This is a genomic window from Candidatus Epulonipiscium sp. (assembly GCA_012519205.1).
GTDB lineage: Bacteria > Bacillota > Clostridia > Lachnospirales > Defluviitaleaceae > JAAYQR01.
Window position 1 is genome coordinate 1 of the sequence record JAAYQR010000010.1, and the last position, 115343, is coordinate 115343.

General features: G+C 35.0%; 129 protein-coding genes (1 of these 129 running past the window's edge). 124 read left to right on the top strand and 5 right to left on the bottom strand.

The window, feature by feature from the left end:
- The 50 genes from mltG to GX308_02380 form a co-directional block, all read left to right on the top strand.
- The coding region (gene mltG, locus GX308_02135; GenBank protein ID NLK20892.1) for an endolytic transglycosylase MltG at positions 1-892 on the top strand (892 nt) is incomplete at its 5' end.
- Positions 893-954: 62 nt separating this feature from the next.
- The gene (locus GX308_02140) at positions 955-1626 is read left to right on the top strand and encodes an O-methyltransferase (GenBank protein NLK20893.1); all 672 of its coding nucleotides are present in this window, start codon (positions 955-957) and stop codon (positions 1624-1626) included.
- Between the two features lies 1 nt (position 1627).
- Positions 1628-2872, top strand: a complete 1245-nt coding sequence (locus tag GX308_02145; protein NLK20894.1) for a U32 family peptidase — start codon at positions 1628-1630, stop codon at positions 2870-2872.
- Positions 2873-2970: 98 nt separating this feature from the next.
- Positions 2971-3615, top strand: a complete 645-nt coding sequence (gene sigK / locus GX308_02150) for an RNA polymerase sporulation sigma factor SigK (protein ID NLK20895.1) — start codon at positions 2971-2973, stop codon at positions 3613-3615.
- Positions 3616-3960: 345 nt separating this feature from the next.
- Positions 3961-5655 (top strand): Flp pilus assembly complex ATPase component TadA, encoded by a 1695-nt coding sequence (tadA, locus tag GX308_02155; protein NLK20896.1) that lies wholly within the window; start codon positions 3961-3963, stop codon positions 5653-5655.
- Positions 5656-5665: 10 nt separating this feature from the next.
- Positions 5666-6727, top strand: a complete 1062-nt coding sequence (locus GX308_02160; GenBank protein ID NLK20897.1) for a type IV pilus twitching motility protein PilT — start codon at positions 5666-5668, stop codon at positions 6725-6727.
- Between the two features lie 12 nt (positions 6728-6739).
- Positions 6740-7948, top strand: coding sequence for a type II secretion system F family protein (locus GX308_02165; GenBank protein ID NLK20898.1), 1209 nt, complete (start codon positions 6740-6742; stop codon positions 7946-7948).
- Positions 7949-8067: 119 nt separating this feature from the next.
- On the top strand, positions 8068-8511 hold the full coding sequence (locus GX308_02170; protein ID NLK20899.1) for a prepilin-type N-terminal cleavage/methylation domain-containing protein: 444 nt from the start codon (positions 8068-8070) through the stop codon (positions 8509-8511).
- 68 nt (positions 8512-8579) lie between these two features.
- Complete coding sequence (locus tag GX308_02175) at positions 8580-9332, top strand: prepilin peptidase (GenBank protein ID NLK20900.1); 753 nt, start codon at positions 8580-8582, stop codon at positions 9330-9332.
- A gap of 34 nt (positions 9333-9366) precedes the next feature.
- The gene (locus tag GX308_02180) at positions 9367-9930 is read left to right on the top strand and encodes a type II secretion system protein (protein NLK20901.1); all 564 of its coding nucleotides are present in this window, start codon (positions 9367-9369) and stop codon (positions 9928-9930) included.
- 16 nt (positions 9931-9946) lie between these two features.
- Positions 9947-10498: a prepilin-type N-terminal cleavage/methylation domain-containing protein gene (locus GX308_02185; protein NLK20902.1), complete on the top strand. Its 552-nt coding sequence runs from the start codon at positions 9947-9949 to the stop codon at positions 10496-10498.
- Positions 10499-10541: 43 nt separating this feature from the next.
- Positions 10542-11618, top strand: coding sequence for a type IV pilus assembly protein PilM (pilM, locus tag GX308_02190; GenBank protein ID NLK20903.1), 1077 nt, complete (start codon positions 10542-10544; stop codon positions 11616-11618).
- A 15-nt stretch (positions 11619-11633) separates the two neighbouring features.
- The gene (locus GX308_02195; GenBank protein ID NLK20904.1) at positions 11634-12239 is read left to right on the top strand and encodes a hypothetical protein; all 606 of its coding nucleotides are present in this window, start codon (positions 11634-11636) and stop codon (positions 12237-12239) included.
- Complete coding sequence (locus GX308_02200) at positions 12217-13458, top strand: hypothetical protein (GenBank protein ID NLK20905.1); 1242 nt, start codon at positions 12217-12219, stop codon at positions 13456-13458. Before GX308_02195 ends, GX308_02200 begins: the two co-directional genes overlap by 23 nt.
- Before the next feature lie 24 nt (positions 13459-13482).
- On the top strand, positions 13483-14517 hold the full coding sequence (locus GX308_02205) for a hypothetical protein (GenBank protein NLK20906.1): 1035 nt from the start codon (positions 13483-13485) through the stop codon (positions 14515-14517).
- Positions 14518-14534: 17 nt separating this feature from the next.
- Positions 14535-17228 carry a hypothetical protein gene (locus GX308_02210; protein NLK20907.1) on the top strand — a complete coding sequence of 898 codons (2694 nt, stop codon included), beginning with the start codon at positions 14535-14537 and terminating at the stop codon, positions 17226-17228.
- A 17-nt stretch (positions 17229-17245) separates the two neighbouring features.
- The gene (locus GX308_02215) at positions 17246-18550 is read left to right on the top strand and encodes a hypothetical protein (protein ID NLK20908.1); all 1305 of its coding nucleotides are present in this window, start codon (positions 17246-17248) and stop codon (positions 18548-18550) included.
- A gap of 35 nt (positions 18551-18585) precedes the next feature.
- On the top strand, positions 18586-19089 hold the full coding sequence (locus GX308_02220; protein NLK20909.1) for a YqeG family HAD IIIA-type phosphatase: 504 nt from the start codon (positions 18586-18588) through the stop codon (positions 19087-19089).
- Positions 19090-19091: 2 nt separating this feature from the next.
- Positions 19092-19964, top strand: coding sequence for a shikimate dehydrogenase (aroE, locus tag GX308_02225; protein NLK20910.1), 873 nt, complete (start codon positions 19092-19094; stop codon positions 19962-19964).
- A 32-nt stretch (positions 19965-19996) separates the two neighbouring features.
- Positions 19997-20446, top strand: a complete 450-nt coding sequence (locus GX308_02230; GenBank protein ID NLK20911.1) for a type II secretion system protein — start codon at positions 19997-19999, stop codon at positions 20444-20446.
- A 30-nt stretch (positions 20447-20476) separates the two neighbouring features.
- Positions 20477-20752 carry a late competence development ComFB family protein gene (locus GX308_02235; GenBank protein NLK20912.1) on the top strand — a complete coding sequence of 92 codons (276 nt, stop codon included), beginning with the start codon at positions 20477-20479 and terminating at the stop codon, positions 20750-20752.
- Positions 20745-21293 carry a shikimate kinase gene (locus GX308_02240; protein ID NLK20913.1) on the top strand — a complete coding sequence of 183 codons (549 nt, stop codon included), beginning with the start codon at positions 20745-20747 and terminating at the stop codon, positions 21291-21293. The genes GX308_02235 and GX308_02240 overlap by 8 nt, the downstream gene beginning before the upstream one ends.
- Positions 21262-21702 (top strand): type II 3-dehydroquinate dehydratase, encoded by a 441-nt coding sequence (gene aroQ, locus GX308_02245; GenBank protein ID NLK20914.1) that lies wholly within the window; start codon positions 21262-21264, stop codon positions 21700-21702. Before GX308_02240 ends, aroQ begins: the two co-directional genes overlap by 32 nt.
- A gap of 22 nt (positions 21703-21724) precedes the next feature.
- Positions 21725-22792, top strand: a complete 1068-nt coding sequence (locus GX308_02250) for an aminopeptidase P family protein (protein ID NLK20915.1) — start codon at positions 21725-21727, stop codon at positions 22790-22792.
- 110 nt (positions 22793-22902) lie between these two features.
- Complete coding sequence (efp, locus tag GX308_02255) at positions 22903-23460, top strand: elongation factor P (GenBank protein ID NLK20916.1); 558 nt, start codon at positions 22903-22905, stop codon at positions 23458-23460.
- Between the two features lie 42 nt (positions 23461-23502).
- Entirely contained in the window at positions 23503-23835 is a 333-nt protein-coding gene (locus GX308_02260; protein NLK20917.1) for a hypothetical protein, read from the top strand.
- A 138-nt stretch (positions 23836-23973) separates the two neighbouring features.
- Positions 23974-24939: a stage III sporulation protein AA gene (gene spoIIIAA / locus GX308_02265; protein ID NLK20918.1), complete on the top strand. Its 966-nt coding sequence runs from the start codon at positions 23974-23976 to the stop codon at positions 24937-24939.
- 2 nt (positions 24940-24941) lie between these two features.
- The gene (locus GX308_02270; protein NLK20919.1) at positions 24942-25463 is read left to right on the top strand and encodes a hypothetical protein; all 522 of its coding nucleotides are present in this window, start codon (positions 24942-24944) and stop codon (positions 25461-25463) included.
- A gap of 16 nt (positions 25464-25479) precedes the next feature.
- On the top strand, positions 25480-25674 hold the full coding sequence (spoIIIAC, locus tag GX308_02275) for a stage III sporulation protein AC (GenBank protein NLK20920.1): 195 nt from the start codon (positions 25480-25482) through the stop codon (positions 25672-25674).
- Positions 25675-25685: 11 nt separating this feature from the next.
- Entirely contained in the window at positions 25686-26072 is a 387-nt protein-coding gene (gene spoIIIAD, locus GX308_02280; GenBank protein NLK20921.1) for a stage III sporulation protein AD, read from the top strand.
- A gap of 11 nt (positions 26073-26083) precedes the next feature.
- Complete coding sequence (gene spoIIIAE / locus GX308_02285; GenBank protein ID NLK20922.1) at positions 26084-27250, top strand: stage III sporulation protein AE; 1167 nt, start codon at positions 26084-26086, stop codon at positions 27248-27250.
- 9 nt (positions 27251-27259) lie between these two features.
- Positions 27260-27886, top strand: a complete 627-nt coding sequence (gene spoIIIAF, locus GX308_02290) for a stage III sporulation protein AF (GenBank protein NLK20923.1) — start codon at positions 27260-27262, stop codon at positions 27884-27886.
- 10 nt (positions 27887-27896) lie between these two features.
- Complete coding sequence (locus GX308_02295) at positions 27897-28496, top strand: hypothetical protein (GenBank protein NLK20924.1); 600 nt, start codon at positions 27897-27899, stop codon at positions 28494-28496.
- Positions 28497-28509: 13 nt separating this feature from the next.
- Positions 28510-29259 (top strand): SpoIIIAH-like family protein, encoded by a 750-nt coding sequence (locus tag GX308_02300; GenBank protein ID NLK20925.1) that lies wholly within the window; start codon positions 28510-28512, stop codon positions 29257-29259.
- Between the two features lie 91 nt (positions 29260-29350).
- Complete coding sequence (locus GX308_02305) at positions 29351-29764, top strand: Asp23/Gls24 family envelope stress response protein (protein NLK20926.1); 414 nt, start codon at positions 29351-29353, stop codon at positions 29762-29764.
- An 82-nt stretch (positions 29765-29846) separates the two neighbouring features.
- Complete coding sequence (gene nusB / locus GX308_02310; protein ID NLK20927.1) at positions 29847-30272, top strand: transcription antitermination factor NusB; 426 nt, start codon at positions 29847-29849, stop codon at positions 30270-30272.
- The gene (locus GX308_02315; GenBank protein NLK20928.1) at positions 30262-31488 is read left to right on the top strand and encodes an exodeoxyribonuclease VII large subunit; all 1227 of its coding nucleotides are present in this window, start codon (positions 30262-30264) and stop codon (positions 31486-31488) included. The genes nusB and GX308_02315 overlap by 11 nt, the downstream gene beginning before the upstream one ends.
- The gene (gene xseB / locus GX308_02320) at positions 31481-31732 is read left to right on the top strand and encodes an exodeoxyribonuclease VII small subunit (GenBank protein ID NLK20929.1); all 252 of its coding nucleotides are present in this window, start codon (positions 31481-31483) and stop codon (positions 31730-31732) included. The genes GX308_02315 and xseB overlap by 8 nt, the downstream gene beginning before the upstream one ends.
- On the top strand, positions 31722-32609 hold the full coding sequence (locus GX308_02325; protein NLK20930.1) for a polyprenyl synthetase family protein: 888 nt from the start codon (positions 31722-31724) through the stop codon (positions 32607-32609). The genes xseB and GX308_02325 overlap by 11 nt, the downstream gene beginning before the upstream one ends.
- 12 nt (positions 32610-32621) lie before the next feature.
- Positions 32622-33065, top strand: coding sequence for a divergent PAP2 family protein (locus GX308_02330; GenBank protein ID NLK20931.1), 444 nt, complete (start codon positions 32622-32624; stop codon positions 33063-33065).
- Between the two features lie 132 nt (positions 33066-33197).
- Complete coding sequence (locus tag GX308_02335) at positions 33198-35081, top strand: 1-deoxy-D-xylulose-5-phosphate synthase (GenBank protein NLK20932.1); 1884 nt, start codon at positions 33198-33200, stop codon at positions 35079-35081.
- Positions 35074-35883, top strand: a complete 810-nt coding sequence (locus GX308_02340) for a TlyA family RNA methyltransferase (protein ID NLK20933.1) — start codon at positions 35074-35076, stop codon at positions 35881-35883. Before GX308_02335 ends, GX308_02340 begins: the two co-directional genes overlap by 8 nt.
- Before the next feature lie 13 nt (positions 35884-35896).
- On the top strand, positions 35897-36757 hold the full coding sequence (locus GX308_02345; protein ID NLK20934.1) for an NAD(+)/NADH kinase: 861 nt from the start codon (positions 35897-35899) through the stop codon (positions 36755-36757).
- A gap of 9 nt (positions 36758-36766) precedes the next feature.
- Complete coding sequence (locus GX308_02350; protein ID NLK20935.1) at positions 36767-37228, top strand: arginine repressor; 462 nt, start codon at positions 36767-36769, stop codon at positions 37226-37228.
- A 35-nt stretch (positions 37229-37263) separates the two neighbouring features.
- Positions 37264-38961: a DNA repair protein RecN gene (gene recN, locus GX308_02355; GenBank protein NLK20936.1), complete on the top strand. Its 1698-nt coding sequence runs from the start codon at positions 37264-37266 to the stop codon at positions 38959-38961.
- A 165-nt stretch (positions 38962-39126) separates the two neighbouring features.
- Positions 39127-40431, top strand: coding sequence for a SpoIVB peptidase (gene spoIVB / locus GX308_02360; protein ID NLK20937.1), 1305 nt, complete (start codon positions 39127-39129; stop codon positions 40429-40431).
- A gap of 144 nt (positions 40432-40575) precedes the next feature.
- Positions 40576-41376 carry a sporulation transcription factor Spo0A gene (gene spo0A / locus GX308_02365; protein ID NLK20938.1) on the top strand — a complete coding sequence of 267 codons (801 nt, stop codon included), beginning with the start codon at positions 40576-40578 and terminating at the stop codon, positions 41374-41376.
- A 136-nt stretch (positions 41377-41512) separates the two neighbouring features.
- Positions 41513-42490 (top strand): hypothetical protein, encoded by a 978-nt coding sequence (locus GX308_02370; protein ID NLK20939.1) that lies wholly within the window; start codon positions 41513-41515, stop codon positions 42488-42490.
- Positions 42491-42508: 18 nt separating this feature from the next.
- A complete protein-coding gene (locus GX308_02375) occupies positions 42509-43216 on the top strand; it encodes a glycosyltransferase family 2 protein (protein NLK20940.1) in 708 nt (235 codons plus the stop codon).
- Between the two features lie 4 nt (positions 43217-43220).
- On the top strand, positions 43221-44036 hold the full coding sequence (locus GX308_02380; GenBank protein ID NLK20941.1) for a hypothetical protein: 816 nt from the start codon (positions 43221-43223) through the stop codon (positions 44034-44036).
- Between the two features lie 9 nt (positions 44037-44045).
- Here GX308_02380 and GX308_02385 read toward each other — a convergent pair whose 3' ends face one another.
- On the bottom strand, positions 44046-45311 hold the full coding sequence (locus GX308_02385) for a 6-phosphofructokinase (GenBank protein ID NLK20942.1): 1266 nt from the start codon (positions 45309-45311) through the stop codon (positions 44046-44048).
- A gap of 14 nt (positions 45312-45325) precedes the next feature.
- Positions 45326-47092, bottom strand: a complete 1767-nt coding sequence (locus GX308_02390) for a fibronectin/fibrinogen-binding protein (protein NLK20943.1) — start codon at positions 47090-47092, stop codon at positions 45326-45328.
- A gap of 185 nt (positions 47093-47277) precedes the next feature.
- Here GX308_02390 and GX308_02395 point away from each other — a divergent pair, with 185 nt between their 5' ends.
- From GX308_02395 to GX308_02480, 18 genes are all read left to right on the top strand, one after another.
- On the top strand, positions 47278-48156 hold the full coding sequence (locus tag GX308_02395) for a YicC family protein (protein NLK20944.1): 879 nt from the start codon (positions 47278-47280) through the stop codon (positions 48154-48156).
- 17 nt (positions 48157-48173) lie between these two features.
- Positions 48174-48476 (top strand): DUF370 domain-containing protein, encoded by a 303-nt coding sequence (locus tag GX308_02400; GenBank protein NLK20945.1) that lies wholly within the window; start codon positions 48174-48176, stop codon positions 48474-48476.
- A 2-nt stretch (positions 48477-48478) separates the two neighbouring features.
- The gene (gene gmk / locus GX308_02405; GenBank protein NLK20946.1) at positions 48479-49099 is read left to right on the top strand and encodes a guanylate kinase; all 621 of its coding nucleotides are present in this window, start codon (positions 48479-48481) and stop codon (positions 49097-49099) included.
- On the top strand, positions 49092-49412 hold the full coding sequence (locus GX308_02410; protein NLK20947.1) for a DNA-directed RNA polymerase subunit omega: 321 nt from the start codon (positions 49092-49094) through the stop codon (positions 49410-49412). Before gmk ends, GX308_02410 begins: the two co-directional genes overlap by 8 nt.
- 95 nt (positions 49413-49507) lie before the next feature.
- Entirely contained in the window at positions 49508-50695 is a 1188-nt protein-coding gene (gene coaBC / locus GX308_02415; protein NLK20948.1) for a bifunctional phosphopantothenoylcysteine decarboxylase/phosphopantothenate--cysteine ligase CoaBC, read from the top strand.
- 30 nt (positions 50696-50725) lie between these two features.
- Positions 50726-53200: a primosomal protein N' gene (priA, locus tag GX308_02420; GenBank protein ID NLK20949.1), complete on the top strand. Its 2475-nt coding sequence runs from the start codon at positions 50726-50728 to the stop codon at positions 53198-53200.
- Positions 53201-53231: 31 nt separating this feature from the next.
- Positions 53232-53684 (top strand): peptide deformylase, encoded by a 453-nt coding sequence (gene def / locus GX308_02425; GenBank protein NLK20950.1) that lies wholly within the window; start codon positions 53232-53234, stop codon positions 53682-53684.
- An 18-nt stretch (positions 53685-53702) separates the two neighbouring features.
- On the top strand, positions 53703-54647 hold the full coding sequence (locus GX308_02430; protein ID NLK20951.1) for a methionyl-tRNA formyltransferase: 945 nt from the start codon (positions 53703-53705) through the stop codon (positions 54645-54647).
- Between the two features lie 9 nt (positions 54648-54656).
- Positions 54657-55427, top strand: coding sequence for a DUF116 domain-containing protein (locus tag GX308_02435; GenBank protein NLK20952.1), 771 nt, complete (start codon positions 54657-54659; stop codon positions 55425-55427).
- A 15-nt stretch (positions 55428-55442) separates the two neighbouring features.
- Positions 55443-56138, top strand: a complete 696-nt coding sequence (locus tag GX308_02440) for a zinc metallopeptidase (protein NLK20953.1) — start codon at positions 55443-55445, stop codon at positions 56136-56138.
- Between the two features lie 34 nt (positions 56139-56172).
- Positions 56173-57534, top strand: coding sequence for a 16S rRNA (cytosine(967)-C(5))-methyltransferase RsmB (gene rsmB / locus GX308_02445; protein NLK20954.1), 1362 nt, complete (start codon positions 56173-56175; stop codon positions 57532-57534).
- 4 nt (positions 57535-57538) lie between these two features.
- A complete protein-coding gene (gene rlmN / locus GX308_02450) occupies positions 57539-58576 on the top strand; it encodes a 23S rRNA (adenine(2503)-C(2))-methyltransferase RlmN (protein NLK20955.1) in 1038 nt (345 codons plus the stop codon).
- A gap of 9 nt (positions 58577-58585) precedes the next feature.
- Complete coding sequence (locus GX308_02455; GenBank protein ID NLK20956.1) at positions 58586-59335, top strand: Stp1/IreP family PP2C-type Ser/Thr phosphatase; 750 nt, start codon at positions 58586-58588, stop codon at positions 59333-59335.
- A gap of 4 nt (positions 59336-59339) precedes the next feature.
- A complete protein-coding gene (pknB, locus tag GX308_02460; GenBank protein NLK20957.1) occupies positions 59340-61295 on the top strand; it encodes a Stk1 family PASTA domain-containing Ser/Thr kinase in 1956 nt (651 codons plus the stop codon).
- An 18-nt stretch (positions 61296-61313) separates the two neighbouring features.
- Positions 61314-62192: a ribosome small subunit-dependent GTPase A gene (gene rsgA, locus GX308_02465; protein ID NLK20958.1), complete on the top strand. Its 879-nt coding sequence runs from the start codon at positions 61314-61316 to the stop codon at positions 62190-62192.
- A gap of 5 nt (positions 62193-62197) precedes the next feature.
- Complete coding sequence (locus GX308_02470) at positions 62198-62863, top strand: ribulose-phosphate 3-epimerase (GenBank protein ID NLK20959.1); 666 nt, start codon at positions 62198-62200, stop codon at positions 62861-62863.
- The gene (locus tag GX308_02475) at positions 62863-63501 is read left to right on the top strand and encodes a thiamine diphosphokinase (protein NLK20960.1); all 639 of its coding nucleotides are present in this window, start codon (positions 62863-62865) and stop codon (positions 63499-63501) included. The genes GX308_02470 and GX308_02475 overlap by 1 nt, the downstream gene beginning before the upstream one ends.
- Before the next feature lie 91 nt (positions 63502-63592).
- Positions 63593-63736 carry a hypothetical protein gene (locus GX308_02480; protein NLK20961.1) on the top strand — a complete coding sequence of 48 codons (144 nt, stop codon included), beginning with the start codon at positions 63593-63595 and terminating at the stop codon, positions 63734-63736.
- Between the two features lie 134 nt (positions 63737-63870).
- Here the strand turns inward: GX308_02480 and GX308_02485 are convergent, their stop codons facing one another.
- Complete coding sequence (locus tag GX308_02485; GenBank protein ID NLK20962.1) at positions 63871-64059, bottom strand: 50S ribosomal protein L28; 189 nt, start codon at positions 64057-64059, stop codon at positions 63871-63873.
- A gap of 197 nt (positions 64060-64256) precedes the next feature.
- On the opposite strand from GX308_02485, the gene GX308_02490 reads away from it, so the two are divergent.
- The 7 genes from GX308_02490 to GX308_02520 all read left to right on the top strand — a co-directional run bounded on the left by GX308_02490 (position 64257) and on the right by GX308_02520 (position 70520).
- Positions 64257-64613: an Asp23/Gls24 family envelope stress response protein gene (locus GX308_02490; protein ID NLK20963.1), complete on the top strand. Its 357-nt coding sequence runs from the start codon at positions 64257-64259 to the stop codon at positions 64611-64613.
- Between the two features lie 22 nt (positions 64614-64635).
- The gene (locus tag GX308_02495; protein NLK20964.1) at positions 64636-66285 is read left to right on the top strand and encodes a DAK2 domain-containing protein; all 1650 of its coding nucleotides are present in this window, start codon (positions 64636-64638) and stop codon (positions 66283-66285) included.
- Between the two features lie 24 nt (positions 66286-66309).
- On the top strand, positions 66310-68361 hold the full coding sequence (gene recG / locus GX308_02500) for an ATP-dependent DNA helicase RecG (GenBank protein ID NLK20965.1): 2052 nt from the start codon (positions 66310-66312) through the stop codon (positions 68359-68361).
- 104 nt (positions 68362-68465) lie between these two features.
- Entirely contained in the window at positions 68466-68681 is a 216-nt protein-coding gene (locus GX308_02505; protein NLK20966.1) for an alpha/beta-type small acid-soluble spore protein, read from the top strand.
- A gap of 284 nt (positions 68682-68965) precedes the next feature.
- A complete protein-coding gene (rsmD, locus tag GX308_02510) occupies positions 68966-69520 on the top strand; it encodes a 16S rRNA (guanine(966)-N(2))-methyltransferase RsmD (GenBank protein ID NLK20967.1) in 555 nt (184 codons plus the stop codon).
- A 2-nt stretch (positions 69521-69522) separates the two neighbouring features.
- Complete coding sequence (gene coaD, locus GX308_02515; protein ID NLK20968.1) at positions 69523-69999, top strand: pantetheine-phosphate adenylyltransferase; 477 nt, start codon at positions 69523-69525, stop codon at positions 69997-69999.
- Positions 70000-70010: 11 nt separating this feature from the next.
- Positions 70011-70520, top strand: coding sequence for an ATPase (locus GX308_02520; protein ID NLK20969.1), 510 nt, complete (start codon positions 70011-70013; stop codon positions 70518-70520).
- 13 nt (positions 70521-70533) lie between these two features.
- Here GX308_02520 and ylbJ read toward each other — a convergent pair whose 3' ends face one another.
- Positions 70534-71730 carry a sporulation integral membrane protein YlbJ gene (ylbJ, locus tag GX308_02525; GenBank protein NLK20970.1) on the bottom strand — a complete coding sequence of 399 codons (1197 nt, stop codon included), beginning with the start codon at positions 71728-71730 and terminating at the stop codon, positions 70534-70536.
- A 122-nt stretch (positions 71731-71852) separates the two neighbouring features.
- Positions 71853-73100, bottom strand: a complete 1248-nt coding sequence (locus GX308_02530) for a nucleotidyltransferase (GenBank protein NLK20971.1) — start codon at positions 73098-73100, stop codon at positions 71853-71855.
- A 203-nt stretch (positions 73101-73303) separates the two neighbouring features.
- On the opposite strand from GX308_02530, the gene pta reads away from it, so the two are divergent.
- From pta to GX308_02775, 49 genes are all read left to right on the top strand, one after another.
- Positions 73304-74296, top strand: coding sequence for a phosphate acetyltransferase (gene pta / locus GX308_02535; protein ID NLK20972.1), 993 nt, complete (start codon positions 73304-73306; stop codon positions 74294-74296).
- Between the two features lie 81 nt (positions 74297-74377).
- Positions 74378-75574, top strand: coding sequence for an acetate kinase (locus GX308_02540; protein NLK20973.1), 1197 nt, complete (start codon positions 74378-74380; stop codon positions 75572-75574).
- Positions 75575-75636: 62 nt separating this feature from the next.
- Positions 75637-76143 (top strand): DUF177 domain-containing protein, encoded by a 507-nt coding sequence (locus tag GX308_02545; GenBank protein NLK20974.1) that lies wholly within the window; start codon positions 75637-75639, stop codon positions 76141-76143.
- 58 nt (positions 76144-76201) lie between these two features.
- Positions 76202-76378 (top strand): 50S ribosomal protein L32, encoded by a 177-nt coding sequence (gene rpmF / locus GX308_02550; GenBank protein NLK20975.1) that lies wholly within the window; start codon positions 76202-76204, stop codon positions 76376-76378.
- Between the two features lie 100 nt (positions 76379-76478).
- Positions 76479-77477 carry a phosphate acyltransferase PlsX gene (plsX, locus tag GX308_02555; protein NLK20976.1) on the top strand — a complete coding sequence of 333 codons (999 nt, stop codon included), beginning with the start codon at positions 76479-76481 and terminating at the stop codon, positions 77475-77477.
- 70 nt (positions 77478-77547) lie between these two features.
- Positions 77548-77784 carry an acyl carrier protein gene (gene acpP / locus GX308_02560; protein NLK20977.1) on the top strand — a complete coding sequence of 79 codons (237 nt, stop codon included), beginning with the start codon at positions 77548-77550 and terminating at the stop codon, positions 77782-77784.
- A 52-nt stretch (positions 77785-77836) separates the two neighbouring features.
- Positions 77837-78535 (top strand): ribonuclease III, encoded by a 699-nt coding sequence (locus GX308_02565; protein ID NLK20978.1) that lies wholly within the window; start codon positions 77837-77839, stop codon positions 78533-78535.
- 29 nt (positions 78536-78564) lie between these two features.
- On the top strand, positions 78565-82149 hold the full coding sequence (smc, locus tag GX308_02570) for a chromosome segregation protein SMC (protein ID NLK20979.1): 3585 nt from the start codon (positions 78565-78567) through the stop codon (positions 82147-82149).
- 18 nt (positions 82150-82167) lie between these two features.
- The gene (ftsY, locus tag GX308_02575) at positions 82168-83214 is read left to right on the top strand and encodes a signal recognition particle-docking protein FtsY (protein NLK20980.1); all 1047 of its coding nucleotides are present in this window, start codon (positions 82168-82170) and stop codon (positions 83212-83214) included.
- A gap of 90 nt (positions 83215-83304) precedes the next feature.
- Complete coding sequence (locus GX308_02580; GenBank protein ID NLK20981.1) at positions 83305-83661, top strand: putative DNA-binding protein; 357 nt, start codon at positions 83305-83307, stop codon at positions 83659-83661.
- 16 nt (positions 83662-83677) lie between these two features.
- Entirely contained in the window at positions 83678-85012 is a 1335-nt protein-coding gene (ffh, locus tag GX308_02585) for a signal recognition particle protein (protein ID NLK20982.1), read from the top strand.
- A gap of 32 nt (positions 85013-85044) precedes the next feature.
- Positions 85045-85290, top strand: coding sequence for a 30S ribosomal protein S16 (gene rpsP / locus GX308_02590; protein ID NLK20983.1), 246 nt, complete (start codon positions 85045-85047; stop codon positions 85288-85290).
- A gap of 47 nt (positions 85291-85337) precedes the next feature.
- Entirely contained in the window at positions 85338-85568 is a 231-nt protein-coding gene (locus GX308_02595) for a KH domain-containing protein (protein ID NLK20984.1), read from the top strand.
- A gap of 86 nt (positions 85569-85654) precedes the next feature.
- Positions 85655-86167: a 16S rRNA processing protein RimM gene (rimM, locus tag GX308_02600; protein NLK20985.1), complete on the top strand. Its 513-nt coding sequence runs from the start codon at positions 85655-85657 to the stop codon at positions 86165-86167.
- Entirely contained in the window at positions 86167-86898 is a 732-nt protein-coding gene (trmD, locus tag GX308_02605; GenBank protein NLK20986.1) for a tRNA (guanosine(37)-N1)-methyltransferase TrmD, read from the top strand. Before rimM ends, trmD begins: the two co-directional genes overlap by 1 nt.
- 141 nt (positions 86899-87039) lie before the next feature.
- The gene (rplS, locus tag GX308_02610) at positions 87040-87384 is read left to right on the top strand and encodes a 50S ribosomal protein L19 (protein NLK20987.1); all 345 of its coding nucleotides are present in this window, start codon (positions 87040-87042) and stop codon (positions 87382-87384) included.
- 51 nt (positions 87385-87435) lie between these two features.
- Positions 87436-87993 (top strand): signal peptidase I, encoded by a 558-nt coding sequence (gene lepB / locus GX308_02615; protein ID NLK20988.1) that lies wholly within the window; start codon positions 87436-87438, stop codon positions 87991-87993.
- Between the two features lie 23 nt (positions 87994-88016).
- Entirely contained in the window at positions 88017-88565 is a 549-nt protein-coding gene (gene lepB, locus GX308_02620; protein ID NLK20989.1) for a signal peptidase I, read from the top strand.
- 16 nt (positions 88566-88581) lie between these two features.
- Entirely contained in the window at positions 88582-89118 is a 537-nt protein-coding gene (lepB, locus tag GX308_02625; GenBank protein ID NLK20990.1) for a signal peptidase I, read from the top strand.
- Between the two features lie 25 nt (positions 89119-89143).
- Positions 89144-90004, top strand: coding sequence for a ribosome biogenesis GTPase YlqF (gene ylqF / locus GX308_02630; GenBank protein NLK20991.1), 861 nt, complete (start codon positions 89144-89146; stop codon positions 90002-90004).
- A gap of 22 nt (positions 90005-90026) precedes the next feature.
- Positions 90027-90797: a ribonuclease HII gene (locus GX308_02635; GenBank protein NLK20992.1), complete on the top strand. Its 771-nt coding sequence runs from the start codon at positions 90027-90029 to the stop codon at positions 90795-90797.
- An 18-nt stretch (positions 90798-90815) separates the two neighbouring features.
- Complete coding sequence (locus tag GX308_02640) at positions 90816-92273, top strand: flagellar hook-length control protein FliK (GenBank protein NLK20993.1); 1458 nt, start codon at positions 90816-90818, stop codon at positions 92271-92273.
- Positions 92274-92275: 2 nt separating this feature from the next.
- The gene (locus GX308_02645; GenBank protein ID NLK20994.1) at positions 92276-92572 is read left to right on the top strand and encodes a hypothetical protein; all 297 of its coding nucleotides are present in this window, start codon (positions 92276-92278) and stop codon (positions 92570-92572) included.
- The gene (locus GX308_02650; protein NLK20995.1) at positions 92562-92924 is read left to right on the top strand and encodes a YraN family protein; all 363 of its coding nucleotides are present in this window, start codon (positions 92562-92564) and stop codon (positions 92922-92924) included. Before GX308_02645 ends, GX308_02650 begins: the two co-directional genes overlap by 11 nt.
- Positions 92925-92939: 15 nt before the next feature.
- On the top strand, positions 92940-93761 hold the full coding sequence (gene pgeF, locus GX308_02655; GenBank protein ID NLK20996.1) for a peptidoglycan editing factor PgeF: 822 nt from the start codon (positions 92940-92942) through the stop codon (positions 93759-93761).
- 84 nt (positions 93762-93845) lie between these two features.
- Positions 93846-95183 (top strand): DUF512 domain-containing protein, encoded by a 1338-nt coding sequence (locus GX308_02660; GenBank protein NLK20997.1) that lies wholly within the window; start codon positions 93846-93848, stop codon positions 95181-95183.
- Positions 95176-96501 (top strand): ribosome biogenesis GTPase Der, encoded by a 1326-nt coding sequence (locus GX308_02665; protein ID NLK20998.1) that lies wholly within the window; start codon positions 95176-95178, stop codon positions 96499-96501. Before GX308_02660 ends, GX308_02665 begins: the two co-directional genes overlap by 8 nt.
- A gap of 4 nt (positions 96502-96505) precedes the next feature.
- Entirely contained in the window at positions 96506-97123 is a 618-nt protein-coding gene (gene plsY, locus GX308_02670) for a glycerol-3-phosphate 1-O-acyltransferase PlsY (GenBank protein NLK20999.1), read from the top strand.
- Position 97124: 1 nt separating this feature from the next.
- A complete protein-coding gene (locus tag GX308_02675; protein NLK21000.1) occupies positions 97125-98165 on the top strand; it encodes an NAD(P)H-dependent glycerol-3-phosphate dehydrogenase in 1041 nt (346 codons plus the stop codon).
- Between the two features lie 136 nt (positions 98166-98301).
- Positions 98302-99780 (top strand): stage IV sporulation protein A, encoded by a 1479-nt coding sequence (spoIVA, locus tag GX308_02680; GenBank protein ID NLK21001.1) that lies wholly within the window; start codon positions 98302-98304, stop codon positions 99778-99780.
- A 160-nt stretch (positions 99781-99940) separates the two neighbouring features.
- Positions 99941-100135 (top strand): hypothetical protein, encoded by a 195-nt coding sequence (locus GX308_02685; GenBank protein NLK21002.1) that lies wholly within the window; start codon positions 99941-99943, stop codon positions 100133-100135.
- Between the two features lie 97 nt (positions 100136-100232).
- Positions 100233-101735: a hypothetical protein gene (locus GX308_02690; protein NLK21003.1), complete on the top strand. Its 1503-nt coding sequence runs from the start codon at positions 100233-100235 to the stop codon at positions 101733-101735.
- A gap of 17 nt (positions 101736-101752) precedes the next feature.
- Complete coding sequence (locus GX308_02695; GenBank protein NLK21004.1) at positions 101753-102451, top strand: YggS family pyridoxal phosphate-dependent enzyme; 699 nt, start codon at positions 101753-101755, stop codon at positions 102449-102451.
- 11 nt (positions 102452-102462) lie between these two features.
- Positions 102463-102930: a cell division protein SepF gene (locus GX308_02700; protein NLK21005.1), complete on the top strand. Its 468-nt coding sequence runs from the start codon at positions 102463-102465 to the stop codon at positions 102928-102930.
- Between the two features lie 12 nt (positions 102931-102942).
- Positions 102943-103242 (top strand): YggT family protein, encoded by a 300-nt coding sequence (locus GX308_02705; protein ID NLK21006.1) that lies wholly within the window; start codon positions 102943-102945, stop codon positions 103240-103242.
- Between the two features lie 10 nt (positions 103243-103252).
- Positions 103253-104041: an RNA-binding protein gene (locus GX308_02710; protein NLK21007.1), complete on the top strand. Its 789-nt coding sequence runs from the start codon at positions 103253-103255 to the stop codon at positions 104039-104041.
- 13 nt (positions 104042-104054) lie between these two features.
- Positions 104055-104597 carry a DivIVA domain-containing protein gene (locus tag GX308_02715; protein ID NLK21008.1) on the top strand — a complete coding sequence of 181 codons (543 nt, stop codon included), beginning with the start codon at positions 104055-104057 and terminating at the stop codon, positions 104595-104597.
- Entirely contained in the window at positions 104594-105685 is a 1092-nt protein-coding gene (gene aroB, locus GX308_02720) for a 3-dehydroquinate synthase (protein NLK21009.1), read from the top strand. The genes GX308_02715 and aroB overlap by 4 nt, the downstream gene beginning before the upstream one ends.
- 108 nt (positions 105686-105793) lie before the next feature.
- The gene (locus GX308_02725) at positions 105794-106435 is read left to right on the top strand and encodes a hypothetical protein (protein NLK21010.1); all 642 of its coding nucleotides are present in this window, start codon (positions 105794-105796) and stop codon (positions 106433-106435) included.
- A 68-nt stretch (positions 106436-106503) separates the two neighbouring features.
- Positions 106504-106983 carry a signal peptidase II gene (gene lspA / locus GX308_02730; GenBank protein ID NLK21011.1) on the top strand — a complete coding sequence of 160 codons (480 nt, stop codon included), beginning with the start codon at positions 106504-106506 and terminating at the stop codon, positions 106981-106983.
- Complete coding sequence (locus GX308_02735; protein NLK21012.1) at positions 106983-107903, top strand: RluA family pseudouridine synthase; 921 nt, start codon at positions 106983-106985, stop codon at positions 107901-107903. The genes lspA and GX308_02735 overlap by 1 nt, the downstream gene beginning before the upstream one ends.
- 180 nt (positions 107904-108083) lie before the next feature.
- Positions 108084-108620, top strand: coding sequence for a bifunctional pyr operon transcriptional regulator/uracil phosphoribosyltransferase PyrR (pyrR, locus tag GX308_02740; GenBank protein ID NLK21013.1), 537 nt, complete (start codon positions 108084-108086; stop codon positions 108618-108620).
- Positions 108621-108646: 26 nt separating this feature from the next.
- Entirely contained in the window at positions 108647-109867 is a 1221-nt protein-coding gene (locus GX308_02745) for a uracil-xanthine permease (protein NLK21014.1), read from the top strand.
- Between the two features lie 247 nt (positions 109868-110114).
- On the top strand, positions 110115-110852 hold the full coding sequence (locus GX308_02750) for a hypothetical protein (protein NLK21015.1): 738 nt from the start codon (positions 110115-110117) through the stop codon (positions 110850-110852).
- Between the two features lie 11 nt (positions 110853-110863).
- Entirely contained in the window at positions 110864-112342 is a 1479-nt protein-coding gene (locus GX308_02755; protein NLK21016.1) for an efflux RND transporter periplasmic adaptor subunit, read from the top strand.
- Complete coding sequence (locus tag GX308_02760) at positions 112329-113036, top strand: ABC transporter ATP-binding protein (GenBank protein ID NLK21017.1); 708 nt, start codon at positions 112329-112331, stop codon at positions 113034-113036. Before GX308_02755 ends, GX308_02760 begins: the two co-directional genes overlap by 14 nt.
- On the top strand, positions 113033-114244 hold the full coding sequence (locus GX308_02765; GenBank protein NLK21018.1) for an FtsX-like permease family protein: 1212 nt from the start codon (positions 113033-113035) through the stop codon (positions 114242-114244). The genes GX308_02760 and GX308_02765 overlap by 4 nt, the downstream gene beginning before the upstream one ends.
- Positions 114245-114347: 103 nt before the next feature.
- Entirely contained in the window at positions 114348-114857 is a 510-nt protein-coding gene (locus tag GX308_02770; protein NLK21019.1) for an ECF transporter S component, read from the top strand.
- A 35-nt stretch (positions 114858-114892) separates the two neighbouring features.
- Positions 114893-115343 carry the 5' portion of a potassium/proton antiporter gene (locus GX308_02775; protein ID NLK21020.1) on the top strand. 986 nt of this gene lie beyond the right edge of the window, so only the first 451 of its 1437 coding nucleotides appear in the window; it begins with the start codon at positions 114893-114895; its stop codon lies beyond the right edge, outside the window.

The window sequence follows — 115343 nt, forward strand, 5'->3', positions numbered from 1 at the left end:
AAAAGGCTCTTCTACAATGGATATTGCAAAAGTCCTAAAAGAAAAAGAGTTGATTACAAATGAACTCATTTTTAGGTTCAAGAGTAAATACTTTAAATATGATGGGAAATTTAAGGAAGGTAAGTTTGCTTTGTCTACAAATATGTCTGAGGAAGAAATTATGGAAATTTTGACTTCTGTAGGTGTCAAGGCAGAAGGAATAAAATTTACAATCCCCGAAGGATACACCATAGAAAAGATAGCCCAGACTCTAGAAGAAAAAGAGATAGCAAAGAAAGATGATTTTATGAAGGCTATTAAGGAGACAAAATACGATTATGAATTTTTATCACAAATCCCAGAGAGAAGTAATTTTCTTGAAGGTTATTTGTTTCCAGATACCTATGAAATTAGAAAAGATAGTGAGCCTTCTGAGATCATAAGCAAAATGCTTAACAGGTTTGACGAAATTGTGAAACCAGAGTATTATAATAGAGCAGAAGAACTAGGATATACTATGGATGAGGTCATTATCATTGCTTCCATAATAGAACAAGAAGCAAAAAGGGATGAAGAACGCCCTAAAATAGCTGGTGTAATATACAACCGTCTAAACATAGATATGAATTTGCAGATGTGTTCTACAGTGATGTATGCTTTAGGAAAACGAAAAGATCGTCTTCTTTACAAAGACTTGGAAATAGAATCGCCATACAATACCTATTTATATGATGGTATTCCTGTAGGCCCCATATGTAATCCAGGGGAGGCATCCATTAAAGCTGCCCTCTATCCAGAAAAACATGATTATTACTATTTTGTATTAATGGATGAGGAGACGGGGGAGCATGTGTTTACAGAAACTGGGGATGAACATAATGCGGCTAAACAAAAGTATAACCAAAAATTCTAGGAGAAACAATAAAGACGAAAGAAAACTCTTTCGTCTTTATAAATTATAAAAGGTGGACGAAAATGAGTGAAATAAATTACGATTATATTAATGAATTTATTAGAGAAATAATTCCTAAGGACTTAGGAATATTGGGAAAAATAGAAAGAGAAGCTAAGGAAACTAATTTACCTATAGTTCAAAAAGAAGTTGCACAATTGATTTCATTTTTATTATCTGTTAAGAAACCCGAAAACATATTAGAGATAGGGACGGCTGTGGGATATTCATCAATTTTAATGAGTAATTATTTAAAACCTCAGGGAAAAATAACTACTATAGAAAGATATGATATTATGCAAAGGGCTGCTAGGGAGAACATAAAAATGGCAGGTCTTGAAGAAACAATTAATCTTATTGAAGGGGATGCCCAGGAAGTTTTACCTACACTTAAAGCTACCTTTGATGTGATATTTATGGATGCTGCCAAGGGCCAATATAACATATTTCTTCCCCATTGCATAAGACTATTAAAAGATGATGGAATAATCATTGCGGATAATGTATTACATAAAGGAAACATAGCTAAGTCTAGATATGATATTCCAAGGAGACAAAGAACAATACACAAAAGAATGCGCAATTTTTTATGGGAAATAATGCATAATAATGATTTGAATTCCTGTGTACTTCCTATGGGAGATGGAGTAGCATTATGCTATAAGAAAACTAGAAAGGAAGAAATCCATGTTTGAGATACAAAAAAAACCTGAACTTCTTGCTCCGGCAGGAAATTTAGATATACTTAAAACAGCTATTTCCTATGGTGCCGATGCAGTTTATATAGGAGGCAACCAGTATGGCCTAAGGGCAAAGGCTAAAAACTTTTCAATGGAAAAAATGGCAGAAGGTATTAAGTATGCCCATAAAAACAATGTAAATGTATATGTAACAGCTAATATTATTGCACATAACCAGGACTTATCAGGTCTTGAAGATTATTTTAAGGAATTAGAGGCTATGGGGGTGGATGCTCTTATAGTTGCGGATCCTGGAATTTTTAGCATAGCAAAACAAACAATTCCTAATATGCCAATCCATATAAGCACCCAAGCTAATAATACAAACTATCAATCTGTATTGTTTTGGCATAAACAAGGAGTTGAAAGGGTAGTTGTGGCAAGGGAATTATCCCTAAAGGAAATAGCAGAAATAAGAAGTCATGCGCCTTTGACCCTAAGTATCGAAGCTTTTGTCCATGGGGCAATGTGTATATCTTATTCGGGAAGATGTCTTCTTAGTAACTATATGGCCGATAGGGATGCAAACAAAGGGGATTGTGCCCAATCCTGTCGTTGGAGATATCATTTGGTAGAAGAAACAAGGCCAGAAGAGTATATGCCCGTAGAAGAAAATGAAAGAGGAACCTATATATATAATTCTAAGGATTTATGTATGATTGACCATATTCCTGACTTAATAAAGGCAGGTATTGACAGTTTTAAAATAGAAGGAAGAATGAAAACTGCATTTTATGTGGGTTCAGTCGTGAAAATTTATAGGGAAGCAATGGATGATTATTTTAAGGACCCCAATTTATATACATCAAAAAGGGCCTATTATTTAGAAGAAGTATCAAAGTTCAGCCATAGGGATTACACCAAGGGGTTTTACTTTAGTAGGCCACTGGGCACTGAACAAATATATACCCATAATACTTACCTCAGGGGATATAGCTTTGCAGGGACAGTTACAGATTATGATGAAGACTCAAAACTTGTTACGATAGAGCAAAGAACAAAATTTTCGGTAGGAGAAGAAATTGAGTTTATCCCCTTTAAGGGTTCCTCTTTTAAACAAAAAATAGAAACCCTGTTAGATGAGGAGGGAAATGAAATACAATCAGCACCCCATCCAAAGCAAATAGTTAGATTAAAAGTATCACAACCAGTTGAAAAGAATATATTAATAAGAAAAGAAGATTCCGAAAAAGAAATATAAAAATTAAATATTATGAAAGACAGGCACATCTAAGCAAAAGGATTCATACAATAAAAAAGAACCTTTTAGCGGAGGTGTGTTTTTTGTTCTTAGGATTATTGCAATTTGTATTTTCTTTTTCATATTTTACAGGTAGTTCATCCTTTCCACAGCCTCTTACCCAAGAGGAGGAAAAATATTATCTTGAACAGTACAAGGAAGGAGATTGTATTGCAAAGAATGTTTTAATTGAAAGGAACTTACGATTAGTTGCTCATATTGTAAAGAAATACACCAATATCAATAAGGATATGGATGATCTAATTTCAATCGGAACCATAGGGCTGATTAAGGCAATATCTTCCTATGACATTGACAAAGGAACCCGGCTGGCAACCTATGCCGCAAGATGCATTGAAAATGAAATTTTAATGAGCATCCGTTCAAGTAAAAAACAAAGAAATGAAATATCCCTACAAGCCCCCATAGGTATAGATAAGGAAGGAAATGAAATAGCATTAATAGATATTTTATACAATGATACAGAATCCGTATTGGATCAGGTGGATTTTAAGATAAAATTAAAAAAGTTATATGAAAAAATGACAACCGTATTAAAAAGAAGGGAAAAAGATGTTATTAAGATGAGATATGGATTAGAAAATGGTAATGAAAAAACCCAAAGAGAAATTGCAGACATACTGGGAATATCCCGTTCCTATGTATCTAGGATAGAAAAAAAAAGCAATAAAAAAGTTAAGTGAAGAACTTGTAAAATAAAAGTGTTGATGAATTTATCAACACTTTTATTTTACAAGATTTCTCAAAGGGTAATCTTAGGAGAGTATATAATTATTTACATTTATAATATTTAGTGCTATTATATAAAAAAGACTTATATTATTAAATAACAGTCCACATTAATGGGGGTGCTTAAGCAACATAGCCTGTGTTTAAAATTACCCTTGTACAAAATACATAGAAATAAGATAAGATTTACCAAAAACAATAGAGTTTTTGAAAACATTGTATAAATTTATTTACATAAAATTAGAAGATTGCTATAATGAATACATAATTTAAACGAACATACTATAGAGGGGTATAAAATGAAAAGGGTAGAGAAGAGAAAATTGGGAGATTTGCTAGTTGAAGCAGATATGCTGACGGCAGAACAATTAAAAGAAGCATTAAGGGAACAGGCGCAGACCGGAAAAAAGATTGGAGAAATATTAGTAGAAAAGGGTTGGGTAACTGAACAAAACATAGTGGAAGTTCTAGAATTCCAATTGGGTATTCCACATGTGGATTTAACAAAGTATGTTATTGACCCTAAAGTTACTGCTATGATCAATGAGAGCCTGGCAAAAAGACATATGCTAATTCCTATTCAAATTGAAAACAACAGGATAGTAGTGGCGATGAGCGATCCTTTGAATGTTTTTGCCCTAGATGATATAAAAATCACCACTAAGATGGAAGTTATGCCCGTTATTGCTAGTCTTCCTGATGTCAAACAGGCGATAGATAGAATGTATGGGGCAAGCAAGACTGCCAGCATAGCAGCAGAATTCCAAAAACAAATGCAGGATAAAATCAAAAAACAGGCCACTATGGATGACAGTGTAGAAGACGAAGAAGATGTTTTAAATTCTCCTGCAGTAAAATTAGTTAATAGCTTTATTGAACAGGCAATAAGAAGAAATGCCAGCGATATACATATAGAACCCTTTGAGGATTATGTAAGAGTTAGATTAAGGGTGGACGGTCAATTACAAGAAATATTAAGAACCGAGTTATCTACTTTAAATGCAATGGTTACTAGGATAAAGATTCTAGGGAAAATGAATATTGCTGAAAAAAGACTTCCCCAAGATGGACGGATAGGGGTTACCCTCGAAAATAACCAATTAGACCTAAGGGTAAACGTTCTTCCAACTATTTACGGCGAAAAGGTTGTTATACGTTTGATTTATAGAACAGGAATGCAGCTTAGAAAAGAGCAACTAGGATTTTGTTCAGATGACCTAGACCGATTTGTGAGTTTGCTTAAAAATCCCCATGGTATTATATTGCTTACAGGTCCTACCGGTAGTGGTAAGTCTACAACCCTAGCAACAGCCCTAAGGGAGTTAAATAAGCCCAATGTAAATATCATTACGGTAGAGGATCCGGTAGAGAATATGATTGATGGGGTCAATCAGGTTCATGTAAATGTAAAGGCAGGATTAACTTTTGCCAGTGCCCTAAGGGCAATCCTTCGTCAAGACCCCGATATCGTTATGATAGGGGAAATGAGGGATAACGAAACCTGTAATATAGCAGTTAGGGCAGCTATTACAGGGCATTTAGTTCTTAGTACCTTGCATACCAACGACGCCCCAAGCTCTATAACCCGTATGATGGATATGGGCATAGAACCCTTTATGGTAGCCACTGCTGTACAGGGTATTATAGCGCAGAGGCTAGTTAGGCGCATATGTAAAAATTGCAGAACGGCAGTTTCCCTTACAGAAGAAGAAGCTGAGATTATGAATGTGCCCAAACAAACAGTAGTATATAAGGGCAATGGATGCCAGGTCTGTAATAAGACAGGGTATAAAGGTAGGATGGCTATTCATGAGGTCATGGAACTTAATCCGGAACTTAGGGAACTTATTGCAAAAGGAGCAAATGCTGCAGAACTAAAAGAGGCCGCTATGAGGAATGGGATGCATACCCTTTGGGATAATGCCAAAAGAAATGTACTAGAAGGAAAAACCACTGTTGAGGAACTTCTAAGAGTTGCTTACGGTCAAGATTAGGAGGAAGTAAATGGATATTGACAAATTACTTACATTTGGCTCTCAGTCTAATGCGTCGGATATACATATTACGGTTGGAGTACCGCCGATTTTTCGTATCAATGGTAAATTGGTTCCTATTGATATGCCAAAGCTTTCCCCGACTGATACCGAAGAAGTAGTAATGCAGCTTCTAAAAAACTCAAAAAGAAAAGAGATTTTCCATAGAGAAGGAGAACTGGACTTTTCTTACGCCGTACCTAAAATTGGGCGTTTTAGGGTAAATGTCTATAGACAAAGAGGTACCTGTGCAGCTGCCTTAAGAACTGTAGCCATTGATATCCCTAGTCTAGAAGAATTGAAAATGCCTGCAGTTATTGGGGATTTATCAAAGCATGCCAGGGGACTTGTATTAGTGACGGGACCTACAGGAAGCGGGAAGTCTACAACCCTAGCTGCAATGATTGATAAGATAAACAATGAAAGGGCATGCCATATACTTACCCTAGAAGATCCTATAGAGTATCTTCATAAGCATAAACAAAGCATTGTGAATCAAAGAGAAATAGGACCGGATACGAAGTCTTACAGTGCAGCTCTTAGGTCTGCACTTCGGGAAGACCCCGACGTTATTCTAGTTGGGGAAATGAGGGATTTGGAAACCATAGCCATTGCCATTACGGCTGCAGAAACCGGCCACCTTGTTTTGTCCACCCTTCATACCATAGGGGCTGCCCAAACTGTAGATAGAGTCATTGACGTATTCCCGACGGAACAGCAAGAGCAAATTAGAATTCAATTGGCGAATGTATTAAGAGGGGTTATATCCCAGCAGCTTCTTAAAACCAGGGATGGGAAGGGAAGGATTGCCGCTACGGAAATCATGGTAACTACTCCTGCAATTTCTAATTTAATCCGAGAAGGAAAAAGCCATCAGATACATTCTATGATTCAAACAGGTAATATCCATGGAATGCATTCCATGGATATGGATTTGGCAAATCTATATAAGCAAGGAAAAATTGAAAGACAGGATGCCTTAACCTGTGCTCAAGACCAGGAAACTATTCGAAGACTTTTAGGAATAGGATAAGGAGGATGTATTATGCCAATTTATTCATATAAGGCAAGAGATATAAAAGGCAAATTAATAACGGGAGAAGGGGATTTTGATTCAGAGGCGGAAATTAGAAGTACCTTAGTAGGAAGAAAATTAATACCAATAGAAATCAAACAAAAAACCGCCTTAAATACAGACTTATCCAAGCTTCCCATGTTCAAACCTAAGGTAAAAATGCAGGAAATAGCAATATTTTGTAGGCAATTTGCGGTTATGCTTGATGCTGGTATCTCCATAGGGGGTACCTTGGATATCATGAGAAAGCAGGTAGATAATGCCACATTAAGGGAAATAATACAAGATATCAATGATGAGGTCCAAAAGGGTCGAAGTCTTTCAGAATCCATGAAGGAACATCCTGAATTCCCTCTTTTGCTTATTAATATGGTGGAGGCAGGGGAGGTCAGCGGTAACCTTGACTCGGCTATGAACCAAATGGCAATTCATTTTGAAAAACAAATGAAAACCCAAAGGCAGGTAAAAAAGGCATTGACCTATCCCGTCATCGTAGTAGTCTTAATGATAGTAGTTGTTACAGGACTTTTGATGTTTGTAGTTCCAAGCTTTGTTTCGATGTTCCAGGAGGCAAGTGCAGAACTTCCCGGAGTTACCCTGGCCCTTATAGCCATGAGTGATTTTATGAGAAGTAAATGGTACATATTGTTTGGAATCATAGCCTTAGTAGTTATAACCTATAATCGTCTAAAAAAGATTGATAAGGTTAGATACCAATTAGATAAATATGCCTTAAATGCACCGGCATTTGGAAACCTTAATAAAAAAATTATCACTGCAAATTTTTGTAGAACCCTTAGTACATTAATGAAGGCAGGGATTCCTATTATACAAACCATGGAGGTCATCAAAAAGGTTGTGCAAAACACCATAGCCATGGAGGTCCTTGAAAAATGTATAGAGGATATTAAACAGGGAGGAAGCATTGCTATCTCTCTTAGGGAATCTAGTTTATTTCCTGTTATGTTAATTAGTATGGTTCATATTGGTGAAGAATCCGGTTCATTAGATACTATAATGGATAAAACTGCAGATTTTTATGAAGGAGAAGTAGAAGTGGCTATTGATCAGATGACCACTATGATATCTCCCATCATTACCATAGTTATGGGGGTAATGGTAGGATTTATCATGTTAGCTATTGTAATGCCAATGTTTAGCCTGGCGACTCAAATCTAATTCCACAGCATATATATATTTATTTATATATATATATATATTAAGTAAAGGAGGTGAAAACAATGGGCAGTATTAATTGTAATTCTAAAAAAGTTAAAAATAAGGGGGAAGATGTAAATATGTTAAAAAAACTATTTAAAGATCAAAAAGGCTTCACGATGATTGAATTAATCATAGTAATTGCGATAATTGCGATTATCGGGGCTATCCTAGCACCAAACTTTGCTAAAGTAACAACAAAATCAAAGGTTAAGGCAGATCTTGCTTCCATAAGGGAAGTTAATAGACAACTAGCCTTATACAATGCAGAAAAGGGGTCCTATCCAGTAGGAAAAGATACAAGTACCTTTACCACTATAGGAACAGCAGGATTTAAAGTGTTAGTAGATGAACATTATCTAGACAAATCACCACAACCTCAAACAAAGGGACTCGCATTTAAATATGATGACTCTACAGGGAGAGCTTGGATTGCTAAAGATACTCCAAGTGCCGATGTAAATGATGCAGTTAATGGATTGGCTACAGGTGATAAAGAATTCTTTGCAACTGGAAGCTGGTAAAATCTATTTATCCTTATCAGATACATTTGTATCTGATAAGGCTTTCAAACAATGAAAGGATAAAGAACATGTATATTCTTATATTTATTTTAGGTCTAATCATCGGTAGTTTCCTAAATGTATGTATTTTTAGGATTCCTAATAAACAATCCATAGCTTTCCCCCCATCCCATTGTTTCCATTGCAATCATTCCCTTGGGGTTTTGGATTTGTTTCCAGTGTTAAGCTTTGTATTTCTAAGGGGCAAATGCAGATATTGTCGCAGCAAAATCAGTATTCAATACCCAATCATTGAGTTAGTAAATGGGTTGCTTTATCTATCCTTATTTATTAAATTTGGTTTAAGTGTTTATTTTATTTTTTATGCTTTGTTTGGTTCCTTATTACTTGTTATTGCAATGATTGATATAAAAACAGAAACCATACCCAATGCCACTATTATTTTTGGATTAATATTAGGAATTATTTATATTATTATAATGGCTTTTACTTCTTATTCGTGGATAGGTATTAAAGATGGGATTTTGGGATTTTTTACAGGGAGCTTGATTATATTTTTGATTATTCTTATTTCTCGTGGGGGTATGGGAGCGGGGGATATGAAGTTAATGGGAGTTGTGGGACTATTCCTAGGATATAAAGGAGTCATAGTAACTCTTTTTTTTGGAATTATTGCAGGGGGGATTGCAGGAGTTTTACTTTTATTAACTAAGGTAAAAAGTAGAAAAGCAACCATTCCCTTTGGACCTTTTTTAGTACTAGGAACTTTTATCACATTATATTGGGGAGAGTTTATTTTAAATTGGTATTTATCTCTATAATCATTTTTAACCTAGGTGGTGGATGGAGGGTAATATGAAAAAATATACAAGATATATTAATAATACAGGCTTTACCCTTATAGAAGTAATCATAGCATTGGCCCTTATGTCAATCATAGGGAGCATTGTGATTCCTACATCGGGAATAGTCCATAGAAGCCGCCTTAAAAATGTAGCTTCCCAAATATCAATGGATATCAGTAAAGTCCGTTTTTTTGCTCAGACCCACAATAATGGTAGGGATCCGATTACAAACAAATATGGGTATAGGATAGTATTTCAATACCCCACGGGGACGGATGAATATTATAAGGCTTATGAGCTAATAGGAAATCAGTTAGATGAGATGCCTCCTGATTTAGATGATGCGATATTGATAAGACCGATTTTTAGCGATGGAGCCAGTGAAAAATTGATTAAAGAAATCCAGTTCACTGAAAGAGGAAAAATTAGATTATGGTATCATGATGATAGCATAGGTGAGAACCCAGTCCTTATAGGGTCAGACAAGAAAATAAAAATCATACTTAAATCAGATAAGTTTTATAAGGAAGTTCATGTGGAACCATTAACCGCTAGGACATTGGTTACCGATTAATAAAGTAGGTGGGTATATGTTAAGCATTAGAAATATTTGTAATGGGGATAAAGGCTTTACAATGATAGAACTTCTAATTGGCCTAGCTCTTTTTAGCATACTTTCCCTTGGGCTTTGGAGTATCTTAGACCACGCAACCAGAAATTCCGAAAGAACACAGCTACAGATAGAAACCGTGGAAAATGCCCGGGTTGCTCTGGACTTTATGGTGGAAGAAATAAGAAGGGCAGAAAATATAAAAATCAAATATCCCGAAGGCCCCTTAAGTCTTGATATAGATGGGGATGGAGATTATATTATTGGTTCTTCTTCTCCCGATGTCGAATTTGAATTTGATAGGGCAAAGGGTCAAATAAAATATAATAGCATTGTATTAGTTGACGATATCGAAGAATTGGGCTTTTCTCCAGATGACTTTGACAGCAACCTAGATGGAGTTTATGATAAAAATTTAATTATACATATTAAAACAAAAAAACCTGCTAATATATTAGGCACAGATATACTATATGATATTAAGGGGGAAGTTTCAGTTAAATACAAATCAAATATATTAGTAACCTATTAAATGTATTAACAGAATAAATTACTTAAATAAGGGGTGTATCAATATGGGACAATCTTTATTGGGGATTGAGATTGGGAACAATAACATGAAGGTAGTTCAAGGCACAAGGAAGGGTAAAATATTAAACCTACTTAATTATGGCATTCAGCCTACTCCCTTGGGGGCTGTAAGGGATGGATTTATTGTAGATATGGATGCCGTTTATTATTCCATTTCTGAGCTTTTGAAAAAGAAAAAGATTACCGAGCAAAATGCAGCAATTATCGTTCAAGGAACATCCATTATAACTAGGGATGTGGTAATGCCCTATATGGAGGAAAAAGAATTAAGGAATATCCTAGATTTCCAAAAGGACGAATACTTTCCAATAGACGTATCGGATTATCAAACAGATTTTAAGATATTAAATGAAATGGAAACAGAAGAAGGAAAACAATTAAATGTCCTTTTGGTGGCTGCACCTAATAATATGATTGCCACTTCCTTAGAATTAATGAACAGATTAAAACTAAGAGCAAAATATATTGATATTGCCTCTAATGCCATTTCAAAACTATATGGATACAAATCCATGGCTAGTGAAATTGAGGAACCCTTTTCCATTATGATATTGGATATAGGGGGGCAGACCACTACTGCCACTATTTTATCGGAAACCAATATATTGTTTAGTCGTACGATTTTGTATGGCTTTGATGAGTTAAACCAAATTATAGTAAATGAATTTGGCGAAGAAGATTATGAACAAATTGAAATGTTCAAAATGAAATATGCTGCTATCCATACTGCAGAATCCGGTGGTTCAGCAGATTTATATGGCAACCTTATAAGTAATATCATCAAACCTGCCATAGATAATAACCTAATCCAAGAAATAAGTCGCTTTTTAGAATTCTATTATTCTAGAAGTAATGCAAGAAGGATAAAAACAATTTACTTAGTAGGTGGGGGGTCCTATTTGAAAAACCTTGATAAGTACATTGGAAAGGTATTTAATATAACTACGAAAAAAGGTGAAATACTAGAAAATATAAATGTAAAAGCTATAAAAGATAGAAAAGAAATAGAAGATGATTTTCTATACTTGGTTAATGCCATAGGATTGATTAATCGTAAGTAGATTGGGGGGAGAAGCTTGAGAGATATTAATTTAATGCCCAGGGAGTATGCCTTAATAGCAAGGAGAAAAAAGTTAAGTATGCTCTTACTTGGGCTAGGAGCTGTTTTAATTGTATTTTTGATTATAGGTATTATGACGCCTTATAATATGATTAAAGAAAGACAAAAAACTTTAGCAGAGCTAAATGCTAGAAAAAATGATGCTAAATATGAAATTATTAACGAGGTAAAACAAGAGTTAAATGACAAAAATCAGGAAAAGGATTCCATAGAAAATCTTATCAATGAAGTGGAAAGAAACTCCATTATAAGTAGAACGACTTTAGATGCTCTAATTGGCCTTCTTCCTCCAGGAATGCATATAGGGAACCTTAATGCAAATGATGATGGTAAATCCATAAAATTAGACGGAACCGCATTAAGGGTAGAAGATGTAGCAGGGTATGTGGTACAGATTAACAATTTGTCTTTTGTAAATAATGTAAGCATGAAATACACTTCAGAAACCATAAAATTAAAAGATAGTAGTAATGAAATTATGGTTGTTAAATATGAATTAAATTTGGACATAAAAGAGCAGGATGGGGGGCTGGATCGTAATGAAGTTTCTCAAGATAAGTAGGTGGGAGATTGTAATCCTTGTGGTTATCCTTATTGTAGGTAGCACAACCCTTTATTACAGATTTCTTTTATCCGATCAACTAACCCAGATTAAGCAATTAGATGAGGATATTCAGGCTGCTAATCAGGAAATCAAATTAAAAGATGCAGAATTAGAAAAGGTTGACGACATAAGAGAAGAAATAGCCCAGATAGGCATTAATATTAATCAATCGGAAATGAAGTTAATCCCATTTAAAGAAACACCCAAAAAAATGATTTTGCTTAATGATTATGTAAAACTCAATAATTTGTATTTAGAAAAGTTGGAGTTTAGCGAACCAGTAGAACAAAGCATAAAAAACAATAAAGATAAGGAATCAGAGGAAATTAATAGTCAAAAGTATTATAAAATTGGTATTAAATTAGAAATCATAGGTCAATATGAAAATTTCAAGGTCTTCCTAGAGGAAATTAAATCAACCATAAAACCTTTTAATATCGATAAGGTTGAAATATCCCCTAAAGATGATGTAGAAGAAGAGTTATACGATGTTTTTAACAAGAAGAACGGTGAATATATCTCTGCTAAAGTAGAACTAAGTACTTATGCATTATCAGGCATGGATAAACAAGAGGGTGATATACTAAATTACAACTTTATGGAATATGAATATAAATATGATAACCCATTTAAGAATATAGAATCTGCAGAGGAACAGATGGAAAAATTAATAAATCACTTAAATGATGGGATATCAAAAGATAATCCCCAAAAGGACACCGAAGATGATAGGACCACTTCTAATCCGACTATAAAAGATTTTAAAATTGCTATAAAAGATGCCTATGCCTCTGGAGATAATTTTTATATCGTAGGTCCTGGAGAATTAGGAGATTATACCATAGTACAAACAAGGACAGAAAAGCCTGTGACCTTTAATCTAACATTAAATCCTACGGGGTATTCATATGGTATAAGAGCTAAAGATCAAGAGGAAAAATTCTACCAAAAGGAAATGCCTTTAGAACAATGTAGACTCATAATAGATTCGACTGTTATGGCAATTAGGAATAACCAGGAATTAAGTAGCAGCATTTATATTACAAACAATACTGGAAAACTCCTTAATGTAGATATAAAAGGTAACTTTACTGAAAAAATATTTATTTATTCTTCCGATGGAACCTTAATAAACCCAGGAGAAACTAAGGGAAATATAGCAGTAGGAGTTCATTAATGAGATTTTTAAGGGGATAATTATATGAATAGAAAGAATCAATTCGTTTATATAGAAAAGGAAGAAGGATTTTCATATATTGAGGTTTTAATTGCCATATCCATACTAGCTATTTGTATTGTGCCCATTCTTTCCATGATATTCAATGCTGCTAAAACCACAATTTCGGGAAAGCAGTATTACGAGGCAGTAATTATGGCGCAAAACCTTAATGAAGAAGTAAAAAAGGAAATAGAAAGAAAGTTAATGAATGAAACACCCCTTGCAACAAACATAGAAGATGTGGAGCAGCTATATTCTTTCTTAGGATATGCTAATCCCAGCGATTTTGAGGCAGAATTTGGGGAAAAATCAGATGTCAGTTTACGAAAATATGATTATGAAGTATATATTAAGAAAATCGACGGAAGCACCGATAAATATAAACTTTTTCAAGATCTTGATGAAGTGTATAAATTTATCCATATCAATAATGATGGAACCATAACTGATTTGCCCGCCCCTCCGTCATTGGCTACGGAGTTAACCCTTTTAGCTACCGATTATCAGGTTTATTTTGCTACATCTCTACCAGGGGCAACTTCTGTAGTAGATACCATGGATTTTGGATATAGCGGTGGATACTGGGAAGAACCAAGTGATACAGATCATATTACAATCAAGTATGAGGCTCCACGAAGGTATGAAATATTAGTGACGGATAATCCAGGCTCAACACCCTTAGCAACTTCAGATATTATTACCCTAAATCTTGATGCTACCAAGGCAGATTCGGATCTAGCTTCTGATAAATTACGGGTAAGGCTAGAAAACAAATCTAAGGCCAATGTCCTATTATCCATTTATCGATTATCAGCTGATTTGGATAAACAAATAGAGGTTTTCCCCATACAAGACAATGTTGATGATTTAGGGGATATTTTTATAGAAAGAAAAACTAAGGTAGTTCCCCAGGGAAGTTATATAATAGGAATAAGAGTTAAGGATAGAAGAAGTTCTAAGGTGCTTAAAGAAATGATAGATATATATGCCCATGATTATAGGATTGCCACATATTAATAGTAAGGGAGGTTAGAATGATGGAGCAATTCTTAAGAAAGCTTTATAAATCCGAAAGAGGAAATGCCATGATACTAGTAATACTTCTTGTATTATGCATGATGCTTATAGGCGGAGCAGTCATGGCGGTATCTTTTTCCCATCACGAGGTAAGTCAGGCATATAAAAGGACATCTAACCTTTATTATTTGGCAGAATCAGGGGCAGAAAAATTGGTGGATAATATCAATAAGATAGTATTAAGCGATATGATTGAATTAATGAAGGAAGCTTCAGAAAAAGCAAAAGATGACGCCTTAGGGATTACGGATGTATCTAATACCGATGCATATAAGAATTTAATATATAACCAAGAAGCTGATGGCTCAAAGCCCCATGAAGGGATATATCATCTAGTCGATAATCATGGGATTTCCCCTGAGGAAGATAAATTGTATGAATACTATTTTAAAAAAGCGGTTTTCGAAAAAATACAAGCTGAAATCGATGGAGTTACTGCAGCCATTGATTTTGAATATGATATTAAGGATGAGAAGAATAAGGCAAATGTAAAAGTAAAGTTGGTTACTATATCTGATACGCCACCCTATGAATTTAGGGTAAACTCTACTGCTACCCTTTATCATCCCACGGGGGATTTATTGTCCGAGATAAAACTAGAGGGAACCGTTTCCCTTTCTGAACTTATCGATCATGAAGAAATCCTCTTAGAGGAATATAAATGGAAAGAGTTTGTACCCAATACATTTAAAACCCCTATACTTACATTTGGGGATTTGGTTGTTACCAATGGGAGTACAGTTAAAATAAAGGATGGAAGTATAAGGGTAAAAGGATATACTCCCCCATCAAAAGGGGAAAAAGGAATGACTGCCTACCCCGAATTAGAGGAATATGGTGGGGTTTATGTAACCCATGGAGGGGAATTGGAGGTAAATGGAGATGTAGTCACCCTTTCAAATCTTCATACTATAAAAAAGTCATCGGAGACTGCGACTAATAAAATCACTGTTAATGGAGATGTAATTGCAGATTCCATATCTATAGAGGATGATTATCCATATCGTCATTTAGATGGTGGTATCCCTAAGGAAAATAATATTAACTTGACCGATAGGGTAACAGGCCAAAATATAGATATCAGCGGGGATGCTTACATTGATAATGACATAGCCATTGATCGTTATGTAAAGGATAGTACCATCAATATAGGGGGCAGTGTCTATGGAATAACGGATAAGGATATTGATACTGGAGATAATCCCAATAAATCCAGTGGGATATATGCAACAGGCTCTGATTCAAAAATAGAAATTGGTCAGCATGCCTTTATACATGGGAATGCATGGATTAGCTTTGATAATGGTGAGAACTTCCACGCCCTTTATGAAAGCATAGGGGAGCCCTTTGAGCAGGTCGGCGATTTAGCAGGGTATACCCCGGGCATAGGTAATGCAAGTGGAGATGCTACTTATCTGGATACAAGAAGTATATTAATTAATCCGAGGAAAGTTATAATTGATATTGCGAATTATTTTTATGCCCCTTATAGGGTAAGTGTAACAGATAAAGGAAGTAGTAATGAAAAGATGTATGAAGGTAACCCAGCTGGGATTACTGCCTTTACTGTTGACCCAGCCATTGATGGTATTATTAATAATCATTCACAGTTTAATGAACAAAATGAAGTTCTTAGTCTATTTTACAAAGGAGACTTTGCCAGTAATTCAATAACTAAAGATAATTTAAAAGCAATAAGTTCATTAAAGGGCAGTGGAAAAGCATGGGAATCAAATATCCCAGATAACGATACCCAAACAATAGCAGATATTATATATGATGCTTCTGGGTATCTAGATAGGGGCAATCCATTTAATAGACAGTATATAAATTCGGGGATTTACTCTTCGGCAAAATATTATCGGGGAATTCAAGGATATATGTTCCTTAAAAGAGATATTTTTTATAAGGATATAAATATAGATGTCTCAGGAAATGTAGAAATTAATAATATGGATTTTAAAGGTGACATTATTTATGATGTAGTATCCGATAAAATTGCACTTTTAAATGAGGATGGTACGGACAAAGCCTGGGAAAAAGATACCCCTGTATACATTTGCAATACAGCAGAAAATGAAAATAAGAAAATCGATATAAAGGAATTCTATGACAACAACAATCCGGTAAAAACAATTATTATAGATAAGGGAAAAGGAAAGATAACCCTTTATTCTAGCGAAGCAAGTAAAAAAGAATTCTACGGAATGATTATTTCTAATGGTGGGGTGGTATTTGATGGCAGTGGAGGTAACCCCGTAAAGAAATTCACTGGGATGATTATTTCAAAAGGAAGAATCCCAATAGATCCAGTAGATAATAAACCAAAAAAGATTTATACCGAAAATTTAGCTATGGGGGATTATGCAGGGATTCTAATTAAAAATGATTTAGAAATCTACCATGACCCTGATGTACTTTTTGATATCAGATGCAAAGAGCGTCATATAAAAAGGGCTATATTAGATTATCTTGGATTAACAAATTATAAAACAAAAACCGATATTAGAGATATCCTAGGGGTTCCCAGTATTGACATAGAAAACATACAAAAGCTGGTAATAAGTCCTGATTCGGTGATAGATGTTACGGATACACAGATATATAAAGGCATTCGTTTTGAACTTAAAACTCTTAAGAAAATAGATTAGGAAATGGAGTGATACCATTGAAAAAGTTTCCACTAAAACTATTAATATGCTTCATACTAATAGGGATTTTATTAACAGGTTGCAGTCTTATAAACACTTCTACTAAAGAAGTAAACACTTTAATAGATAAAGAAGGAAAAGATAATACGAATGAAGAGGATAAGGATATCGAGGAAAATGAAGAGGAAATAGATATACTGGGGGAAGAATTATTAAGGTTTTTTAGGCAATACTACAGTGCCAACGAGGAAGGAATTATAGCCCTTAATGCCTATCCTGTTAATATAAACGATGCCTATGTGGAGTCATATGAAGATTATACGGATAACAGTCTTAAACTCCTAGAAGGTTTTATGACAGAAGGACTGGAAAAAAACTTACAAAAGCCATTCTTTAAAACAGATGTTCACTTTCCACGATTTGTTAAAGTCAATGGTAATGTGATTATTGGATATACGGATGTAAAAGATGTCCACTATAAAATTATAAAAGAAGAGGATAGAGATTTAACCATTGAAGTGGATGTGGATGTAAAGGCTGAAGTTATCACAGAAAAGAAATTTAATGAGTTGTTCGAAAGCGACAAAAAAACAAGATATTTCACAAAAAAGAATGAAAAGGCAGCAATCGAAGACTCGGATAAAGATGAAATTAAAGTAAGATGCTCCTATGTTTTAGAAATACATAAGAACAATATAGAAGAAATATCCCTTTTTACCCTAAAGGAAAAAGGTGAAGTATCAGTTCCGGAAGAAAACAGAAGAAATATTATTAATAATGATTTCCTTAAAAGGATAAACTATTTAGAGAGTGCTCCATTATCCGATGATTTATTAATAAGGGATTTCCTTTATACATTTATGAATCAGGATAAAGATGCTTATCAATATTATCAGTACGCCTTTGATGCCGATGTAGATACTTATAAGGCTATGGTCTATGATTTAGGCATTGAAAATTATCTCTTAGTTGATGAAAAGAATTATCAAAGTCAATTTCCAAATACAATCCTTCCTACAAAGGATGATATTATTTCTATTAATATGTCTAAGGAAGGGATAGACATAAATGTTCATACAGAAACCTCCAAAAAGACGAAGGTTTATATTGTTGATTTTCTTGCAGCTGCTAAACTATCAGATTATAATGCTTCTAACTTAAAATATAGGTATTATATCACCTTAGAACATGATGAAGAATTCAACACAAAAATCACAAGGATTCAATATATTTCTATGAACCCTTCATTTGATGAAACAGAAAATGAATCAGAAGAATCAGGAGAATCAGAAGCAGTAGAAGAAATTACGAACGAAGAATAAAAAATACTACAATGAATTATGCTTAGAGGTGCATCATGCTTAGACAGCTATTTCCTAAAGATTATATAAGATCCATATTTGATTTAAATATTATGGAGCTTAAAAAAAATAAAATAAGAGGATTAATTTTTGATATAGATAATACTCTAGTTCCTTTTGACGTAGCCCATCCTAATCAAAAATTAATCCGTTTTTTTGAAGAATTAAAAGAAGATGGGTTTAAAATTTGTCTGGTATCCAATAATACAAAGGAAAGGGTTATAAAATTCAATGAAGAATTAAAACTTTGTGCCATCCATAAGGCTTCAAAACCTAGGAGCAAAAGCTTTAAAAAGGCAATGGAATTAATGAAAACTAATAAGGACAATACAGTGGTTATTGGAGACCAAGTCTTCACAGATGTGTGGGGAGGAAATAGAGCAGGGCTTATGACAATCTTAGTTGCCCCCGTTAGTGAAAGGGACGAATGGATTACAAAGCTTAAACGTGGATTAGAACGTTCTATCATTAGAATATACGAAGGGCAAAGAGGGAAATAACCATGAATTTAATTGATACAGTAAATGGAAAAACAAAAGTATATGGCTTAATGGGTCATCCTATTGCCCACACCCTATCTCCCTCTATTCATAATAGCCTAGCTAAGATTCTTAACCATGATTTAATCTATGTACCCTTTGATGTTTCCACAAATGGTCTTAAGGAAGCCTTAAATGGTTCTTATGAATTGGGTATTCAGGGATTAAATGTAACCATCCCCCACAAAGAAAAAATAATCCCCCACCTTCTTGAAGTTGAGGGCTATGGAAATCAAATAGGAGCAGTCAATACCTTAAAAAGAAGTGAGGGGGGGTATATCGGGTATAATACAGATGCAGAAGGTCTTCTTCTTTCCTTAATAGAAGAGGGAATCACAATAAAAGATAAAAAAGTTCTTATTATCGGGGCAGGAGGAGCTGCAAGAGCTGCAGCTATGATGGCTGCAAAAGAGAACCCTAAAAAACTGATATTGACCAACCGAACTTTAAGTCGTTGCGAAGAATTGATTGAAGGGGTTTTATCCTTTTATGATGTACCAGCCCAAATGGTATCCCTAGAAACTGCAAATAACCAAATAGAAGCAGATGTATGTATTCAAACCACATCCGTAGGTATGTACCCCAATCAAGAAGAATCCCCCATATATAAGGATGAGTTTTTTAAAAGAATCAGTGCAGCAGTAGACTTGATTTATAACCCTTGGGAAACTATATTTATTAAAAAGGCAAGAGATGCAGGATGTAGGACTATGAATGGTTTTGGAATGCTTTTTTATCAGGCTATCAGGGCTTACGAGATTTGGAATGAAATAAGTATCCCAAAAGATAAACTAGAAAGTTTATTTGCAATATTAAAAGATAAGTTAAACCCCTAGTATTCTGCTTTCCTGAGGAAGGAAGGAACTTTTTGAAAAAGGAAAATGGATTCACTCTTATGGAGCTTATTATTGCTGTAAGTATTATTTCATTTCTTACTGCCATAATATTACCCTCCTTTAGCATACTTGAAAGGGCAGAACTTAAAAAAGCCGCATCGGAACTCAAAATGACTATAATATATGCTCAAAATAAATCAATTAAGGAATCAAAAAGACATTATGTTAAATTTTTTAAGGAGCAGAATGTTTATATTGTAGGCCATGAAATATTTAAGCCCCTTGATAAAAAAATAAACTTAAGTGACAATATTGAAATCGGACAGATGGTATTTAATACCCCTAATAAAATACAATTTACAACCCGGGGAACCTCTGGTTCTAGCGGCACTATTTATTTGCAGTCTAAGAACTTTAAGTTGAAGCTTACAGTGGTACCGGGAACAGGCAGGGTAAAAATATATGCCATAGAAAAAAGATAATTATAAAGAAAAATATGAGGAGGGATTTCTTTGTTAGAAATCAAAAATTACATGGAGGACTTAGTATTTTCGCAACTAAATGGAGTAATTAAAGATGTTCAGGTCTGTGACTGTGAAAAATGCAGAATGGATGTCGCTGCGATTGCCCTTAATTCGCTAAAACCCCATTATATCGTTACCCCTAAAGGAAGGCTTTACACTAAGCTAAATACCCTAGAGCAACAATTCGATGTAGATGTCTTAGCGGCTATAATAAAAGCGGCGATTTTAGTGAAAAGAAATCCCCTACATTCCCAGGATGAATAAGTCTAATATTGTACTAATGGGCTTTATGGGTTGTGGCAAATCAACCATAGGAAAACTTATTTCACAAAAAATCCAATCCGAATTTGTAGACACGGATTTTCTAATCGAAAAAAAGATAGGAATTTCTATATCGAGTTTTTTTGAAAAATACGGGGAAAATAGTTTTAGACAAATAGAAGAAGAAATAATATCTGAAATTGCCCAGGGGAAAAATCAGGTTATTGCCACTGGGGGAGGAATCATAAAAAATTTCAATAATATCTCTAATCTTAGGGCTAATGGAATAATCGTTTACTTAAATGCTTCTCCTTCTCATATTTTTCAAAATTTAAAAGGTGATACCACAAGGCCACTTTTAAATACAAAAGATAAACTAGAAACCATCAATGCTTTACTAAATGAAAGAAAACCCTTATATGAAAGGTATGCTGATATTATAGTAAATGTTAATCATCAATTGATACAGGATATTGTAACTACTATTTTAAGGCATATAGGGGAGGATAAATATGAAAAAAATTCTTGTGATTCATGGACCTAATATAAACTTTTTGGGTATTCGAGAAAAGGGGGTTTACGGAGAGTTAACCTTCGAATTTTTAAATAAGGTATTGGATAAGACTGCAAAAGAAAAGGGATTTCTTATAGAAACCTTCCAATCAAATTCGGAAGGTGCCCTTATTGATAGATTGCAGCAGGCATATTTTGATAAGGTTGATGGTATTGTTATTAATCCCGGTGCATACACCCATTATAGCTATGCTCTTAGGGATGCCATAGCATCGATTCAAATTCCTACGGTAGAAGTACATCTTTCTAATATCCACCAAAGAGAAGACTTTCGCCACCAATCCGTTACTGCTGCAGCATGCATTGGTCAAATTGCAGGTTTTGGCATTAACAGTTATGTTCTTGGAATCCATAGCCTTTGGGAGAAACTTAATAAATAATAGACATCTAAGGAGAGTTTTCATGAATGAAAGAGTGCAAAAAATAAGAGAAAGCATAATAGAGTTTGGGCTGGATGGAATTTTAATTCAAAATCCAGTTAACAGAAGATATTTAAGCGGATTTAGCGGCTCCGCAGGAGTTTTGTATATATCTAAAGAGTCCTCTGTACTGCTTACAGATTTTAGATATATAGAACAAGCCAAAAAGCAAGCCCCCAATTTTAAAATTATAAACCACACCACCCATGGATTTTATAAAGAAATCAATGATTTAATTAAGAAAGAAAATATAAATTTTTTAGGTTTTGAAGCCCATACCATTTCGTATAAGGAGTATGTAGAGTATACCAAGTCCTTAACCGCTGCCATGAAACCTACCTATCATTTGATAGAAAGTTTAAGAATGATAAAGGATGAAACAGAAATAAGCGCTATAAGACAGGCAGCTCATATAGCAGACAAAGCCTTTAGTCACATCCTTTCGTATTTAAGGATTGGGGCAGTTGAAAGGGATATTGCCTTAGAATTAGAATATTTTATGAAAAAGAATGGAGCTTCTGACTTATCCTTTGCTACCATTGTAGCTTCCGGGGCTTTTTCATCCATTCCCCATGCGGTACCTACGGATAAAAAGCTAGAAAATGGGGACTTTCTTGTAATGGATTTTGGGTGCATTTATAAAGGCTATTGTTGCGATATGACTAGGACAGTGGTTATTGGGAAAGCTACAGATAAACATAAGGAAATCTACAATACGGTTTTAACAGCGCAAAAACTGGCCCTAGAAGGGATTAAGCCCTTAAAGACCGGCAAAGAAATGGATAAGATTGCAAGAGAATATATAAAAAGCAGGGGATACGGGGAATATTTTGGTCATGGACTTGGCCATTGTGTTGGAATGGAAGTACACGAAAACCCAAGACTTTCCATAAATGAAGAGGCTAAATTCTACCCTGGAATGATAGTCACCGTAGAACCGGGGATATATATTCCTGGCTTTGGTGGAGTGCGTATCGAAGATTTAGTGGTAATTACAGAGGATGGAATAGACAACCTTACCATATCCCATAAAGAACTCATAGAAATATAATATAAAATAAAAATTAGAATCCATAAAAATAATTGAAAAAAGTCGTATTTTAGTTTACACTATACAAGATATATTACGAATTCTTTAGTAACATTATAAGGAGGAAGATGATGATTTCAGCGGGAGATTTTAGAAATGGTTTGACCATTGAATTTGAAGGTGAACTTTATGTAGTTATTGAGTTTCAACATGTAAAACCAGGAAAAGGTGCGGCTTTTGTAAGAACTAAATTAAGAAATTTAAAATCCGGTGGAGTGACAGAAAAAACTTTCCGTCCAACTGAAAAGGTTCCAAGGGCTCATATTGAAAGAAAAGATATGCAATATTTATACAATGATGGTGAATTATATCATTTCATGGACGTTGAGTCCTATGATCAAATTGCCTTAGAAAAAGATCAACTGGGGGATTCCCTAGAATTCGTAAAGGAAAATGAAATGATAAAAATCCTCTCTCATAAAGGAGTAGTATTCGGTGTAGAGCCACCTTTATTTGTAGAATTGGAAATAACAGAAACAGAACCGGGATTCAAAGGAGATACAGCAACAGGGGCAACCAAACCTGCCATTGTAGAAACAGGGGCAACGGTATATGTACCCCTATTTATAGAAATCGGTTCAAAAATTAAAATAGACACCCGTACCGGTGAATATCTTGGAAGAGTTTAGTTAATGCTATAATGGAGATGCTGTAAATAAGGAGGACTTGCCATGAAAACATTAAGTGAAAGGGTTTCATACCTAAGGGGATTAGCTGATGGGCTGGAATTAGATACTTCAAGTAAACAGAATCGATTGCTTACTGTTATGATTGACATTTTAGAAGATATGGCATATTCCATTGAGGATGTACAGGATATTGCGGAGGAATTGTACGAGGAGTATGATATTAACTACTCCGATGACTACCGATATCAATGTCCGAATTGTGGAGAATTAATTGATATCGAAGAGGCTGCGATTGAAAGTAAAGAGCAGGTCCTTTGTCCAGAATGCAACAAACCTATTAAGGTTGCAATTGATTTCGATGAGGACCTTGAATAACCAAATAAAAAGAGGATCCTAAAGACTGTTTAGTCTTTAGGATCCTCTTTTTATTTGTCATAATCGTGGACATCCTTTCATAAACTTATAAAGAATATGGAAATACTTTTATTTTATAAATTTTGAAAGGGGATACCAATGAAAACAAAGGAAATTATTTTATCAGCCTTAGGTGCTAGAATAAAAAATCTCTTTCACAAGCTACCAGAAGATGAATTTGAAAGGTTGCAAGAAATACGGCTTAGGGTTAATCAACCAATAATTATCGTAGGGGATTCTAGGGCTATATTTATGAAAAACGATGGGAACTTCACAAAAAATATTGAACAAGCCTTTAGGGTCACCCAAAAAGATTTAGTAGATACCCTTCAAATGATGAGTGACTATTCTCTCTATGCCTTTGAAGAGGAGATAAAAAATGGTTATATCACCCTTCAAGGGGGGCATCGGGTAGGGGTTGCCGGTAAAGTGGTTATGGATAAAGGTCAGATAAAAACCATTAGATATATAGGGGGAATGAATATAAGAATTTCTCACGAAATTATTGGATGTTCGAATAAAGTGATTCCCTTCTTAATTGATAAAAAAAGCATTTACCATACCTTGATTATTTCCCCACCTAAATGTGGCAAGACGACCATTCTTAGGGATCTAATTCGTCAGCTAAGCAATGGAATACCCAATAAATTTCCGGGAATTACAATAGGAGTGGTGGATGAAAGGTCGGAGATAGGCGGGTCTTATCTGGGGGTAGCCCAAAACGATGTAGGCATTAGGACAGATATATTAGATTGCTGTCCAAAGACGGAAGGGATGAGAATGCTCCTTCGTTCCATGTCCCCAGAAGTTATTGCAGTAGATGAAATCGGTAAAATAGAAGATATTTATGCCATAGAAGATGTGATGAATGCAGGAGTTAAACTTATTTGTACGGTGCATGGCAGTTCCCTATTAGATATTCAAAGAAAACCCGTTTTAAAAGAACTAATTGAAAAAAAGATATTTGAAAGAATAATATTATTAAGTCATAAGAAAGGTCCGGGAACTATAGAAGAGGTTATAGATGCTATCAATACTAACCCACTATGGGGGGAGAGGACCTGAATATGATTATAAAGTTAATAGGATCAATATGTCTTGTATCCGGAACAGCCTTCATAGGATTTTTCCTTGATAGATTAGAAGTCTATCGGATGATGGACTTGCAAGCAATTAAGAAGGCATTGATTTTCCTAAGGGGGGAAATAGATTATATGATTACTCCCCTTCCTCTGGCTATGGAACAGGTTTCTAGTTTAATAGATCCAAGGATAGGTGAAATTTTTGCTCATACAGGGGAAAGTATGAAAAATAAAATAGGATGTAGTGCCAAAAAGCTTTGGGAAGATGCCATAGAATTTAATATCAATAATACATATCTTACAAAATCGGATAAGAACATATTACTCTCCTTAGGAGATGCCCTAGGTTATTTAGATAAAGAAATGCAGAAAAACAATATAGAATTAATTCTTTTATATCTAGGGGATGAAATGAAAAAGTTAGAAATACATCATCAAAAGAACGGAAGATTGTACAAGAGTTTAGGAATTTTAGGTGGATTATTAATTGCTATATTATTGTATTAGGTAGGGGGGGAAGGGTATGGATATTACGATAGTATTCAAAATTGCTGCCGTTGGAATTTTGGTTTCTGTATTGAATCAAGTTCTTACCCGTTCGGGGAGGGAAGAACAGGCAATGCTTACAACTCTAGCAGGGCTTATAGTGGTATTATTTTGGATTATTCAGCATATAAGTGATTTATTTAAAACAGTACAAACCTTGTTCCAGCTATAGGGGATGTTGTTATGGAAATGAGCCAAATTGTAATTATCGGGATAATATCGGTTATTTTATCGCTTATGTTTAGGGGACATCATGATGAATGGAGAATGTATATAAGGATTGCAGGGGGAATCATAATCTTTTTTGCCATTGCTCAGAAACTAGGGGTGGTCTTGGAACTGGTTAAAAAAATGAGCGAGAAGATAGATGTGGATTTAATATATATTGGTATTGTTTTTAAGATACTGGGGATTTCCTATATGTCTGAGTTTGGAGCCCAGCTTTGCAAAGATGCAGGGGAATCCTCCATTGCCTCAAAAATAGAATTTGCAGGAAAAGTACTTATTGTTACAATTTCCGCCCCGGTTATGCTTGCCCTAATAGATATAATAGCAGGAATAATTCCATAGGAGTTGTGAATATGAAGAAAATACAAAAGATAGTTATTGTCCTTTTTCTTTGGTTAGTAATGCCACAGAAAGTTTATGGTGAACCTTTGGATAATATTTGGACAAACCAATTAGATACCATGGATTTTTCTTCGATTAACCAGACCGTCACCCATATAAAAAGTCAAACAGATAATCCGTATCTTAGGGAGTTTAATTTTAAAGAGACAATGACAAAGGCCATTAAGGGACAACTGGACTTATCTATCACCGGAATTTTTAAGGGGATTTTAAATGTACTTTTTTATGAGATAAGAGGATTTTCGGGGCTTATAGGGAAATTATTGGTCATTTCAATGTTATGTGCACTTTTAAGTAATCTAGGGGAATCCTTTCAAAGCAAGTCAACTTCTCAGGTGGGATTTTATACCTGTTATATAGTTCTAATCATTATTCTTTTACAGTCTTTTCAAATAGCTATAGAAGTTGCCAGTAGAACTGTTGAAAGTATGGTTCTTATTATGCAATCTGTACTTCCCATGCTACTTACCTTAATGATTACCTCGGGGGCTGTGGCATCAGGCAGAATTTTTGAACCTATTGTCGTGTTTTCCGTACAAATTATTGCAATGTTTATAAAAAGTATTTTACTTCCGATTATTTTCCTAACTGCTATTTTAGCCATAGTTAACTCCCTTTCAGATAAGGGAGTACTAAGAAAAATGATAGAATTATTGAATCAAATCACTGATTGGACTCTAAAGGGAATTTCCTTGTTGTTTGTGGGGATTATGGGATTTCATGGACTGACTGCTCCAATTTTAGACGGGGTTATGAATCGGGCAGCTAAAAGTGCAGTAGGGGTGGTTCCTGTGGTAGGTGAAGCCCTAAGTGGAGCCGTTGATATAGTAATGAACTGCTCCCTGCTTATTAAAAACGCAATTGGGGCAGGAGCTATCGTCCTTCTTTGCATTTATTGCTTCATACCAATTATTAAGATGTTAGCATTTTTATTTGTATATAAATTATTAGCAGCTCTCATAGAGCCCATATCAGATAAAAGAATAATAAACTGCATTTCAGATATGGGTGACAGTGCTACACGATTATTTGGTGTCTTGGTAACAGTTAGTTTTTTATTTATTGTTACCATCACAATATTAGTAGGCATAGGAAGTATGGCTGCTATGATGAGGTGAGGTGAAAAAATGATAACTCTTTTTGGAAGTTGGATGAAAAATATAGCTCTTTTTGTGATTCTTTCATCCTTTGTTGAAATGCTTATGCCGGAAAAGAATTATAAAAAATATATCCACATGATGCAGGGCCTAATTTTAATACTCATCATAATTAAGCCTATTACAGGACTTTTCTTCAGTAATCAAAAATTAGAAGATCTAATTGAGTTAAATCAATTAGAAATGGAAAGGAGGGATATCCTCACACAAGGCAGCATGATAGCTACACAACAGGATGCTCTTATTATAGAGACGTATAAAGGAAAGATTTCGGAGCAAATAGCAAAGTTAATAGAAAATAATAGTGATTATAAAGCAAAAAACATAGAGGTCTTTGTGAGTGAAGACAGAGATGATGAAGATTATGGGAATATTAAGGAGATTCGATTGACAATAGATAATAAAAATACCAATTCCAAAAATAAAAGAATAAAACCTATTAATCCAGTAAAAATTAATACAAAAAAAGAAAATAAGGAGAACACAAAATCATCTCTAGAAGATACCCAATTAGAAAAAAATATAAAAAATTTGATAATTAACTTCTATAATTTGTCCAGTGATAATATACATATTACTGTACAAAAGAAATCCTAGGGGTGAAAACATGAAAAGGATAAAAGAGTGGTTTGAATCACTACGAAAAGAAAATAAGAAGTTATTGTCAAATGTCTTATTTCTAATTGGAATAGGAACACTATTAATTGTTTTAGGGGATACGGTCTTTGTTGGTATTCCCCAAAGTCTATCAAAAAAACAAGATAAATACATAGCTATAGAAGAAGAACCGAAAGAAATGAATATGTGTTTTGAGTCACAAATGGAGGAAAGGATAGAAGAAATATTTTCAAAAATGGAGGGGGCAGGCAAGGTTAAGGTAATGATAACAGTTTCTTATGGGAAAGAATCCTTTTTTGCTGAAGACGTTTCTTCTACCTATTCCTATACAATGGAGGAGGATACCGAAGGTGGTCAAAGAGAAATAAAAAATGAGGATGTACAAAGCAAAATAGTTATGCAAAACACAGGTTCGGGAAGCACTGAACCCGTAATATTAAAAGAAAAACATCCGATAGTAGAAGGAATAGTAATTATAGCAGAAGGGGGGGAAAATCCAATAATAAAAGAAAAATTGACAGCAGCTTCACAAGCATTGCTGGGGGTTCCTGCCCACAAAGTACAGGTATTTAAAATGAATAATAAGTAAGGGGGATTAAAATATGTTTGTATTTAAAAGAAATCAAATTATTGTTACAGCCCTAGTAGTCATGATTGCAATTGCAGGATATTTAAATTATACAGATCGTCATCAAGCAGATGATGCAGGGATTGTTTATAATGATGAAATGGATATATCAGGTATTATTCCCGATGATGCTTTAATCATGGAAACCATGGAAAATGGCGAATTGTCAGAAGGGATTATTGGTGAAGCTTTAACCAATGATCCAGAACTCTTAGCCTTTGAGGATTTCGACGAAATAGAAGTAGGCGAAGGATTAGATACGATCAATATGGATGTAAATAGCCTTGAACTTGCTGAGGGTGAAGAAACTGTAAATCCTGTAAATAGTGAAGACCCAGGGGAAGCGGTATTTGTTAATAGCAATCTTGACACCCCTTATTTTGCAGAGGTTAAATTAGAAAGAGAACAGGCAAGGGCAAAGCAAAGAGAAATTTTATCAGAAATTCTAAACAATAAAAGCGTTAATAAAGACCATAAATCTGATGCAGCTGAGCAAATGTTAAGTATCCAAAAACGAATAGAAAAAGAATCATCTACAGAAGCTATGATAGAGGCTAAAGGTTTTAAAGAAGTATATGTTAGGATTAATGATGATGGAGTTGAGGTAGTAGTCAGCAAAGAAAAATTAAGCGAAAAGGAACTTGCCCAAATAGAAAAAATAGTGAGGGGAACGACAGGTTTTGAAGTTGATAAGATTCAAATTATTCCACTAAAACCACGATAAAACTGATTTGCAAATGGGGATAAATCTGCTATAATAGTCTTATAGTAAAATTCACCAATTGCAAATGAAAGCCTTATGAGGAGGAAGTAAAATGGACGAAAGAAATGTATCTTCAATGGATAATATAAACCAAATAGGTCAGATACAGATTGCAGATGAAGTCGTTGCGATTATTGCAGGACTTGCTGCAACAGAAGTCGAAGGGGTAGCGGGAATGTCCGGAAATTTTACCGGGGGTATAGCAGAAGTCTTGGGAAAGAAGAACTTATCAAAAGGGGTAAAAGTAGAAGTAGGGGAAAGAGAAGTTTCTATTGATTTATCCCTTGTAATAGAATTTGGATTTAAGATTCCCGAAGTGGCATTAGCTGTTCAAAAGAAAGTAAAAGCTGCTATTGAAACAATGACTGGATTATCAGTTATAGAAATTAATCTCCATGTTACGGGGGTTTATTTTGATAAAAACAAGACCAGTGGTAAAGATGGGGAAAATGAATTTTTTGAATAAAAGAAGGATAAATTAACCCTTAAATATAGTGTTATATTTAAGGGTTAATTTAAGTGTATTTGATAAACTAAGGAGGAACAAGATGAGCCGCCGTAGAATGAGAGAGCATATATTTACCCTGTTATTTCAAAGGGAATTTGCACAGTCTGATGAAATCGAGGAAAGAATCCAGTTGTATTTTGAACAAAACCCCCAAATAAAAGACAGGCAAAAAGAATATATTTTAGAAGAAATCCAAGGGATGAATGAGAAACTAGATAAAATAGACAAAATCCTATCGAAACATTCCAAAGGATGGGCCATTGAAAGAATGTCTAAAGTTGATTTATCCATCCTTAGGGTTGCGATATATGAAATGTACTATAGGGAAGATATACCAAAGAGTGTGGCAATTAACGAAGCCGTTGAATTGGCTAAAAAATATAGTAGCGATCAGGCACCTTCCTTTATTAATGGCATTCTAGGGAACATAGCAAGTTCGATGGAAGAAGATGCTTATGACGAATAAAAAGATATTTAGTGTTTCTCATATTAACAGCTATATTAAATCTTTAATAGACATGGATTATATTTTAAATAATATCGCAGTACAGGGGGAAATTTCTAATTTTAAAAAACATACCTCGGGGCATATGTATTTTACCCTAAAGGATAAGAATAGTTCGATTTCTTGTATCATGTTTAGAAGCAGTGCATCCACCCTTCAATTTGAGCCTGAGAATGGTATTGGTGTAATCATTAGGGGCTCAATTTCTGTATATGAGAAGACAGGGCAATACCAAATCTATGTAAATAAAATGGAGAAAGAGGGAAGGGGTGCACTGTATGAAGCTTATGAAAATCTTAAAAATAAGCTTCAAAAAGAAGGATTATTTGGTGATGAAAATAAAAAGCCCTTGCCTAATTTTCCTAAAAGTATAGGTATCATCACATCCCCTACCGGTGCTGCCCTTAGGGATATTATACAGGTTTCAAAAAGAAGGAATCCTAATATACCACTTATTATTTATCCTGTATTAGTTCAGGGCATAGAAGCCCCTAAAAGCATATGGGATGGCATACATGCAATGAATGAATATGCCAAGGTAGATGTGATTATCTTAGGCAGAGGAGGGGGTTCCATAGAAGATCTTTGGGCTTTTAACGATGAGGCGGTGGCTAGAGCAATATCTAACTCTAAAATTCCCATAATTTCTGCGGTAGGTCATGAAATAGACTTTACCATAGCCGATTTTGCAGCAGATTTAAGAGCGCCAACTCCATCGGCAGCAGCGGAATTAGCAGTTCCATTACTTAGTGAATTTCAATTAAAGGTTGAAAGTTCTAACAAATCTCTAACAGCTTTGATAAAAGAGAAAATTAATTTAGGAACCCATAGATTGATTCATATACAAAAGCGCACTCCTTTTAAGAGACCCTTAGAAATCATCTATAAAAATCAGCAGAGCTTAGATAGCCTAGAAAAGCTTCTTATAAAACAGATACAATATAAGCTTGATAAAAATAAGTCCCATCTTTCCAATGCCATGAAAACCTTAGAGGCCCTATCCCCCTTAAACATACTGCTGCGAGGCTACTCCATAACAACAGATGATAAGGGATGTAACATATCTTCCATAAAAGATGTAAAAATTAGCGATACCTTAAACATCTATGTAAAAGACGGCTTTATTAAATCCTGTGTAAAAGCAATAAAAAATAAAGAGGAGGGGCTAAATGGCTAAGAAAAAATCCTTTACCTTTGAAGAAAGTTTAAATAGATTAGAAGAAATAGTTGAATTGTTAGAACAGGGTGATATATCCTTAGAAGAATCTTTAGATTATTATAAAGAAGGTATAGAATTGTCAGTTTTTTGTTCAAAACAGTTGGAAGAAGCAGAAAAACAGGTTATAATATTACAGAAAAACGCAGAAGGCAAATTTATAGAAAAGCCATTTGAAATGACGGAGGAAGACAATGAATTATAAAGGGGAACTGCAACAAAAGATAATTCTTATTAATAATTATCTGGACAAGCTCATTTCGGCAAATAAAAATACCCCTGCAAAGATCATCTACGAGTCTATGAATTATAGTATTTTTGCAGGAGGTAAAAGACTTAGACCTGTATTAATGCTATCAGCCTTTGAGGCGGTGGGGGGAAAGGGTCAAATAGTATATCCTTTTGCTTGTGCTTTAGAAATGATTCATACTTATTCCCTTATTCATGATGACCTTCCTGATATGGATAATGATGATTTTAGAAGGGGTAAACTCACTAATCATAAGGTTTATGGGGAAGGTCTAGCAATTCTTGCCGGAGATGCCCTTTTAAACTTGGCTTTTGAAACCATGATTAAGGCAACTAGAGAAAATTTTTCTAAGGAAGCCCTAGATGCAATGGACGTTATAGCCTCTGCTGCCGGAGCAAGGGGAATGATAGGGGGACAGGTTGTTGATTTGATTTCTGAAAATCAGGAAATTAATATGGACAATCTTAATTACATACATAAAAATAAGACTACTGCAATCATACAAGCTGCTCTAAAAGCAGGGGGAATATTAGGAAAAGGAAGTAAAAAAGAAATAAAATACCTAGAGGAGTTCGGATACTGTATAGGTATGGCATTTCAAATACAAGATGATATTTTAGATATTTGTGGTAATGAAGAAGAACTAGGAAAGCCTATTAAAAGTGACGAAAAAAACAAAAAAGCGACTTATGTTTCTATAAAGGGTTTGGATGAATCCAAAAAACATGTTGAAGCACTTTCTCAAGAGGGATTGGTTAAGTTAGAAGATTTCAAAGAAAAAGGACAATTTTTATCATGGTTATCCCAGCATTTAATGTCGCGAACTTATTGAGGAGGACATATTTTGCAAACAGTCGAAACAATAATTCAAAATGAAATAATAAGAGCTTCGGTTTTAGCATGTTTTATAGCACAAGTATTAAAAATGATTTTAGTATTACTCCAAAGTAAAAAAATAGACTTTTCTAGGCTTGTTGGTTCAGGTGGAATGCCTAGTTCCCACTCTGCATTCGTCATGGCAATGTGCGTGGCAGTAGGACGAAAAGTAGGTTATGATTCAGCTCTATTTGGAGTATCACTTGTAATTGGACTTATTGTAATGTATGATGCTGCAGGAGTGAGAAGGGCAGCTGGCAAACAAGCTGCTGTCTTAAATAAAATAATAAGAGAAATAGAAAATGATGATTTTCATTTTGAAGAAAGACTTAAAGAGCTTTTAGGCCATACCCCTGTTGAAGTTCTAGCAGGAGCTGTCTTAGGAATTTTTATTGCATTAAGCTGTATATGAACAAGGGCGAACAAGGTTCGCCCTTGTTCATAATAAAGGAAAATCCTCGAACCTCTTGAAAAAAACCATCAGATAAGGGTAAAATAATGAATAATAAACTGAAAGGAAGAAGGGATTAATCTGAAAAAGCTTATGGATACTATTTATTCACCGCAAGATCTTAAAAAGATAAATATAGATAGACTTGATATTGTCGCAAGAGAAATAAGGAACTTTTTATTAAATACTATTTGTCAAACTGGGGGGCACCTAGCTTCTAATCTAGGCGTAGTTGAGTTAAGTTTAGCCCTCCATTATTGTTTTAATTCTCCAGAAGATAAGATAATCTGGGATGTGGGCCATCAAAGTTATGTACACAAAATTATTACAGGAAGAAAAGATATGTTCCCTACATTAAAAAAAATGGATGGAATGAGTGGTTTTCCAAAAAGGAAAGAAAGCGTTCACGATACATTTGAGACGGGTCATAGCTCTACCTCTATTTCTGCCGCTTTGGGTATGGCAGCAGCAAGGGATATACAAAAAGAAAATTTTTCTGTGATAGCAGTAATAGGCGATGGCTCTTTAACCGGGGGAATGGCTTTTGAAGCTTTAAACAATGCAGGGAGATTTAATAGCAATGTGATTGTTATACTAAATGATAATCAGATGTCTATTTCCCCTAATGTAGGGGGATTGTCTAAGTATCTCAACAATATTCGTACAGAGCCTGTATATTTAGAAGTAAAGGAAGATATAGATCAGATTCTTAAAAAAATCCCCGGTATAGGAAAGAGTATTGCAAAAACAGTCAAAAGGACAAAAGAAGGTATAAGATACTTACTGGTTCCCGGAACACTTTTTGAGGAGCTGGGATTTACCTATGTGGGGCCAATAGATGGCCACGATATCAAATCATTGATAACCGTATTTAAAAAGGTCAAAAAAATGAAGGGACCTATTTTACTTCATGTTAAGACGATTAAAGGAAAGGGTTACAAATATGCGGAAAAACTTCCTTGCGAGTACCATGGGGTAGGACCTTTTGATATAAATACTGGGGCAGTTGCAAAAAAGGATAATAAAACCTCATATTCCGATGTCTTTGGAAATACCTTAGTTAAAATAGCATCTGAAAATAAAGATATTATTGCCATTACCGCCGCCATGCCCGATGGTACGGGATTGCAAAACTTTGCTAAGAAATTCCCTGAAAGATTTTTTGATGTAGGAATTGCGGAACAGCATGCAGTAACCTTTGCGGCAGGGATGGCAGCTTCAGGATTCCGTCCGGTTTTTGCAGTGTATTCTTCATTCCTTCAAAGGGCATATGATCAGATTTTACATGATGTCTGTATTCAGAAATTACCGGTGGTTTTTGCCATTGATAGAGCAGGGATTGTTGGACCTGATGGGGAAACCCATCAGGGGATATTTGATTTATCGTTCTTATCCCATATTCCCAATATGACGGTTATGGCCCCTAGGGACAAAACGGATTTTGAGGAAATGCTAAAATATGCTTTTACCCTCGATGGTCCTGTGGCCATCCGATATCCCAAGGGATATGCCCCTGATTTATTTCCATTTATTAAAATTCCAATAGAATATAAGAAATCAGAAATTATTCATAAAGGCAGCTTAGGAGCGATACTTGCTGTAGGAAAAATGATGGAGTTTGCAAAAACTATAATAGAAACCCTAAAAGAAAGAGGAATAGAACTTACTTTAATCAATCCACGATTTATCAATCCAATTGACGAAGTAACCTTACTTAATCTTTGTAAGGAACATAAAATTATATTTACTATGGAAGATAATGTAATCTCAGGGGGGTTTGGTTCTAAGGTGTTGGAAGTTATTGCAAAAAATAATATCCACAATGTCATCGTGAAAACCTTTGCTTTTCCCAATGAGTTTATAGGGCATGGAAGTTGTGAACAATTATATAAAAAGTATAATCTAGATGCCCAGAGCATGCTTAAAACAATAGAACAATCCATTACTTCGCTAGAGGGTGAAATTAAAAATGACTAAGAAAGAAAGATTGGACGTACTTCTTGTGAAAAGAGGTTTATTTGATTCTAGGGAAAAGGCAAAAACAAGTATTATGGCAGGTCTTATATTTGTTAATGGTATAAAGGAAGATAAAGTAGGGGTAAAGGTAGATGAGGATTCAGAACTTCATGTAAAGAAAAGAATGAAATATGTAAGCCGCGGAGGCTATAAATTAGAAAAGGCCATAGATATTTTTAAAATAGACTTAAAAGGCAAAATTACTCTAGATGTAGGCGCCTCTACCGGGGGATTTACAGATTGTATGCTTCAAAATGGAGCAAAAAAGGTCTATGCTATAGATGTTGGATATGGGCAATTTGCATGGAAATTAAGGCAGGATGAAAGAGTAGTCTGCATGGAAAAAACTAATATTAGGTATGTAGAAAAGGAACAAATAGAGGATTTGGGTGATTTTGCTTCCATTGATGTTTCATTTATATCCCTTACCAAGGTCTTAAATCCTGTTAAAGGTTTATTAAAAAACAAGGGAGAAATGGTATGCTTGATTAAGCCTCAATTTGAAGCAGGAAGAGAAAAAGTAGGTAAAAAAGGGGTTGTTAGGGATTTAAAGACTCATATAGAGGTTATACAAAAGGTAATTGATTATTCCCAAGAGCAAAACTTATCCTTACAAAATTTAACCTATTCTCCTATTAAGGGGCCGGAAGGAAATATAGAATATCTAGCCCATTTTACGAAGAATGATTCGCCTAAAACAGATTTAAAAAAAGAAGAGCTGATAAAAAATATTGTAGCTTATGCCCATAATGAATTAAGTTAAATGGGGGGATAAAATGAAAAAAATAGGTCTAATTCCCAATGTTCAAAAGGATATTGGTTTAAAGGATACAATTATGATAATGGATTGCCTCATAAAAAAGAATCGACAGATATATATACCTAGCGCCCTTTCAGAGGTCTTAAATACTCCCCAATTTGAAAAACCAGAAGATGAATTGTATAAAGATTCTGATTTCATTATTGTGTTGGGAGGAGATGGGACACTTCTTGGGGCAGCAAGGAAAGCAGCAATTTATAATACACCGATTTTGGGCATTAATTTGGGGACCTTGGGTTTTTTAGCAGAAGTTGAAAAAAAATCATCTATTTTAGCCCTTCAAAGGGTTTTGGATGGTGATTATTCAATTGAAAAAAGGATGATGCTAGAAGCAGCGGTGGATATACAAGATAGTGACAATAATAAATTAATTTGTCTAAATGATATAGGTATTACTAGGGGTTCCTTATCTAGAATCATTGATTTAAGCATATACATTAACGATAAATTTGTAGATGATTATCCCGCAGACGGGGTAATTATTGCTACTCCCACAGGTTCAACTGCCTATAACTTATCTGCCGGGGGACCGATTCTTGATCCTAAGACAAATATGATAGTGATAACCCCTATTTGCCCCCACAGTTTATATGCTAGGTCTATTGTCGTATCCGGCGAAGACGAAATAAAAATTCAACTGGGAAATAGTTCTTGTAGCGATGTCATCTTAACCATAGATGGGCAACTGGGATATCAACTTAAAAGTAATGATACCATAAAAGTGAAAAAATCCGACTATATAACCAGCCTCATTAAAACCTCCGATAATAGTTTTTACGACATATTAAGAAAAAAAATTGTTGGAATAGGAAAGTGAGATAGAAATATGAAGGTAAAACGTTTATCAAAGATTCTCGAACTAATTAATACTCATAATATTGAAACCCAGGAAGAATTGGCAGAAAGGTTAGAGAATGCTGGATTTAAAGTTACCCAAGCAACGATTTCACGGGATATAAGGGAATTAAAACTAACCAAGGTACCCACAAATCACGGTACCCATAAATACTCCATTATTGCTCAAAATGAACAACTTGTAACCGATAAATTTATCCGGGTGTTTAGGGATGGGTTTGTAAGCATGGATAGGGCACAAAACATTCTAGTGATTAGGACGCTTACAGGAATGGCTATGGCAGTAGCTGCCGCCATGGATGCTTTTCATTATCAAGAGATTGTAGGTACTATTGCAGGGGATGACACTATTTTTTGTGCCGTAAGATCTGAAGAAGAAACTATAAAGTTAATGGAAAAACTCAATCGTCTTTTTAAATCTACGATTAATTAAAGTATAAAAATAGTTTTGATGGTATGGAGGTTAAGATGCTGGCGCATATTTATATTAAAAACATAGCTCTGATTGATGAGATTACTATTGATTTTGGTGAAAACTTAAATATATTAACGGGGGAGACTGGGGCAGGTAAATCTATCTTAATAGATTCTATTAACTTTGCCCTGGGAGAGCGCACCTCTAAGGAAGTAATCAGAAGTGGAGAAGACAATGCCTTAGTGGAACTGTTATTTTATATAGGAAGGGATGAACAAATAGAATCCTTTCAGTCCATGGGGATTCCCATAGATGAAGACAGATATCTACTTATTTCAAGAGCCATCAACCAATCCGGTAGAAATGTATGCAGGGTCAATGGGCAAACCATGACCCTAGGGATGTTAAGACAGGTATCTTCAATGCTAATTGATGTCCACGGCCAGCACCAACATCAATCACTTTTAAATGTAAACAAGCACATCGAACTTCTAGATCAATTCTGCAAAGAAGATATCTTTGAACTTAAAAACAAACTTTTAAAAAATTATCGGGAATATAAGACCATAGAAAAGGAAATCAATGACCATTTAGGGGACGAAAAAGAAAGAGAAAGGAAAATCGATCTCTTACAATTCCAAATCGATGAAATATCCGAGGCTAAACTTAAAAATAATGAAGATATAATCCTTAATGCTCAACTGAAGGTTTTATCAAACTCTGAGAAGTTAAGCATGGGAATAGATAAGGTTTACACCTTTTTATATGAAAATGATCCTAGGGGAATATCTGCTTCTGATTCCTTAGGAGAGGCCTTAAAGGTTTTAAGAGATTTATCAGCCATTGATGGAGAGATTTCCACCATATATGAAACTGCAGAAAATATTCAGGTCCAATTAGAGGATATATCCGTAGAGATCAGAAACTATAAGGATAAAATTGACCATGATCCCGATGGGCTTCATTTTGTAGAAAATAGATTGGATTTAATTTATAATTTGAAAAGAAAATACGGCAATACTATTGATGAGATTCTAAGTTACAAAGAAAGGATAGACCAAGAACTTAATACCATAATAAATAGTGAGGAAAAAGTAAAAGAATTAAGAACTAAATACTTAGATATAAAGTCTCAAATAGAGGAAACCTGTGAAAATATATCCACCATAAGAAAAGAAAAAGCCAAAGAAATAGAAGACAAAATTGAAGGGGTATTACATGATTTGCAAATGAAAGCGGCTAGATTTTCTATTAGTCTCTCAAAAAAGGATACATTTAATGAAGACGGATGGGACGATGTAGAATTCCTAATTACAACGAATCCCGGGGAAGACTTAAAACCTCTTACTAAAATAGCATCCGGGGGAGAAATGTCAAGAATAATGCTTTCCTTAAAAACTGTCTTGGCGGATATAGATGAAATAGACAGTTTGATTTTTGATGAAATTGATACGGGTATTAGTGGAATAGCAGCTCAAAAGGTATCTGAAAAACTTGGAATTATTTCTAGAAAACATCAAGTAATATGTATTACCCATTTACCCCAGATTGCAGCCATGGGAGATAGACATTACCGAATAGAAAAGACGGTAGAAGGGCAAAAGGCAATATCTTCAATTAAAATCTTAGAAAAAAAAGAAGCTATCAATGAATTGGCAAGGCTAATGAGTGGGGCGGCAGTTACAGATATTACTCTTAAAAATGCCGAAGAAATAAAGAATATGGCAAAACAATTTAAAACAAAATTTTAAAAAAGCTAAGGATATCCTTAGCTTTTTTTTGGATGAATATATAATGGGATTTTTAATAGTTTTTGGCTGGTATAAGAATAATTTAAAAGGGTTAATTTATGATTATAAGTTATAAAAATAATTATTGCAATGAATCTTTTTAAATTTATTCTAGGGTGTGAAAACATGCATAATAGAAAAGCTAAACATGTAAAATCCTTAAGAATTGGAATTTTATTTATTTTATTCATAGCTATTATAAGCCCTTTTGCTGCTTCAACCATATATATTCCACAAGAAATTAAAATAATAGAAGGAAGAGAACACCAATTTAAATTTAATTTGCCCCTTCAAGCAAATATCAAGGCACAGGGGCAGGGAGTTTTAAAGGTTAACAATAAACCAATTGGTGAGGAAAAAGTCAATATTAATTTAGGTAAGCCTTTTTCTATCCAATCTAACAGCAAGGGTACCTTAGATGTTCAATTAAAACTCCTAGGAATTTTACCCTTAAAGACCCTTAAGGTCGATGTCATTTCACCCATGGAGGTAGTTCCCTGCGGCATGACAGTAGGGGTTAATGTTGAAACAGATGGCATAATGGTCCTAGGGACAGGTAATATACATGGAATTGATGGCAAGGTATATGAACCATGTAAGGGGATATTAGAGGCGGGGGATTTGATTTTAAAGATTAATGGGAAAAACCTCAATAATAAGCAAGAACTTATTGATTTCATCGAAAAAAATGGTGAAAAAGAGTTTAAGATAGTTATAAAAAGACATAACGAATTATTTGAAAGTAGTATCAAGGCAATAAAAAGTAAAGAAGACAATACCTTAAAAATCGGGGCTTGGGTTAGGGATCAAACCCAAGGGATTGGAACGATTACTTATTATAATCCCAGTAATAAAAGTTTTGGAGCCTTAGGTCATGGCATTACTGATGTTGATACAAAGAAATTAATGCCCATTAAAGAAGGAAAAATTATGAAAGCAGAAATTACCTCAATTAAAAAGGGACAAAAAGGCATACCCGGTGAGTTGACAGGAGCTATTTTTGATAGCGAAGAATCAAGATTAGGCATAATAAAGCTTAATACATCCCAAGGAGTTTTTGGTAAAATACGCGATGAAAAGATAAAACTTTTGCCTGGAGAAACAGTTCCTATTGCACTACAGCATGAAATATCAGAAGGGGAGGCAGTCATTCGTTCTAATATATCCGGTGACTGTATAGAAGAATTTAAAATATATATACAAAAGGTGTCAAATTTTCAACAGGATTTATCTAAAGGATTGATAATTAAAATAATTGACCCTAGATTACTGGATAAAACCAACGGAATTGTACAGGGCATGAGTGGTAGTCCAATTTTGCAAAATGGGAAATTAATAGGGGCAGTGACCCATGTTTTTGTGCAGGACCCTACAAAAGGATACGGCATATTCATTGAAAGCATGCTTAAAAAGGAAAATTTAATGGAATAAAATTGAACAATATACTCTTTTTTATTATGAAGTATGTTTTTGTGAATAAGATTCTTGATTTTATCCTATATATTCATTATAATAGAAATAGATTGAAAACTTCTTACCAGAGAAGTTTTAAATAAATCAAGGGGGGAATCTTTTTTGAAGAACAATAAGATTCAAATAGTATTAGCGGATGACAATAAAGATTTTTGTGACATCCTAGCAGAATACTTAGGTAAACAAGGGGATATGGAGGTTATTGGGAAAGCTAGCAATGGCTTAGAAGCCTGTGATATAATAATTGAAAAAAAACCAGATGTTGTTATATTAGATGTAATTATGCCCCATTTAGATGGAATCGGAGTTTTGGAAAGACTTAATTCCATGGCTATGGAAAAAAGACCAGTATATATTATGCTTTCTGCCGTAGGACAAGATAAAATCACAGAAAAGGCATTAAATTTAGGAGCAGAATACTATATTATAAAGCCTTTTGATATGGAGACCCTCATTACCCGAATCAGACAGCTTAAGGGACAGCATGAGATTATTAAACATAAATCCTCCTCAACAAATACTATAGATAGGGCCTTTGCTTTTTCTGCCCATGGTCTTGAAACAGAAGTTACTAATATAATTCACGAAATAGGCATTCCTGCCCATATAAAAGGTTACCAGTATCTCAGAGATGCAATTATTATGTCTATTAACGATATGGATATTTTAAATTCCATAACAAAACAACTATATCCCTCCATAGCAAAAAATTACAATACTACCCCCAGTCGAGTTGAAAGAGCTATTCGTCATGCCATTGAAGTAGCTTGGAGCAGGGGAAAAATGGATACCATAGACAAACTTTTTGGGTATACAGTCAGCAATGGAAAAGGCAAACCAACCAATAGCGAATTCATTGCCCTTATAGCAGATAGGCTCCGTTTGGAGATGCATGTGAGTTAATACATAAAAAGCTTCGTTACTTTAAAAGCATTATTTAAAAGTAACGAAGCTTTTTTGTTATATTTATTTTAAAATCATCCATACTAAATACAGGGCCAAAAAGGTATATACCTTACGAATAAAAGCAGGTGACAAAGTGAGTATTATAGGTATTGCAAAAATAGACTATAAAACTAAAAATTTAATTCAAAGAGTGACCCCTAATGATATCGCCATTATCGATCATGAGGATTTAGACTATACCTGTGCTTACAGTCTAGCCTCTAAGAAGGTAAAGGCAGTTATTAATAAATCTCAATTTATATCGGGAAAATTTCCCAATAGAGGACCGGGTATACTTCTTGATGCCCAAATACCCATTTATGAAAATATAAATCATAATATATTTGATTTCATTAAAGAAAATGACAAAATTGAAATAAAGGAAAACTTATTGTTAAAAAGTGGACTTAAGGTACCTCTAAAAGCCATCACTAAAAATCAATGGGATAAGTCCCAAAAGATATCTCAAAAAAACATTCAAAAAGAGATGGATTTATTTATTGATAATACCCTTTACTATATGGAGGAGGAAAAAGATGAATTATTTCTACCAAGAAAATTACCGACCCTTCATGTAAATATCCAAGGAAGGCCAGTACTTCTTGTGGTTAGGGGACATCACTATATTGACGATTTGATGAAGTTGAGTGGTTTCATTTGTAGAAACAAACCAATTTTAATCGGTATTGATGGAGGAGGGGATGGTTTTTGCTCCCTTGGTTATACCCCGGATATTATTTTTGGGGATATGGATAGTGCATCAGATGATGCTCTTAAAAAAACCAAAGAAATAGTGGTTCATTCCTATTTGAATGGCAGATGCCCTGGAGAAAAAAGGCTTAAAAGGCTTGGGTTGGCCTACGAAAAATATTCTTGTTTTGGAACCAGTGAAGATGCTGCTATTTTAATGTCCTATTTTATGGGGGCATCGATTATTGTGACAGTGGGAAGTCATAACAATATTATTGATTTTTTAGAAAAAAACAGAAAAGGTATGTCAAGCACTATTTTAATAAGGATGCTCACAGGTTCGAAATTAATAGATGCAAAGGGTTTTTTTAAATTATTTTAGATAGAGACGGTGATTTTATTGGAGAAAAGGGTATCCATAATTATACCTGTATTCAACGAAGAAGAAAGAATAGCACGAACAATCAAAGGTCTTATTGATGCCGGTATAAAGTGCTTAGGGGAAATAATAATTGTGGATGACGGCTCCACGGATAAAACTAGAGATGAAATAAACAGTTTAGGCTTAGGGAGCATAATATATATAAGGCTTAATAGGAACTATGGTAAGGGGGCTGCCCTTAGAAAAGGATTAGAAATCTCTAGATATCCTATTATTGCATTTTTAGATGGAGACCTTGGGGATACCTCAAAAGAAATAATAAAGCTAATAGAGCCCGTCTATAAAAATAAGGCAGATGTTTCTATTGCTGTGTTTCCTACACCTAGTACCAAAGGGGGGTTTGGAATTTTAAAAAAAGTATCACGTTTAGGGGTTTGGGTTTTAACAAATAGGTATATGGAAAACCCTATTTGTGGACAAAGAGTATTTAAAAAATCAGTCTTTTCAAATATAGAAATACCCGATAGGTTTGGGGTAGAAATAGGTATGACCATTGATATTTTAAATCAAGGTTTTAAAGTATGGGAAGTTCCTGTTCAAATGAGCCACAGGGAAACCAAGAGAGATCTCCAAGGGTGTGTACATAGAGGAAAAGAATTAATAGATGTACTTAGGGTTCTAATGAGGAAATTCTATAAGCATAAAAATGCGGTAAACAGAGGGTGAGTTGATGATTTTTTATTTGATTGGAGGCATAATATCCTTTATTACTGTATTCTTTTGGAAACCCCTAATTATAGAATTTCTCCTAAAGTATAATATAAAAGTTAATAATTATAATCAAAAGGAAATTCCCTTAGGCACCGGCATACTTTTATTGTTGGCAATCACCATAGCAACTTTTTTCTTAATATTTTTTTCAGATGAACCCATTATGTATTTTGTATATTTGTTTGGACTTTCGTTTATTGGATTTGCAGGAATTATAGATGATTTTGTAAAAGAAAGCAAAATAAAAGGTCTACGGAGTCATCTTATAAGAATGTATCAAGGGGAATTGACCTCCGGAGGACTGAAGGCTTTAATTGGGGGATTAGCGGCGTTATATATATCTTTTTCTTTTTCAACTAACCTATTTGATTTAATAGCAAATATAATGTTGATTCTTTTTTCAATCAACAGCATGAACTTATTCGATGTCAGACCCGGAAGGGCTTTAAAAATTTTCTTAGGGGTAGGTACCATTCTATGGATATTTTCTAAGGCTCCGGATAGATTTTTAACTCTTTTGGGTATTGGAGGAGTACTGCCTATTCTAAAAGGGGATTTAAGAGAAGAGCATATGTTAGGAGATGTGGGAGCAAATATATTGGGATATACTATAGGATTTACAGAGGCTATAACCTTAAGTATTCGATTTAAAATGGTTATGGTGGTACTATTGATTCTTTTGCATATTATAGCTGAAATCACTTCTATAACAACTATTATTAAAAAGGTTCCATTTCTTAGGTATATAGATGATTTAGGTAGGGCAGAAAAATAGGGCGCAAATTCATATGCGCCCTTCATTTAAATTGATGCATTTTTTAGGTATTAGCTTCTTTTTTAATTTACCATAACGGGGAACGCCGTTTTCCATAGGAATATCGGGTTCTCCTTGTATCAAAGGTTTTATGTACTCAATACAGTCCTTTGTAACAAAATTCCCTTCTTTATTGATCCATTCCAATGGAATTAAATGTTCTGAGTTGGCTGCTTTTTCTATTTCAAACAATTCTGCATCATATTTATAAGGGGTATTTGCTAATCTTTTAATGCCTACTAAATATCCGGACTTTCCTTCTATGGCATATTGAACGGCTCTTTTTCCTATATAGCAAGATTCCTCAATATCTGTTTTTGATGCAAAATGCATGGCACATCTTTGTAGGATACCTAGCTGAACAACTTTTACTCTTTTTTCTATATGGTTTTTAACGTATTCCCCTAAAATAGAACCAACTCCCCCTAATTGGGCGTGACCAAATATATCATGGTCCTGGGTATCCATATGTTCTATGTAGTTGCCTTTGCTGTCTTTGATTCCCTCTGATACAACCACTAGGACTTTCCCTTTTTCCGAATATACTTTTTTAATATCTTTTTCAAAGTTTTCATAGCTAAAGGGGTATTCTGGTAAATAAATTAAATCGGGAACATCAAAACGCTTGCTTTTAGCTAGAGCAGCAGCGGCTGCAAGCCATCCTGCATTTCTTCCCATAACTTCGATGATGGTAATGATATTAGAATCATAAACAGAAGCATCGATTGCGCATTCTAGGGTACTGCCTATAATATATTTTGCAGCGCTGCCAAAGCCAGGGCAGTGGTCGGTTCCCATTAAATCATTATCAATTGTCTTAGGAATCCCTAGTATCCTTATATCATAATTAATCTTTTTAGCATGGGCAGAGAGCTTTGAAACTGTATCCATGGAGTCATTTCCTCCAATATAGAAGAAATAGCGGATATTATGTGCCTTAAAGACTTCAAATATCCTAATATAATCCTTTTTATCATCCTTAGCATGGGCAAGTCTATACCTGCAGGAGCCCAATCCGGAAGAAGGAGTTGTCTTAAAATAATCAAGTTCTTCTTTATCTTCTTCTTCAAAATCAAAAAGTTCTTCTCTTAAAACTCCTAAGATTCCATTTTTTGCTCCATAAACCTTTTGAATGGCGCTACTTGCTAATGCTTCTGTGATTGCACCATAGGCACTGGCATTAATAGCTGATGTAGGTCCCCCTGATTGAGCGATAATACAATTTCCTTTAAGCATTTTTAGTTTCCTTTCTATTTTCCTTTATGGATTAGTTTTTTTATTTCTACTTCATCCGGTGTAATATAAAGGGTTTTTTGGTTATCATAAATCACCATTCCCGGTTTGGCACCGCCGGGTTTTTTTACGTTCTTTTTGAAAGTATAATCCACGGGGACATTACTGGATAATCTCGCTTTACTAAAAAATGCGGCAAGATTTGCTGCAGCAAGAATAGTGTTTTTTGGTATTTCCTCCCCTTTTGTTTTTATGATGACATGGGAGCCTGAAATATCTTTTGTGTGAAACCATAAATCTAAAGAAGAGGCAAACTTTAAAGTCAGTTCATCGTTTTGTCGGTTATTTTTACCTACATAAATATCAAATCCTTCCTGAGAAATAAAATGAAGGGGTTTGGATTTAATTTGTCCCTTGGATTTATTTTGCTTTTTACTTTTGATATAACCCTGTTCTTGTAATTCGTGGCGGATATCATTGATATCACTTTCATCGGTACTAGTTTGTGTTGCCATTAATAAGGAATCTAAATACTGTATTTCCTCTTCAACCTGATTAAGTTGCTCTTCTAGAGCAATAGCAGCCCTTTTTGCTTTGTTGTATTGTTTGAAATACTTTTGTGCATTTTGTGATGGAGTTAGGATAGGGTCTAGGGAAATAGCAATATTGGGCATATTCTCATCATAAAAATTAATGGTTTCAAAAAAAGTCATTCCTTTTTTGATGGAGTAGATATTTGCTGTAATTAATTCACCATAAATTTTAAGGTGTTCCCTATGGGAGACATCTTTTAGTTTTTGTAATTGCAAGTCCTTCTTTTTATAGCAGCGCTCTAGATTATTCTGGATAATTTTATGGATATCACCGGATTTTTGTTTTATCCTAGAAATCTTATCTTTTTCCCCGTAATAAGCTTCTATTACTTCAGAGATAGAAGGATACACCTGTTTTTTATAACCTATAAATTGCATCATGTCAACAGAAGAAAATTCTACAGGTTCATTATTCTTGGGAGAAACTATCAATTGTGGTGAAAAAAGATTGACTTTAATTTTAGAAAAAATATTTGCCATGGCCTTATCTAGGGCCTGTTTACTTTCATCGGTTATTTCTTCTAGATAGATAGAAGAATCAAGCCCTGCCCTCAAACATATTTCAGAGGCAATTGTAGGACTAATACCCGAAAAGGATTGATAGATTGATTTTTGAAGTTTTGTCCCCTTAGAACCCTTTAGATAGTTACTATAATCACCATTTTCAACTTCTAAGGGATTCATTTTATCGTGGGAAGGGGGCCTTACATAGGTTCTTCCCGGCAAGACTTCTCTTATGGAGCTTTTATCCTTGGACACATGGATGATGCTATCAAGAATGCGGTATTGGTTATCGGTTAATATGATATTGCTATGGCGGCCCATGATTTCAATAATCAGTCTTTTGGTGGATAGATCACCTAGTTCATCTAAGGATTCAATATGAAACTCTACGATTCTTTCAAAATCAGGCTGAAAGATATCGATTAATTTTCCCCCGGACAAATGTTTCCTAAGGAGCATACAAAACATTGGCGGGGTATCGGGGTTTTTCTTTTGAATAGCAGTTAGGTGAACCCTAGGGTGATTGCTATGGGCACTTAAAAGTATTCGATGATTGTTTCCGCTACCTCGGGCAAGTATAATGATTTCATCGGGTTCCGGCTGATAAATTTTATCTATCCTACCACCTAGGATAAGGCTTTTGATTTCATTAACAATATTAGCAAGGACAATTCCGTCTAATGCCACAAAAACTCCTCCTTCAGAAATTAAATTCTAAGAAATGTTATATCCCTAGTATAAATAAATATGATATATTTATATCATTTTTACTTTAAAAGTACAAATTCCATTTTATTGACTTACCTAAAATGGTGAGTTATAATACAAAAATAGAAGGAAACCAAAGTATTTAAAGAAATGGGCTGAATAAAATGATTCGTAGTATGACAGGATATGGTCAAGGAGAAATTGTTTTTAATGACAGAAAACTCTCAGTAGAAATGCGCTCCGTTAACCATCGCTATAATGACATTAATATTCGTATCCCTAGAATCATCAATTCTCTTGAAGACAATGTGCGGACTTTTATAAAGGATAGAATTTCTAGGGGAAAGGTTGATGTTTTTGTTTCTTTTGAAACAGACCTTGGGGATGATTTAGATGTTTCTTTAAATGAAGAATTGGTAGCTGCTTATATAAACCAACTTAAGAGAATCAAAGACAATTATGATATCATAGATGATATTTCCGTATCCTTAGTAGCTAAATTTCCTGATGTGATTGTAATTAATAAAAAAGAGCAAGACAAAGATGTCCTATGGGGTTTTTTGGAAGCTGCTTTAAACCAAGCATTTAGTTCTTTTATTGCTATGCGGGAAAAAGAAGGGGAGATATTAAAACAAGATATCTTTTTAAAAGCTGACCTTTGTAAAAAGTATTTAGATAAAATAAAGGAAAGAAGCCCTGACTTGGTTAAAGAGTATAAACTCAAGTTAGAAAAGAGAATACAGGAAATAATCCCAAGTCATTCTATAGACGAAAATAGAATTGCAGGGGAAGTTGCCTTATTTGCTGATCGTTGCAGCATAGACGAGGAAATTGTTCGTTTAGAAAGTCATATCCATCAATTAAGGGAGATTCTAAATACGGAAGAGGTAGTAGGGAGAAAACTAGATTTCTTAGCACAAGAGATGAACAGAGAGGTTAATACCATTGGTTCGAAGGCAAACGATATTGAAATTACGAAGGCAATTGTAGAATTAAAGAGTGAAATCGAAAAAATAAGGGAACAAATTCAAAATCTCGAATGATACCAAGGAGGTAAGGTATGGGGATTAAGCTAATTAATATTGGATTTGGAAACATTGTATCCGCCAACAGGCTAATTGCCATTGTAAGCCCTGAATCGGCTCCAATCAAGCGAATCATACAGGAAGCTAGAGAAAGAGGAATGCTAATTGATGCAACTTATGGAAGAAGAACTAGGGCAGTTATTATTACCGATAGCGACCATATTGTTTTATCGGCGGTACAACCAGAAACAGTGGCTAATAGACTAAATTTCAAAGAACATGACCCCTCTAACGACGAAATTGAAGAGGTAAAACTGAAAAACAATAAAGGGGATTAATGATGAACAGCGCAAAAGGTGTAAATATAGTTATATCCGGTCCCTCCGGTTCGGGGAAGGGGACCATAGTAAAAAAACTAATTAAAAGAGATGGTTATTTCCTTTCTATTTCGGCAACTACCAGGGCTCCAAGAGTAGGTGAAGAAGAAGGGAGTCATTATTTTTTTAAGTCCAGGGAAGAATTTGAAGAAATGATTCATAAGAAAGAACTAATTGAATGGGCAGAGTTTTGTGATAACTATTATGGAACTCCTAAGGCCTATGTCGAAGAAAAGATTAAGGAAGGAAAAGATGTTATATTAGAAATAGAAGTTCAAGGGGCACTACAGGTAAAAGACCTATATCCCCAGGCAATTTTAATATTTATAGTTCCTCCAAGTTTAGCCGAATTAAAAAACAGATTAGTAAATCGGGGAACAGAAGATAGTCATATCATAGAAAAAAGGTTAAAGAGAGCCTTGGAAGAATTGGATTTTATTAATAAATACGATTACATCGTAGTTAATGATTCAGTCCTAAAGGCCGTAGAAGATATCGATAGGATTGTAAAAGCAGAGCATATGAAAGCTTCAAGAAATTTAGATTTGATTGATAAAATAAAAGGGAGAGATAATAATGCTTAAGCCATCTTACACTGATTTAATGGAAAAACTTAACCAGAATAGTTCTGATGAAGATAAACCCATAGTAAGCCGCTATTCCATAGTGATTGCAGCGGCAAAAAGAGCCCGTCAAATTGTAGATAAGGGGGACTCTTTATTGGATTCCAAGGTAGATAAGCCTGTATCCATTGCGGTTAAGGAATTGTACCAAGGTAAGGTTGTTATTACAAATAAAATTACCCCCCCTGATACTACACAAGACATAGATACATTGTCGGGGGATTCAATTCAAAATCATGATATGGATGAAGATATTGAGAGTTCCGATGAATAAAAACTGCCCCTTGGGCTTTTTTTTTGAACCAGTTGAAGATTCTTATTGTAAATGTGCGCCTTTTCGCGCACTTTGTTTATAAAATGGAGGTAGCCATGGATAAGAAAACTGTTGTACTAGGAGTTACGGGTGGTATCGCAGCCTATAAGGCTTGTGAAGTTACCAGCCGTTTAATAAAATTAGGATTTAATGTACAGGTTATTATGACTCAATCTTCCACGGAGTTTGTTAGACCCTTGGTATTTCAGTCATTAACCAATAATCCCGTAGTAACGGACATGTTTGAAAAGCCATCTACTTGGGAGATTGAGCATATTTCCTTGGCTAAAAAAGCAAATTTGTTTTTGATAGTCCCTGCGACAGCTAATATTATAGGGAAGATAGCCTGTGGTATTGCAGATGATATGTTATCCACCACGGTGATGGCTACAAAAGCCCCGGTAGTTTTTGCTCCTGCTATGAATACAGCCATGTATCAAAATAGGATTGTACAAAAAAATATAAGTAATTTGAAAGAGCTAGGGTATTTTTTCATATCTCCTTCCCAGGGAAGATTAGCCTGTGGAGATATGGGAGTTGGAAAACTGGCAGAGGTAGAAGCAATAGTAGAAGAAACAGTTAGGATACTTAATCCTAGGCCCAAGGATTATTTGAATAAAAGGATTATGGTTACAGCCGGTCCCACAAGAGAATCCATAGACCCCGTCAGGTACATAAGCAATCATAGTTCAGGGAAAATGGGCTACCAAATAGCAAGGGCTGCAATCGATAGGGGAGCAGAGGTAACCTTAATTACAGGGCCTACTAGCCTAAAACCCCCAGAGGACTGTGAAACTATTCATGTAACAACTACGGAAGAAATGTACGAAGCGGTTATCAAAAACTATGACCAAGTCGATATGGTTATAAAATCTGCAGCACCCAGTGACTATAGACTAGAAACTGTATCTCCTTCGAAGATAAAGAAAACTTCCGACACCCTAACAATTCATCTTAAACCTAATAAAGATATATTAAAGGCATTAGGCGAGAAGAAAAAGAAACAGGTTCTTATTGGCTTTGCTGCAGAAAGTAATAATGAACTAAAGTATGGTATAGAAAAATTACAAAAGAAGAATTTAGATATGATATGCATTAATAATATATTAAGGGAGAATGTGGGATTTAATCATGATACCAACCAAATTACCATCGTGAAAAAAACTGGGGAGCAAAAAACTTTTCCTTTAATGAGTAAGGAAGAATTGGCCCATTGCATTTTGAATGAAGCCTTGAAATTATAAAGGCCCATGGATTAAATGAGGGAGGAAAATATGCTTGCAGAAGTAATAATAGGAATTTCCCATTCGAATCTGGATAAATTATTTCATTATAAAGTACCTAAAGACTTAGAATCTACAATTCGAATTGGCAATAGGGTAATGGTTCCTTTTGGTAGGGGAAATAAAAGGGTAGAGGGCTATGTTGTCGGATTTTGTGATGATACTTCTATAGAACTTAGTAAATTAAAAGAGCTAGACAATATAATAGATAGGTTTCCACTCTTTGATGAACATATGCTAGAGTTAGCTAAGTGGATGAAAGAATATTATGCCTGCAACATGATTGATTGTCTAAAGACAATAATACCTTCGGGAATGAAGGTAATAGTAGAAAGCTTTGTAAGAATATCCTCTCATATTTTTGATAGCTGCGAACTTGAATTGGATAAAAGGACGGAAAAAGAAAAGGAAGTTCTTTTATATTTATTTAATAAAAGACAATACATCTTAATGGACGATGTTTTTGATTTGTTTGGGAAAAGCACGGATAGACTTATAAAAAAGTTTATTAAAGAAGGCATTGTTGATCATAAGCAAAAAGAAGATATAAAAGAATTAACCTATTATATAAAATATGTTTCCATCAATAAAGAAATGGATATGGAGCAGCTAGAAGATATAATAGATAGTTATAAATCAAAAAAAAATTATCACGCACAGGCAAGGATACTTTCATTCTTAGTGGCTAATGAATCAGTATCCCTTAGTGAAATCAAAAAGGTTCTTCAGATATCTAGTGCTTCCATTCAATCCCTTAGCAATAAAAATATGATTCAAATAGAAGAAGTAGAGCTCAATAGAGATCCTTATGGCCATATTTATTTTAAACCAACAAGTCCTCTTATTCCTACTAAGGAACAAGAAAATGTGATAAAATATACATTAAACAAAATAAATAATTCAAAAGGTGGAACCATCCTTTTACATGGGATTACGGGCAGCGGAAAAACAGAAGTATATCTACAGTTGATTGAAGAGGTTATAGGAGAAGGAGGGCAGGCTATTGTCCTCGTTCCTGAAATTTCATTAACCCCGCAAACCGTTGAACGTTTCAAAAGTCGCTTTGGAGATAAGGTAGCCGTTACCCATAGTAAACTTTCCCTCGGAGAAAGATTTGACCAATGGAATATGGCAAGGGAGGGAAAAGTCTCTGTTATGATAGGACCAAGATCGGCAGTCTTTGCTCCTTTTTCATCCCTAAAACTTATCGTAATTGATGAAGAACATGAAAATACCTATAAATCAGAGATAACTCCAAAATATCATGCTAAAGAGGTGGCAAAAAAAAGATGTGAGATGTTAGGAGGGGTATGCCTTATCGCATCAGCTACTCCATCCCTAGAATCTTACCATGATGCTAGGCTTGGCAGTATAGGATTTCTTAAGATGGATAATAGGACTAATAATTCCCAACTTCCGGAAGTAGAAATCATAGATATGCGAGCTGAACTTGTAAGTGGGAATCGTTCTATTTTTAGCAATGCCCTTGAGGAAGAAATCAAAAAAAACCTCTATAAAAAAGAACAAACCATATTATTTCTAAATAGAAGGGGTTTTTCTAACTTTGTATCCTGTAGAAAATGTGGCTATGTGCTTAAATGTAAAAGTTGTAGTATTTCATATACTTACCATGCGTATAATAAATCCTTACAATGTCACTACTGCGGTGATAAAATCAATATACCTTCGCTTTGCCCCCAATGCGGTTCACCCCATATAAAATATTTTGGCGTTGGGACGGAAAGGGTGGAAGCGGAAGTGAAAAAGGTATTCTCTGGGGCCACCGTTCTTAGAATGGACTTAGATACAACTAGGGGTAAATACGGATATGAAAAAATATTAGGGCAATTTAAGGCACAGAAAGCAGATATATTAATAGGCACCCAGATGATAGTTAAAGGCCATGATTTTCCCAATGTTACCCTAGTGGGGATACTAGCTGCAGATTTAACCTTACACCTTCAAGATTTCCGCTCTGCTGAAAGGACCTTTCAACTTTTAACCCAGGTCAGTGGAAGAGCAGGAAGGGGAGAACTGCCAGGAAGAGTATTAGTTCAAACCTATGATCCAGAGCACTACAGCATAGAAATGGCAAGAAACCATGATTATGAAGGGTTTTATGAAAAGGAAATAGAGCTTAGGAAAGAGTTGAATTATCCGCCTTTTTCCCATATTTTTATGATTCTTATGGTGGGAACCAATGAAAAAAATGTAATTACTAATTCTTATAAATTAATTGATATCTTAAGATACTTTAATAAAAACAACCAATTTGAACTTTATGGACCTGCCCCGGCTATATTATCAAAAATAAAAAATAGATATCGGTGGAGAATAATAATTAAATACAATGATAGAAATATTTTAATGAAATATGGTTATTATTGTATTAATAGGTTAAAGAAAATAGTAAACACAGAAGATATATTAATTCAGACGGATATTGACCCCCTTATGATGAATTAATTTAGAAGTATAATAAAAAGGAGGAAGTGCAGTGGCATTGCGACAAATTAGAACCGATGGAGACGAAATATTAAGAAAAAGGTCTAAAGAAGTAAAAGAAATTACCCCTTCGGTATTAACCCTATTAGACGATATGGTAGAAACAATGTATGAGGCAGAAGGAGTAGGACTTGCAGCACCTCAGGTGGGAATTTTAAAAAGAGTAGTTGTTATTGATATAGGGGATGGGATTATTGAACTGATTAACCCCGAGGTTCAGGAAAAAGATGGAGAACAAATAGGACCTGAGGGATGTCTAAGTGTCCCAGGTTTAACAGGAGAAGTAAAAAGACCCGATAAAGTTAAGGTAAAAGCCCAAGATAGGGAGGGGAATGAAATAATAATAGAAGGGGAAGGTCTCCTTGCTAGAGCGCTTTGTCACGAAATAGATCATTTAAATGGCGTTCTTTTTACAGATTTAGCGATTAGATATTTAGACGAATAAACGAAAAGAGGTAAAAGCATGAAAGTAGTTTTTATGGGAACACCTGAATTTGCTGTTCCCTCTCTGAAAAAATTAATCGAAGAAAAATACAATATTATAGCCGTTGTGACTCAGCCTGATAGGCCAAAAGGAAGGGGTAAAAAGACATTACCCCCACCGGTAAAACAGCTTGCATTAGAAGAAAATATACCAGTATTCCAACCGGAAAGGGTTAAAGACTCTGAATTTATAGAAACTATGAAATCTCTTAGTCCAGATTTAATCATTGTCATTGCCTTTGGGCAAATTCTACCTAAAGAAATACTGGATATGCCAAGGTTTGGATGTATCAATGTACATGGGTCCCTTCTGCCAAAGTATAGAGGCGCTGCCCCTATTCAGTGGTCAGTTATCAATGGAGAAGAAGTAACAGGGGTTACCACCATGTTTATGGATGAAGGAATGGACACAGGGGATATGCTCCTTAAAGGAGAAACTCCTATTTCAAAGGAGGATACTTCAGGGGACTTACATGATAAAATGTCTATCGTCGGAGCTGAAGTCTTAAAAGATACCTTAGACCAACTTATAAGAGGTAATTTAAAAAGAGAAAAGCAAAATAGTAGCGAGGCCACTTATGCTCCAATGCTTAAAAAAGAAATGGGTTTAATTAATTGGAATGAACCCTCTAATAAGATTGTTAATCTCATAAGGGGTCTTTCACCTTGGCCCAGTGCTTATACTTTTTATAAAGAATTTATGCTAAAAGTATGGAAGGCCCAGAATTACAATAAAACCTATGAAAATGCTTTGCCAGGTGAAATAGTGGAAATAATAAAAGATAAAGGCCTAATAGTCAAAACTGGGGATGGCAGTCTCCTTATAACGGAGATACAGGTCCCTAACGGAAAAAGAATGGCAGTAAGAGAGTACCTAAGGGGACATGATATGGACAAAAATACAATTTTAGGAACGAAGTTTTAGGGGGATTTTGTGGATATAAGGATGAGGCAATTTGTAAAAACAATTACAGCAATAGCATTCTTTCTTATATGTAGTTTTATTGCATTATGGCTACTCCATGCCTATATCCCAACGGACTTCTACAAAAAGATATTTTTTGTTATTACAGTTATTCTTTCTATTTTCGGATTACTTATTATGGCTGCATCTGTTTTCCTTATTATTATTTATAAGAATAAAAAACTATATCTTCTTTTGCCTGGAAGAGCCTCCAAAATCCTTAGGTGGATGTACCCTTTTATTATGGGTATGGCAGCTTTTTTACATTATGATAAGGGATTAATCAATCAGTTTTTTATTCAAATGAACAATATATTTGTTGAAGCATTGAAATTAAAAGGTCATCCTGGGGATATACTAATATTAGCCCCCCACTGTATTCAGCATTCAAGCTGCAATATAAAAATCACATCGGATCCTATGGCTTGTACACAATGTGGGAAATGTAAAGTCGCCAGTTTGAAGGAGTTAAAGAATAAATATGGATACAAATTATCCATTGCCACAGGCGGAACTTTAGCTAGAAGAGTGGTAAAAGAATATCATCCAAAATACATTATAGCAATTGCCTGTGAAAGGGATTTAATTAGCGGCATACTGGATATAAGTGGCATTCCTGTCTATGGAATTTTAAATGATTGTCCTAATGGTCCTTGTATCAATACCACTGTAAATATTAAAAAGGTAGAAGATGCCATTAAAAAATACAATCATAAGAATATAGAATTATCTATAAATTAAATAAGGAGTGGTAGAATGTTAGGTGGTTTATATTTTGATACTTCGTATATCATTTTAGTTTTACCTGCAATTATTTTCGCCATGTACGCTCAAACAAGGGTGAAATCAACTTTTAATAAATATGTTAGGGTAGGAACTAGAAGGGGGTATACCGGGGCGGAAATAGTCAATAAAATCCTACAATATCAAGGAATTGACGATGTTACTGTTGAAATGGTTTCTGGAAAACTAACTGATCATTATGATCCTAGGACTAAAACCCTTAGATTATCGGGAGAGGTCTATAATGGCAATAGTATTGCTTCCGTTGGGGTAGCTGCCCATGAGGTAGGGCATGCCATTCAACATAACAAGGGATATGTCTTTTTGAATTTAAGAAATTCCATTGTGCCCATTGTAAATATAGGGTCCCATATGGCAATGCCTCTTATTTTCTTGGGCATTGTATTTTCATACACCTTAGTTAATATTGGAATTCTACTTTTTTCTGGAGTTGTCCTATTCCAATTAATCACTTTGCCTGTTGAATTTAATGCCTCCAATAGAGCAATAAGAATCCTAGATGGAGAAGGACTTTTATTAGAAAATGAAGTTCCCCATGCAAGGAAGGTTTTAAATGCTGCGGCCCTTACATATGTTGCTTCTGCAGCAGTAGCCATAGCCAATTTATTACGTTTAATAACTCTATTTGGGGGCCGTAGAAACGATTAAAGGCGTTACTTCGTAACGCTTTTTATTTGAAAGGATGATTCTAGTGACAAAAACAAATCCAAGGGAAATAGCCATTCTTGTCCTAGCGGAAGTTATGGAAAATGAGGCTTATAGCAATATATCTCTTAGAGAAAAACTTTCAAAATATAGCGATTTAACTCCTTTAGATAAAGCCTTTATTACAGAGATAGTCCATGGGACTATTAGGTATTTGATTACGATTGATTATATTATTAATCAGTATTCAAAGACTAAAATCAATAAAATGAAACCCTTAATCCTAAATATACTTAGGTGTGGGGTTTATCAGATTATATTTATGACCAAAGTTCCATCTTTTGCTGCCTGTAATGAATCCGTAGAGATTGCAAAAAGAAGAGGCTTAAGGGGACTATCGGGTTTTGTAAATGGGGTATTAAGAAACATTGCGAGAAACTCAAAAGCTATAAGCTATCCAAATCCCTATAAGGATTTTTCCATGTATTTATCAGTTTATTATTCTTATCCTAAATGGTTAATAGATTATTGGCTTGATACCTATTCACCACAGTTTGTAGAAGATTTATGCAGGGGCTCTAATAAAAGTCCGGTGGTTTCTATCAGATGCAATACTTTAAAAACAAATAAAGAAGATTTAATGAAAACCCTTTCTAAGGAGGATGTAGTAGTATACGATGGAGTTTATTCAAAAGAAGCTCTGGGTATTTCAAAAACATCGGCAATTAACGAATTGCCTTCCTTCAAACAAGGATTGTTTCAAGTACAGGACGAAAGTTCCATGTTAGTAGGCCATATATTAAATCCTAAGCCTAGGGATAATATTCTTGATGTATGTTCTGCTCCTGGGGGCAAGGCAACCCATTGCGGGGAGCTTATGAAAAATGAAGGCATAATATTTGCCAGGGATATTCATGAGCATAAACTGGATTTAATTAAATCCTCGGCACAGAGATTAGGTATTTCAATTATAAAAACCCAGCTTAAGGATGCCACTCAATTAGATGATACGATGGTTTCTAAGATGGACAGGGTTTTAATTGATGCCCCTTGTTTAGGGCTTGGGATTATTCGCAAAAAACCAGATATAAAATACAAAAAAACCCCTAAGGATTTAGAAGATTTAATTGTTGTCCAAAGACAAATTTTATCTACTTGTTCCAAATATGTGAATGTGGGCGGAATTTTAGTATATAGTACTTGTACAATATCAAAAAGGGAAAACATTGAAAATATAGATTGGTTTACCCGTAATTTTGATTTTGAATTGGAGGATATTGATCCTTATCTCCCAGAAACCCTTAGGAGTGAAACTTCAAAAAAAGGATATATTCAGTTGTATCCTCATATTCATAATATCGATGGGTTTTTCATTGCAAGACTGAGGCGAAAGAGGTAGAAAAATGAACAAAATAGATATTGCTTCAAAAACCATAGAAGATTTAAAAAACCACATGGAAGAATTAGGTGAAAAACCTTTTCGCGGCGAGCAAATCTTTGAATGGATACATGGGAAAAGGGTTGAAGATATTGATAAAATGAGCAATCTTTCTAAAGAACTAAGGGGAAAAATCAAAGACAAATGGAAGCTTAATCTACTATCTATAGAAGAAAAGTATGTGTCACAAATTGATAAAACGACAAAATACTTGTTTGGATTACAAGATAATAATATAATAGAAAGTGTTTTGATGCATTACGATTATGGAAATACAGCTTGCATTTCATCGCAAGTAGGCTGTAGGATGGGATGTGCCTTTTGTGCCTCTACCTTAGGAGGATTGGTTCGCAATCTAACAGCAGGGGAGATGCTTAGGCAGATTTATCAAATAGAAAAGGACAGTGGCGAAAAGATATCCAATATTGTAATCATGGGTAGTGGCGAACCCTTGGACAATATGGAGCAGATTCTTTTATTTATTGATTTAATCAATAATCCCAAAGGAGCTAATATCGGCCAAAGACATATTACCCTTTCAACTTGTGGTTTGGTAGACAAAATGTATATTCTAGCAGATAAAAAGTTGCAAATCACTTTGGCAGTGTCTTTACATGCCCCTAATGATTCCATAAGGAATGAAATGATGCCCATATCTAAAAAGTATTCTATGGAGAAACTTTTAGAGGCATGTGTTTATTATACCAAGGTTACCCATAGGAGAATCACTTTTGAATATGCACTTATCAATCAGGTTAATGATAAAAAAGAACATGCCCATGAATTGGGCAAAAAATTAAAAGGTCTCTTATGCCATGTTAATTTAATTCCAATGAACCCCGTAAAGGAAATTAATCTCAAAGAAAGTACAACAAAAGCTATCAATGAATTTTTAAATATCCTAAAATCCTATGGAATAGAGACCACAGTACGAAGAAAATTAGGAAGTGATATCTATGCTGCCTGTGGTCAATTAAGAAGAAGGTATCTAAATAAGAAATGAGGTGAGTCTATGATATCAGCAGGACGGTGTCATATAGGAAAACATAGAGAAAATAACGAGGATGCTATCTTTATCCATAATACCCGTTTTGGATGTCTTCCTAATATTTACATCGTTGCGGATGGAATGGGGGGGCATCAAGCGGGGGAAAAAGCCAGCTCCTTAGCAATACAAAGTTTTTGTAATTATATTCACGAAAATAGGGAAGAAGATATTTCACATGATAATATTCAATCTTTCCTAATCGATGCAATAGGAAGTGCAAATGATGCAGTTCACAAAAAATCTATGGAAAACGAATTTTTAAAGGGAATGGGAACCACTTTCTTAGTATCGGTTATAATAGACGAATACGTTTATGTTGCCCATGTAGGAGATAGTAGACTATATATTATAGAAGGAAATGATATCCATCAATTGACTATGGATCATTCCTTTGTGGAAGAAATGGTTCGAAAGGGTACTCTTTCGCAATCGGAAGCCAAAAACCATCCTAGGCGAAATGTTATTACAAGGGCTGTAGGAACAAATTTTCATGTTGATGTGGATACCTATGCATACAAAATAGATAAGACTTCATTTATACTTATGTGTTCAGATGGACTTTCAAATATGGTAAAGAATCAAGATATTATACATATTATTAAAAACAATAGTGACATAGAAAAAATAGCCCAGGCATTAGTTGATAAGGCTAACCAAAACGGGGGATTTGATAATATTTCAGTAATCCTTATTAAGGGGATGGAAGGAAGGTGAGACGATGCTGCAGCAAGGAACTGTATTAAGTAGTAGGTATGAAATCATTGAAAAAATCGGCGCAGGAGGCATGTCTGTTGTATACAAGGCAAAATGCAATAAACTACAGCGCTATGTAGCAATAAAGGTATTGCGGGAAGAATTTGTCACAGATGAGCAATTTGTATCTAGGTTTAGGGTAGAGGCTCAGGCAGCTGCAAGTTTATCCCATCCTAATATTGTAGGAATCTATGATGTAGGAAACGAAGACAATATACATTATATCGTAATGGAATATATCCATGGGGAAACCCTAAAAGAAACTATTGCTAGTAATGCTCCTTTTTCGTCACCTAAGGTTTTAAGTATAGCAATGGATATTGCATCTGCCCTGCAGCATGCTCATAAAAAGAATATCATTCACAGAGATATAAAGCCCCAAAATATACTTATTACTGATGAAGGAGTTTTGAAGGTTGCAGATTTTGGGATTGCTAGAACCCTAGATTCTTCTACTGTAGTAACAACGGGAAAAGCCATTGGTTCCGTACATTATTTTTCCCCAGAACAGGCAAGGGGAGGCTATGTAGATAAAAATAGTGATATCTATTCTTTGGGAATTGTAATGTATGAAATGGCGACTAAAACCCTTCCCTTTGAAGGAGAAAGTCCTGTTACTGTTGCCCTAAAGCATATTAATGAGGAAATTCCTTCCCCAAGAAGTATAAATACCGATATATCCTCTAGTCTGGAAGATATTATCATGAAATCAACTCAGAAAAGACCTGAGAATAGATACAAATCCGTTGATGAAATGATTAAGGATATGGAAAGTTCCCTGCAACATCCTAATGGAAATTTTGTAAAAAAATCAGGGATGGAAAACTCCCCTACTATTCAAATGACAGAAAATGAAATGAAACTATTAAGGGGAGAGCCAAAAAACTCCCCTTATGAAAAACTAGATACCATTCCAAAAGCAAGTATAGCACCTATCGAAGAGGAAAAGAACCCTAGGGAAAAATGGGTTACTGTGGGGGCAATATTCACCTCAGTGATTTTAATTATAGTGATTAGTGCAATTGGCATTGGTTATATTAAAGATTATTTAGAACCAAAGGTTGTTATGGTACCGCCACTTATAAATATGACATTTGAAGATGCGGATGAATTCCTTAAGGAAAAACAATTAATATTAGTAAGAGGCAAAGAAGTTTACGATGAAAATATTGAAGAAGGTAAAATCGTTTCTCAAGACCCAATAGAAGGAACCGTCATTAATTTTGACAGCAAGGTAGTAGTAAATATTAGCAAAGGTTTCGAGACCTTTGAGGTGCCCGACGTAGAATCCTTAGACTACGATACTGCCATAATGCTATTAGAAAAATATTTCAGTGTTAAAATAAGTCCGGAATATAATGATACGGTAGAAGAAAACTATATTATTTCTCAGGACCCAAGACCACGGACTAAACTTAGGGCTGGGGAGACGGTTACTATAGTGGTAAGCCGCGGGGAAGAAATAATAACTGTCCCTGTGCCTTATGTAGTTAAACTATCGGAGGAAGCGGCAAAAAATCAGCTTAAAAACTCCGGCCTTAGGTTTAAAATAAGTTATGTTCCAAGTAGCGAAGTAGAAAAAGGTTATGTAATTAGTCAAGGAGTAGCCGAAGGAGAAATGGTTAAAGAAGGATTTGAAATAGATTTGGTGGTAAGTGAAGGGATTGAAGAAGAACCAGCAGATACAGACATCGGTGGACCGATTGAAAAGTATATAGAAATATCAGCTCCCCTTAATGCAGATACGACCACATTCCATGTAAGAGTCAGATTAAATGGGGAGAATAGATTTATTTATGAAAACACCCACGATATTTCAGAGTTTCCTTTACAAATTCCAGTAATAGGAGAAGGGGAAGGGTATATTGAAATATACATTAATGATAACATACAATATAAAGAACCCATCGAATTCAAATAGCATGGAGGACACTGTATGATAATAGGAACTATTGTCAAAGGGATTGCCGGATTTTACTATGTAAAGGTGGAAGATAAAATATTTGAATGTAAGGCCAGGGGAGTATTTAGAAACATCAATCTCACTCCTTTTGTAGGGGACGAAGTAAAAATTGAAATAGGTGAAAGCGGGCAAGATGGAAAGATTGTTGAAATTTTGCCACGAAAGAATCTTCTAATTCGTCCCCCGGTTTCTAATGCCGACCAGGTAATTATAGTCTTTGCTGCTAAAAATCCGGAACCTAACCTCCATCTTTTAGACAGATTTTTAATTTTGGTTGAAGAACAAGGCCTAAAACCATGTATATGCATAAATAAGATAGATATTGATGAGGAAGAAAACTTCAAAAATATGCAATCTGTATATAAAAAAGCAGGATATAAGGTTTTATTATCCAGTGCCCGTATGGGATTGGGTATTGACGGGATAAAAAATGAGCTAATAAATAAAAATACTGTTTTTGCAGGCCCTTCAGGAGTGGGAAAATCTTCTTTACTTAACTGCATTGATTCTACCTTGAAACTAAAAACTGGAGTAATAAGCGAGAAAATAAAAAGAGGAAAACATACCACAAGACATGTGGAACTTTTGCCCTTAAAAGAAGGGGGCTTTATACTAGATACCCCAGGATTTAGTTCCCTATCCTTAGAACATATAAAGCTTCCTAATCTCCAATATTTCTATAAGGAGTTTACGCCATATAATGAAGACTGTAAATTTTCAAAATGCAGTCATATCCATGAGCCGCAATGTAAGGTTAGGGAAAAAGTCGAAGAAGGTATGATCGATAGAGAAAGATATAATCGCTATAAATTCATATATGAGGAATTGGAAATTGCAGAAAAAAGGAGATGGTAGACATGATAAAATTGGCACCATCAATATTAGCGGCTGATTTTTCACAATTAAAAGATGATGTACAACTGGTGGAAGAAGGAGGGGGGCATCTTATACATATAGATGTTATGGATGGTCATTTTGTTCCTAATATCACCTTTGGCCCCCCTGTCATTAAAAGCATAAGAAAACATACCCAACTCCCATTTGATGTTCATCTCATGATTACAAATCCTGAGCGGTACATTAAGGAATTTTTTAATGCAGGAGCAAATATAATAACAGTACACCAAGAAGCTTGTACCCATTTACATAGGACTATCCAGAGCATTAAAGAATTAGGGATAAAAGCTGGGGTTGCCCTAAATCCTGCAACGGATTTAGGCACCTTAAAGTATATCCTTTCGGATATTGATAGGGTTCTTATTATGTCGGTGAACCCAGGGTTTGGAGGACAAAGTTTTATTTTGCAATGCCTAGATAAAATAAAGGAACTCTCAGAGTGCATCAAAGCCAATGGATTATCGGTGGAAATCGAGGTAGATGGGGGAGTAGATTTAAGCAATGCAGAAGAACTAATAAAAGCAGGAACCGATATCCTTGTAGCAGGTTCGGCAATATACAACACCCCTAATCCCAAAGATTCAATCGAGGAATTTTTAAAGTTATTTGAAAAACTTGGAGGCAGATGATGAATATATTAATATTTGCCGGTGGTAATATAAGGGATTATTCCTTTTGCAATTCATATGTTAATCAAGCAGATTGTATCATATGTGCAGATAAAGGGATGGAACATGCCAAAAATATGAACCTATTACCGGATTTGATTGTAGGAGATTTTGACTCCGCCTCGGAGGAAGCTATAGCCTTTTATAAAAACAAATCCGTTCCCTTTAAAACATTTCCAACGGAAAAAGACAAGACAGATACTGAATTAGCCTTAGAATACGCTATCCATAAGGGGGCTAAACAGATATGGATTGTCGGGGGGATAGGTTCTCGCATGGATCATACCCTAGGTAATATTCATTTGCTTTATTTAAGCCTAAAAAGCAAGATACCGGCAACCCTCATAGATGCGCACAATCAAATTCACTTAATTGATGATAGAATTACTATAGTAGGAAACAAAAATGATTATGTATCTTTAATCCCCTTTTCCTTGGAAGTTACAGGGGTATCTACTAAGGGATTATATTACCCCTTAGAAAATGCCATTTTGCGAGGGGGAAGTTCCTATGGGGTAAGCAATGCAATTACTGATTCCAAGGCTTTTATAACTATCAAATCCGGTTTGCTTTTAGTTATTAAATCAAAGGAATTATAAATGGTCTCAACTTTGTTGAGGCCATTTATAATTCACATATTTAATATCCTTAGAATAAACTATACTAAATAATATTGAAGAGGGGAAAGGTATGAGGAAAAGAGTATTTGGCTTAACTCTTCTAGCGATAGGAATCGGGATGCTTCTTGTTTTCCTTCTTCCCGGGACAGGATTTGTAATTACTGCATCAATAATATGTATTTTCTTAGGATATTTATTAATGAATAACTATTGATGGAGGTGGGAAGCTTGAGAATTATGGTAATAAAAATGCCTAAACTAATTGGTTCAATAATCAAGAAAATGTGCGGAATAAAGTCAAATTAAAAAAGTGTGCAAATGCACACTTTTTTAATTGTAATTATTTGTTTAGTTAGCGCGGGTTACTGTGTTAGAACGTAAACATCTTGTACATACATGTAATGTTTTTCTAGCTCCATTAACCAATACTTTGACATTTTTAATATTTGGTTTCCATTTTTTATTTGATCTTCTATGGGAGTGACTCACCTGAATGCCGAAGTGAGCACTTTTTTGACATATATCGCATTTTGCCATCGCAAACACCTCCTTTAGGTTCCGTAACCGTGACACAACAAAGATATTCTATCAGATAGTACAAAATAATGCAAGAAAAAATATATCTTTTATTATTGACAATTTCATTTTGAAAATGCAGAAAGAATGGTATAATATATAGTAAGGATTTATTATATCATAAAAGTAAAAAGAATGATATTTCAGGAGGGTTTAATATGGCTGGTAAATTAATGAATGAATACGGGAATATTTTCATAGAAGAAGAAGTCATTGCCCGTATAGCTGGTCTAACAGCTATGGAATGCTATGGTATTGTGGGAATGGCAACTAAAAATGTTACGGATGGATTGGTTCAGCTGCTTAGAAAAGAAAGTTTAACAAAAGGAATTAAAGTATATATAAATGATAACAGTGTTATAATGGATTTTCATGTTATCGTAGAATACGGCACCAATATATCCGCAGTTGCAGATAACTTGATTGCTACAGTCAAGTATAAAGTGGAAGAATTCATAGGTCTTAAAGTTGATAAAATTAATATTTTTGTTGAAGGTGTCAGAGTAGACAATTAATTGATACAAAGGAGGCAGCAAGGTGAGTATTTCAAATATAGATGGAGCATTACTAAAACGAATGATGATTGCCGGGGCAAATCATCTAGAAAAAAACAAACAAATAGTAGATGAACTTAATGTATTCCCTGTTCCCGATGGAGACACAGGAACTAATATGTCTCTTACAGTCTTAGCAGCAGCAAGGGAAGTTGAAAAAATCGAATCCCAAAATATCCATGAAATAGCAAAGGCAGCAGCTTCAGGTTCTCTAAGAGGGGCTAGGGGAAATTCAGGGGTTATTTTATCCCAGTTATTTAGAGGCTTTTCTAAGGGCCTTCAAGATTATGAGCTAATCGACACAGCTGCCCTGGCGAATGCCTTTAAAATAGGAGTTAAAACTGCATATAAAGCAGTTATGAAGCCTAAGGAGGGTACCATATTAACAGTGGCTAGGGAAGCAGCGGAAAAAGCGGCTGAATTAGCAATAGAAACGAAGAACATAGAGGAATTTTTAAAAAAGGTACTTGTTCATGCTCATATTGTTCTTGCAAAGACTCCAGATATGCTTCCGGTTTTAAAACAAGCAGGGGTGGTTGACGCAGGGGGAAGGGGATTATTGTATATCCTAGAGGGGGCTGTAGCAGTCATTAATAGCACAGAAGATATTTCTTTAGAAGAAAGTATCAAAAAAGCAGTCAGTGGCACTCCGGCCTTTTCCGCCTTAGCATCCATAAGTCATGAGGATATTACATTTGGATATTGTACCGAATTTATCATTAATTCGTCTAATACAAATGATAAAATGGTTGGTAGTCTAAGGGATTATTTAAATACAATCGGAGATTCCATAGTTGTTGTATCCGATGAAGAGGTAATTAAGGTTCATGTGCATACCAATCACCCAGGGCAGGCAATTGAAAAGGGTTTATCCATAGGGACTTTAACGAATATGAAAATAGATAATATGCGAGAACAGCATACAAATAAAGTTGTAATAGAAGAAATAACCACCCCAGAACTTAAAGAAACAAAGCCCATAGGATTTATAGCAGTTTCTACTGGTGAAGGAATAAAAGAAATATTTATGGGATTAGGCGTTGATTATGTAATACAAGGGGGTCAAACAATGAACCCTAGTACGGAGGATATCCTTAATGCCGTAGATAAAGTAAATGCTGAAAAGGTAGTTATCCTTCCCAATAATAAAAATATTATTTTAGCAGCGGAGCAGGCGCAAAAACTAGTGGAAGAAAAAGAAATATGGGTTGTTCCATCTAAGACTGTTCCCCAAGGAATAGCAGCTATGATAGGGTATGAGCCTAACCGCAATATGGAGGATACCCTAAAATCTATGAATGAAAGTATGTCCTATGTAACAACTGGACAAATTACCTTTGCCGTTAGGGATACATCTATTGGTGATAGGAATATAAAAGAAGGAAATATCCTTGGAATAGTAGAGGGGGATATAGTTGTCGTTTCTGAGAAATTAGAAGAGGCTACTAAAGAACTTATTGATAATATTATAGATGATGATAGCGAAATAGTAAGTATTTATTATGGAGAAGATGTGGAAGAAGACGGAGCAGATAAAATAAAAGAGTATATCGAAGAAAATTATCCCGATTGTGAAGTAGAAATACATTATGGAGGACAGCCTCTTTACTATTATATTTTCTCAGTGGAATAAAACTATTTTTAAGGGAGCTTTTACATGCATCTTTCAGATTCCGTCCAAACCGTTAAAGGGGTAGGGGAACAAACATTAAAGAAACTAAATAAATTAAACATATACACGGTGGAGGAACTTTTATACCATTTCCCAAGGGAACATGAAGATAGAACACAAATTAAGAAAATAAGGGATATAGCCTATAATGAATCCAATACTATATTAGCTAAAATATGTACTATGCCGCAAAATATGAAAATCGGAAAACAAATCTTAACCAAGGTAGGCTTAAGGGATGAAACGGGAAGTATTTTTGGTATTTGGTATGGGCAGCCCTACTTAAAAAAACAATTTAAACTTAACGATGCTTATATTTTTACAGGAAAAATAGTTTATAAATATGGACAGATTCAAATGGAATCCCCGGAATACGAAAAGTTCAGCAATCACACTATATCTACGGGAAGAATTGTACCAATTTATCCTACTACCTATAAATTATCTCAAAAGGTAATCAGGCAGATTATTCTCAATGCCATAAAAGAAACACAAAATCAATTGGTCGAATTTTTACCTAAATGGATTCGTAAACAATACAAATTGGCAGATCATAATTATGCTATTTACAATATTCACTTTCCCGAATCCAACGAAGGGTTTTTCATAGCGAGAAACCGCCTTGTATTCGGGGAACTTTTTTTGCTTCAAACCGCTTTAATGAAGATAAAAAGTCAAATTGGGCAAAATAAAAAAGGAATTATATTTAAACTTCCCACCGAGATAAATTCCTTTGTAGATAAGCTTCCTTTTAAACTCACCAATGCACAACAAAGAGTCTTTGGTGAAATCAAAGAAGATATGAAAAACGATAAAATTATGAATCGATTAGTTCAAGGGGATGTTGGCTCAGGGAAAACTATAATTGCTGCCTTAGCTTTATTCGTTGCCGTAAGAAATGGGTATCAAGGGGTTATGATGGCACCAACGGAGGTTTTGACCACACAGCATTATAATGGCTTACTTTCTTTATTAGAAAAACATAATATCAAAACGGGACTCCTAACAGGTTCCCTTTCTAAAAAGAAAAAAGAGGCCTTATTAGGAGAACTAGAAAGAGGAGAAGTGGATATCGTATTTGGTACCCATGCCCTCATAGAAGGTAATGTTCAATTTAAAAATTTAGGATTGGTAATCACTGATGAGCAGCACCGCTTTGGAGTTAGGCAAAGAGCAATCTTATCTGAAAAAGGAAATAATCCAGATGTTATTATTATGACGGCAACCCCTATTCCTAGGACTCTAGCCCTTATCCTATACGGGGACTTAGATATCTCCATTATTGATGAACTTCCACCAGGAAGGCAAAATATTGACACATATAGTGTAGATACTTCCTATAGACATAGAATTTATAAATTTATAGAAAAAGAAATTATAAGTGGAAGACAGGCTTATATTATTTGTCCAATGGTAGAAGAATCTGAAAACGATGAACTTCAATCGGTAGTTTCTTATACTGAGAAAGTCAGAAAGGAACTTACTGGAATCACCATAGATTATCTCCATGGCAAAATGCGCCCTAAGGAAAAACAGAAAATAATGGATGCATTTTTAAAAGGTGAAATACAAGTGTTGGTATCGACGACAGTAGTGGAAGTTGGAGTTAATATTCCTAATGCCACCATCATGCTTATTGAAAATGCTGAACGTTTTGGATTGGCACAACTCCACCAGCTCCGGGGAAGAGTTGGGAGGAGCTCTTACAAATCCTACTGTATACTAATTACCGATTCTAAGAGTAAATTAACTGCTCAAAGAATGAAGGTAATGAGACAGACCAATAGTGGCTTTGAAATCTCGGAAACAGACCTTAAACTCAGGGGTCCCGGAGAGTTTTTTGGGACCAGACAGCATGGGCTTCCGGAATTTAAAATTGCCAATTTATATAAAGATATTCCTATTTTAAAAAATGCTCAAGAGGCCGCTGCCAAATTATTGTTGATGGATCCTAATCTTGAAATGAAAGAACATAAACAGTTAAAACAAAAAATAGACCTACTCTTTAATGAAGAAAGTATAAAAATTTCTTTATAATAATTCTAGAATTTAACAATCATATTCGACAAAAATCTGCACATAATACTAGTGTGCCACCAGTGGTGCTAAATAAAGAATATAAATTAAAGGAGGCTATTAATATGGCAAGCAGAGGAAATAGAAATGTAGTACCTCAAGCAAAGGCCGCTCTAGATCAATTTAAATTTGAAATAGCTAACGAAATTGGTGTTCCTTTAAAACAAGGGTATAACGGAGACTTAACCTCCGCACAAAATGGTTCTGTTGGTGGATACATGGTTAAGAAAATGATTGAAGCACAGGAACGTCAAATGGCACAAAATACAAATCTTCAATAAATATAATATTTAAAAAGGAATGATAGTTGCTATCATTCCTTTTTAAATAGATAAAAATACATCGATTAATAAATAATCGATGTATTAAAGGGAGAGGAGAAATAAAAGAAGAATATTAAGGGGATTCACTAATATTATGTACATAAGAATTGACATTTATTCAGTTTATTATTAAATTATAATAAAGGGAAAAATAATATATCAAAAACCTGTTAAAAAGACTGGTTTTAGGCTTTGCCAAATAATTGTATTTAAATTCAGTTTCTATAGTAGGAGGTGGAAGATTGAGAGTAATCAGTGGTAGCGCAAGGGGACATAAATTAAAATCTCCTAGTGGAATAGAAACGCGCCCAACATCTGATAAAAATAAGGAATCCCTATTTAATATAATTGCAGGAGACCTTTATGGGTGTTCATTTTTAGATTTATATAGTGGTACGGGGGCAATAGGTATAGAAGCTTTAAGCAGAGGAGCTAAAAAAGTCGTGTTTATAGATCAGTCTCCCTTATGTAAAGCCATTATAAAAGAAAACTTAGAGCATACCAAATTAGACACTCGGGCTATGGTATATCAATCTAATGTTCATTTAGGATTGGGAATATTAAAAGATAAAAAAGAAGTTTTTGATATTATTTTTATGGATCCCCCTTATGCCGAGGATGAAATAGAGGAAGTAGTTAATAAGATTAAAGATTATCGACTTCTTTCCCCTTCTGGGTATATTATTATTGAACATTCTTCAAAAAAGCTTATACTAAATATGTACAAGTTTATTTTATGGAAAGAAAAAAGATATAAGACTGCAACGATGACTTTTTTGAAGTTACTGGAGGAGTAGTTATGAGAATAGGTATTTATCCGGGAAGCTTTGATCCTGCTACTTATGGGCATCTTGACATTATTAGTAGGGCTTCCCGTTTAGTGGATATATTAATTGTAGGGGTATTGTCCAATGTTAGAAAACAACCTCTTTTAACAGTGGAAGAACGGATTGGACTTTTAAAAGATATTACCCGTCATTTTCCCAATGTGAAGGTGGAGGCCTTTTCGGGGTTACTTGTAGATTTTGCCGTTCAAAAAAATGCCAGCATTATTATAAGGGGTTTAAGGGCGGTAACGGATTTTGAATATGAACTACAAATGGCCCAATCCAATCGAAATTTATCTAAAGATATTGAAACTATTTTTCTTGCTACAAATGTGCAATATTCATTTTTAAGTTCTAGTATTGTAAAAGAAATCGCAGAATTTGGGGGAAATGTCGATTCATTAGTCCCCCCAAAAGTTGCAGAATACATACAGACAAAATACATGTGAGGTGGGGTATTATGGATAGTATTTTACAATTGTTAGAGGTAATCGAGGATATATTAGATGGAAGCAGTGCGGTTCCTTTTACAGGGAAGGTTATGGTAGATAAAGAGGAATTATATGAAATCATTACGGATATAAGACTTAAGCTTCCTAATGAAATCAAGCAATCAAAATGGGTAATTGAAGAACGAAACAAAATCTTAATCGATGCCCAAAAGGAAGCCGAAAATACCTTAAAAGAGGCGGATGCCAAATTATCTAAATTAGTCGATGAACATGAGATTACAAAAAGGGCCTATGAGCAAGCAGAAGAAATCATCGAAAGCGCAAAACAAAATGCAAGAGAAATGCGTTTAGGGGCTATAGACTATGTAGATGAAATCTTATCTGCAGTTGAAAACAAGGTAAAAATAACTTTAGAAGAAATACATAACGAAACTTCTCATTTAGAAGATGCCCTAGGAAAGACCGTTAATACCATATATACTAATCGTCAAGAACTAAGAGGAAATTCTAATAACTAATCAAGAATAAGTATTAGGATTTCCTCCTAAAAACCATCCTGACATTTATTAGTATAAAAAATACACATAAAAAGGCACAAATATGTGTCCAGGTTTGAAGCCATATATTGCTTTGATAGGTAGCTTGAAATAAGTTAAAAACCATTTTGGTCTGGTGGGTCAATCCTTCAATATAGGGATAAAAAATCATCGTGTACACAAAAGCAAGGATGGCCTGAAAAATTTTAGATAGGGCATAAATAGGGGGCTTGATATCTGAATGGTTTATAACACTTAGTGTCTGGGTGAAAATCGAAATGCCTCCAAAGGCAATTACAAAATTTATTAAGGCCAATTGTTGGTATAAGGGAGCAGAAGATGCCCCTAAAATTTTAATGCCATTTGTAATTTCTATTATCCCAAGAACCAAGCCTGAAATGAGATCTTTATTAAAACCCATAAGATAGAATGGGAATTCAAGGAGCCTAGTCAATAAATCAAGGATTAAGAATTCCCTAAGAAGCTCAGATAGGACAGAAAATAATATAATAAAGCCTCCCACTTGAACAATAATTTCCATAGAGTGCATTATGCTTTCCTTAAGTATAAGACCTATTTTTTTAGGTTCTTTTTTTTGTTTAAGAATGATTTGATTGAGGGCCTTTTTAAAAAGGTTTTTATAGAAGGTTTTTTTGCAAGTAGTCTCCTTTTTATAAAATCTAAACACAATTCCCATGGACAAAGCAGACAAATAATGAATAAATAAAAGAAATAACCTTAACTCAGGTTTATTAAGGATACCCACCGATACAGCCCCTAATATAAATAGGGGTCCGCCATTATTCGAAAAAGTGATAAGACGCTGGGCCTCCACCCTTGTAATATTACCATTAGCCCTTAAATCGGCAGTAATTTTAGCGCCTATAGGGTAACCGGAAACAAGGCCCATAATCCAGGCAAAAGCTCCAATCCCTGGGACATTAAATAGGGGACGCATAATGGGTTCAAATAATACACCCATAAAATTAACGATACCCAGTTCAATCAATAAATAGGTACCCACCATAAAGGGAAATAAGGATGGAAGTACCGTATTAAACCATAGTAAAAGTCCATCTTTTGAAGATTCAAACACTGGCTTAGGATATATCAAGATACCAATTACTACAAAAGCTACAATCGATATAAAGATAACCTTAGAGGTTTCTATGGATTTATTTTTAGTATCCATCGCACTCCTCCTAATTTATTTTAGAAAGCCCAGGAATAGAAATATTATTATCATCCTTATTTATAGATATGTTATAGAATTATTTATTTATTACCATAACTTGTATCTAACATCCTAAGTTATTACTCTAGAATGATTAGGGGCTTAGAAAATTCTAGACCTATTGTTCTTTGATGAAAGTCGGGAAAATGAAGACTATATATATCCGTAGCCATTATTTCCTTTTCTAGCATCTTCTTAGGGAGCCCTTTAAAATCGTGAAAGGCCGATTTCATATTTGAAACAATGGGTAGCTTGGAATTTTGTTTTAGCGCTTTTAAAATATGGGTAGCGCTTTTTCTAAATCCTAATATACGTATATATTGTGGTCCACCGTTATTATGAAATTCCCAGAATTCCTCCTTACGGATTTGAAGCAGAGTATAAAGGAGGGTTCTTTGAATTTTTGTCATGGTATACCTTTTAGTTTTAACTTCCCTTAACAAATCCTCTATTTGATAATGATTCCTTGCGTAATTTTTGATTCTATGTTCTAACCCTTCCTCCATTTCCATAAAGCTCCTTAAATCATCGATGTTCAATGTCCTAAGAAGGTATTGGATTTCTGGAGAAAAATCATTGTAGTATACAGGCGCTAAGCCTTCATTTATTGCTCCCAGGAACAAATCAGCAGAGGTTTTGGGCATGGTCTTATAAAGGATATCCTTTTTAGAATTTTTAAGTGCGTACCTTATTCCCGTAGCCGATGCAATAGGTGAATCTATGCAAAGGGATTGATAAGGAGACCCCTTTCTTTTAATAGTAAAAGGCTTAATATTGCTATTTAAGGTTTTTAAAGCCTTTAGGTATTCGATGGCTAGGATATTATTGGGGGAAGATAGGATATGGTCTAATCCATCGGCTCCCCCTTTTTTTTCCATAGAATAAATTAGGGCCTTGCTTCTTGCAACAGGAAAGGATAGACCTTGAAGCAAATAGACTTTTAAAATTTCTTTAAATTCTTTTGATTCATTGTATAAAAAATCAGCCACTTGCGATAATAATTCTAAAAAGCCGTATTCGCTGCCAAAGCACACCGAATCAATAATCCCTGATTGATGAAGAAGTGATACGGCACCTAATGAAAAAAACTCCGCACTGGCTGTTGCATACATTAAGGGCAATTCTAAAACTAAATCTGCCCCTGCCTCTAAGGCCATAGTTGTACGTACCCATTTATCAACGATAGCAGGTTCACCCCGCTGAACAAAGTTTCCGCTCATAATTACAACGGAGGAGTCTGACTTGGTAATTTCTTTAGATTTTTGTAAATGATAAAGATGCCCATTATGAAATGGATTATATTCTGCAATCAAACCTACAGTTTTCATGAACAACCTCCAAGAGGGTATTTTAGTTTTATTATTCTATGAATGTTATTAGATGTCAATATATACTACAATCAAAGTCCTTCCCCAAAAAATATCTATTTATAAGATTAAAATAAAAACAACAAATCTTTCTTAAGACTATTGTATACAATGAACAAGTTGTTTATAATAGATACATGAATACAGTTGAGAGGAGAAACATTGTGAATTTCATACAATTTATCAAACAAAAAGCAAAAAGCGATAAAAAAACAGTTGTTTTACCAGAATCTCTAGATATAAGGACCCTAGAAGCAGCACAAACTATTTTAAAAGAGGAATTAGCAAATGTTGTATTAATTGGAAACAAGGGAGCTATATTAGAAAAATCAAGTGGCTTGGATATTTCAGGAGCCAAGATTATAGATCCTGATACATATGATAATATGAATGATTTTGTGGATACCCTAGTTGATTTAAGAAAGCATAAAGGGATGACTAAGGAAAATGCAGAGAAACTGCTTCTTAATCCCTTGTATCTTGGGGTAATGATGGTTAAAAAGGGTATAGCTGATGGTATGGTTGCTGGGGCAGTAAACTCTACAGCAGACGTTCTTAGGCCTTCCCTTCAAATATTAAAAACTGCACCTAATACAAAATTGGTTTCAGCGTTTTTTATAATGGTTGTTCCTGATTGTGACTACGGTGCCGATGGTACATTTATTTTTTCTGATGCAGGACTTGTTCCAAATCCGAATTCCGAGGAATTGGCTGCGATTGCCTTAAGTTCAGCTCAATCCTTTGAACAATTAGTTGGCAAAGAACCTGTTGTAGGTATGCTTTCCTTCTCGACAAAGGGTAGTGCCAGCCATCCCGATGTAGAAAAGGTAGTAGAGGCTACTAAAATAGCAAAAGAACTGGAGCCTACTTTAAGAATAGATGGAGAATTTCAACTGGATGCTGCCATAGTACCTAGTGTTGGGGCAAGCAAGGCTCCGGGAAATGATATTGCAGGCAAGGCCAATGTTCTTATATTTCCCGATTTGGACGCAGGTAATATTGGATATAAATTAACCCAAAGATTAGCAAAAGCTGAAGCCTATGGCCCTATTACCCAAGGGATTGCTAAACCGGTTAATGATTTATCAAGGGGCTGCAGTGCTGAAGATATTGTAGGAGTTGTAGCAATTACTGCTGTACAAGCCCAGCTATCTTAATAAAATCAATATATTCTTATTTTGGCGGTAGGATTATCTATAATATTTTTTTGTACTATTTTAATTAAGGAGACGATTGGAATGAATATACTTGTAATCAATTGTGGGAGTTCTTCATTAAAATACCAGCTCATTAATATGAAAGAAGAGCAGGTGTATGCCAAGGGGCTTTGTGAAAGAATAGGAATAGAAGGCTCAAGATTAAAGCACACCCCAGAAGGCAAAGAAACGATTATTAAAGAATCTCCAATGCCTAATCATAAAGAGGCAGTAAGACTAGTGATTGATGCATTGACTGATAAAGAATACGGTGTTATAGAAGGTATGGATGAAATATCTGCAGTAGGCCATAGAGTTGTTCATGGGGGAGAAAGCTTTAGTGAATCGGTTATTATCGATGAAGAAGTAATCAAGGCCATAGAAGCCTGCAGTGATTTAGCTCCTTTGCATAATCCACCAAACCTAATAGGAATAGAAGCTTGTAAATATCTAATGCCTAACACTCCAATGGTGGCGGTATTTGATACAGCATTTCACCAAACAATGCCACAGCATGCTTATTTGTATGCGATTCCCTACGAATTATATGAAAAACATAAAATTCGCCGTTATGGTTTTCACGGAACTTCCCATAAATATGTAGCCTACAGGGCAGCAGAAATTTTGCAAAAACCTATTGAAGAGTTAAAGATTGTTACCTGCCACCTAGGAAATGGAGCTAGTGTATGTGCCATAGATAGAGGAGAATCCGTAGATACCAGTATGGGATTTACACCTCTTGCAGGGTTGGTTATGGGAACTAGATGTGGGGATATTGACCCTGCCATTGTAAGTTTCATAATGGAAAAAGAAAATATCTCAGCCCATGAAGCAGATGATATATTGAACAAAAAATCTGGAGTACTTGGATTGTCAGGGGTATCTAGTGATTTTAGAGATATAGAAAACTCCATGGAAGATGGAAATGACAGAGCAAAATTAGCTATGGATGTATTTAACTATACCGTTACAAAATATGTAGGTTCCTATGCGGCGGCAATGGGAGGGTTGGATGCCATTGTATTTACAGCAGGTCTTGGGGAAAACAACCATGAGGTAAGAAGAGACATATGTAAATATCTGGGATTTTTCGGGGTTAAGGTAGATGAAGAAAAGAATAACTGCAGAGGCATAGAAAGAGACTTTTCATCCCCCGATGCAAAAGTACACTCTTTAGTAATTCCAACTAATGAAGAGCTGATGATTGCCCGTGAAACAAAGAACTTGCTTAAAAAATAATTTATTGACAAATAATAACCCTGTATGTATAATATCAAGAGTGAGCCTACAGGGGTGATAATATGATACTGGATGTGTCTAGAATTATGAAGATTCCTGAGGATACTATGGAATTATCCTTTAAAGAGGACTTTGATTTTATAGAATCCAAAAATGGAAAGATACAATTATTAAAACCTGTTGAGTTTAATGGTACAATGATTAAGGATGGAGATATACTTTTTTTAGATGGAAATCTTGAAGTCCTTTTTAAGTTGTACTGTGATCGTTGTATGACACAAGTTAAGACACCTTTATCGATAAGGGTTACTGAAAGATTTAAAAAAGAACTGCCCTTTGATGATGAAGAAGAAATTCATGGTTTTAATGGAAGTGAAATAGATTTAACACCTATTCTCACCGGTGTAATTTTACTTAATATGCCGATGAAAGTAGTGTGTAATGAAGAATGTAAAGGACTTTGTCCAGAATGTGGTCAAAATCTTAATGAACATACCTGTGATTGTAAAGAGGAATTTTTAGACTCACGGTTTTCAGCCCTAAAAACATTGTTTAAGGATTCAGAATAAATCTTTCACTTCATGATAAGTTTTAAGCAACTTTAATCATGGGTAAGGAGGTGTAGAAATGGCAGTACCAAAAGGGAAATCTTCTAAATCTAGAAGAGATAAAAGAAGAGCAAATTGGAAGTTAACTTCCCCAAATCTAGTTGAATGTCCAAAATGTGGAGAATTAATGATGCCTCATAGAGTATGTAAAGCTTGTGGAACATACAACAAGAAAGTAGTATTAGATGTAGAATAAAACTTATAAAGACAGCTTTTGCTGTCTTTTCTCATATAAAGTTTTATACAAAACTTATCTATAACCATTTAATGAATGGATATGGGAAGAGGAGGATACCATGGGGAAAAAAGCTATTATTGCCATTGATGCAATGGGGGGAGATAATGCCCCTTTTGAAATCGTTAAGGGTTCTATAGAGGCAGTAAACCAAAAGGATATAGAAATTATTTTAGTTGGGGACGAAAGTAAAATTGCAAGGGAGTTAAAAAGTTATTCCTACGATCCGTCTAAACTATCCATCGTTCATGCCTCGGAAGTTATTGACATGGAGGAGGCGCCGGTTATTGCCATAAGAAAGAAAAAAGACTCTTCCATGGTAGTGGGATTAAATTTGCTTAAGGATAAAAAAGCAGATGCCTTTATATCAGCGGGAAGCACGGGAGCCCTTTTAGCGGGGGGGACATTCCTAGTAGGAAGAATAAAGGGGGTAGAAAGGCCTGCCCTTGCACCTTTGATACCTAACAAAACAGGTTTTTCCTTATTAATTGACTGTGGGGCAAATATGGATTCTAAGCCTTCCTATCTATCCCAGTTTGCACAAATGGGTTCCATATATATGGAAAATATTATGGGCGTTTCCAATCCAAAAGTCGGACTTATCAATGTTGGTGTAGAAAAAGAAAAAGGAAATCAATTAACGAAAGAAGCGTACTCCTTAATGGAAGAATTGGATATTAATTTTATGGGTAATATAGAGGCAAGAGATATTCCCTACGGTAGGGCCGATGTTATTGTTTGTGATGCTTTTACAGGCAATATTATCCTAAAATATACCGAAGGCTTTGGGCTTTCCTTATTTGATATAATCAAGGAAGAACTTATGGGAAGCACTTTATCAAAAATAGGGGCGTTGCTTTCTAAATCTGCATTTAAAAGAATCAAGCATCGTTTTGATTATACTGAATATGGAGGGGCTCCTATGTTAGGACTACAGGGTTTGGTAATAAAAGCCCATGGAAGTTCTAATTCGAAAGCTATTTTTAGCGCTATTTGTCAAGGGATTCAATTTAAAGAGCAAAAGATAGTAGAGCAAATAGAACAAAGAATTAATCAATAACACATTTTCATATTGACGGTTTTGGTAGTATATACTATTATCAAAGTATAAAAACTGGAAGGGTGATTAAATGATACTTAAAAAGGTTAAGGAAGTCATTGCTGAACAACTCAATATTCAAGAATCGGAAGTTTCCGAAGATACTTCTTTCCAAGATGATTTAGGCGCAGATTCCTTGGATATATTTCAAATTATAATGGCATTAGAAGAAGAATTTGATATAGAAATATCAAATGAAGACGCAGAAAAGATTAATACCGTGAAAGATGCCGTAGAATATATTAAAAATACAGCTTCTGGCGAATAAAAGTCCTTTAAAAGGACTTTTGTTATTATTGTAAAAATATGAAGGTGAGAGTATGAAAAAACCAAATCCAAAGGCAGTTGAAAGTTTTGAAGGGATTATTAAATATTCATTTGAGGATAAAAAGTGGATATTAGAAGCTCTAACCCATAGCTCCTATTCCAATGAGAATAAGAAGTTAAGTATTCCAAATAATGAACGATTGGAATTTCTTGGAGATGCTATATTGGATTTAATTATCAGTGATTATATTTTCAATCTATATCCCCATATGCCGGAGGGTGAGCTAACGAAATTGCGGGCAACTATTGTTTGTGAGCCTTCCTTAGCAAATACGACCCTTAAACTTAATATAGGAAAGTTTTTATATCTAGGGAAAGGAGAAGAACTTACCGGGGGAAGAAAAAGAGCCTCTATTTTGGCAGATGCATTTGAAGCAGTCCTTGGGGCAATTTATCTTGATGGACAAATGGAACAAGCTACTAAATTTATACAAAGATTTTTAATTCCCTCAATTCCATTGATAAAAAATAATAATATGTACATGGATTACAAAACACTTTTACAGGAGGAAGTGCAAAAAACTAGTATAGAACCCCTCGAATATTGTATTATAGATGAAATAGGACCGGACCATAATAAAGAATTTTATGTAGAAGTAAGGCATCATGCCATTGTATTAGGTACAGGCAAGGGCAGAAGTAAAAAAGAAGCAGAACAAAATGCAGCTTACAATGCATTACAGAAAAATTAATTGTTTATGCTTTTTATGAGGTGAAATTTATGAATCTAAAAAGATTAGAAATACAGGGATTTAAATCTTTTGCAGATTATTTAAAATTGGATATCAATAAGGGGATTACCGCTGTTGTAGGCCCCAATGGCAGTGGAAAAAGCAATATTGCTGATTCTGTCAGATGGGTTTTAGGAGAGCAAAGCCCAAAAACCCTTAGGGGGGCAAAGATGGAAGATGTCATTTTTTCGGGTACCCAAAATAGAAAACCCTTGGGATTTGCCGAAGTTTCTATTACCTTAGATAACTCTGATGGAAAGATACCGATTTCATATGGGGAAGTAACTGTCACTAGAAGGGTCTATCGTTCCGGGGAAAGTGAATATTTTATCAATCGGACCTCATGCCGTTTAAAAGACATCCATGAATTGTTCATGGATACGGGGGTAGGAAAAGAAGGATATTCCATAATAGGACAAGGTCAGATTGATAGAGTACTCAGTACAAAACCAGAAGATAGGCGGTTTTTATTTGAAGAAGCAGTGGGAATTGTAAAATATAAAAGCAGAAAGCAAGAGGCGGAAAAAAAGCTCGAATTAGAGAAACAAAACCTCATAAGGGTCAGGGACATTATCTTAGAGCTAGAGAAACAAATTGAACCTTTGTCCATTCAGGCAGAAAGGGCAAAACAATATCTTGATATCAAGGAAAAATTAAAAGAGGTTGAACTAAATTTATTTATTCAGGAGGCGGACCTTCTAAAGGAAGAACTATCTTCCCTTGAAGGTAGTTTTTCCATAAACAAGGAAGAACTTAATAAGCAAAAGGAAGTACAAACTAAGCAAAAAGAAGAATGTACTTGCCTAAAAAGGGCCTTAGAGGAGATTGAAAATAAGATATTCCAAACTCAAAATGAGATTCTAGAACTTAGAACCTCCATCGAAAAAACAGGGGGCAGCAATAAGGTCATACAACAGCAAATTGAACATTGCCTCCTTAATGTAAAAAGATTACAGGACGAATGTAGTAAGGTGGATAGCAAAAAAAGGGTAGTGGAGGATGAAAAAACACAAGCTGCAGTTAAATCTAGGGGCCTTTCCTTAAACTTAAAAGCAAAAAAGGCCCTCTTAGAAGAAAAAGAAAATAACTTCTACGAAATTACCCACCTTCTAACTAGTAACGAAACAAAAATTGAAGATTTTAAATCTGATATCATTGAAAAAATGAATGAGTCTTCTGAAATAAAAACAATTATACAAAAGCTAACCGGCTCCATTGAGCAATTAGATAATCGCAAGGAACAAATTAAAACTGAAAAAGCTAAGAATCAGACTCAATACAAAGAAAGCCAAATACATTTAAAAGCCTTACATAAATTGCAGCAGGATCAGGAATTACAAAAGCAAAAATCCGAGGAACAAATAAATAAGCTAACGGATATGAATCATCATTTAGCCCATAAAATTAATGGGGAAACCATAAACTTAAATAACCTAACCGAGAAAATGCATCGGTATAAATCTAGACAGCAAGTTTTAAACCAAATGAAAAAAGAATATGAAGGTTTTAATAAAAGCGTAAAAAGTATTCTAAAATTAAAACAAAATAATCCAAAGGCGTGGGGCGGCATCTGCGGTGTTGTGGCTGAATTAATTCAGGTGCCTAGAGGCTATGAAACAGCTATTGAAGTAGCTTTAGGTAGCAGCATGCAAAACATAGTTACAACTACGGAAGAAGCCACCAAAGATGCAATTGAATACCTAAAGAAAAATCAATTAGGAAGGGCTACGTTTCTTCCTCATTCAGCCATAAGGGCTAGGGAATTGGGAAATGAGAAAGATAGCTTACTAAAAGAAAAGGGAATACTAGGAATCGCCTCCACCTTAGTAACCTATGATAGTTTTTATAATAATATCATTTCCTATCTTCTTGGAAGGGTCCTAGTGGTCACAAATCTCGATTATGGTATAGCTTTAGCCAAAAAATACAAGCATAGATATAAAATAGTCACCCTAGAGGGGGATATCTTAAATACTGGGGGGTCTATGACTGGGGGAAGCATTTATCAAAAATCCTCCAATATCTTTGCAAGAAACAGAGAATTAATAGAGTTATCCCATGAACTTAATAAACTCATAGAAGCTATAAAAGAAACCCAAAGGCATTTAGAAGACCATAAACATCTAAGGGATTTAAACATAAGCAAGATAGAAAAGGAAAAAGAGAAATTACAAGAAATAAATATGGGGCTTTTATCTAAAACACATGAAATAAAACAATGCAAAGAGCTTATAAATCAGTTAGAGGATAAGGAAAAACAACTTTTAATAGAAATGGAACAGCTAGGTATCCAACATAAAGAGACATCTTTAACTTTAATAGAAAAAAGCAATCAGTTAAAAGAAATGGATAATGAAATTGAAAAAATCCATTCAAGAATAGAATCCCATCAATTAAATTTGCAGGAGGAAAAAATCTCAAAGGATGCATTGGCAGAAGAAATAACAAAATTAAGAATAGAAATTTCATCATTGCAACAGGATACAAATCATATATATCAGGATATTGAACGATTAGAAAAAGAAATAACAACCCTAACATTAGAAAAAGAACAAAGAGAAAAAGAAATAAAGACATATAAGGAACAAAAAGAAGAAAAGAAAAAGGAAATACAAAAAAACAAAGAAGAAATAAAAACCTTAGATTTAACCCTAGAAAAGAAATTAGAAGAACAAGTTTCTTTACAAGAAGCCAAGAAAAGTAAGGCCACCAAGCTAGATGTATATGAAGGGGCCATGGATAAAACCACGGAAAATGTGGAGCTCCTTACACAAGAAATCAACAGGATAGAAAATAAAAAGATAAAGCTAAAACTAGAACAGGAAAATCTATATAATACGATTTGGGAAGAATACGAGCAGACCTACCACTCTGCCCTAAAATTTAAAACTGATATGGGCACAGTATCGACAATGAAAAAGCAATCCATAGAGTATAAAAATCTAATAAAAGGCTTAGGAAATATTAATTTGGATGCAATTTCTGAAAACCAAAAGGTGAAAGAAAGATATCAGTTTTTGTCAGAGCAGAAACAAGATATACTTTCCGCAGAACAAAAACTCTATAGCATCATCAAAGAATTAACAACCTCTATGGAAAAACAGTTTACCCAAAACTTTGCCACCATATCTGATAATTTTAACGAAGTGTTTAAAGAGCTTTTTGGAGGGGGGAAAGGCTACCTCCAACTAACCGATGAGGAAAATGTATTAGAGTCAGGGATTGAAATCATTGCCCAACCTCCAGGGAAAAAATTACAAAACATGATGCTTTTATCCGGAGGGGAAAAGGCATTAACTGCTATTGCCTTATTATTTTCCATACTTAAGATGAAACCTTCCCCATTTTGCATATTGGATGAAATAGAGGCGGCCCTAGATGATGCCAATGTAAATAGATTTGCAGGATACCTTAGTAAATTTGATAAGGATGCCCAGTTTATTGTAATCACCCATAGGAAAGGAACCATGGAAGCTGCCGATACCCTATATGGTGTAACAATGCAGGAGCAGGGCATTTCAAAACTACTATCGGTAAAGCTTTCTGATTTACAAGAAAATGAAGAAGCAAGCTAATAAGGAGTGAAAAAGGGAATGTTTAAAAAATGGTTTAAAAAAGATGAGAATGAACCAAAAGAGGAAAACCAAATTCGAGAAGAAGTAGAGGAAGTAGAAGAAATAGAAGAAATAGAAGAAATAACCCATGATTCCCAACCTAAGTCGGGATTTTTTACCAAATTGGTTAAGGGTTTAAGTAAAACCAGGAACAATATAATGGACGGTATAGACCAAGTTTTTAAATCCTTTACAAAAATCGATGAAGGATTGTACGAAGAGTTGGAGGAAGCTCTTATAATAGCTGATATTGGGGTTAATACAACCTTAAAGATTATGGATAACCTCAGAAAAGAAGTAAAAGAAAAAAAGATTACCGATACAATAAAACTGAAACAATTATTAATAGAAGAAATTTCTAAGGTTATAGAAAAAGGGGATTCTACCATCTCCATTGAGGATGGGCCAGTGGTTATTTTAGTAATAGGGGTTAATGGGGTAGGAAAAACAACAACTATAGGAAAACTTGCTTATAATATAAAAAAGCAAAACAAAAAAGTACTCCTAGCTGCGGCAGATACATTCCGTGCTGCAGCAATAGATCAGTTAGAAATATGGGGGGAAAGAGCTGGGGTGGATGTTATTTCCCATCAAGAAAATTCAGATCCTGCAGCCGTAATCTTTGATGCTGTTCAAGCAGCCAAAGCTAGGAAAACAGATGTATTGATATGTGATACCGCAGGGCGGCTCCATAATAAGAAAAATTTAATGGAGGAACTAAAAAAGATATTCAGAATAATAACCAGGGAATATCCAGAAGCAAGAAGAGAGGTTCTTTTGGTCCTTGATGCAACCACGGGACAAAATGCTCTTCAACAGGTTAAATTATTTAAGGAAGTGGCGGATATAACAGGAATCATATTAACAAAATTAGATGGGACAGCTAAGGGGGGAATCATTGTATCTATCAACCAAGAAATGAATATCCCTGTAAAATATATAGGAATAGGAGAAGGTATTGATGATTTACAGCCTTTTAACCCCCAAGAATTTGCCAAGGCATTGTTTGGTGAAGAAAATAATTAAAAAAATCTTGACAAACCCCTTTCTATGCTATAGAATATCTCTGTAAAGCATATAAGCTTTACACCTTAAATTTTATATAAGGGTGATTTTATGGAACATATTTTAGAAATCACGCTTCTGTATGACTTTTACGGGGGATTGCTAACGGATAAACAAAAAGACATATTTGAATTGTATTATCATGATGATTTATCCTTAGCAGAAATTGCTGAACAATTTAGCATTAGTAGGCAGGGGGTTTATGATACCTTAAAGCGCTGTGAAACTTTATTGTTTCAGTATGAAAATGCCATTCAATTGGTCAAGAGATTTATTAAAAGCAATAACTCAATCAAAAAAATGATTGACAAAATGGAAGAAATAGAAAAAAACCTAGAGTATCCCGATAAAATACTAATGCAGATTAAAGATATGAAGGATATGGCATATAAAATATTAAATGGATGAATTAGGAGGCCCTTCTATGGCTTTTGAAAGTTTATCTGATAAGCTTCAAGATGTTTTTAAAAAACTAAAAAGCAAAGGTAAACTCACAGAAAAAGATGTCACTGCAGCTCTTAGGGAAGTAAGGCTTGCCCTGTTAGAAGCAGATGTCAACTTTAAAGTTGTAAAGATCTTTGTTAATAAAATAAAGGCTAGGGCAGTGGGACATGATGTTCTAGAAAGCTTAACTCCAGGCCAGCAGGTTGTAAAAATCGTCCATGAAGAGCTCATTGACTTGATGGGCAATACCCAAAGCAAGCTTACCTTCTCTAATACCCCACCGACAGTTTATATGATGGTGGGCCTTCAAGGGGCAGGTAAAACAACGACCTCCGGCAAATTAGGAGCACAAATAAAAAAATTAGGCAAGAAACCTTTACTTGTTGCCTGTGACATTTACCGACCGGCAGCTATCAAGCAATTAGAGGTTGTAGCATCCCAAGTAGGAGTACCTGTGTTTTCTATGGGGAATTCTAAAAGCCCTGTAGATATAGCAAATAAGGCTCTTTCCCATGCAAAAGACAACCATAATGACGTGGTAATCATTGATACCGCAGGGCGACTTCATATCGATGAAAAACTTATGGATGAACTACAGGATATTAAAAACACCGTAAAACCTCAAGAGATTCTTCTCATTGTTGATGCTATGACAGGTCAGGATGCAGTGAATGTAGCAGAAAGTTTTAATGAAAAGCTGGGTATTGACGGAGTAATATTAACAAAGTTAGATGGGGACACCAGGGGTGGGGCAGCATTATCTGTCCGCTCAGTAACCAATAAACCCATCAAATATATAGGATTAGGGGAAAAGTTAGAAGATTTACAGCCCTTTCATCCAGATAGGATGGCATCCCGTATATTGGGCATGGGGGATGTTCTTACCTTAATCGAAAAAGCTCAACAAAATTTTGACGAAAAGAAAGCCCTAGATTTAGAAAAGAAACTTCGCAAAATGGAATTTGACTTCGATGATTTCCTAGAACAAATGCAGCAAGTTAAAAAAATGGGACCATTAAATCAAGTATTAGGAATGATTCCGGGAATGAACATGCAAAAACTTGGGAATGTGGAAGTCGATGAAAAAGAGATTGCCCATGTAGAAGCTATTGTACAATCCATGACCAAAGAGGAAAGAAAAAATCCCTCCATTTTAAATGGTTCTAGAAAGAAAAGGATTGCCGCCGGCAGTGGAAGAAATTTGCAGGAAGTAAATAGGCTTCTAAAACAATTCGAGCAAATGAAAAAGATGATGAAACAGTTTTCAGATATGGCAAAAGGCAAAAAAGGAAAATTTAAACTTCCTTTTATGTAATATAGATAAATTTTTTAAGGAGGTGAAAACACATGGCAGTTAGAATCAGATTAAAAAGAATAGGTGCTAAAAAAGCTCCTTTTTATAGAATAGTTGTGGCCGATTCAAGATCTCCAAGAGATGGTAAGTTTATTGAAGAAGTTGGATACTATGACCCAACTAAAGAGCCCGCAGAACTAAAAGTCAATGAAGAACTTGTTCAAAAATGGCTTAAAACTGGTGCTCAACCTTCTGATACAGTAAAATCTTTACTTAAAAAAGCTAATGTACTTCAATAGTTATAATTTAACGCAAATCCATTTAAGGTTTAGCGGAGGTGTTATGAATGAAAGAACTAGTTGAAATGATCGCAAAAGCTTTAGTAGACAACCCTGAAGAGGTAAGGGTAAATGAAGTAGAAGGAGAACGCTCTATCATTCTTGAACTAACCGTTGCTTCGGAAGATATGGGCAAAGTTATAGGAAAGCAAGGACGTATTGCAAAAGCAATCCGTACAGTTGTAAAAGCAGCAGCAATCCGTGAAAACAAACATGTGGTTGTCGAAATTTTACAATAAGTTTTAAGGTTAGGGATAATTCCTAACCTTTTTTTCTATTTTGTAGATACACCATAAAACCCCACAATGATTAAGGAGAAGAAAAAATGCCTGATTATATAGAAATCGGAAAAATAGTAAATACTCAAGGGATAAAAGGAGATTTAAGGGTAATCCCCACCACTGATGACCCAAAGCGTTTCGAACTTTTAGAGTGTATTTATATAGAAAAGAAAAATGAACTGATAAAATATGAAATTGAAAGAGTCTGGTATCACAAGCAATTTGTCATATTAAAATTAAAAGAAATAGTTTCAATGAACGATGGAGAAGCCTTAAAGAACACCATAATCAAAATTCCAAAAGAACTGGCGCTTCCCTTAGAAGAAGATGAATACTACATTGGGGATTTATATGACATGGAAGTTTACACCGATGAAGATGAATATTTAGGCAAAATTAATGACATTATTTTTACTGGAAGCAATGATGTCTATATTGTAAAAAACGAAACAGATAAAAAGGAAATCCTTATTCCTGCTATAAAACAGTGCATTTTAAATATAAACATAGAAGAAAAGAAAATGATTGTGGCTTTGATGGAAGGATTGAGGGAGTGATGAATTTTTATATATTGACATTGTTTCCTGAAATGATTATGTCTACCATGTCCCACAGTATCATAGGAAAAGCACAATCCCAAAACAAGATTAAAATTGAGTGTATCAATATTAGGGATTTTGCCGGGAATAAACATAAACAAGTAGACGATTATCCCTATGGAGGCGGGGCTGGAATGGTGATGCAGCCCGGACCCATATACAATGGGTATAAAAGCATCATCAATCAAAAAAATATAAAACCAAGGGTGGTATATATGTCACCCCAAGGCAAAACCTTTTCCCAGGCCCTAGCTAAAGAATTATCCCGGGAAGAAAATATAATCATCCTCTGTGGGCACTATGAAGGAGTGGACCAGAGGGTTATCGATGAAATAGTAACGGATGAAATATCCATCGGAGATTATATATTAACCGGAGGAGAACTAGGGGCAATGGTTATTATAGACTCCATCTCAAGACTACTTCCCGGGGTTCTTGGAAAAGAAGAATCCTACCAAGAAGAATCCTTCACTAACCACTTATTAGAATACCCCCAGTACACAAGGCCACCAATTTTCAAAGATAGAAAGGTGCCCGATATCCTATTATCCGGTCATCACTCAAATATAGAGAAATGGAGAAGGGAGCAATCCATCCTTCGAACCCATAAAAAAAGGCCGGATTTACTACAAAAAGCAGACCTAACCGACGAAGATAGAACTTATATACAAAAAATCAAAAATACCTAATAATGGTACACCTGTCTGCCATTTTTCTAAATTTCCCGTTGCAATTATTTATTTTGTATGCTATACTTTTAAATTGTGAGTACGGGCGTTCCGCTGCTATATGTATAAGTATGAACGTCTATAATGGAAGGAGGGTACTTCATGAACGAAATTATTAAAGCAATTGAAAATGAACAATTAAAAGACGATATAACTCCTTTTAATGTTGGGGATACCGTACGTGTATATGCTAAGGTTAAAGAGGGAAATCGTGAAAGACTTCAAATGTTTGAAGGGATTGTATTAAAAAAACAACACGGGGGAATCCGTGAAACCTTTACTGTAAGAAGAATTTCTTATGGTGTTGGTGTTGAAAGAACATGGCCTCTTCACTCACCTAATATTGATAGGGTTGAAGTAGCAAGAAGAGGTAAAGTAAGACGAGCTAAGCTAAATTATCTCCGCACCAGGGTGGGTAAAGCTGCAAAAGTTAAAGAAATTATCTAATACTAAAGGGACTCATAAGTCCCTTTTTGTGTATATGAAAGCAGGTGAATCATGGAAGATAATCAAAACAATACAAATAAATCATTTTTTAAATCTGAGATATTTGAATTCATAAGAGATATTATTTTTATCCTTGCCGTTGTTGTTTTCATAAGAACCTTTGTCTTTGAAAATACAAAAGTAAGTGGCCCTTCTATGGAGCCCACTTTATATGACGGTAATATATTAATTGTTAATAAATTCGAATACCGCTTTATAAATCCCAAAAAAGGGGAGATTATAGTTTTCCCTTATAAAGGAGATCCTTCAAAGCATTATATTAAAAGGATTATAGGTCTGCCGGGGGAAGTGGTTGATATTCGGGATGGCATTGTTTATATTGATGGGGAATTATTAGAAGAAGATTATCTTCTTGAACCCATGTATACCATGGGGGAAGTCACCTACCCATTTAAAGTCCCTATGGATACATATTTTGTTATGGGGGATAACCGTAACAGAAGTTCTGACAGCAGATATCAGGATGTCGGGACTATCGAAAAATCAAAAATTACAGGGCGCGCAGTGATTAGGTTGTGGCCTTTTAACCAAATAGGATTTATTAAATAAAATTATTGGTAGTGGATGGGCATATGAGAGAGAGTAAAAAAAAGGTAATAACAGAATTGTTAGAATGGTTTAAAGATATACTAATCGCAATGGTAGTCACTTTATTTATTGTGGTCTTTCTTTTTCAAAATACCCAAGTCATTGGGGATTCTATGGAGCCTACCCTCCAAGATGGAAATTCTGTTATCGTAAATAAATTCATTTATCGTTTTAAACCTCCACAATATGGAGATATTATTGCCTTTGAATATCAAATGGACCCCTCCCAATACTTTATCAAAAGGGTAATAGGAGTTCAGGGAGATACAATCGATATCAAGGCAGGAAGGGTATATCTAAACAATCAGGTCCTAGAAGAATTATATATACTAGAACCGATGAATGAATTCATAGACGGAAATATGCAGTTTCCTTTAGTCATCCCTAAGAATTATTGTTTTGTCATGGGGGATAATAGAAATATCAGCTTAGATAGCAGATATAAAGAAGTAGGATTAGTACCTTTAGGATCAATCAGTGGCAAAGCCTTTTTTAGAATGTGGCCCTTAGGTAAAATCGGGCACTTAAAATAGATACAGGAGTGAGGAAATGAACCAGGAAAGTAAATCCCACGATATTCTTAAAGAAGTTATCAGTTGGGGTAGTGATATTTTAATTGCAATCGTTATTGCATTATTTATTAGGCAATTTGTGTTAGCCCATACGGTGATTCCCACGGGCTCTATGATTCCCACCATCAAAATAGATGATCATGTTATCGTTAATAAGTTATCTTACTATTTTACAAATCCAGAAAGAGGAGATATCATTGTTTTTCATGATAAGATTGATCTCATAAAAAGAGTTATTGCCCTTCCTGGAGAAGAAATTGATTTGAGGGATGGCAAAGTATTAATCAACGGAGTACCTCTTGAAGAGGACTATTTAAATGAGCCTATGGATACAAGTATTTTAGGTACTATTGATTTTCCATATATAGTGCCGGAGGATTCATTTTTTGTCATGGGAGATAATAGGAATGTAAGCCAAGACAGCAGATTCACAGGGCCTGTCAGTAAGGACCAGATATTTGCCAAAGCAGGGCTTCGAATTTGGCCCTTAAACTCCTTTGGATTTCTCAAATAAATTATGAATGAGGAGAATGAAAACAATGAATATACAATGGTACCCCGGGCATATGTCCAAAACGAAAAGATTAATAGCCGATAACTTAAAATTAATCGATGTTGTTATAGAACTGGTTGATGCAAGAGTGCCATTTAGTAGTAAAAATCCGGATATTGACGAACTAGCTAAAAACAAGCCAAGAATTATTGTAATGAATAAAAGTGATTTAGCCGATGATAAAGCAACAAAGGAATGGATGGATTGGTTTAAGGAAAAAGGATATGGGGTAATACCGATTAATTCCATAAACGGCAAAGGCCTCCCGGAGGTGGATCGTTTGGCAAGAGCAATGCTAAAAGAAAAATTAGAAAATGATAAAAAAAGAGGAAGGATTTTTAGGCCCATCAGGGCAATGGTAGTCGGGATACCCAATGTAGGAAAATCTACCTTTATAAATAAATTAGTCGGAAGGGCTAGTACCAAAACGGGAGACCGCCCTGGCGTAACAAAAGGAAAACAATGGATTAAACTAAAAAAAGATTTCGAACTCCTAGATACCCCAGGTATCCTTTGGCCTAAATTTGAAGACATGGATGTAGGTATAAAATTAGCTTTTACAGGGGCTATAAAACAAGAAATATTAGATACCAAAACCCTATCCCTAGAACTTATCAAGTTTTTAACCAAGAGATTTCCAAGCACCCTAGAAAATAGATATAAAGTTACTGAATTAGACTTAAAACCCCCAATGGAAGTTCTTACAGAGATTGGAGAAAAAAGAGGCTTCTTAATTTCAGGAGGAGAAGTTGATTATAATAGGGCTTCTCAAATCATCCTTGATGAACTAAGGTCAGGGAAATTAGGAAATATTACTTTAGAAACCCCGATGGATACCACAGTTTAAAAGAGAAGAACAGGAGAATTCCATGGCTAAATTAAAATCAATTAAACAGATAGAGGACATACTAAAGGAAGTTTCTTATGAGGAACTTCCTAACATTTTAGAAAAAATAAGTGAAGATTCAAGAAAAGGTGTCCAAAATTTAATAAAAAGGTATGAAAATAAATATAAAAAGTATAAAATGGAACTAAGAAGGATTCAAGATTTAAATAAGTACGAGAAGACATTTTATTTAAAGGGTTATCAGGTTATAGCAGGAATCGATGAAGTAGGTAGGGGCCCCTTAGCAGGACCTGTTGTCGCCTGTGCTGTTATTCTTCCTCCTAAATTCAGCATATTAGGCATTAACGATTCGAAAAAGCTCTCCCCTACTAAAAGGGAGGAATTCTTCGATAAAATTAAGAAAGAAGCCCTAGCTGTAGGAATCGGCATTATGAGCCCTGAGACAATCGACTGCATTAATATTTTACAAGCAACCTATAAGGCTATGGAAGAGGCCATCAAAGGGCTTTCTACTTCCCCCCAGATACTATTAATAGACGGAAATAATAAAATCCCAAATATCTTAATCCCACAGCAAACAATAATCAAAGGGGATGAAAGAAGTATTTCCATTGCAGCTGCTAGTATTATAGCTAAAGTAACCAGAGATAGATTGATGGATGCCTATCATGAGCTTTATCCCCAGTATGGCTTTATTAAAAATAAGGGATATGGTACAAAAGAACATATAGATGCCATCAAGGCATATGGCTTATGTCCGATACATAGAAAGTCTTTTACTCAGAATATATAAGTTTTGGAGTGGTTTCTGATGAAAATAAACCAATATGGCGAATTATCTTCCCTTAGCAAACTCTTATCAAAAAATGAAAAGTCCTTTTCTAAATTACATCCTGGGGAAGTCTTTAGGGCCCAAATCATAGATATTATGCAGGGAAAACTATTGCTTCGATTAAATGATGGCACTGCCATGGAAGCAAAACTTCAAAATCAAATACTAGAAATGAAAATAGGGGAAACAATGTTTTTTAAGGTTCAAGTCCATTCCAATGAGCAAATTTTATTGGAGATGCTTACCAATCAAAATGAAAACCCAAAAATCGATATTATAATAGATGCCCTAGATGCTGCAAATCTTTTAGTCCATTCAGACAATATAACGATGGTCGAAAACCTTTTAGATAAGCACCTTCCCATTGACAGTAAGCACCTTCAAACCGTATCTTATCTTCTTAAGAGCAATCCTAACTTGTCCTTGGAACAATTGCTATTTCTAATGAATAACGATATGGAAATAAATCAAAAGAATATTTTTTTATTAAACGGGTATGTAGACCATACAATATCCTTACAAAAACAAGTTGAAAATCTAATTGATGATATCTATGATATCAAAGATAAAGATATCATAGAAGACATCTTAAACCATATAATGGAGATTCAACCAGAGGATAAAAAAGAAATTCCCTACAGACCTTATTGGGATTTAGAAAAAGAAAGGGAGAGTTTAAACCTTATAGCCAAAAATGCTAAACCCCTACCGGAAAATCAAGAAATGCCATCCTATCCTGTGGAAAATGACTTAGAAAATGGACTGAAATCAATGTTTTTCCAAGATAAAAAAGATAATTCTAAGAAATCTTTTATAGTTCAACCCAAAGCATTGCTAAATGAACTTAAAAATGATATTCATATACCGGTAGAGCAATTAAAAAACCCCCTTATCATAAAACAGAATCTCAACAAACTATACCAATACCTTCTCCAAATAGAAAACGCACTAAAAAAGAATCCAACCCCTGAAACTAGCAAAGCATCAAAAATCACAGAAGAAATAAAAAACAATCTGAAGTTCATGAATCACCTAAATAAATATGAATCTTTCATACAAATACCTATAAAGTTAAATCATTATAATACCCAAGCCGAATTGTATGTGTTTCAAAAAAATAAAAAGCTTAGGAAAAATGCAAATACCATATCTGCACTTATAGCCCTTGACTTAAATAGCCTAGGCCATTTGGAAGCCTTTGTTCAAAAAAATGACAAAGAACTATATTGTCAATTTAGATTGGAAAATATAGACTCGAAGGACCTAATAAAAAGCCATATGGGAGAACTGATTAGGACATTGTCCGACAAGGGGTATAAAGTAAAATCCATAACTTTTCAAGAAATAAAAGAACCTTTTAATCTATTGAAATTTTCTAGCAAAAACAATGAAACTCAAGAAGAACCTAAAAGATATTCTTTTGATATGAGGGTGTAAATATGAAAAACAATAAAAACAATAGAACTATTAAAAAGGCTGCGGCCATTAATTATGAAAAAGGAGCCTTAGCCCCTAAGGTTTTAGCTAAGGGGAAGGGGATTGTTGCCGAAAACATAATGGATAAAGCAAAGGAAAAAGATATTCCTATTTTAGAAGATCCCAAATTGGCCAATCTACTAACGGAGCTAGAAATAGGAGCCTTTATTCCGGCCGAATTATATGAGGTGGTGGCAGAAATTCTTGTTTTTGTTGGAAATATGGATCAATTACAGGAGAAAGCTAAATATGAAAAATAATAGAACTATCGGTGATTGGGGAGAAAGAATAGGCGCAGAATTTCTCCAAAGGCAAGGGCTTACGATAAAGGAAAAAAACTTTAGATGCAAAATAGGAGAAATTGATATTATTGCAGAAGAAGGAGGGTATTTGGTTTTTATAGAGGTAAAATATAGGCAGAACCTTTCCCATGGATACCCTAGAGAAGCAGTAAATTATTATAAACAAAAAACTATTTCAAAGGTTGCCCTATGGTATATGAAAAAATATAATCTTTGGAATCGTTCCTGCCGCTTTGATGTCTTAGAAATTCTAGGAAAATATCCAGATGTGAAAATAACTTTGATTCGAAATGCCTTTTTTGCCAGCTAAGATAGGAGGAAAAAAATGTATCAAAGCCGCACAAAGACTTTATCTTTTCATAAAAAAGGAGATTTATATTATTTGACCTTTCCTTCTTTTGATAAAACCCAAAAGGTTCGCCACTGCTTTAGTACCCGCTTAGGGGGAATAAGTAAGGGGATGTTTGATTCCCTTAATCTTGGTTTTAGCAGAGGGGATGAAGACAGTAATGTCATCAAAAATTATGAGATTTTATGTAATGCTATTGGGATAGATACAAAACGATTGGTTTTTTCGGATCAGATTCATGAAACAAAAATAAGGGTTGTTTCTCAAGAGGATTTAGAGCATCTTCCTCTAGAGATAGAAGGGATTGACGGCTTAGTAACTGATGCTAAACAGGTATCTTTAGTTACCTTATATGCGGATTGTGTTCCACTTTTTTTCTTAGACCCAGTGGCCAAAGTGATAGGGCTTTCCCATGCAGGATGGAGGGGAACCGTTGGAAAAATTGGCTTAGAAACCATAAGGGCTTTTAAAGAAAACTTCAATTCAAATCCAAAAGATATTTTAGTAGGTATTGGACCCTCCATAGGAAAATGTTGTTTTGAAGTAGATGAGCCTGTTGCGTATGAGTTTGACTTAGCCTTTAAGAATGCAGAAGGTATAATATACTCAAAACCCAATAATAAATATATCATTGACCTATGGGAAGCCAATAAAAAGGCATTAGTTGAAGGGGGAATACTAGAATCAAATATAACCGTGACTGATTTGTGCACCCAATGCAATAAGGATGTATTTTTTTCCCATAGGGGTCATAAAGGTAAAAGGGGTAGCTTAGCAGCTATTATCGAATTAATATAAATGCAATTGATAAAATTATTATTTTGGATATAATAAAAACATGCTGCATTTTAATAGATTTTGGACATAGGAGTTGTAGCCAAATTGGAAAAATATAAAGAACATAAAATAACTGAGGTTCTCCCCGGAGGCATAGGGGAAGAAGTAGGCATCGAAAAAGGAGATATACTTCTTGCAATTAATGGGCAAAGGATTGAAGATGTTTTTGATTACCGGTATCTTTTATCCGATGAAGAGGTTGTTGTACTTATTCGTAAAAGTTCCCAGGAAGAATGGGAATATGATATAGAAAAAGACATAAATGAGGATTTAGGCCTGATTTTTGAAAATGAACTGATGGATAAGTTAAAAGCTTGTAGGAACAAATGCGTATTTTGTTTTATTGACCAACTTCCACCCCATATGAGAAAGGCGGTTTATTTTAAAGACGATGACTGGAGAATGTCCTTTTTAAATGGTAACTATATTACATTAACCAATATGAGTGATAGGGATATTGAGAGACTTATATATTATCGCCTATCTCCTATGAATATTTCCGTTCATGCAACAGATTCTGAAGTAAGGAAAAAAATGCTAAATAATAAATTTGCCGGGGATATCCTTGAAAGAATTAAAGAAATAATCGATGCAAATATCGAAGTAAATTGCCAAGTTGTTCTTTGCAAGGGACTAAATGATGGTCGGGTTCTTGATAAGACCATAGGGGATTTAGGAAAATTTCTCCCAGCAATCAAAAGCACCTCCGTGGTCCCTGTGGGAATTTCAAAATTTCGCCATGAACTTTTTCCCCTAATTCCCTTTGAAAAAGAAGATGCAAAAGAGACTCTAGATATCATTCATAAATGGCAGGATTATTATAAAGAAAACTATGGCAACACATTTATTTATGCAGCCGACGAATTTTATTTAACTGCAGGAGTAAATGTACCCCCCATTGAAAAATACGAAGACTTCCCACAAATCGAAAATGGGGTGGGCATACTAGCTTTGATGGAAGCAGAATTTGAAGAATATTACAAGGAGCTTCCAGAAGAATTGCCTGATCCCATAGAAATTTCCATAGCTACAGGGGTGGCACCCTATCCATTTATTAATGGATTGGTAAATAAACTAAAAAATAAATACCCCAATCTTTCGGTGCATATTTATCCTATTATCAACTACTTTTTTGGGGATAAAATTACCGTAGCAGGACTTATGACAGGACGAGATATTTTAGAACAATTAAAAAACAAGGATTTAGGGGAGCGACTCTTGCTTCCTCAAAATACTTTTCGAGAAAATGACACCATACTATTAGATGATGTCTATGCCAATGACTTACAAGAACAGCTGGGGATTCCCATTGAGATTATCGGGACCTCCGGAAGGGAATTTATTAATGGAATACTGAATATAAAGGAGAATACCAATGAGTAAACCCATTGTAGCCATCGTAGGAAGGCCGAATGTAGGAAAATCCACACTTTTTAATCGCTTAGCGGGGGAAAGAATATCTATAGTTGAAGATACCCCGGGAGTAACAAGGGATAGGATATATGTAGAAGTTGAATGGCTTAGCCATAAGTTTACCCTAATTGATACAGGGGGTATCGAGCCCAATAGCGAAGATATTATCTTAAGCCAAATGAGAAGACAGGCAGAAATTGCCATAGAAACAGCCGATGTAATTATTTTTCTTGTAGATGTTAAGCAAGGTCTAACAGATTCAGACCATGAAATCGCTAATATGCTTAGGAAATCCCAAAAACCAGTAGTGGTTGTGGTTAATAAAGTCGACAATAACATTCAAGATAATATGGATATCTATGAATTTTATAATCTTGGGTTAAAAGATCCAATTCCAATATCCGCTGCCCAACCTTTAGGGTTAGGAGATATGTTAGATAGGGTGGTAGAATTTTTCCCTGAAAAAGAAATAGTGGATGTTGAAGAGGATGTTATTAAAGTTGCCATAATTGGTAAACCCAATGTAGGTAAATCTTCTCTTATTAATAAGATATTAGGAGAGGACAGGGTAATTGTCAGTGATATTCCTGGGACTACCAGAGATGCCATAGACACTCCCGTAACTATTGGGGAGGACCGATTTGTTTTTATTGACACCGCCGGAGTAAGAAGAAAAAATAAGATAAAAGAAGATATAGAAAGATACAGTATAGTAAGAACCGTTGCTGCCATTGAAAGAGCTGATGTTTCCATTCTACTTATAGATGCAGAAGAAGGAATAACCGAACAGGATACAAAGATTGCAGGCATAGCCCATGAAAGAGGAAAAGCTTCTATAGTAGTAGTAAATAAATGGGATAAAATTGAAAAAGACGATAAAACCATGAACAAATACCTAAGAGATATCGAATCTAGGTTAAGCTATATGTCCTATGCGCCAAAGCTCTTTATATCTGCCTTAACTGGCCAAAGGGTTCCTAGGCTCTTTGAAATGATTAAAACTGTATCACAAAACCACTCCCTTAGGGTTAGCACCGGACTTTTAAACGATATCTTGTATGAAGCGATGGCAATGAATCAGCCTCCATCGGACAAGGGAAAAAGATTAAAAATATATTATATGACTCAGGTAAGCGTAAAACCCCCTAGTTTTGTGGTCTTTGTCAATGACAAGGAACTTATGCATTTTTCCTATGAAAGATATATAGAAAATCAATTAAGAGATGCTTTTGGATTTAAGGGGACTCCCCTTCATTTTATGATTCGGGAAAAGCAGGGAAAGGAATAAGCGTATGTTTAGGATTGCATGTATAATTATTGGGTACCTTATAGGTTGTTTTCAAACTGCCTATATTTTAGGAAAATTAGTACAAAAAATCGATATAAGAAAATTTGGCAGTGGCAATGCCGGTACAACCAATGTCATAAGAGTTATGGGGTGGAAAGTAGGTATCATGACCTTTATAGGGGATTTTATAAAGGGAATTGTTGCTGTTCTTATATGTAAGCTTATTTTTCCTAACAATCCCGAGGCCCCTTTATATGGGGGGATTGCCGCAGTTATTGGCCACAATTGGCCTGTTTTTTTAAACTTCAAAGGGGGGAAGGGCATAGCCAGTACGGTTGGAATACTGCTAGCCTTTGATTATCGGATTGGCTTTATATGTATTGCAGTCATGATACTTATCTTATCCATAACCCGATTTGTATCTCTAGGCTCCGTCATAATGTCAGTTTCCATTCCTATTTTGCTTTTTATATTTTATAAAGGTAATACAGAAGTCATTTTATTAGGGTGTTTTTTAATGTTTTCGGCATTAATTCGGCATAAAACTAATATTAAACGACTCATTAAGGGCACAGAGACAAAGCTTGGTCAACACTCAAATAAAAAATCAGAGGAGGAATAAAATGAGAAAAATTGCTGTTATGGGGGCCGGGAGCTGGGGGACAGCTCTAGCCATATTGCTTTCTAAAAATGGGCAGGACGTCACTTTATGGTGCTTTCAAGAAGAAGAAAAAAAGCAGCTAGAGCGGACTAGGGAAAACTTAGCCTTTCTCCCAGGGATATTTATTCCCAATGATATAACCATAACCAACGATTACAAAGAAGCTTTAACCAATAAAGATATTATTGTTATAGCCATCCCCTCAAAGTTTATTCGCTCAAATATGGAAAGGTTTTCACCCTATTTGACTTCGGACCAAATCATAGTTAATGCTTCTAAGGGGGTAGAAAATGAAACCCTCCTCACCATGTCACAGGTTATCTCTGAGATTTCTCCTAAGAGCCCGGTGGCGGTTATACTAGGACCTAGCCATGCGGAGGAAGTGGCTAGGGATATCCCTACAGCCTGTGTGGTTTCATCTAGGTCAAAAAAGGTAGCTGAAATCGTTCAGGATACCTTTATGACTCCTAAATTTAGGGTTTACACCAATCCCGATTTAATAGGGGTTGAACTAGGAGGAGCCATCAAAAATGTCATTGCCCTAGCAGCAGGAATCGTTGATGGCTTAGGTTTCGGGGACAATACAAAGGCAGCACTTATGACAAGGGGAATGGTGGAAACTACAAGACTGGGGGTTGCCATGGGAGCAGATGTTCAAACTTTCAATGGCTTATCCGGCATAGGAGACTTAATAGTAACCTGTACCAGCATCCACAGCCGTAACCGTCGGGCAGGGGTACTCATAGGAAAAGGTAAGTCCCTAGATGAGGCCTTAACCGAGGTTCAGATGGTCGTAGAAGGGGTACATAGTGCAAAGGCAGCCTATGCCTTATCAAAAAAATATAATGTGGAGATGCCCATAATAAAAGAAATCTATAAAGTGCTTTTCGAAAATAAATCTCCCAAAGAAGCAGTAGTCAATCTTATGATGAGAGATAGGCGGGGGGAACATCAAACAGAAGATGTCCATTGGTCCCATACCGTATCCTGGAAAGATGAGTAAAAATACTCATCTTTTTTTTATAGCTTTCCATAGTGTTTTATATAAATAGGTTTAATTATTTGTAATAATACACTTTTAGAAACATATATTTATTGTGTACCCATACAATATTCAAACCTATTGAAGGAGGGTTAATATGGAAGGTTTCAATATTTATCAAGATATTTCTAAAAGGACGAACGGGGATATTTACATAGGGGTAGTAGGACCAGTTAGAACAGGAAAATCAACCTTCATCAAACGTTTTATGGACCTTCTTGTAATACCTAATATACCCAATAATTACAATAAAGAAAGGGCAAAAGATGAGCTGCCCCAAAGTGCCGCAGGCAAAACTATTATGACTACAGAGCCTAAATTTGTTCCAAATGAATCTGTAGCAATTACCTTAAATGATGAAGTTGAACTAAATGTTCGGATGATTGACTGTGTTGGATATATGGTTCCCGGGGCAACAGGGCATCTAGAAGGGGAAAATCCTCGAATGGTTAATACCCCTTGGTATGAGTATGAAATACCATTTATAGAAGCAGCAGAAATAGGAACCAAAAAAGTAATCAATGATCATTCGACCATAGGCATTGTTGTTACAACCGATGGCACCATAACAGATATTCAAAGAGCAGATTATGAAGAAGCAGAACAAAGGGTAATTAGTGAACTCAAAGCACTTAATAAACCCTTTGTAGTATTGTTAAATTCCGCAAAACCCTATGATGAGCTAGCTCAAGACTTAAACGAAGAATTATCGACCCGCTACAATGTTCCAGTTATTACCTGTAATTGCGCTCAGCTTAAAATGGACGATGTTAATAGAATTATGGAGAGTGTTTTATACGAATTTCCAATTCAAGAAATTCAATTTACATTCCCCAAATGGATTGAAACCCTAGATAAGGACCATTGGATGAAAAAGCAAATCATATCAGCAGTAAAAGAAACCATGGATCCCGTACACAATCTCAGGGAGCTCAAATACTCAGTAGAAGGTTTTAATAACTATGATTTTATCAAAAAGGCATATCAAGAAAAGATTAATCTAGGCAAAGGGATTGTTCGGATTGATTTAATGACTGCAGATGATTTATTCTATAGGGTATTATCTGAAACAACGGGTATGGAAATAGAGGGGGAACATCAACTGATTTCTCTTATTCGCAAATTGGCAGATACAAAGAGGGAATATGATAAGGTATCCTATGCCCTCCATGAAGTTAAACAAAAAGGCTACGGAGTGGTTACTCCCTTATTGGATGAACTTAAATTAGAAGAGCCGGAAATAGTAAAACAAGGAAATCGTTTTGGAGTTAAGCTAAGGGCCAGTGCACCATCTATCCACTTAATAAGGGCTGATATCGAAACGGAAGTATCCCCTATAGTAGGCACTGAAAAACAAAGTGAAGAGCTAGTTAACTATCTAATGAGTGAATTTGAAACTGATCCAAGAAAAATATGGGAATCCAATATCTTTGGCAAATCCCTTCATGAATTGGTGAATGAAGGCTTACAAAACAAATTGTATCGTATGCCGGAAGATGCCCAAATGAAATTGCAAGAAACCCTGCAAAAAATAATTAACGAAGGAAGCGGCGGCTTAATCTGTATTATTCTATAGTAAAAAAAGGTTATTTCTAGAATTTAATCTAGAAATAACCTTTTTTTGTACATGAAACTTGACAATAAAAAAGATTTGTTATACAATACAGGAAAAAATACACATATTTTAACTATAATATGTAAGCAGTTGATAAAATTAATAATGGGGAGAGATTATAGTGAAAGAAGAAATATTTATCCAATTTAATGGGCAGGAAATTTTACATACGGACTTGATTAAACAATTCAAAGAAATGTGGAAAGAAAAGTCTATGAGGGTAAAAGACATCAAATCCTTAAAGCTCTATTATAATGTTGATGAAGAGGCATGTTACTATGTCGTTAATGATAAAGAAACTGGATGCCTTGAATAATTTTAATAGAACACTCATTTATGAGTGTTTTTTACTTGTTTTTTATTATCGTATCCGTTATATTAAAAGTATTATCTTAATAAGTGTGGGGAGTTAGATGACGGAATTAAATTATGCTAAAAATAAAAAAAGAAAGAAAAAAAAGTCGAGAAAAAATAAAACGGCCTTAGGTGCTCTTTTATCCTTTTTTTTAATCACTTATTTAATGGCTTCGGGATTCATGTTAACCAGAAAAGTACCCCTATCCATTGAAGTGGTCCAAATGGGAACCATCAATAACAACATCCATTCAAAAGGGGTAATCATAAGGGATGAAATCCTAGTAAAAAGCCCAAGAGAGGGCAGTATCCAGTACCTTATGTATGAAGGGGAAAAAATCAAGCAACATACCCCCATATGCATTGTTGGTGACAATCCAGCCCTTAATAATCTTCAAAAAGATATAGACAAAGTTAATGATGACATTGTCAAACTACAAAATCAACGAAAAGACTTTTCAACTATACAAAAAGAAGTTCAAGAAATCAATTATCAAATTAGTGATTTGGTCAAGAAATCAAGAGACGCATATTCTAATAAAAACTATGTTCATCTATATTCTCTAAAAAGTGCCATAAAACTCGAAATAGAAAAAAAGCAAACCCTCTTATCGAAAGAAAATACATCTTCCCTACAGGGTTTAATTCTACAAAAAAAAGAATATGAAAATCAGATTTCCCAAAATTCCAATGTAGTCAAAGCCCCTAAGGGAGGCATCATTTCCTATTATACAGATGGATTAGAAGAGAAATTTACTATTGATAATTTAGATAAAATAACCGAAAAAGACATAGAAAAAACTATAGAGATTAAGGATATAAGTCAAAATCAGACTGCCAATAAAAATTCAGCCCTATTTAAAATTGTTGATAATTATGCCTGGTATATTGCCTCTAGTATTTCCAAGGAATCAGCCGAAGGTTGGGAAGAGGGGGATTTCTTTTGGCTTAAGTTTAATGGGGAGCCCCTAGAAATCAAAGTCAATATCCATCGTATTCAGCCTTTAGACAAGGATTTTATGATCATCTTTAAAAGCACGGAAAATATGCTACCCCTTATTTCTAAGAGAAATGTAGAATTTGAAATATTAAAAGACAATATCAAGGGAATTAAAATTCCCATCAATTCCATTGTCAAAAAAATATTTATCAAAATCCCTAAAATCTACCTACAACAATCTGGCAAGCAGCTTGTTGTCATCAAAAAGGGTTCCGAAAACGATGTCCTCATCCCCATTGAAGTTGCTTATGAGGATGAGGAAAACATATATGTATTACAGGATTTTTCCACCCTTAAATTGTATGAATCCCTAATTCTACCACAGGATGCCTCTAAAGAGCTAATATTAAAAGAAAATGAAGAAAAGGTCGGAGTATTTGTCGTAAATGGCGGCATTATAAGGTTTAAACCAATAAAAGTGCTGGTACAAAACAAGGAGTATGCAGTTGTAGAGCAGGATACACCCTCAGGTATACGATTGTATGATCAAGTTGTATCCAACGCAAAGAACGTTAGAGAAAACCAGTTGATTAATCAGTTTAATGTAATCGATAATAAGTAGCGGTAAGGAGTTTTGTTATGAGTTATATTAAGGATAATCTTGAAGAAATCAAAAATAGGATTGATAAAGCAGCAAGAAAAAGCGGAAGAATAGGTGAGGATATCACTTTAATTGCTGTAACAAAAACCATCGACATAGATAAAATTAATGAAGTTTTATCCTATGGAATCCATAATATCGGAGAAAGTAAGGCTCAGGAAATAATGACAAAATATGATTTTATTAAATCCAATACCCTGTGGCATCTCATAGGTCACCTACAAACAAATAAAATAAAATACTTAATTGATAAAATAGGCTTGATTCATTCTGTAGATAGTGAACGCTTGATTTTTAAAATTGACGACATGGCAAAAAAACATAGTAAGATAATGGATATCCTTCTCCAAATTAATATAGCAAGAGATGAAAAAAAATACGGCCTATTAGAGGAGGACATATACCCCTTAATAGATAAAATTAAGGATTTAAAAAATATACGGGTCAAAGGTCTTATGACTATAGTCCCATATGAGCAAAATCCTGAGGATAGCAGGGGGTATTTTAGTAAATTAAAGCAATTATCTGTTGACATTGCCAGTCAAAATATTGATAATATAAATATGGAAGTTCTTTCTATGGGCATGACCAATGACTATGAAATTGCCATAGAAGAAGGGGCAACTATGGTGAGGATTGGGACAGGCATATTCGGGGAAAGAAATTATAATATATAGGGGGCGTTAGAATGGCAAAGTTTTTAGATAAGATGATGGATGTTATGGGATTTGGCGCTGGAATCGAGGATGAATACGAAGAAGAAATAAATGAAATAGAAGAAAAAACCGAAATTCCACAAATTAGAAGTTTGCGTCAAGGATTTAAAGGGAATTCTAAGATAGTTAATATTCACACCAACATTCAGATGGAAGTTATTATAACAAATCCAGAAACTTATGATGAAGCTCAAGAAATATGCGATCATATTAAACTAAAAAAACCCGTAATCATTAATTTAGAAGAAATGGATAACCGCACAGCACAAAGAGTTATGGATTTCTTAAGTGGTGCATGTTATGCCCTTGATGGAGAAGTTCAAAGGGTTTCTAATAATATATTTATCATTGCTCCGGAAAATGTTGATATTGCAGGAAGTTTTAAAGAAGAGTTAAAAACCAAGGGAATTATTCTACCTTGGATGAGTGCAGCAAAATAATGGAGGCTTCTTATGATTTTAGGTGTGGTTTTATATAAGGCAGTATCGATTTTTTTTAATTTACTTAACCTATTAATTTTTGCTCGAGTTTTTTTATCTTGGTTTCCTATTAATAGGGATAATCCTTTCATAATCCTGATATACAAATTAACAGAACCTATTTTACTGCCCGCTAGGAAGCTTATGGAAAAATCTGTTTTTGGCGGTAGGGGACTTATGATTGATTTTTCGCCGCTTATTTCGTTATTGGCTTTAGAATTTATAAGAAAAATACTAATTTATTTTATTTATACTTATCTTTATATCCGATGAAAGGATTAAAATGATTAATAAAGAAACCTATCTGGCTCGATTTAAGGATGCCAAAGAAAAGCTTATGGCAAGCAAAATATTAGATAAAGTGAATATTTGTTTAAGAGATCATACCAATACTTTTACTGATTTTATTAATATGTATTCGGTGGGAAAGTACTTGGACATGGTAAGCCCTATATTAGGACTCTCTGTCCATTCTTTTGGAGGATACATGGATAGCGAAAGGAAAATCATAGGGTTTTGCCCGCAGTATCGCATTCTAGAAGAGACGGACTTCCCAATTTTACCAATGGAAATAACCCTTAAGACCTTTAATAACGAATCAATATCCCATAGGGATTATTTGGGTTCAATCTTAGGTCTTGGGATTGATAGGAGCAAAGTGGGGGACATATTGACCCTTGGACAAGGGGCCATCGTATTTGTTTGCCCCGATATTGCTTTTTATATACTTAACAATTTACTTAAAGTTAAAAACTCAAAGGCCCAGGTTCGTGAAATCACCCTCGAGGAGGTTACTTTGCCAGAACCAAAGATAAAAGAGATATCCTCTACGGTTTCGTCCTTAAGGGCCGATAACGTTTTAAGTTCGGGTTTTCAATTATCAAGGAGTAAAGCAGTAGAATTAATAAAAACCGATAAATCCTTAATCAATGGAACCATAGCCAATCCTTCTTCTAGCGTTAAAGAAGGAGATTTTTTAACCCTTAGGGGACTTGGAAGGATTCAATTGGTTAAAATAAAAGGAAAAACTAAAAAAGATAGAATTAGTATTGTCATACATCGGTATATATAAGGGGGAACTAGATATGCTTACACCATTAGACATTGAATCACAGGAATTTAAGAGAAGGCCTTACGGCTACTCTGTTGAAGAGGTGGACAAGTTTTTAGATGAAATCATTCAATCTTATGAAGTTGTTTACAAGGAAAATATCGAATTAAGAGATAAAATATCTATGTTAAATGAAGGGATACAATATTATAAGACTTTAGAAAAAACCCTTCAAAGCACCTTGGTATTGGCTGAAAAAACCGCAGAAGAAATAAAATCAACGGCATATCAAAAAGGGGAACAAATTAAAAGAGAAGCTGAAAATAGGTCCGGCGAGATATTAGAAGAAGCCCACCAAAAGCTTTTTAATATGAATCAAGAAATAGAAAGATTAAGAAAGTTATATGTTTCAGCTAAGATACAAATTAAGCAAACCCTACTGACCCAATTAGAACTTCTAGAACAATCTGCACTTTCCAAGGAAAATGAAACCTTTGAAGAAAAAACCGTAAGAAAACAAACCAGAAATCTCCATAACAGGGAGCAAAGCACCTTGAGAAATGAGGATGCTCTATGAATCAAATAATTGTCAATACACCTTCAGCAACCTACCCCATATATTTTTCACAGAGTTTTCCGGGTATTTTAACCGCTTTGGATAAACATGGTTTATCAAATAAAAAGATATGCATTATCACCGATGATAATGTGGATGCCCTCTATGGGCAAGAATTATTAGACCTTATAAAGACCCAATTTAAAGAAGTGTATAAGTTTACTTTTCCAGCGGGGGAAGATAGTAAAAATCTACAGACCGTTCAAGAAACTTATCAGTTCTTTGTTAAAAATCATATGGATAGGAATTCCCTAGTCTTAGCCCTAGGGGGAGGAGTCACTGGGGATATGGCAGGATTTGCCGCAGCTACTTATATGAGGGGCATACCCTTTATCCAAATTCCTACCACCCTTCTTTCTCAAGTAGACAGTAGTGTAGGGGGAAAAGTAGGGGTTGATTTTCTTCAAAATAAAAATATGATAGGAGCATTCTATCAACCGGTCTTTGTATACATTAATTTGAATACCCTAAGGACACTACCAAAAAATCAATTGTCCTCTGGAATGGGGGAAGTTATTAAACATGGACTGATACTGGATAGGGATTATTTTTCATTTATCGAGGATTCTTCCCATTTGATTTTTAATTTAGACAAGACTGCTTTAGAAAGCATTATAAAAAGATCCTGTCAGTTAAAAGCAGGAGTTGTTTCGCAGGATGAAAAGGAATCGGGGTTAAGAGAAATTTTAAACTTCGGTCATACCATCGGCCATTCCATAGAAACCCTTCTTAATTTTAAACTTCTTCATGGGGAATGCGTTTCCATAGGAATCGTTGGGGCAGCATATATATCCTATAAAAAGAATCTTATAACCAAGGATGCCTTAGATAGGATAGAAAGGACCCTAAAATGCTATGATTTGCCAACTAGAATTGATTGCCTTAATCCAGAAGATATTTACAATCAAATGCTTTTGGATAAAAAAACAAAAAACAATATCATCCATTTTGTTCTCTTATCACCCCTTGGACAGGCCATAAGAACAGGAGATTTAACCTCAGATTTAATAAAAGCAGCGATTTCTTATATACAAAAGACGTGCATTTAGGGCATGTCTTTTTTTGAAAATTTGTGCCTCTAGTTTCCATTATGCTTTTTTAACCTTTGGGAAAGCTATATAATAAGTACAACAATTTGACTAAATGGAGGACATAATATGACTAACCAACAAATTAATGAACTAAGAAATAGCTTGCTCAGTGAAAAAAAAGAAGCCCAGGAAGAATTAAATAGGATGGAGGAATATGGGCCGCAGGGTTCACTACTTGAATGGACTGATGAAATATCATCTTACGATAATCATCCCGCAGATATAGGCAGCGAAACCTTTGAAATGGAAAAACTAATGGCACTTAATGTTGGACAGCGAAAGTATCTAGAAAATATCAACGATGCCCTTAAAAAAATAGAAAACAACAATTATGGAGTTTGTGAAACCTGTTCTAAAGAAATAGCTTATGAAAGGTTAAAGGCAATCCCCTATGCCAAGGAATGTATATCCTGCGCCAAAGAACATCAAATCAATCCGGATGATTTTGATGGGGATCGCCCGGTGGAAGAGGAAGTAATAGGACCTGTGTTTAATAGGAACTTTATGAAAGAGGAAGAAGGAGATATAAACCATGGGGCGGAAATTTATAGACAATTAGAATCCTATGGTTCTGCCGATAATATGCAGGATTTGGGATGGGGCATAAAAGATTATGACGAAATCAATAATCTATACGATATGCCCTTAGACACAGTGGATGAAGTGGATTTATTATCCAATCAGGATAGGAAAAACTCCATAGAGTAGTTCTTTACACATATAGAGATGAGTGGTATAATTTTTTTGGTTTGAGGGCTCAATTAAGGAGAGAGAGAATGCTTATTTTATTTTTTTTAATTGTATCTGCATTGGTTATAATTGATCAGGTAACAAAATATGCGGCTTTAAATCATTTAAAGAGCATAAATACATTTCCTATTTTTGAAAATATATTTCATTTAACCTTTGTTGAAAATAAGGGGGCAGCTTTTGGAATCTTACAGAATAAACGATGGTTTTTTGTAGTGATTACCCTTATTATATTACTGGGCATCATTTATTATTATATACATCTTCCTAAGGAAAAATCCTTTAAGGTGATTAGGTTTTGTCTTATGTTAATCAGTGGAGGGGCCATAGGAAACTTAATAGATAGACTTCGGCTAGGATTTGTAATTGACTTTTTTGATTTTCGTTTGATTAATTTTCCGGTATTTAATATTGCGGATATCTGTGTAGTAATAGGAACTCTTTTATTAAGTCTAATGATGTTTTTTACCTCTAATGAAGATTTTACAAAAAAGGAAATAGAATAATGGGTGAATCTACATATATTGCAAAGACCAAAGATAAGGGAAAGCGGATTGATGTATTTCTATCAGAAGAACTTAAGGAATGCTCAAGATCCTTTGCCCAAAAACTTATTACAGATAAAAATGTAAAAATAAATCAAGGGTCTGTAAAGTCCAATTATAAAATCAACCCTGGGGATGTAATCGATGTTAATATACCTCCCCTAGAACCCCTAGTGATATTACCTGAGCCTATTTCTCTAGATATTTTGTATGAAGATGAGGATGTACTTATAATAAACAAACCTCAAGGCATGGTCGTTCATCCAGCCCCGGGGCATTATAGCGGAACTTTGGTAAATGGTTTATTGTATCACTGTCCCAAGGAGCTATCAAGGATTAATGGGGATTTTAGACCTGGGATTGTCCATAGGATTGATAAGGATACCTCTGGAATTCTTATGGTGGCAAAAAATGATTTCACCCATGAAAATCTCACAGTTCAATTAAAAGAGCATTCCATTACCCGGAAGTATAGTGCCGTGGTTTATCATAATATTAAAGAAGAATCAGGAACGGTGGATGCTCCCCTTGGTCGCCATCCCATAGAACGGAAGAAAATGGCCATAACCCATAAAAACTCTAGACATGCCATAACTCATTATACGGTTTTGGAGAGGTTTGGACAATTTACCTATATTGAGGCAAGACTTGAAACTGGACGAACCCATCAAATACGAGTTCATATGAAACATATTGGACATCCCTTATTGGGGGATAGGATTTATGGCCCTAAATCTCAGCCTTTTAATTTAGAAGGGCAAATGCTTCATGCTAGGGTTTTAGGCTTTGTCCATCCAAGCTCTAAGACATATATGGAGTTTGAGGCACCCATTCCAAAGTATTTTATGGGCATTGTCGAAAAGCTTAGAAAAAAGTTTTAATACCAATAGACAAGCAGTTTAAAATATGCTAAAGTAAAAACAGTTTCATTCCTTTAAATTAGTACGAGAGACTAGTAAGGATGTCGGGGTATAGTACTTCTATACTGTTTTTTTGATTATGACTTCTTACTTGGGTAAGGAGTTTTTTTATGCAAAACTTTATAATAAAGGAAGTGTTAAATGAAGGTGTCAAAAGAATTAATGGACAAAAAAGCAGTTGAAAGGGCATTGACTAGAATATCCCATGAGATTATTGAGAAAAATAAAGGCGTTGATGATGTTCTATTAATCGGTATCAAAACCAGGGGGATTCCCTTGGCAGAAAAATTATCAAATAAAATCTATGAGGTCGAAAACGTAAAGGTCCCCGTAGGAATATTGGATATTACTTTTTATAGGGATGATTTAAAACATTTATCCGTTCAGCCCATTGTGCATAATCCCAATCTTAAATGGGATGTGGATGATAAGATCGTTATTTTGGTAGATGATGTGGTTTATACCGGGCGCACTGCAAGAGCGGCTATCGATGCTATTATTGATGCTGGAAGACCAAAACTTATACAGCTGGCAGCCCTAATTGATAGGGGACATAGGGAACTTCCTATCCGTCCTGATTTTATAGGGAAAAACATCCCTACTTCGAAGGAAGAAATAGTAAAGGTAATGATTGAAGAAATCGATGGAAAGACTAGAGTTTTATTAGGAAGAAAATAAAATATATTATTAAGGGGAGAATATTTATGGAGATGACATCTAAAGGTAAAGTAATTTTAGCGCTTCAACATGTATTGGCAATGTTCGGGGCCACAGTATTGGTTCCAATACTTACAGGCTTAGATCCTTCCATAGCCATATTGTGCGCTGGGATAGGAACATTAATCTTTCATTTGTGTACCAAGGGCATAGTTCCTGTATTTCTCGGCTCTAGTTTTGCATTCATTGGTGCCATTGGCCTTGTTTTTGCCAATGAAGGAATAGCTGCTGTAAAGGGTGGAGTGATTATTGCCGGCTTAGTCTATGTTGTGATGGCAGGAGCTATAAAGCTCTTTGGGGTAGAAAAAATTCGTTCGTTTTTCCCCCCAATAGTTACAGGACCTATTATTATGGTTATAGGACTTCGATTAAGCCCTGTAGCTATCAGCAGCAGTATGTATGACAACGGTGAATTTAGCCCTGTTTTCTTATTGGTGTCTGCTATAGTGGTAATTACGATGATTGTAATATCGGTATTTGCAAAGGGCTTTTTTAAACTGGTTCCTATTTTAGTAGCGGTTATTATAGGGTACCTTGTTTCTTTGCCCTTAGGATTGGTAAGTATAGAGGAAATTTCAAAGGCACCACTGCTTGGTTTTGAAGTTAAGGCCTTAGAACAAATTATTACACTTCCCCGTTTTACTTTAAGCGGAGTCTTAGCTATTGCCCCCATTGCTTTAGTAGTTTTTATTGAACATATAGGGGATATCACAACCAATGGGGCAGTTGTGGGAAAAGACTTCTTTAAGGAACCAGGGGTTCATAGAACAATGTTAGGAGACGGTTTAGCTACCATAGTAGCTGGATTAATAGGGGGACCTGCCAACACCACCTATAGTGAAAATACAGGGGTATTGGCTGTGACTAAGATGTATGACCCTTCCGTAATAAGATTGGCTGCAGTATTTGCCATTATCATCAGCTTTATTGGAAAGATAGGTGCAATCATAAGATATATTCCTGAACCTGTTATGGGTGGAGTAAGTATTATACTATTTGGAATGATTGCCAGCATAGGGGTTAGAATTCTTATTGAAGCGCAACTGGATTTTGCTTACAGCCGAAACCTTATGATTTCTTCCCTTATACTGGTATGTGGAATAGCTATAGAAGAATTGCCGATTTACGGCACCATTACTATTTCCGGCCTAGCAATTGCTGCCTTGATTGGAGTTATTTTAAATAAAATTCTCCCCACGGATATATAAAAATAAATTTAAATCTTGTTTTCATATTGTGTTAATATGATATAATAAATAGAGGTGCGTTTATACCTCTATTTTTTATGATAGGATTAAATTTATTAGACATTGATGAAAAATTGCAGGTTCTATTCATTAGGAAGTGTTTAAACCTGAAAATTTAAAATACCACAAAGGTTGTTAAAAGTATAGCAGACTTTTACTACTCACCAACGTATTATAGTAATGAAGTAACTTTGAGAGGAGAATTATTATGGAGGGTAATTTAAATTTAAATGCAATGGAAACCGAGGAAAAACCCCTAGGATTTTTCCAAAAACTAATAGGGATATTTGTAAATCCTAAGGAAGTTATTGAGGATATTTTAAGCTATCCTAAAATGCTTTTGCCCCTGATTTATACATCTATTCTTATAATTGCTGTATATTACATACGGCTACCTTTAGTCCCTATCACCAATCAAAAGATGGCAGATATCTATTTGCAATACGGGATGGATCTATCCCAACAGTTAGAGCAAAATAATACATTATATTATATTAGTGGCTTATTTGGGCCCCTTTCCTTACTAATGATTTGGGGTATTGGTGGGATATTTCTATGGCTTATTGCAAAGATATTCGGCGATAAATCTAGTATTAAGCAGATTTATTCCCTTTATGCCCATGCATTTATGATTATTGAAACAGGGGCACTTATTGCAGCACCCTTAGGGCTCTTACTAAAAACAGATATCGTTATCTTTTCCCCGGCAGCTTTTATGCCCAATGGCAATGCCGCGAGTTTCTTGTATAACTTTTTAAGTATGTTTGAGTTCTTCACCATCTGGGGGATGTTGTTTGCAGGTTTAGGGATTTCTTTATTTAATCAGTTCAGTAAACTAAAAGGAATGATTATCGCCTTCCTACACCTTCTATTAGGTAATGCATTTATTGCATTTACTGCTACTTTGCAGTTTCTTATGTTGAATTTAGTAAACAAAAATATCTAGGGAGAATGCTCATGAATACTAAAATTAAATCGATAAATAATAAAAAACTAATAATGGGTATAGGTATAGTATCCATATTAACTATATTTGTTGTTGTAGCTGCTATCAATCAAAAAAATCCCTCTGATTCCAAGGGGATGCCCAAATCTGGTATCCCAGTAAATATTGAAGAAGCTAGAATAGATACTCTTATTTCAAAGGTAAGTGCTACAGGAATAGTAGAGGCAAAAGAGTCAGAAACTGTATACGTTAGCAATACCCTAAAAATCGAAGATATCCTTGTGGAAACAGGGGATACAGTAAAGAAGGATGAGGCTCTAGTAAATTATGATCCTTCTTTTAAAAAAGAGTTAGAACAACAATTAAAAGAAGCAGAAATAGCTTTGCAAAATGCAGATTTAAGGTTGCAGTCTATGACAACTGCAGACCAAATAGAAATCCTTAATGCGGAATCCTCCCTTTCACAGGCTCAAAAAATGTTCAGGGATACGCAAACCTTCTTAAACCAAATTGAACTTTCAGTAGAACAGTTAAAACTTAAAGTAAAAGATGCCGAGAAAAACTTAGAAAATAACAAAATACTCTTTAATGAAGGGGCCATAGCTAAAAGGGATCTAGATGAGTCTAATAGACAGCTTACGGAACTTAAAAATCAATTATCAACAGAAGAAATGAAAATCCAATCTGCTAAACTAGACATAGAAAATGCAGAAAAGCAGAAATCCATAGCACAACATAATTTGTCAACCACATATAATAAATTTTCAGATCCAAAACAGGAGGCAGAGATAAAAATCCAAAAAAATCAGGTGGAATCCCAAAAGATGAGAGTGGACACTCTAAAAGAAAAGCTAGAAGAGCAGCTTCTATCTTCAAAAGCTTCGATGAATGGAACAGTGGTAGAAATTTTTGCTGAAAAAGGTGCCTGGATTAATCAAAACTCCCCCTTACTAAAGATATCGAATTTGGATAATTTGATTATTAAAGTAAATATGTCCGAGTATGATGCCCCTTCTATAGAAAAAGGTCAAAGGGTTACCTTTAAGGGGGATGCCATAAAAAATGCCTTAGTAGAAGGCAGAGTAAGTCATGTTGCTCCGACAGCAACAATTCAAAACATGGGAAATAGCCAAGAAGCAATGGTAGAGGTAACAATAGAAGTATTAAATAAAGATTCTACACTTAAACCTGGATATACCGTAGATGTGGAGATTATCACTGCAGAGCATGAAGACACTGTTGTGATACCATTGCTTGGGGTTGTAGATGAAAAGGATGGTACAAAAATAGCATATATTATGAAAGACGATTACACTGTAGAAAGAAGAGTTGTTAAGACAGGGATTTATTCTGATTTATACGTAGAGGTAACTGGGGTTAATGAAGGAGAAAAAATAATCACAAATTATAACCCTAATATCAAAGAAGGTGCTAAGGTAAAACCCTTAGAAACAAAAACTCAATTAGGTGATGGCCATGATAAAAATTGAAGCCCTTCATAAGACTTATAAAAACGGAAAAATAGAGGTAGCCGCCCTAAAAAATATATCCCTAAAGGTCATTCCTAAAGAATTTGTAGCCATTATGGGGGCTTCAGGCTCCGGAAAATCTACCCTCATGAATATATTAGGGTGTCTAGATCGCTCCACAAGCGGGAAATACTATCTAGATAAGGTAGATATATCCTCCCTAGAAGACAATGATTTGGCTGCTATCCGAAATATTAAAATCGGCTTTGTGTTTCAGGCATTTAACCTTCTTCCCAAACTAACTGCACTAGAAAATGTCGAGCTGCCTATGATTTATGCCGGGGCAAAGCATAAGGAAAGAAAAGAAAAAGCCATGTTAGCCTTAGAAAGAGTGGGGCTAGCTGATAGAATAGATCATCGTCCTAACGAACTATCAGGGGGGCAAAAACAAAGGGTGGCTATTGCTAGAGCCTTGGTTAATTCTCCATCCATTTTGTTAGCAGATGAGCCTACAGGGAACTTAGACAGTAAATCCAGCAAGGAAATAATGGGTATTTTTCAAAAGTTAAATGAAGAAGGGGTAACCATAGTCATGGTTACCCATGAGATGGATGTAGCTGAGCATACAAAAAGAATAGTTACATCTAAAGATGGGGAAATTATATCGGATAAGGCCGTATTAACCACCATCAAAGCAGGGGGGAATGAATTATGAATTTAACAGAAAGTATAAAGTCTGCCTTTAGAAATCTCCTTGCAAATAAAATGCGTTCCTTCCTCACTATGCTGGGAATTATAATTGGAATTGGCTCAGTGATTATGATTACTTCCGTAGGTGCAGGAAGCCAATCTGCCATTACGGCAGATTTTGATAAACTAGGAGTAGGGATGCTTACCATACAAATGAAAAATCCTAACAAAGCAAAGACTAGGGATTTTCTTACTTTAGATGATACAGAATTGATTCGAAAGCATCCTGAGGTAGAAAATGTATGTCCTTATTTTCAGGGGTGGGGTGCATCTGTTAAGTTAAAAAACCCTAAGGAAGAAAAAGAAAGCCTAATCAATGGAATCAATGAGGATTTTAGATTTCTTTCTTCACAGGAACTTCTATATGGCCGCCATATTATAGAGTCAGATGGTAAGACAAAAAGCAAGGTAGTAATCATTGATGAAGTACTTGCCCAAAAGGTATTTGCAAGAAAAGATGTTGTCGGTGAGACCATAGCAGTCACTCTGTGGAGGGGAACCTATGATTTTACTATCATTGGAGTATCAAAAAACGCAAATGCTGCGTTAGAATCCATGATGGGAGATCAAATGCCCTCTATGCTATACGCACCTATTGAAACAGTTAATGATATGTATAGATATGATTATGTGGATTATTTTTATGTTACAACTAAGGATGCCAGCAGTGCTGATCAAACTGCTTTAGAACTAACTAAAATGTTAGAAACAAAACATAGAAATGAAGATGCATATTTTGTAAAAAATGCGGCCCAGGATTTAGAAATGGTAAACAATATACTAGGCATCATCACTGGTTTTATAAGTTTTGTTGCCGGCATTTCCTTACTGGTAGGAGGCGTCGGGGTAATGAACATTATGCTAGTCACCGTTACGGAAAGAACCAGGGAAATTGGCATAAGAAAATCTCTGGGAGCTAAAAACAAAGATATCAGGCAGCAGTTTTTAATAGAGGCGGTTATTCTAACCATAATCGGTGGGGTCATCGGGATTACCCTTGGGTTTTTAGGGGGCATTGGAATAGGCTCTGCTATGAAAATCACGCCAAAGATATCCTCCCTATCCATAATCGTTACTGTTGGAGTATCTACAATTATTGGTATCATAGCTGGGGTTTATCCGGCAAATAAGGCTGCCAAACTAGACCCAATCGAGGCTCTTCGATATGAATGAAGAAAATGGTGCTTTTTTAATCAAAATAAGCACCATTTTTTTACTTGCACTATTATGGAAGTTTTATTAAAATAGGTATAAATAATATAATGGGGGTTTAAAAATGACAACAAGAAAACTAACAATCACGGCTTTGACGGTTGCCCTAGTTACAGTGGTGACTATGGCTATCTCAATACCTATTAGTGGGACACAGGGTTATCTTAACTTCGGTGATATTATGATTTTTGCTTCTGCCTTTTTGTTTGGTCCTCAGGTAGGCATTATAGCAGGGGGCATAGGCTCCGCCTTAGCTGATTTACTTGGGGGATTCCCGGCATGGATTCCCATAACCCTCGTAGCTAAGGGCTTAGAAGGCTATATTGCCGGTAAAGTATGTTATAATGCAAAAAGTAAGACACAGAAGTTAGTAGGTATTGTAGCTGCTGGATTTTCCATGGTGTTTGTTTATTATATGGGACTGGTAATAACATTATCTTTTTCTAATAAGGAATTTGTGAATGCCCTTTTAGGTGGATTTGCTGAGGTTCCCTTTAATATTCTTCAAGTGGTTGTTGGGGCAGTGGGGGGCAGTATTCTATCGGTATTTCTGAAAGATAAGATAAAGCTATAACACATCTACATTAAAATAATATAAGGAGGAGTTGAATGCCTGTTTTATTGATAACTGGTTTGATTTTACTCGTATGCGCAGTCTCTAGCAAAGTTTTATATAAATATGGCATACCCATATTAGCAATGTTCCTTGCCATGGGTATGTTAATGGGCTCCGATGGTATAGGGGGCATATATTTTGATAATTCACAGGTGGCAAAATTCATATGTGATATAGGGCTTTTATTTATTATGTTTTCAGGAGGTTTTGGAACCAACTGGAAGACAGCCAAACCAATTGCCTTTGCCTCAGGAATTTTGGCTACAATTGGGGTTTTTCTAACGGCTTTATTAATTGGTCTTTTTGCTTATTTTGCTCTAGGTTTTTCATTTCTCGAAGGAATGCTTTTAGGCTCGATAATTTCTTCTACGGATGCTGCTTCGGTATTTTCTATTCTCCGTTCAAAAAGGCTCAATTTAAAAAATAACCTTGCCCCTATGCTTG

Excerpts from the sequence above, each read along its gene's own strand:
- GX308_02140 (NLK20893.1), top strand. The coding sequence starts at position 955 with ATGAGTGAAATAAATTACGATTATATTAATGAATTTATTAGAGAAATA.
- tadA (NLK20896.1), top strand. The coding sequence starts at position 3,961 with ATGAAAAGGGTAGAGAAGAGAAAATTGGGAGATTTGCTAGTTGAAGCA.
- GX308_02160 (NLK20897.1), top strand. The coding sequence starts at position 5,666 with ATGGATATTGACAAATTACTTACATTTGGCTCTCAGTCTAATGCGTCG.
- GX308_02165 (NLK20898.1), top strand. The coding sequence starts at position 6,740 with ATGCCAATTTATTCATATAAGGCAAGAGATATAAAAGGCAAATTAATA.
- GX308_02170 (NLK20899.1), top strand. The coding sequence starts at position 8,068 with ATGTTAAAAAAACTATTTAAAGATCAAAAAGGCTTCACGATGATTGAA.
- GX308_02175 (NLK20900.1), top strand. The coding sequence starts at position 8,580 with ATGTATATTCTTATATTTATTTTAGGTCTAATCATCGGTAGTTTCCTA.
- GX308_02180 (NLK20901.1), top strand. The coding sequence starts at position 9,367 with ATGAAAAAATATACAAGATATATTAATAATACAGGCTTTACCCTTATA.
- GX308_02185 (NLK20902.1), top strand. The coding sequence starts at position 9,947 with ATGTTAAGCATTAGAAATATTTGTAATGGGGATAAAGGCTTTACAATG.
- pilM (NLK20903.1), top strand. The coding sequence starts at position 10,542 with ATGGGACAATCTTTATTGGGGATTGAGATTGGGAACAATAACATGAAG.
- GX308_02200 (NLK20905.1), top strand. The coding sequence starts at position 12,217 with ATGAAGTTTCTCAAGATAAGTAGGTGGGAGATTGTAATCCTTGTGGTT.
- GX308_02205 (NLK20906.1), top strand. The coding sequence starts at position 13,483 with ATGAATAGAAAGAATCAATTCGTTTATATAGAAAAGGAAGAAGGATTT.
- GX308_02210 (NLK20907.1), top strand. The coding sequence starts at position 14,535 with ATGATGGAGCAATTCTTAAGAAAGCTTTATAAATCCGAAAGAGGAAAT.
- GX308_02220 (NLK20909.1), top strand. The coding sequence starts at position 18,586 with ATGCTTAGACAGCTATTTCCTAAAGATTATATAAGATCCATATTTGAT.
- aroE (NLK20910.1), top strand. The coding sequence starts at position 19,092 with ATGAATTTAATTGATACAGTAAATGGAAAAACAAAAGTATATGGCTTA.
- GX308_02240 (NLK20913.1), top strand. The coding sequence starts at position 20,745 with ATGAATAAGTCTAATATTGTACTAATGGGCTTTATGGGTTGTGGCAAA.
- aroQ (NLK20914.1), top strand. The coding sequence starts at position 21,262 with ATGAAAAAAATTCTTGTGATTCATGGACCTAATATAAACTTTTTGGGT.
- GX308_02250 (NLK20915.1), top strand. The coding sequence starts at position 21,725 with ATGAATGAAAGAGTGCAAAAAATAAGAGAAAGCATAATAGAGTTTGGG.
- efp (NLK20916.1), top strand. The coding sequence starts at position 22,903 with ATGATTTCAGCGGGAGATTTTAGAAATGGTTTGACCATTGAATTTGAA.
- GX308_02260 (NLK20917.1), top strand. The coding sequence starts at position 23,503 with ATGAAAACATTAAGTGAAAGGGTTTCATACCTAAGGGGATTAGCTGAT.
- spoIIIAA (NLK20918.1), top strand. The coding sequence starts at position 23,974 with ATGAAAACAAAGGAAATTATTTTATCAGCCTTAGGTGCTAGAATAAAA.
- GX308_02270 (NLK20919.1), top strand. The coding sequence starts at position 24,942 with ATGATTATAAAGTTAATAGGATCAATATGTCTTGTATCCGGAACAGCC.
- spoIIIAC (NLK20920.1), top strand. The coding sequence starts at position 25,480 with ATGGATATTACGATAGTATTCAAAATTGCTGCCGTTGGAATTTTGGTT.
- spoIIIAD (NLK20921.1), top strand. The coding sequence starts at position 25,686 with ATGGAAATGAGCCAAATTGTAATTATCGGGATAATATCGGTTATTTTA.
- spoIIIAE (NLK20922.1), top strand. The coding sequence starts at position 26,084 with ATGAAGAAAATACAAAAGATAGTTATTGTCCTTTTTCTTTGGTTAGTA.
- spoIIIAF (NLK20923.1), top strand. The coding sequence starts at position 27,260 with ATGATAACTCTTTTTGGAAGTTGGATGAAAAATATAGCTCTTTTTGTG.
- GX308_02295 (NLK20924.1), top strand. The coding sequence starts at position 27,897 with ATGAAAAGGATAAAAGAGTGGTTTGAATCACTACGAAAAGAAAATAAG.
- GX308_02300 (NLK20925.1), top strand. The coding sequence starts at position 28,510 with ATGTTTGTATTTAAAAGAAATCAAATTATTGTTACAGCCCTAGTAGTC.
- GX308_02305 (NLK20926.1), top strand. The coding sequence starts at position 29,351 with ATGGACGAAAGAAATGTATCTTCAATGGATAATATAAACCAAATAGGT.
- nusB (NLK20927.1), top strand. The coding sequence starts at position 29,847 with ATGAGCCGCCGTAGAATGAGAGAGCATATATTTACCCTGTTATTTCAA.
- GX308_02315 (NLK20928.1), top strand. The coding sequence starts at position 30,262 with ATGACGAATAAAAAGATATTTAGTGTTTCTCATATTAACAGCTATATT.
- xseB (NLK20929.1), top strand. The coding sequence starts at position 31,481 with ATGGCTAAGAAAAAATCCTTTACCTTTGAAGAAAGTTTAAATAGATTA.
- GX308_02325 (NLK20930.1), top strand. The coding sequence starts at position 31,722 with ATGAATTATAAAGGGGAACTGCAACAAAAGATAATTCTTATTAATAAT.
- GX308_02335 (NLK20932.1), top strand. The coding sequence starts at position 33,198 with ATGGATACTATTTATTCACCGCAAGATCTTAAAAAGATAAATATAGAT.
- GX308_02340 (NLK20933.1), top strand. The coding sequence starts at position 35,074 with ATGACTAAGAAAGAAAGATTGGACGTACTTCTTGTGAAAAGAGGTTTA.
- GX308_02345 (NLK20934.1), top strand. The coding sequence starts at position 35,897 with ATGAAAAAAATAGGTCTAATTCCCAATGTTCAAAAGGATATTGGTTTA.
- GX308_02350 (NLK20935.1), top strand. The coding sequence starts at position 36,767 with ATGAAGGTAAAACGTTTATCAAAGATTCTCGAACTAATTAATACTCAT.
- recN (NLK20936.1), top strand. The coding sequence starts at position 37,264 with ATGCTGGCGCATATTTATATTAAAAACATAGCTCTGATTGATGAGATT.
- spoIVB (NLK20937.1), top strand. The coding sequence starts at position 39,127 with ATGCATAATAGAAAAGCTAAACATGTAAAATCCTTAAGAATTGGAATT.
- GX308_02380 (NLK20941.1), top strand. The coding sequence starts at position 43,221 with ATGATTTTTTATTTGATTGGAGGCATAATATCCTTTATTACTGTATTC.
- GX308_02385 (NLK20942.1), bottom strand. The coding sequence starts at position 45,311 with ATGCTTAAAGGAAATTGTATTATCGCTCAATCAGGGGGACCTACATCA.
- GX308_02395 (NLK20944.1), top strand. The coding sequence starts at position 47,278 with ATGATTCGTAGTATGACAGGATATGGTCAAGGAGAAATTGTTTTTAAT.
- GX308_02400 (NLK20945.1), top strand. The coding sequence starts at position 48,174 with ATGGGGATTAAGCTAATTAATATTGGATTTGGAAACATTGTATCCGCC.
- gmk (NLK20946.1), top strand. The coding sequence starts at position 48,479 with ATGAACAGCGCAAAAGGTGTAAATATAGTTATATCCGGTCCCTCCGGT.
- GX308_02410 (NLK20947.1), top strand. The coding sequence starts at position 49,092 with ATGCTTAAGCCATCTTACACTGATTTAATGGAAAAACTTAACCAGAAT.
- coaBC (NLK20948.1), top strand. The coding sequence starts at position 49,508 with ATGGATAAGAAAACTGTTGTACTAGGAGTTACGGGTGGTATCGCAGCC.
- priA (NLK20949.1), top strand. The coding sequence starts at position 50,726 with ATGCTTGCAGAAGTAATAATAGGAATTTCCCATTCGAATCTGGATAAA.
- GX308_02430 (NLK20951.1), top strand. The coding sequence starts at position 53,703 with ATGAAAGTAGTTTTTATGGGAACACCTGAATTTGCTGTTCCCTCTCTG.
- GX308_02440 (NLK20953.1), top strand. The coding sequence starts at position 55,443 with ATGTTAGGTGGTTTATATTTTGATACTTCGTATATCATTTTAGTTTTA.
- rsmB (NLK20954.1), top strand. The coding sequence starts at position 56,173 with ATGATTCTAGTGACAAAAACAAATCCAAGGGAAATAGCCATTCTTGTC.
- rlmN (NLK20955.1), top strand. The coding sequence starts at position 57,539 with ATGAACAAAATAGATATTGCTTCAAAAACCATAGAAGATTTAAAAAAC.
- GX308_02455 (NLK20956.1), top strand. The coding sequence starts at position 58,586 with ATGATATCAGCAGGACGGTGTCATATAGGAAAACATAGAGAAAATAAC.
- pknB (NLK20957.1), top strand. The coding sequence starts at position 59,340 with ATGCTGCAGCAAGGAACTGTATTAAGTAGTAGGTATGAAATCATTGAA.
- GX308_02475 (NLK20960.1), top strand. The coding sequence starts at position 62,863 with ATGAATATATTAATATTTGCCGGTGGTAATATAAGGGATTATTCCTTT.
- GX308_02480 (NLK20961.1), top strand. The coding sequence starts at position 63,593 with ATGAGGAAAAGAGTATTTGGCTTAACTCTTCTAGCGATAGGAATCGGG.
- GX308_02485 (NLK20962.1), bottom strand. The coding sequence starts at position 64,059 with ATGGCAAAATGCGATATATGTCAAAAAAGTGCTCACTTCGGCATTCAG.
- GX308_02490 (NLK20963.1), top strand. The coding sequence starts at position 64,257 with ATGGCTGGTAAATTAATGAATGAATACGGGAATATTTTCATAGAAGAA.
- recG (NLK20965.1), top strand. The coding sequence starts at position 66,310 with ATGCATCTTTCAGATTCCGTCCAAACCGTTAAAGGGGTAGGGGAACAA.
- GX308_02505 (NLK20966.1), top strand. The coding sequence starts at position 68,466 with ATGGCAAGCAGAGGAAATAGAAATGTAGTACCTCAAGCAAAGGCCGCT.
- coaD (NLK20968.1), top strand. The coding sequence starts at position 69,523 with ATGAGAATAGGTATTTATCCGGGAAGCTTTGATCCTGCTACTTATGGG.
- GX308_02520 (NLK20969.1), top strand. The coding sequence starts at position 70,011 with ATGGATAGTATTTTACAATTGTTAGAGGTAATCGAGGATATATTAGAT.
- ylbJ (NLK20970.1), bottom strand. The coding sequence starts at position 71,730 with ATGGATACTAAAAATAAATCCATAGAAACCTCTAAGGTTATCTTTATA.
- GX308_02530 (NLK20971.1), bottom strand. The coding sequence starts at position 73,100 with ATGAAAACTGTAGGTTTGATTGCAGAATATAATCCATTTCATAATGGG.
- GX308_02540 (NLK20973.1), top strand. The coding sequence starts at position 74,378 with ATGAATATACTTGTAATCAATTGTGGGAGTTCTTCATTAAAATACCAG.
- GX308_02545 (NLK20974.1), top strand. The coding sequence starts at position 75,637 with ATGATACTGGATGTGTCTAGAATTATGAAGATTCCTGAGGATACTATG.
- rpmF (NLK20975.1), top strand. The coding sequence starts at position 76,202 with ATGGCAGTACCAAAAGGGAAATCTTCTAAATCTAGAAGAGATAAAAGA.
- plsX (NLK20976.1), top strand. The coding sequence starts at position 76,479 with ATGGGGAAAAAAGCTATTATTGCCATTGATGCAATGGGGGGAGATAAT.
- acpP (NLK20977.1), top strand. The coding sequence starts at position 77,548 with ATGATACTTAAAAAGGTTAAGGAAGTCATTGCTGAACAACTCAATATT.
- GX308_02565 (NLK20978.1), top strand. The coding sequence starts at position 77,837 with ATGAAAAAACCAAATCCAAAGGCAGTTGAAAGTTTTGAAGGGATTATT.
- smc (NLK20979.1), top strand. The coding sequence starts at position 78,565 with ATGAATCTAAAAAGATTAGAAATACAGGGATTTAAATCTTTTGCAGAT.
- ftsY (NLK20980.1), top strand. The coding sequence starts at position 82,168 with ATGTTTAAAAAATGGTTTAAAAAAGATGAGAATGAACCAAAAGAGGAA.
- GX308_02580 (NLK20981.1), top strand. The coding sequence starts at position 83,305 with ATGGAACATATTTTAGAAATCACGCTTCTGTATGACTTTTACGGGGGA.
- ffh (NLK20982.1), top strand. The coding sequence starts at position 83,678 with ATGGCTTTTGAAAGTTTATCTGATAAGCTTCAAGATGTTTTTAAAAAA.
- rpsP (NLK20983.1), top strand. The coding sequence starts at position 85,045 with ATGGCAGTTAGAATCAGATTAAAAAGAATAGGTGCTAAAAAAGCTCCT.
- GX308_02595 (NLK20984.1), top strand. The coding sequence starts at position 85,338 with ATGAAAGAACTAGTTGAAATGATCGCAAAAGCTTTAGTAGACAACCCT.
- rimM (NLK20985.1), top strand. The coding sequence starts at position 85,655 with ATGCCTGATTATATAGAAATCGGAAAAATAGTAAATACTCAAGGGATA.
- trmD (NLK20986.1), top strand. The coding sequence starts at position 86,167 with ATGAATTTTTATATATTGACATTGTTTCCTGAAATGATTATGTCTACC.
- rplS (NLK20987.1), top strand. The coding sequence starts at position 87,040 with ATGAACGAAATTATTAAAGCAATTGAAAATGAACAATTAAAAGACGAT.
- lepB (NLK20988.1), top strand. The coding sequence starts at position 87,436 with ATGGAAGATAATCAAAACAATACAAATAAATCATTTTTTAAATCTGAG.
- lepB (NLK20989.1), top strand. The coding sequence starts at position 88,017 with ATGAGAGAGAGTAAAAAAAAGGTAATAACAGAATTGTTAGAATGGTTT.
- lepB (NLK20990.1), top strand. The coding sequence starts at position 88,582 with ATGAACCAGGAAAGTAAATCCCACGATATTCTTAAAGAAGTTATCAGT.
- ylqF (NLK20991.1), top strand. The coding sequence starts at position 89,144 with ATGAATATACAATGGTACCCCGGGCATATGTCCAAAACGAAAAGATTA.
- GX308_02635 (NLK20992.1), top strand. The coding sequence starts at position 90,027 with ATGGCTAAATTAAAATCAATTAAACAGATAGAGGACATACTAAAGGAA.
- GX308_02640 (NLK20993.1), top strand. The coding sequence starts at position 90,816 with ATGAAAATAAACCAATATGGCGAATTATCTTCCCTTAGCAAACTCTTA.
- GX308_02645 (NLK20994.1), top strand. The coding sequence starts at position 92,276 with ATGAAAAACAATAAAAACAATAGAACTATTAAAAAGGCTGCGGCCATT.
- GX308_02650 (NLK20995.1), top strand. The coding sequence starts at position 92,562 with ATGAAAAATAATAGAACTATCGGTGATTGGGGAGAAAGAATAGGCGCA.
- pgeF (NLK20996.1), top strand. The coding sequence starts at position 92,940 with ATGTATCAAAGCCGCACAAAGACTTTATCTTTTCATAAAAAAGGAGAT.
- GX308_02665 (NLK20998.1), top strand. The coding sequence starts at position 95,176 with ATGAGTAAACCCATTGTAGCCATCGTAGGAAGGCCGAATGTAGGAAAA.
- plsY (NLK20999.1), top strand. The coding sequence starts at position 96,506 with ATGTTTAGGATTGCATGTATAATTATTGGGTACCTTATAGGTTGTTTT.
- GX308_02675 (NLK21000.1), top strand. The coding sequence starts at position 97,125 with ATGAGAAAAATTGCTGTTATGGGGGCCGGGAGCTGGGGGACAGCTCTA.
- spoIVA (NLK21001.1), top strand. The coding sequence starts at position 98,302 with ATGGAAGGTTTCAATATTTATCAAGATATTTCTAAAAGGACGAACGGG.
- GX308_02690 (NLK21003.1), top strand. The coding sequence starts at position 100,233 with ATGACGGAATTAAATTATGCTAAAAATAAAAAAAGAAAGAAAAAAAAG.
- GX308_02695 (NLK21004.1), top strand. The coding sequence starts at position 101,753 with ATGAGTTATATTAAGGATAATCTTGAAGAAATCAAAAATAGGATTGAT.
- GX308_02700 (NLK21005.1), top strand. The coding sequence starts at position 102,463 with ATGGCAAAGTTTTTAGATAAGATGATGGATGTTATGGGATTTGGCGCT.
- GX308_02705 (NLK21006.1), top strand. The coding sequence starts at position 102,943 with ATGATTTTAGGTGTGGTTTTATATAAGGCAGTATCGATTTTTTTTAAT.
- GX308_02710 (NLK21007.1), top strand. The coding sequence starts at position 103,253 with ATGATTAATAAAGAAACCTATCTGGCTCGATTTAAGGATGCCAAAGAA.
- GX308_02715 (NLK21008.1), top strand. The coding sequence starts at position 104,055 with ATGCTTACACCATTAGACATTGAATCACAGGAATTTAAGAGAAGGCCT.
- aroB (NLK21009.1), top strand. The coding sequence starts at position 104,594 with ATGAATCAAATAATTGTCAATACACCTTCAGCAACCTACCCCATATAT.
- GX308_02725 (NLK21010.1), top strand. The coding sequence starts at position 105,794 with ATGACTAACCAACAAATTAATGAACTAAGAAATAGCTTGCTCAGTGAA.
- lspA (NLK21011.1), top strand. The coding sequence starts at position 106,504 with ATGCTTATTTTATTTTTTTTAATTGTATCTGCATTGGTTATAATTGAT.
- GX308_02735 (NLK21012.1), top strand. The coding sequence starts at position 106,983 with ATGGGTGAATCTACATATATTGCAAAGACCAAAGATAAGGGAAAGCGG.
- pyrR (NLK21013.1), top strand. The coding sequence starts at position 108,084 with ATGAAGGTGTCAAAAGAATTAATGGACAAAAAAGCAGTTGAAAGGGCA.
- GX308_02745 (NLK21014.1), top strand. The coding sequence starts at position 108,647 with ATGGAGATGACATCTAAAGGTAAAGTAATTTTAGCGCTTCAACATGTA.
- GX308_02750 (NLK21015.1), top strand. The coding sequence starts at position 110,115 with ATGGAGGGTAATTTAAATTTAAATGCAATGGAAACCGAGGAAAAACCC.
- GX308_02755 (NLK21016.1), top strand. The coding sequence starts at position 110,864 with ATGAATACTAAAATTAAATCGATAAATAATAAAAAACTAATAATGGGT.
- GX308_02760 (NLK21017.1), top strand. The coding sequence starts at position 112,329 with ATGATAAAAATTGAAGCCCTTCATAAGACTTATAAAAACGGAAAAATA.
- GX308_02765 (NLK21018.1), top strand. The coding sequence starts at position 113,033 with ATGAATTTAACAGAAAGTATAAAGTCTGCCTTTAGAAATCTCCTTGCA.
- GX308_02770 (NLK21019.1), top strand. The coding sequence starts at position 114,348 with ATGACAACAAGAAAACTAACAATCACGGCTTTGACGGTTGCCCTAGTT.